We start from the raw sequence: 114,324 nt of genomic DNA, 5'->3' as shown, positions 1-114,324 counted from the left end.
CAACGACGTCCACGGGCTGCAGCGCGAACCGGCGATCGCGGATGTTGCAGCGGCAACGGGGGCAGGGCTCTGCATCATGCACACGGGCCGCGACCGGCAGAAGCTCGACGACGTCGTCGACGACCAGATTCATTTTCTGGATCGATCGCTGCAGATCGCGTCCGAGGCCGGCATCGCGCGGGAAAGGATCGTACTCGATCCTGGTTTCGGGTTTGCCAAGGACACGAATGAAAATCTCGAACTGATGGCGCGTTTCGCGGAGTTGCATCGTTTCGGCCTGCCGATCCTGGTCGGAACGTCGCGCAAGCGCTTCATCGGTGCGGTCACGGGACGGGATGCGCCGGCGCGTGACATCGGAACGGCGGCGACGACGGCGCTTCTCAGGGCAGCGGGCGCTGCGATTTTTCGGGTGCATGATGTCGCAATCAACAGGGATGCACTGGTGATGGCGGATGCTATGCTGGCCGCAAAGAACAGCTGACGGGACATGAAGCCATGACTGCGACCTACATCATCACTTTGAAGAACTGCGCTTTCTTCGCCCGCCATGGCGTGCTCGACGAGGAGGAGTTTCTCGGACAGCGCTTCTTCGTCGATGCGGAGCTCGAAGTGGAGCAGGGCACGGCTCTCGCGGAGGACTGCATCGACGACACCGTGCACTACGGCATCGCCTTCGCGGAAATCGAGAGAATCGTCACCGGCCGTCGGCGTTACCTGATCGAAGCGCTTGCGCTCGAGGTTGCAAAGACGCTTTGCGCTCGCTTCCGCCAGATCCGGCGGGCGAAGGTTTCCATCCGCAAGCCGAACGCGCCGGTCCCGGGCGTTCTGGACTACGTGGAAGTCACGGTCGAGCATGTCGCGGAATAACCCCTGGCGGCATGCGACGCTCGGTCTTGGCGGCAATCTCGGTGATCCGCCACAGGCGATGGCGGAAGCATTGCGCGCGCTTGACGCGAGACCGGACTGCAGGATCACCGCGGTATCGCGGCTCTACAGAACACCGCCATGGGGCAAGACCGATCAGGCCTGGTTCTTCAATGCCTGCGCCGCGGTCGAGACGGTGCTCGATCCCGAGGCACTGCTCGACACCTGCCTCGATATCGAACGGGCGATGAAGCGGGTCCGCAAGGAGCGCTGGGGGCCGCGCACGATCGACATCGACGTGCTGACCTTCGATGGCGTGAACTCAGCGAGCGAAAAGCTGGAATTGCCGCATCCGCGCATGACGATGCGCGGGTTCGTGCTGATGCCGCTTGCCGACTTCGCAGCCGACCTTTTGATAGAAGGACGAACGGTTCGCGAATGGCTGGGCAATGCCGATGTCACCGGAATTGAAGTGGCGGACGGCGACCCCGATTGGTGGCGCAAGCGCAACTGAATTTCTTAGGCAAATGAAAAAAGCCCGGCGTCAAGCCCGGGCTGTATGCAATTCATTTCGCCGTTGCTACTTGATCGAGCCGACCGCGATGTTGTCCATCTGACGGTTCAGGCTCACGCCGATGACCGGGACCATCGTCTCCTCGACCTTGACGGAAATCGTGATGTTCATGGTTTCCGCGTCCTGCAGCCGGGCGATCATCGCGCCATTGAGCTGCTTGCGGTTGATCCCGACCACGACCTTGTCCTTCGCAACGTTGCCGGAAACGACGTCGAGTCCCTTGCCGTCGGCGCCGTCGAGAAACTTGCCGGTATAGCCGTTGCCCTTCTGCGTGATCATCGCAGACATCGGCTGCTTGAAGACGCCGACCCGGCAGAAACCGTCGAGCTTGATCCCGACATCTTTGCCCGATGCAGGTTCGCCGGTGAGGTCGCAGGTGAATTTCGTACCCTTGTACTTGCCGGCCACGATCTCGCCGGGACCTTTCCACTGGCCGGCTACCTTCTCGAAAAAGGCCTTGTCGCGGGCGCCGGAAGACGCCGGCGTCGCAAGGCCGACAGTGGCGGCGAGCGCGAAAGCGGCAACGCCGCGAACAATCAAAGAAGGGCGCGAGAACATAATCGATCCTTGATGGGTCAACGTCCGAAACTGGTAACCACATTTGCGCTGAAATGGTTAACGGACGGTTTCTTTGTGGCTCATTTACATGCCAGTTTCCGGGTCGCGCCCACATGGAAGGACTGTTTGCGGCTCACGCGTGTCTCACCGGAAATTGCGCCATGCCCCGCGCAGACGTGTTCTTGAAACTCCATTGCCGCCCGTTACGTCATTGTCATATCGCGGGAGGGTCCCGAACATGGCGACAGCGATTGACAAGCAGCATGATGGCGCCGACCGACGGACGATCCGCCGGCATGGCCTCGCGACGCGGATCACGCACTGGACATGGGCGATCGCGTTGTTCTTCCTGCTGCTCAGCGGCTTGCAGATCTTCAACGCCCACCCGTCACTTTATATCGGCGAGCAGTCCGGTTTCGCGTTCGACAACAGCGTGCTGTCGATCCGCGCCGTCAGGGGAGCCGACGGCGAAGTGCAGGGTGTGACGACCGCCTTTGGTCGGCGGATGGACACCACGGGTTTTCTAGGCGTCAGCGGACCGAAGGATAGCCGTGCTTACCGGGCGTTTCCGGGCTGGCTAACGGTGCCCTCTTACCAGGATCTTGCGACCGGCAGGGTCGTCCACTTCTTCTTCGCCTGGCTGTTCGCCGCCACGGTCCTGTCGTGGTTGGTCGCGAGCCTCATCAATGGGCATCTGCGGCGTGATATCCTGCCGACCTTCTCGGATATCAGCGGCTTGCCGCGCAGTTTCGCCGAGCATCTGCGTTTCCGTTTTCATCTTGGCCGCTGTTACAATGGTCTTCAGAAACTCTCGTATGCCGTTGTTCTTCTGATCTTTTTCCCGCTGATGATCCTCACGGGGCTGACGATGTCGCCGGGAATGAACGCCGGCGCGCCCTGGCTAACGGAAATCTTCGGCGGCCGGCAGACTGCGCGCACCATCCATTTCGTCGTCATGCTGCTGCTCGTCGGCTTCTTTGCGATCCACATCTTTATGGTCCTTGCGGCCGGGCCGATCAACGAAATGCGCTCGATGGTGACCGGACGGTATCGCATCGACCCGGAAGCGACAGAAGGAGGACCCGAACGATGAGCCGGATCATCATCAACCGCAGGCGGTTTTTGACCGGCGCCGGTGTCGTCGCCTCGACGATCCCTCTGGTTGGGTGCGACGCGCTGGACGGCATGCTGTCGAATGGTGCGACCGTCCGCGAAACAATGGCCAGAGCGAATGACCTGACCTATCGCGTCCAGCGCTTCCTGATCGGTGCCGACAGTCTCGCCAAGGAATTTTCGGAGAGCGAGATTCGACAGGGGCAAAGGCCGAACGGCTCGACGGATCCGACGGACGCCACCTACGTCGCCCTTCGGGACGCAGCTTTCACAGACTACCGACTGGGGATCGGCGGGCTTGTCGACCGACCGCTGAGCCTTTCGCTCGACGAGTTGCGCAACATGCCATCACGCACGCAAATCACCCGGCATGACTGCGTCGAGGGCTGGAGTTGCATCGCCAAGTGGACAGGTGTTCCGCTCGCCGCCGTCCTGGATGAGGCGAGGGTGAAGCCGGAGGCTCGCTACGTTGTGTTTCGATGCTTCGATACGATGAATCTCGGCCTCTCCGGGGAGGCTGCCTACTACGAGTCCATCGATATGCTGGATGCGCGCCATCCGCAGACGATCCTTGCCTATGGCTTGAACGGCGGGCCGCTCCCGATCGCGAACGGCGCACCTCTGCGCCTGCGCGTGGAGCGCCAGCTCGGATACAAGATGGCGAAATACCTTCGCTCCATCGAACTCGCCTCCAACCTCGCGGCCTACGGGCAGGGGAAGGGCGGTTTGTGGGAGGACCTCGGCTACGACTGGTACGCAGGCATATAGCGCCGAACAGGGGCCGCAACCATCTACCGCCAACTCCTGCGATCAGCTCTCCGATCGTGATGCGCCAGGCGCAAGATCGGAAAGGAAATCACCGATTCCCGGTCGCTTCAGCGCGCGAAACGGCATGGGCCGGCAGAGGTCCATCGCCGCTATCCCGATACGCGCGGTCATCAGGCCGTTGATGACCCCCTCGCCAAGGCGCGCGGAGAGTTTGGATGCAAGGCCGTGGCCCAGGACCTGTTGAATAAGGCTGTCGCCGGCAGCAATAGAGCCGGTGACGGCAAGATGTGCAATGACGTCTCGCATCAGCCGCAGCATGCCGAGCGTGCCCGGCCGACCACCGTAGAGCTCCGCCATCGCGCGGATCATCCGCGCCGATTCGTAGAGGACATAACCGAGATCGACGAGTGCCCGCGGACTGACGGCGGTCACGATCGACACGCGCTTCGACGCCGCCAGGATAAGCCGGCGCGCCTCGCGGTCGAGCGGTGTCAGCAATTCCCGCTCGGCCAATTCAATGAGATGAGGACCGTCGATGATCTCGCCTTCGGTTTCGGCGAGTCGCGCCCGGCCTTTCGCCGTGCGGGGATTGGCGGCCAGCAGGTGGACAAGCCTTGCCGTCGCGGCACGGGCGGTCTTGGTGCTGGCCGGAGCTTCGCCGACATCTTTTTTCAACTGCTGTATCGCGGTGAGCTGCATCATCCCGAACAGTTCGCGCACGATGACGACCAGGAAGGCGAAGGCGCCGATCGCAACGACGGCGATTGCGCCGTAGCCGAGCCAATCCGCACGGGAAAAAAGATCGCGGAGCAGACGATCGACCCACAGTCCCAAGGCAAGCGAAAGCAGTATCCCCAATGCGCCCACGGCGACCTTGCCGAAGGAAAGCCGACGACGGCGCGGGCTTGCTTCCGGCAGGTTGAGCGCTTCGATCGCCGCAGTCGTCTCGATGAACGGGTCTTCGGCATCGGGCGTCATGACGACTTTGTCGCTGAAGCTAGCCGGCGCGCGCCGTTGCTGTTGCTGTCGCTCCGCGCGTTCGGCCTGTTCGTCGGGGTCGACGGAAAAGGCGGCGGGCCTCCGCCCGCGGTTCTTGAAGTCGTCACTCATGCCAGGCGATCTCCGAGCAGGAACTGCATCGCGCGGTCGAGCCGGATATGCGGCACCGAAAGTTTCAATCCGCCGCGCGTCTCTTCCAGATGCGGCGGGCGGAAGCGCACGAAATTCAGCTCAGGCATCGCGGGCTTCGCCTCCGTAGATTTCGGAGTTTGAGAACGACCATCCGTCGCCTCAAAAAGAACTTCAGGATCTTGCGGTAAGTCTCCAGGAAATATCGCTGTCTTTCTTTCTCCATCGAACATTTCGCCATTGATCCTCTCGCCGGCGATGGGCGTGCCGACGATGACCGGCAACGCGTGGCCATCATGGTTCACCGTTGCCTCGCGCGTCGCGCGGACGGATGCAAGCGCCATCACTTCCAGCCCTGCGCCGCTCATACCGATGCGTTCCGCGGCGCGGCTGACGAGCCGGGCGGTAATGCGTTCGAGCCGGTCGTGGCTCTCGTGGTGCAGGTGGTCGGCCTTGGTAGCGGCGATGAGGACCCGATCGATCCTGCGCGTGAACAGGGACGAAAGCCAGGAATTGGTGCCTGGCCGGAAGCAGGCGAGCACGTCGGCGAGTGCCTGTTCCAGATCGCTCAGCGCTTCCTGCCCGCGATTGATCGCCTGCAGGGCGTCGACGAGAACGATCTGGCGGTCGAGACGGGCGAAGTGCTCGCGGAAAAAAGGGCTTACGACATGGGTCTTGTAGGCCTCGTAGCGGCGCTCCATCATCGCCCAAAGCGACCCTTTCGGCGCCCGACCCGCGGGCAGATCGGGAAGCGGCGAGAAGGTCAGCGCCGGCGAGCCCTCGAGATCGCCGGGCATCAGGAAACGGCCGGGCGGCAGCGTTGAGAGGGATCGGTCGTCAGCCTTGCAGGCCTGGAGATAGGCCGTGAAGCTTTCGGCAAGCCGGCGGGCGCTGCCTTCGTCGGCTGCCGCTGTGGCGCCGCTCACCGATGCCAGCGCCAGCCATTCCCGCGACAGGCTCGCACGTGTACCGGCGCGCGCGCGCTGCACGGTGGTCTCGCTGAATTGCCGGAAATCCTGCGCAAGCAGCGGCAGGTCAAGCAGCCATTCACCCGGGTAGTCGACAATGTCTATCGAAAGCCGCCCGGGCGAGAACATCCGGTTCCAGCCGCTGGCGCTTTCGTAATCAAGCGTGACGCGGAGTTGCGAAATCGCCCTTGTCGAATCCGGCCATACCCGATCCCGGACGAGGGCGGCGATATGGTCTTCGTACTGAAAGCGCGGGACCGCATCATCCGGCTGCGGCTCCAGCCGCACCTTCGAGACCCGCCCGGATCGGATGGGTTCGAACACCGGCAGGCGACCGCCGTTCAACAAGTTGTGGACGAGCGACGAAATGAAGACGGTCTTGCCGGCGCGCGAGAGGCCGGTGACGCCGAGGCGGACCGCAGGATTGACGAGTCCCGATGCCCGATCGGCGAGATTGTCCAGCGCAATCAGGGCATCATCTTTGAAGCTGCTCAAAAGGGGCGCCAATTCTATCCGTTCCTCGGGATTGATCCGTCATTCAGCTTGCCGGCAACCATCAAAGAGCGCCGCATATATGTGCCAGCCGTCGTCGCGATATAGGAAATCTTTCCGCCAACACAACGCCGTAAGACTGATTTCGGCAATCGTCCTTCGGCTCGGGCGGGAGCTTTGGTCACGATCTACCCAATTCCTCCGGCGCGGCCAGCAACAATGTCGACAGCGTGGCCAGCCACCTGACGCCGGCGCCCGGAGGTGCTGAAAAGTCGATAACCGCCAATCCCGCCGGCGGATAGCCGTCCGCAAGAACCCTGTCCGCAGCCTCGTCGCCGAGGAGACGACGAAACAGCTCTTCGATCATCGGATTGTGACCAATGAGCATCAGCGAGGACAGGCTGGAATTTGCTTCGAGAAGCTCGGCGTAGACGTTCATCGATCCCGTATAGAGCGCATCGATGTAACGAATATCGATGTCTTCGCCGAGCGTGCGACGGAACGGTTCGGCGGTCTGGCGACACCGCACTGCGGTCGAGCACAGGATCAGATCCGGTCGGATGCCTTGATCGGCGGCGCTCTGGGCGATCAGCTCCGCCTCGGCATAGCCGATATCGTCAAGCGTGCGGTCGAAATCCCGCTGGCCCGGCAGCGCCCAGCCCGAGCGGGCGTGGCGGAGAAGGAAGAGGCGAAATGCCGGGGCGACGCGATCTTGCATATATCATCCGGGGGCGGCCTGGGCGCCCGAGGTTGGAGGCATCTCTCGGCCGGGTCCAGACGCGAGTCCGGCGAGACGGGTACCTTGTCCCGCTGTCGCAGCAAAGATCAAGCCGCCGGCCTAGTTTTTCGCGGATCGCAGCCCTCTTGAACTGACGCCCGAGGCGCACCAGATGTCGCAATCTGAAATGTCGCAGGCATCGGCCGGCGGTTCGCGGGCAGACCGGCCGAACGTAATCCGCGATCAAGATTTCGTGTGTAATTTTGATGAAATATTCGCCAGTTAGCCTGAAATGCAAGCATTGTTAAAATGCGGTCGAGTGTCTGGCACAAGGCTTGAATCGTAGCTTCCATAGGTCTATACACCGCCGCAATGAGATGTTCTTCAGGAGAATCGCGTTGAGTGAGAAGATCGATCTTAGTACCTTTGTTCTCTCCGAGGACGAGGAATTCATGAATGCCAACCACCGGGCGTACTTTCGTGCAAAGCTGAATGCCTGGAAAAATGATATCCTTCGCGAAGCCCGCGAGACACTGGACCACTTGGCAGAGGAGAGCGCCAATCATCCGGATCTTGCGGACCGAGCTTCTTCCGAAACAGACCGGGCCATCGAATTGCGTGCCCGGGACCGGCAAAGGAAACTGATCGCCAAGATCGATGCTGCGTTGCAGCGGCTTGACGAAGGCACCTACGGTTACTGCGAGGAAACGGGCGAACCGATCGGCTTGAAGCGTCTGGACGCCCGGCCGATTGCAACCCTCTCGATCGAGGCGCAGGAGCGCCATGAACGTCGCGAGAAGGTCTATAGGGACGAATGACGGATCCAGGATCTTCCTGATCTAAAAAAAACGGCGCGGTTATCCGCGCCGTTTTTCTTTGTTGCGTGCCGGGCCAGGATAGCGTCGAGTAGATCCGGATCGTCCTGATCGGCCGCTGGCAAACGGGAAACGCCTCAGGCGTTTCCTAGCCCTGCCGTTCTCATGGTTTACGTCCGGCGGAAATGTCGGCGAGCATCCGTTGCATTTCCTCTTCGATCGTCGGCTCCTTGCGGATATTGTCCGGGGTACCGCCGAGCAGGGGTTCCTGGCGGCCGCCCGCAGTCGGTCGGCTCCCGGCTTGCAGCCCTACCGAAGGCGCCAGCCGCTGCAGATCGCCGCTGATTTCCGCGTCGAGAATCCGCTCAAATTCCGAAACCCGGTCCGGTGTGGCCGGTTGGGCCGGCATCGCCTGTGTCTGCATCACTGGCGCGGAAGCCACTTGCGCAGCGCCCTGTTGCACTGGCGCCGGCTCCCGACGCGGTGCCGCTGGAAGCACCCGCTCGCGGGCCACGTCGAAAATGCCCTCGGCACGTTCTATGGCGGAGACGGCGGGACTCGCGGGCACGGGGGGCGAAACCCTGGCAGGCGGCTGTTGTTGGAGTGGTTGCGCGGCCGTCGCCGGTCTTTGCTCTGCGGCGAGACGGATCGGCGGCGCAGGCTCCACTCGGGGAGCCGCTTGCGGCTGCTCCTCCGCGCGCGCGACTTGCCGCTCCGGCACGGTAGCGGCCGCTTCCACCGGCATCGGCGTCGGCGCCGAAACGGGCCTCGGTTCAGGTCGGGGTGTCGCCTTCGGCACACCCGTGGTCTTCTGCTCCGGGGCCGGGCCGGCGCTCGCCTGTGCCGGCGACAGCTCCGGTGCAATCCGACTTTCGATGACAATGTCGGTGGGGCCGCCGATCATGATGAGGTGTTCGACGTCGTCGCGGCGTACAAGCACGAGCCGGCGCCGCGCGTCGACGGCCGCCGCGTCGAGGACAGCAAGCCTGGGCTGTCTGTTCTTACCGCCGCGCACAAATGGGGAGGAGGGTCTGTGGCGCATGATCCAAAGCACGGCGGCAAGGCACAGGAGCCCGACGGCAACGGCTGCGGCGGCGATGATGAATCGGCTGCCGTTGTCCCCGACAAAGGTTTCCATCATAGGCTGAACTCCTTCTGCCGTCCCCGGATGTCAATATTTGACGGCTTTTTTCGGGCCGGTACAAGCTTGCGTCCGACATTCCCTGTGAATTGACCAGGATGCTTCCGCAGAGACGCTTTTTGCTGTTATCTCTGATTGTTAAAGATGATTCCAGTTCGATGATCCGAACGCGGCAAAGGCATCTGCCGATTTCGCGAAACTTTGGTCGGACGCCGGCGACTGCATGATTCCTTAAACCGGAATCGATTTTGGGGATAGATTATGCAGCCATTCAAAGGATTGCAGCGAGCTTTGCGCGCCTGAACAAGAAGCGCGGCGCTGTTGTAGATGTACAGGGTGGTCGCGCGCGGCCGCAGCGGCAGGTGAGGACCCGATGACGAAATTGCGGCAGTCAGGTGACTACCAGATGCCGGTTGTTGACCGCGGCGTTCGGCCGGGCACGGTCTTGCGGATCATCCTGCTGGCGATTGTCCTCACCGCGTCGGCAGCCGCCTTCGTCGTCTTCAAGAACCAGCTCGAGAACGAGATCGTCCTTGGCATCCTCGGCGTGCTGGCGATGGTCGGCATATTTTTCCTGGTATCGTCGGTGATCGGTTTCATCGAGGTGATGCCGCAGACGCGTCCCGACGAGTTGGCGCGCGCTTTTCTCGATGCCCATGAAGACGGTACGATCGTCACCGACCGCAGGGGGCGCATCATCTATGCCAATGCCGCCTATGGCGCTCTGACCGGCGCAAAGAGTGCCGGCGGCATTCAGTCGCTGGAGACCATTCTCTCCAGAAACCGCGAAGCGACCGAAGCGATCTATCGGCTCACCAATGGCCTTCATGAAGGCAAGAAGGGCCACGAGGAGTTCCGGCTGCTGAAGCCTCTCGCAAATGGTGCATCGATCGGTTCAGGCGCCCATTGGTTCCGGCTGAAGGCGCGCGTGCTGCCCCTGGAGGACAGCGAAAGGAACCCGCTCTATCTGTGGCAGATCGCCGACATCACGGCCGAGCGCGACGACCAGGAGCGTTTCTTCAAGGAACTGCAGAACGCGATCGACTATCTCGACCATGCCCCCGCCGGTTTCTTCTCCGCCGGACGCAAGGGCGAGATCTTCTATATCAACGCCACCCTTGCCGATTGGCTCGGCATCGATCTCACGAAGTTTCAACCGGGATCGGTCAGCATTGCCGATGTCGTCGCAGGCGAGGGCCTCGCGCTCATTCAATCGGTCCAGGCGGAACCGGGCCTCAAGAAAACGAAAGTGCTTGATCTCGATCTGCGCAAGGCCAACGGGCAGAGCCTGCCGGTGCGCCTGATCCACCGCGTCTCGTCAACCCGCGACGGCGCGCCTGGCGAGAGCCGGACGATTGTCATGTCCCGCGAAGACGATGACGGCGATCAGTCGGCCTCGAATGCCGCCATGCGCTTCACGCGCTTCTTCAACAATACGCCGATGGCGATCGCCTCTGTCGATGGCGACGGACGGATCCTGAGGACCAATGCTCCGTTCCTGAAGCTGTTTGCAGGTGTCGTTTCGCAGGACGACGTCGAGCGCGGCGCGCTGATCGAAACGGTCGTGCACGAGTCCGAAAGAAACCGCCTTCAGGACGCGCTTGCGGCGGCAAAGGACCGGCAGGGCGATATCGCGCCGATCGACGCCTTGCACCCGAAGGACGAGGGGCGACATTTCCGCTTCTACGTCAACGCCGTGATCGACCAGAGCGATCAGGCGCCAGAGGAGGCCGCTATAATCTATGCGCTGGAGATTACCGAGCAGAAGGCGCTCGAGAACCAGATGGCGCAGACGCAGAAGATGAATGCCGTGGGCACGCTTGCAGGCGGTATCGCGCACGATTTCAACAACGTGCTGACCGCGATCCTGCTTTCCTCCGACCACCTCCTGCTTTCAGCGCGGCCCGCGGATGCGACTTTCGCCGATCTGATGGAAATCAAGCGCAACGCCAATCGCGCCGCTGTGCTCGTGCGGCAGTTGCTCGCCTTCTCGCGCAAGCAGACGATGCGCCCAACAGTGCTCAACCTCACCGATGTCATCGGCGACCTGCGCATGCTGGTGGACCGGATGACCGGCACCAACGTCAAGGTCGAGGTCGACTACGGCCGCGACCTGTGGCCGGTGAAGACCGATCTCGGCCAGTTCGAGCAGGTGCTGCTCAACCTCGCGGTCAACGCGCGCGACGCCATGCCCAAAGGCGGAACGATCACGCTCCGGACACGAAACCTACCGGCAAGCGAGATTGCGGCACTCGGACGACGGGAGCTGCCGGAGGACGACTTCGTCATGGTCGAGGTTTCCGACCAGGGCACCGGCATTCCGCAGGAGATCATGGACAAGATCTTCGAGCCCTTCTTCACGACGAAGGAAGTCGGCAAGGGCACCGGCCTTGGGCTTTCTATGGTCTACGGCATCGTCAAGCAGTCCGGCGGCTACATCTATCCGGAGTCGGAAGTCGGGAAGGGCACCACCTTCCGCATTCTGCTGCCGCGCCATGTGGAGGAAATCCGCGAGGAAGGGGATTCGCCGGCAACCGAAGCGCCGATGCCGGCAGTCAGCAACCTGGTCGTGGCGCCGGCGCCCAAGGCGGAACAGGAACCAACGGATCTCACCGGCGATTCCGCCGTCGTGCTGCTGGTCGAGGACGAGGAGGCGGTCCGCCGCGGCGGCAAGCGCATGCTCGAAACGCGCGGTTACACTGTTCACGAGGCCGGATCGGGCGTCGAGGCACTCGACATCATGGATGAGCTCAACGGTGCGGTCGATATCGTCGTATCGGACGTGGTGATGCCGGAGATGGACGGACCGACGTTGCTGCGCGAACTGCGCAAGAAGTACCCGGACCTCAAGTTCATCTTCGTATCGGGATACGCAGAGGACGCTTTTGCGCGCAACCTGCCGGCCGACGCAAAATTCGGTTTCCTGCCGAAGCCATTCTCGCTGAAGCAACTGGCGGTGGCCGTTCGCGAGATGCTGGATTCCTGAGCGAGCTGATAAGCTGGAGCAATCCAGGAAAGCCTTTAACGGTTTCTCCTTCGGAATTGCGTCGTTTCAAAGAGTTGGATCGCGTCACTCTTTCAATGAAACAAACGATCTAACGGCGTTCATGAAAAAGGCCCGGTCCAGCGCCGGGCCTCCTTGTCAGCCAACTGATGTCACTTCGCCGTCAGCGCAACTGCGATTTCGGCGGCGAGACGCGCATTGTTCTCGACGAGCGCGATATTGGTTTCGAGGCTGCGGCCTTCGGTCATGTGGAAAAGGTTATCGAGCAGGTAGGGGGTCACGGCTTTGCCGGAGATCTCGTCGCTCGCGGCATTGTCGAGCGCACGGGTGATGTAGATTTCCATCTCTTCGCGCGGAATTTCGCTCTCTTCGGGAACCGGATTGGCGACAAGCATGCCGCCGTCGATGCCGAGCAGGTCGCGCATCTTCTGGAAATTGGCGATCGCGGCGGGGCTGTTCAGCATCAGCGGGCTCTTGATACCGGAATCGCGCGACCAGAAGGCCGGGAAGGTCTCGCTGTCATAGGTGACGACCGGAACACCCCGGGTCTCCAACACCTCGAGCGTTTTCGGAATGTCGAGAATGGCCTTGGCGCCGGCGCAGACGACGATGACGCCGGTGCGGGCGAGTTCATCGAGATCGGCGGAAATATCGAAGCTCTGCTCCGCGCCACGGTGAACGCCGCCGATGCCGCCGGTGGCGAAGATGCTGATGCCGGCGCGCGCGGCGGCGATCATCGTCGCGGCGACGGTCGTAGCGCCCGTGCGACGCTCGGCGATGGCGAAAGCGAGATCAGCGCGCGACAGCTTCATGGCGCCTTCCGTCTTCGAAAGCGCCTCCAGCTTCGCGCTATCGAGGCCAATGTGGAGGACACCGTGGATCACGGCAATCGTTGCCGGTACTGCCCCCTGTTCGCGGATGATCGCCTCGACGCTCCGGGCCATGTTGAGATTGCCGGGATAGGGCATTCCATGCGTGATGATCGTCGATTCCAGCGCGACGATCGGCGCTCCGCGCGCCTTGGCGGCCGCGACTTCATCGGAATATTCCATCGGCAGGGACGGGGAGGAGGGCTTTGTCATGATCTTTCCCTTTAATCGCGATGTGTCGGGCTGAATCAGCCGGGATCGCGATCGCTTCTAATAATGTTGGAACGAGGTGGGGCCGGCAAACCGCTCAGACCTTTCCTCGCTCGGAGCTCGGCTGTCATTTCTCATGACAGCATTTGCGGAGCCGGCACAAGGGCCAGCGCCTGTTCGAGATTGCTCGCGGACATCTCTTCCGAGACGGCGGACGGCGAACGAAGCGTTATGTTGGCGGCGGCAATGCCGTGGCGCAGGCATCTGCCGAGATCGAGACCCGAAAGCCGCGCTGTCAGGAAGCCCGACGCCAATGCGTCGCCGGCTCCGGTGACGTCCGCAAGCGCCGGAAGGGCGGGCGGTACGACGAGGCAGGCCTCTTCGCGGTCGAAGGCGACAGCAGCGCCGCGGCCACGCGTCACGACGCCGCCTGCGAGGCCGGCCTCCCGCAACAGCGGTGGCCAGTTTTCGGGCTGGCCGGCGTCAGTTTCGGTCAGGGCACGTGCTTCGGCCTCGTTCATGAACAGAAAATTCAGTCCTGACAGGCATTTCCTGAAGCGGGTCACCTTTGCCGGCGACACAGCGATGCCGGCAACAAGCCGGCCGTCACTGGAAGCCAGGCTGACCAGTGCGGCGAGCGTTTCTTCAGGCAGATTCGCATCCATCAGCACCAGGTCGCTTGCCGCCAATATCTCGCGCATTGCGCGCTGTTGCAGCCGGCGCGGCGAAAACAACTGGTAGAGATCCATATCGGCAAGCGCGATGACGAGATTGCCGTCGTTTTCGAGGATCGCGGTATAGCTCGGCGTCTTCCGGTCGAGAAAGGTGAAGGCGCAATCGATCACACCCGCCGCGGCCGCGGCCGCCGCCACCATTTCGCCTGCGGCGTCGCCACCACGCGGGCTGATCATTCGTACGCGGCAACCAAGGCGGGCAAGGTTTCTCGCCGCATTGAAGCCGCCGCCGCCTGCTTCCTCGAACCACCAGCCGGGATTGCTCGCGCCGGGAGCAGTGACGCCGCGGATGCGGCCGCGGCGGTCGATGTGGGCGCCGCCGAATACGGCGATTTCCCGTTGTTTCATAAAAGCTCCTCTTTGGGCTGCTTCAATCCAAAATCACAGACGCGGCACGGTCGCGAATCGCGCCGGTATCGCCAAACCTCACCGCGGTCCGGCATGGCCTGTGGAAATGTGGTACAATGTCCGTGAACAAGAATCGAACGCAACGAAAATAATCATTACCATTCAATTGGTTGCCACTCTGTTGCCAAAGCGGAACAAAACATGTACAAAAACTCCTGCGGCGGCTTCATTGCCTCGATAGCTCCAATAACCTAAAGGTGGGACCAAATGGCACAAAACTCTTTGCGGCTCGTAGAGGACAAATCGGTGGATAAAAGCAAGGCACTTGAAGCGGCTCTCTCCCAGATCGAACGGTCGTTCGGCAAGGGATCGATCATGAAGCTCGGCGCGAAGGACAGCGTAATCGAGATCGAAACTGTTTCGACCGGTTCGCTCGGCCTCGATATCGCGCTCGGCATCGGCGGCCTGCCGAAGGGGCGCATCGTTGAAATCTATGGTCCGGAAAGCTCGGGCAAGACGACGCTGGCGCTGCAGACCATTGCGGAAGCGCAGAAGAAGGGCGGCATCTGCGGCTTCGTCGATGCCGAACATGCGCTCGATCCGGTCTATGCACGCAAGCTCGGCGTCGATCTCGAAAACCTCCTGATCTCGCAGCCGGACACCGGTGAACAGGCGCTCGAAATCACCGACACGCTGGTCCGTTCCGGCGCGATTGACGTTCTCGTCGTCGATTCGGTTGCAGCCCTTGTGCCGCGCGCTGAAATCGAAGGCGAAATGGGCGACAGCCTGCCAGGCATGCAGGCCCGCCTGATGAGCCAGGCGCTGCGCAAGCTGACCGCTTCGATCTCCAAGTCCAACTGCATGGTGATCTTCATCAACCAGATCCGCATGAAGATTGGCGTCATGTTCGGTTCGCCGGAAACGACGACGGGCGGCAACGCGCTGAAGTTCTATGCATCGGTGCGCCTCGATATCCGCCGCATCGGCTCGGTCAAGGAGCGCGAGGAAGTCGTCGGCAACCAGACCCGCGTCAAGGTCGTCAAGAACAAGATGGCGCCTCCCTTCAAGCAGGTGGAGTTCGACATCATGTATGGCGAGGGCGTTTCCAAGACCGGCGAGCTCATCGATCTTGGTGTCAAGGCCGGCATCGTCGAGAAGTCCGGCGCCTGGTTTTCCTACAACAGTCAGCGCCTCGGCCAGGGTCGGGAGAACGCGAAACTTTTCTTGCGTGATAATCCCGATCTTCTGCGCGAGATCGAGATGGCTCTGCGGCAGAATGCCGGCCTGATCGCCGACAAGTTCCTGGAGAACGGTGGACCGGAGAGCGATGACGACGGCGACGCAGCGGCCGAAATGTAAGATCTGAGGCGGCAAGTTTTAAATAGAGCCGGTCGTTCCTTCGGACGGCCGGTTTTTTGCTGCCGTCTGGACAGCGTGATAGACGGAAGATAAAAGCCTGTGGTTCCGGCGGCTGAGGGCGTTGGCGGGCGCGACTGTCACGGACAGACGCGGGGTTTGAGATGGCGGTGCGCGGCCCGAATGGTGCGGCGACCGGGAATGGTGCACAGATAGGACGCAAAATGAGCGGCGTGAATGAAATTCGGTCGATGTTTCTCGACTATTTCCGCAAGAACGGCCACGAGATCGTGCCGTCAAGCCCACTCGTGCCGCGCAATGACCCGACATTGATGTTCACCAATGCCGGCATGGTGCAGTTCAAGAACGTCTTCACCGGCCTGGAGCAGCGCCCCTATTCGACGGCCGCGACCGCGCAGAAGTGCGTGCGCGCCGGCGGCAAGCACAATGACCTCGACAATGTCGGCTACACGGCCCGGCACCACACCTTCTTCGAGATGCTCGGCAACTTCTCGTTCGGCGATTATTTCAAGGAACGCGCGATCGAGCTTGCCTGGAACCTCATCACCAAGGAATACGGGCTCGATGCCAAGCGCCTGCTGGTGACTGTCTACCACACCGACGACGAAGCCTTCGGCCTCTGGAAGAAGATCGCCGGCTTCAGCGACGACCGGATCATCCGCATTCCGACCAGCGATAATTTCTGGGCGATGGGCGATACCGGACCGTGCGGCCCGTGCTCGGAGATCTTCTACGATCACGGCGAGCATATCTGGGGCGGACCGCCCGGATCGGCCGAAGAGGATGGTGACCGCTTCATCGAGATCTGGAACCTCGTTTTCATGCAGTACGAGCAGATCACCAAGGAAGAGCGCGTCGACCTGCCGCGCCCGTCGATCGATACCGGCATGGGACTGGAACGCGTCGCCGCCGTCCTCCAGGGCCAACACGACAATTATGACATCGACCTGTTCCGCGCATTGATTGCTGCCTCCGAAGAGGCAACCGGCGTAAGGGCGGAAGGCGACCGGCGCGCAAGTCACCGAGTCATCGCCGATCATCTGCGTTCCTCCGCCTTCCTGATCGCCGACGGTGTGCTGCCCTCGAATGAAGGGCGCGGTTATGTGCTGCGCCGCATCATGCGCCGCGCCATGCGCCACGCACAGTTGCTCGGCGCTCAGGAGCCGTTGATGTGGAAGCTCCTGCCGGCGCTCGTCGAGCAGATGGGCCGCGCCTATCCGGAGCTCGCCCGCGCCGAAGCGCTGATCTCCGAAACGCTGAAGCTGGAAGAGAAGCGCTTCCGCAAGACGCTGGAGCGCGGTCTTAACCTTCTTTCCGAAGCCTCGGCAGATCTTTCCGAGGGCGACCAGTTCAACGGCGAGACTGCCTTCAAGCTCTACGACACCTATGGCTTCCCGCTCGACCTGACGCAGGACGCGCTGCGCGCCAAGGGCATCACGGTCGACACCGACGCTTTCTCGGCAGCCATGGAACGGCAGAAGGCGGAAGCGCGAGCCAACTGGGCTGGATCGGGCGAAGCCGCGACCGAGACGATCTGGTTCGAACTCAAGGAGAAGCACGGCGCGACCGAATTCCTCGGCTATGACACGGAGTCCGCCGAGGGTGTGATCCAGGCGATCGTTCGAGATGGCACGGTGGTCCAATCCGCCGCCAAGGGCGAGAGCATTCAGGTGATCCCCAACCAGACGCCTTTCTATGGCGAATCCGGCGGCCAGATGGGCGACACCGGCGTCATTACGACCGAGACCGGCAAGCTGATGGTCACGGATACCCAGAAGCGGGGCGAGGGGCTTTTCGTCCACTATTGCGTTGTCGCCGAAGGCAGCGTGAAGACCGGCGAGGCCGCGGCGCTGACCGTCGATCATGCGCGTCGCACCCGTCTTCGCTCCAATCACTCCGCGACCCACCTGCTGCACGAGGCGCTGCGCGAGGTGCTCGGTACGCATGTGGCACAGAAGGGCTCGCTTGTGGCACCGGACCGGCTGCGCTTCGACGTATCGCATCCCAAGCCGATGACCGCGGAGGAACTGAAGGTCGTCGAAGAGATGGCCAACGAGATCATCGTGCAGAATTCGCCGGTGACGACGCGGCTGATGACCGTCGACGATGCGATTGCCGAAGGCGCAATGGCACTCTTCGGCGAGAAATACGGCGATGAGGTCCGTGTCGTCTCGATGGGGCAGGGCGTTCGCGGCTCGAAGGCAGGGAAGCCGTACTCGGTGGAACTCTGCGGTGGCACGCATGTGTCTGCCACTGGCGATATCGGCCTTGTGCGGATCGTTTCGGAAAGTGCGGTCGGTGCCGGTGTGCGCCGAATCGAGGCTCTGACCGGCGAGTCGGCTCGCGCCTATCTCAACGAACAGGATGAGCGCGTTAAGACGCTGGCATCCGCGCTCAAGGTCCAGCCGGCGGACGTTCTCGGGCGGATCGAGGCACTGCTTGATGAACGGCGCAAGCTGGAGCGGGAATTGACAGAGGCGAAGAAGAAGCTTGCGCTCGCCGGCGATGGCCAGAACGGCTCGGCCGATGCCGCCCGCGACATCGCAGGCGTCCGATTCCTTGGCAAGGTCGTTTCCGGCGTCGAACCGAAGGACCTGAAGAGCCTTGCCGATGACGGCAAGAAAACGCTCGGTTCCGGCGTTGTCGCCTTCGTCGGTGTTTCCGGTGACGGCAAGGCGAGTGCGGTGGTGGCTGTGACCGACGACCTCACTTCGAAGCTCAGTGCCGTCGACCTCGTGCGCGTCGCATCCGCCGCACTTGGCGGCAAGGGCGGCGGCGGACGCCCGGACATGGCCCAGGCCGGCGGTCCGGACGGCAACCGTGCAGCCGAAGCAATCGAAGCGGTCGCCGTGGCGCTCGCCGGCTGAACGGATCCCGAATGAACGGAAGAAAGGGCGCTGCGGCGCCCTTTTTCATGCGCTCTTTTCGCTGCGGATGCTCGCGAGCGCCGCCTCGACCGAAGCGCGCATGATGACGCGCGGCGGACGAACGTCGTGCTGGCGGAGCGTGCGGCGGACCTGCGACCTCGCACCGGTGATGATGAAACGTACGCCCGTCCGCTCGGCCTTCCGCAGCGTCCCCTCGATCACATTGGCGGCGGTCGAATCCATGAAGGGCACTTCCGAGCAATCGAGTATGAAATTCCGGCGCTGATCGGCGATCCGGTCGAGGACGGTGCCGACGGTCGCAGCCGAACCGAAGAAGAAGATGCCCGAAATCCGATAGATCACCGTATCGGGGTCATCCGCAATGGTAGGATGTTCCACCTCGCCATTTTCCTGCGTCATGGCCTCCAGCGGTTTTGTTTCTCCAACCGAGATGCTCTTTGCCATGCGGTCGATGAAGAGAACCGCGCCGAGGGCGAAGCCGATCACGATGCCTTCCGTGAGTTCGCGGAAGACGACAATGATGAAGGTCGCGAGAAGGACGACTGCATCGCCGTAGGAGGATCGAAGGAGCGCTGTGAATGCCGGCTTCTCGATCATGTTCCAGGCAACGATGGCAAGCACGCCGGCGAGCGAGGCAAGCGGGATGTAGCTTGCAAGCGGAGCGGCGAGAAGCATGAACAGAAGGAGAAAGACCGAATGCAGCATGCCGGAAATTGGGCTCGTTCCGCCGGCACGCACATTGGTCGCGGTACGGGCGATCGTCCCGGTGACGCAGATGCCGCCAAAGAGCGCCGAGCAGACATTCGCGATCCCTTGCGCGATCAGTTCCATGCTCGAGCGATGCCGCCGGCCGGTCATGCCGTCGGCGACGACGGCCGACAGCAGTGACTCGATCGCGCCGAGCAGTGCAAACGAGACGGCATCCGGAAAGACGGCGGCTGCCTTCTCTAGTGATAAAGGCGGCAGCGCCGGCAAGGGCAGGCCGCGCGGAATGCCGCCGAAGCGCGTGCCGATCGTTTCCGCCGGCAATTGCAGGAGAGCGACGAAGGTAGAAGCGGCAGCAACGGCGATCAGCATGCCGGGCCAATGCGGCCGCAACTTTCGCAGCGCGAGAATGGCGCCGATCGTCAACGTCGCCGTCAGAACTGCTGCCCAGTTGACCGTTCCGGCGGCAAGTCCAAGCGTCGCAAGCTTCTCGATGATGGGCCCTGGATCGTGACCGCTCAGAGTGAGGCCGAAGAGATCGCGCAATTGGCTGGCGAAGATGATCACCGCGATCCCGGCGGTGAAGCCCACGGTCACCGGATAGGGAATGAACTTGATGTACTTGCCAAGCCGCAGGTAACCCGCGGCAACGAGCATGATGCCCGACATCGCCGTTGCAAGCAGCAGGCCGTCGAGACCGTGCCTGTCGCCGGTTGCAGCCACGAGCACGATGAAAGCGCCGGCAGGGCCGCCGATCTGGACGCGGCTGCCGCCGAGGAGCGAAACCAGAAAGCCGCCGACAATCGCCGTGTAGAGACCGCGATCGGGCGTCACGCCGGACGCGATCGCAATGGCCATGGACAGCGGCAGCGCGACGATCGCGACGGTCAGCCCGGCAAAGGCGTCCGCCTTCAAGCGAGCGCGACCGTACCCCTCTTTGAAGACGCTTACCGTTTTGGGGACGAGAGAATCGGGCATCGTCGAGATTTTTCCGGATCCCAATATGGGGGCCAAGCGTGCTGGACACCATCAGACTATCTGAGTCGTTACGCCGGACAAGCAGACGCGATCGAGCGCTTGATATCCGCAGGATTTGTCAAATCGATCGATGCTTAATTGCTTTCGCGAATGATGCCCCAGCGCCGCAGGGCCTCGAGTACACCGTCGGCATGGGAGCCGCGGGCGAGAAGGTGCCGACGCTCATGCGCAACCGCCTGCCGTAGCTCGGGGAGGGCATTCGCGACCACCACGCCGCGGACTTGCGGCAAGTCGAACATCTCGCAGTCGTTGCCGGTGTCCCCGGCAACGACCACCTCGTCGAAGCTCAGCGAAAGTTCCCGGCATATCCAGGCAAGCGCGCCACCTTTGCCGCCAGCACGGGGCAAGATGTCGAGGTCCCGGTTGCTGGAATAGATCAGTTTCACGTCCAGGCCGGCGCTCGCCAATTGTCCTGCAATGTCTCGGAGCCGATCTTCTCCGGCATCGGGCAGGTTCCAACTGGCCTTGTACCTGGATTGGTCCGCGTCTGCCTGGCGCCTTGCCCCTTCGACCGCCTGCATGATTGCCGCGACGGTGCTCGGATCGAGGGGCGGCCCAAGCTGCTCTGTGAAGGCGTGCAATTCGCGACGCACGAGTCCATCCGCTATCGTCGTGCCGACGCCGCCGATCATGTAGTCTGGTGGCGGCAGATCCTTCGCATCGACGAGCGCGGCGATATCATCGACCATTCGCCCGCTGTTGTAGACGAGAAGCGGCCGGTCAGCCGGGCGAAGAGCCCACCATGCGGCGCGAAACCGTTCGGCCGCTGCGGCATCGCCGAGCAGCGTGCCGTCGATATCCGACGCCAGCAGCTTCACGCGCTTTTGTCGCATCCGTTCCATCGTTCGTTCTGTCTGATTTTAGCATGACAGCCCGGAACGCAAAAACCCGGCGCGAGGCCGGGTTCCTGAAGCGAAATCGGTGAGGCGCCCTTAGGCAGCCATCGCCTTCTTGAGGTTCTCGTCGATCTTGTCGAGGAAGCCGGTGGTCGACAGCCACGGCTGGTCCGGACCGATCAGGAGCGCAAGATCCTTGGTCATGAAACCGGCTTCGACCGTCTCGATGCAAACGCGCTCGAGCGTTTCCGAGAACTTCGCGAGTTCGGCGTTGCCGTCGAGCTTGGCACGATGAGCAAGGCCGCGGGTCCAGGCGAAGATCGACGCGATCGAGTTGGTCGAGGTTTCCTCGCCCTTCTGGTGCTGGCGGTAGTGGCGCGTAACCGTTCCGTGCGCTGCTTCCGCCTCGACCGTCTTGCCATCCGGCGTCATCAGCACGGAGGTCATCAGGCCGAGCGAACCGAAGCCCTGCGCAACGATATCGGACTGGACGTCGCCATCATAGTTCTTGCAGGCCCAGACATAACCGCCGGACCACTTCAGCGCCGAGGCGACCATGTCGTCGATCAGGCGGTGTTCGTACCAGAGCTTTTCTGCCTTGAACTGTTCGGCGAACTCCTCGTCGAACACCTTCTGGAAGATATCCTTGAAGCGGCCGTCATAGGCCTTGAGGATCGTGTTCTTGGTCGAGAGATAGACCGGGACCTTGCGCTGCAGACCGTAGTTGAACGAGGCGCGGGCGAAATCGGTGATCGATTCGTCCAGGTTGTACATGGCCATCGCGACGCCGGCGCCGGGCGCATCATAGACGTCGTGTTCGATCGTCTGGCCGTCTTCGCCGACGAACTTGATCGAAAGCTTGCCCTTACCCGGGAACTTGAAGTCGGTGGCGCGGTACTGGTCGCCGAAGGCATGACGGCCGACGATGATCGGCTTCGTCCAGCCGGGAACGAGGCGCGGCACGTTCTTGCAGATGATCGGCTCGCGGAAGATCACGCCTCCGAGGATGTTGCGGATCGTGCCGTTCGGCGACTTCCACATCTTCTTCAGCTTGAACTCCTCGACGCGTGCTTCGTCGGGCGTGATCGTCGCGCATTTGACGCCGACGCCATGCTTCTTGATGGCGTTGGCGGCGTCGATTGTCACCTGGTCTTCGGTCGCGTCGCGGTTCTCGACGCTGAGGTCATAATATTCGAGATCGAGGTCGAGATAGGGATGGATCAGCTTGTCCTTGATGAACTGCCAGATGATGCGGGTCATCTCGTCGCCGTCGAGCTCGACGACCGGATTGGCGACCTTGATCTTTGCCATGGATATGCCTCGTAGCTTTGCGGGACATCGGACGAGATGCCCCCGGTGGGAGAAATCCAGAGCCCTATAGCATTGTGAACCGGCAAGGCAAAGCATGCTCGGCTGAAACTTTGGATGGAGGAAGGACCGGTGTTTCTGTCCGTCGGATCCGGCGCCGGCTAACGCTCAACTCGGCCCGGAGTTGATTTCCATACCGCTGGAGCGGCTCACATTATTGATAGCTGTCCTGCGAGCGGTGAACGGCGGCCTTTAAATTCTTGACCGATTGTGCGAGGGAAACGCCGAACAGAAGGCGAAGGCTTAGGCAATGGCAGGTACCAACAGCGAGCGCGAACTCTTGACGGAAGGTCCCGCGATCATTCTCGCTTATCCGCAACTCGGCGAGAACATCGGCATGGTGGCGCGTGCCATGGCCAATTTCGGGCTGTCGGAACTGCGCCTCGTCAACCCGCGCGACGGCTGGCCGAGCGAAAAGGCGCGTTCCGCAGCAAGCCGCGCCGATCATGTCATCGATGGCGCCAAGCTCTACGGCACGCTCGAGGAGGCGATCGCCGATCTCAACTTCGTCTACGCCACCACCGCCCGCGACCGTGACGGCTACAAGCCCGTGCGTTCACCGATCATCGCGGCGCGCACGCTGCGCCAACGATTCAAGAGCGGCGAGGGGGTCGGCATCATTTTTGGCCGCGAACGCACTGGCCTCACCAACGAGGAAGTGGCGTTGGCCGACGAGATCGTGACCTTTCCAGTCAACCCGGCTTTCGCCTCGCTGAACCTCGCGCAGGCCGTGCTGCTCATGTCCTATGAGTGGATGAAGACCGGCATGGAATCGGAAGACGAAACGTCCTTCCAGGCGATCGGGCAACGCCCGGCGACCAAGGAACACCTGCAAGGTCTCTTCGATCATCTGGAAGAGGCGCTGGAGGCACGCAATTACTTCCGCTCCGCCGACAAAAAGCCGAAATTGGTCGAAAATCTCCGCGCTGTTCTGACGAGACCATCCTTTACCGAATCCGAAATCCAGGTGCTGCGCGGCGTCATCTCTTCGCTCGACCGGTTCACCCGCGAAAATCCGCGTGGCTCCGGTGCACCGGCGGGGCGCAGCAGGAAAGTGCAAGGCGGCGGTGACAACGAGTGAACTGAAACCCATACTCGTTTTCGACAGCGGGATCGGTGGGCTGACGGTGCTGCGCGAGGCGCGCGTGCTAATGCCGGAGCGGCATTTCATCTACGTCGCCGACGATGCCGGTTTCCCTTATGGCGGCTGGGAGGAGGGGGCGTTGAAGGAGCGCGTGATCACGCTCTTCGGCGAACTGCTCGCCGCGCACGATCCGGAAATCTGCATCATCGCCTGCAACACCGCCTTCACCCTTGTCGGAGCGGATCTACGCGCGGCCTATCCGCAGATGACTTTCGTCGGCACGGTTCCGGCGATCAAACCGGCGGCGGAGCGGACGCGTTCGGGGCTGGTCTCGGTTCTCGCAACACCCGGCACGGTCAAACGCGCCTATACGCGCGATCTCATCCAGTCCTTTGCATCGCAATGCCACGTGCGGCTCGTCGGCTCGGAAAACCTGGCGCGCATGGCGGAGGCGTATATCCGCGGTGAGAAACTCGACGACGAGGCAGTCCTGGCCGAGATCGCGCCTTGTTTCGTCGAAAGGGATGGGAAGAAGACCGATATCGTCGTGCTCGCCTGCACGCATTACCCCTTCATGGCGAATGTTTTCCGGCGGCTTGCGCCATGGCCGGTCGATTGGCTCGATCCGGCAGAGGCGATCGCGCGGCGCGCCCGCTCGCTGGTGCCGTTGCCGAACGGATTCGAGCCGTTGAACGGCGAGGACCCGGCGATATTCACCAGCGGCAGGCCCGACTTCGCCACACGCCGTCTGATGCAAGGCTTTGGACTGACGATCAGGTAAACATCTGTGGGTTTCGCCCATTGCGCCGAGCAAAGCGCCTGGAAGGGTGCTAGACGCTGATACGTGCCCACGGTTGTCCCGTTGGGGCAGAATGCATTCTTTGATGAGGTACGGATGAAAGTCGGCATCGACATGGGAACGACGTCCGAAGGGACTTCGGCCTCGCTCGATATCGAAGAGCTTCTGGCGACGCGCCTCCTGGTGCAGGGTAATTCCGGCTCCGGGAAGTCGCATCTCTTGCGGCGCCTGCTCGAACAGTCCGCCCCATGGGTGCAGCAGTGCATTATCGATCCGGAAGGTGATTTCGTCACGCTCGCCGACAAGTTCGGCCATGTGGTGATCGAGGGCGAGCGCACGGATGCGGAGCTCATCGGCATCGCGACGCGCATCCGCCAGCACCGCGTCTCCTGCGTCCTTTCGCTCGAAGGGCTCGATGTCGAGCAGCAGATGCGCAGCGCCGGCGTCTTCCTGAATGCTATGTTCGATGCCGATCGTGACTACTGGTATCCTGTTCTCGTCGTCGTGGACGAGGCGCAGATGTTTGCGCCATCGGTCGGCGGCGATGTCTCGGAAGATGTCCGCAAGGTGTCGCTTGGCGCGATGACCAATCTCATGTGCCGCGGCCGAAAGAGGGGGCTCGCAGGCGTCATCGCCACGCAGCGCCTGGCGAAGCTCGCTAAGAACGTCGCGGCCGAGGCCTCGAATTTCCTGATGGGGCGCACCTTTCTCGACATCGACATGCTGCGCGCCGCCGATCTCCTGGGCATGGACCGCCGCACCGCCGAGATGTTCCGCGACCTGAAACGCGGCTCTTTCGTCGCGCTCGGGCCTGCGCTGTCGCGTCGGCCGCTGAAGGTGACGATCGGCTCCGTCGAGACTTCCGCCCGCTCCACCAGTCCGAAGCTGATGCCGCTGCCGGAAGCGCCGCAGGACGTCGAGGACCTGATCTTCACGCCGGATCCCGAAGAGTTGACGCGGCCGATCGTGCGCCGGCCGGCTCCGCAGCCACGTCCGGCGACCGATATCCTCGCCGAACTGTCACGGCCACGCCCAGAGCCTTTGGCAACGGTCGAAATCAAACCTGCCCAGCCGGAAATGTCGCCGGAGGAGCGCGACGCGCTGCTCGACAGCCTGTTCGCCGAGATCCTGGCCAATCCGGACGCGGCGTTCCGGCCGGACGCCGAACTCTTCCAGGACTTTCTCGTTCGTTGCCGTATCCGCCGCGTACCAGGCCCCGCACTTTCCTTGAGCGCCTTCCGCCGCAAGATGGCCGTCGCCCGGTCCGGCGTCGATGCCGAGACGGCGGCGACAGAGACATGGGCATCGGCGCTCCGGCTTGCCGATCGCGTAACCGAGGACCTGCAAGCGGTGTTTCTGATGATGGCGCAGGCGGCCGTGCGCGGCCTGCCGTGTCCTTCCGACGCGATGATCGCGCGGGCCTATGGAACCCATTCCGCCCGCCGCGCACGCCGGCTGCTCGGCTATTTCGAGGAGCACGGACTCGTCGTGGTGCACGCGGATTCCTCCGGCAAGCGCATCGTTGCTTTCCCCGACCTCGGGAGCGAAACCGCGCCGGGCGATGCAAACGGTCCGGATATCGGGAATGCCGAACGCACAGCCGCTGAGTAAGCGTTCTCGCGAAAGGCCGCATGCGTAAAACTTTCCGCCTTTACAATGGCGGCGTGCGTAAAACTTTCCGCTTTTACGTTGACAAATCAGCAATCGGTGCGTAAAGACCCGCCCAACGCCGGGCAGCAATGTCCGGTGTTTCATTTGACATGTCCCGTGGTTTCTTGCGTCCGCGTGATCGTAAGAGGCCTGTCAGAACTCCCGAAATGGGTTCAGAGGAGGGCGTGTTTCCTTGATCCGGCTTGGCAACAAGCCGGTGTAACTGATTGAAAGGAAATGCGATGAGCAAGCGCGAATCGTCCAAGTACAAAATTGACCGCCGCATGGGCGAAAACATCTGGGGCCGTCCGAAGTCCCCGGTCAACCGCCGTGAATACGGCCCGGGCCAGCACGGCCAGCGCCGCAAGTCCAAGCTTTCCGACTTCGGCGTGCAGCTGCGCGCCAAGCAGAAGCTGAAGGGCTACTACGGCGACATCCGTGAAAAGCAGTTCCGTGCGATCTTCGCCGAAGCTTCGCGCCGCAAGGGTGACACTCCGGAAAACCTGATCGGCCTGCTCGAATCGCGCCTCGACGCGATCGTCTACCGCGCAAAGTTCGTTCCGACCGTCTTCGCTGCGCGCCAGTTCGTCAACCATGGCCACGTCAAGGTCAACGGCGTCCGCGTCAACATCGGTTCCTACCGTTGCAAGCCGGGCGACGTCATCGAAGTCAAGGAAAAGTCCAAGCAGCTCGTTTCGGTTCTCGAATCCGTACAGCTCGCTGAGCGTGACGTTCCGGACTACATCGACGCCGATCACAACAAGATGGTTGCGACCTACGTCCGCGTTCCGGTTCTCACCGACGTTCCGTACCCGGTCGTCATGGAACCGCACCTGGTCGTCGAATTCTATTCGCGTTAATCCGGGGCTTTTGCCTTGTGAGCTTTCGAAAACCGCCCGGAGACGGGCGGTTTTTTTGTACGAAGATGCCGATCAATCAGTGTCGAGGAATGCCGCATGCCGGAGCAAAAAGCGCCGCAAGACCTGCAGGCGATCATCGATGACATTTATCGCGAACTGACGCCACGCCTCGGCGAGGGCAAGGTGGCCGACTATATTCCGCAGCTCGCACGCGTCGATTCCCGCCGTTTCGGCATGGCAATCGTCACCACCGGCGGTGAGATATACCGGGTCGGCGATGCGGAGATGCCGTTTTCGATCCAAAGCATCTCCAAGGTGTTTACGCTGACGCTGGCGCTTGGCAAGCATGGCGAGAATATCTGGCACCGCGTCGGGCGCGAACCGTCGGGCTCTGCCTTCAATTCGATCGTGCAGCTCGAGCACGAAGGTGGAAAGCCGCGCAATCCCTTTATCAATGCCGGCGCGATCACCATCAGCGACCTTATCCTTGCAGGCCACACGCCCAAGGAGCTCATCGGCGAAATCGTGCAGTTCGTCCGCTATCTTGCCGACGACGACACAATCGTGATCGACCACGAGGTAGCGCGCTCGGAGACGGCAACCGGCTTCCGCAATGTCGCGCTTGCCAATTTCATGCGTTCCTTCGGCAAACTCGATCATCCGGCTGAGCATGTACTCGGCGTCTATTTTCACCATTGCGCTTTGGCGATGACCTGCGCGCAGCTCGCCAAGGCCGGCCTGTTTCTCGCCGCCGGCGGCACGAATCCATTGACCGGGCATTCCGTCGTTTCGCGCCAACGCGCACGCCGCATCAATGCGCTGATGCTGACCTGCGGTCACTATGACGGCTCCGGCGACTTCGCCTATCGGGTCGGCCTGCCCGGCAAGAGCGGCGTCGGCGGAGGCATTCTGGCCGTCGCGCCAGGCAAGGCTTCCGTCGCAGTCTGGTCACCCGGGCTCAACGAGAACGGCAATTCGCTGCTGGGTTCGCTGGCGCTCGAAATGCTCGCCGCGCGCACCGGCTGGTCCGTCTTCGGTCCTTGATAATCCCTTTCAAAGCCGTTTTCCCTTGATCTTCGAGGCCGGACAGGGCAAGTGCTGGTCTAGGCTTCCGGGCGCCTTGCCTGCATATTCCGAGACCATTGCCATGGAACTTTCAGCATCGTCCCAGTACGACACGGTGAACATTGCCGCGGACGACGAAGAGACCGGGTTTGATGCTCATCCGCTTTTCGCGCGGATGCCGTCCTCGGTTTCCTTCAATAAGCTCCGCAAGCGCCTGCTGCGGCAAACCCGTCAGGCGCTCGACGATTTCGACATGTTGAAGGGCGGCAGACGCTGGCTCGTCGGCCTTTCCGGTGGCAAGGACAGCTACAGTCTGCTGGCGCTTTTGATGGATCTGCAATGGCGCGGTCTGCTGCCGGTCGAGCTCATCGCCTGCAACCTCGATCAGGGCCAGCCGAACTTCCCCAAACATATCCTGCCGGACTACCTGAGCTCGATCGGCGTCAAACACCGCATCGAATACCGCGACACCTATTCCATCGTAAAGGAGAAGGTGCCGACAGGCGCGACCTATTGCTCGCTCTGCTCGCGGTTGAGGCGCGGCAATCTCTATCGCATCGCGCGGGAGGAGGGGTGTGATGCCCTCGTCCTCGGCCACCATCGGGAGGATATCCTCGAAACCTTCTTCATGAACCTCTTCCATGGCGGGCGGCTCGCGTCGATGCCGGCCAAGCTTCTCAACGACGAAGGCGATCTCATGGTGCTGCGGCCGCTTGCCTATGCAGCGGAAGACGATCTAGCGAAGTTCGCGGCGGCCATGGAATTTCCGATCATCCCCTGCGACCTCTGCGGCTCGCAGGACGGTCTCGAACGCAATGCGATGAAGGCTATGCTTGCCGACCTCGAGCGGCGCATGCCCGGCCGCAAGGACACGATGCTGCGCGCGCTTGGCCACGTGAACCCGTCGCACCTGCTTGATCCAAAGCTTTTCGATTTCCAATCCCTTTCCCCGGAGCCCAAAGAATGAGCCAATCCGTCGACATCGCCGCACTCGCCAACCTTCTGCAGGAGGCGGCGGTCAAGGAAATTCTGCCGCGGTTCCGCAATCTTGGCGCCGGCGATGTGCGCATGAAGTCGGAGGCGATCGATCTCGTCACAGAAGGCGACGAAGCAGCGGAAAGGCTCATCAAGGCCAAGATCGATGCGATCGCGCCGGGCGCTGTTTTCATTGGCGAGGAGTCCGTTGCCGCTGACCCGGCATTGCTTGACAAGCTCGCCGATGCCGATCTCGCAATCGTCGTCGATCCGATCGACGGAACTTTCAATTTTGCGGCCGGCTTGCCGCTCTTCGGCGTCATGGCAAGCGTGGTCGCCAAGGGAGAGACCGTCGCCGGCATCATTTATGATCCGCTTGGCAACGATTGGGTCATTGCCGAGAAGGGGGCGGGCGCCTGGCTGTGCCGGCCGGACGGATCGCAGGAGAAATTGGCGGTGACTGCGGGCGTGCCGCTCGAGGCCATGGTCGGCGGTGCTTCGACGGCCTTCTACAAGGAAGACGACCGCCGGATCGTCATGGGCAATTTGGCCAGGGTCAGGATCGCCACCAGCTACCGTTGCGCGGCTCATGAATACCGGATCTTTGCCGGCGGTCATGTACACTTCCTGATGTACCAGAAGCTGATGCCGTGGGACCATCTGGCCGGGACGCTGATTGCCGAAGAGGCGGGCGCCTATGCGGCGCGCTTCGACGGCTCCCGCTATCTGCCTGCCCACACCAATGGCGGCCTGCTTCTGGCGACCGACAAGGAGAGCTGGGAAGCCCTGCGGCGCGAGGTTTTCACGGTCTGAGCGATTTCGCACGATCACAGAAAATGGAAAGGCCCGCCCGGATGGTCCGGGCGGGCCTTTCTTACATGTGGCCGCCGCCGTGATCATGCGCCATGTCCTTGTCGCCGGGATGCGTGAAGAGCTTGCCGTTCTCCGCCCAAAGCGTGGCGAGAATGGTGAACAGGCCGAACAGCGCAAAGCCACCGAACAAGGGCTGCAGCGTGCCGTTGAAGAGTTGGCCGACGGCGGCACCGAGTAGTGTCCCGCCCGTCGTCGAGACGAAGCCGGTGATCGCGGTTGCCGTCCCTGCAAGGTGCCCCATCGGCTCAAGGCTGATGGCGGTGAAGTTCGTGGCGATGACGGCAAAGAACATCAGCAGGATCGAGAAAATCAGGTAGCTGATCGCGAAGGCCGGCGTGCCAACGAGCGACATCCCATAGCCGATTGTTGCAAGCAGCGTGAAGAGAACCATGGCAGCATGCGAGATGCGGCGCATGCCGAAGCTGCGGACGAAGAAGCCGTTGGCGAAATTGGCAACTGCAATCCCGCCCGCCGTCGCCGCAAACGCGATCGGCAGCCAATCGCCAAGACCGTAGACCTCTCCAAAGACCTGCTGAACGCTGACGATATAGGCACAGATCACCGCGGAGAAGAGCGTAAGCCCGATCATGTAGCCGCAGGTTATGCGGTTCGTCAGTACCGTGCGGAAGCCGGAGAGGACGGCGCCGACCGAAAGCGGCAGGCGCTCCTCCTGCGGCAGGGACTCCTTCATCCGGGTCAGTGCCCAGATGAACAGGACGGCGCCAATGCCGCCGATCAGGATGAAGATCCAGTGCCAGCTCGCAGAGACGATCACCAGTTGCCCAAGGGAAGGAGCGACGATCGGAATGATCATGAAGACGATCATTACATAGGACATCACTCGCGCCATTTCACGGCCGCCGAAACAGTCGCGAACGATCGCCATCGTCGTGATGCGGATGGCGGCTGCACCGACACCCTGCACGAAGCGCATCACGAGCAGCGCTTCGAAGCTCGTGGCCTGCGAGGCGGCGAACGAGGTGAGCGTGAAGAAGGCCAGGCCGCCGAGCAACACGATGCGCCGGCCGAAGGTGTCGGAAAGGCTGCCGAAGAAAATCTGCGACAGGCCGAATCCGAGCAGGAAGATGCCAATGACAAGCTGTGCGTCGTTCGCATTTGCGACGTCGAACGACTGACCGATGCTCTGAAGGGCGGGCAGCATGCTGTCAATCGCAAGCGCGACGCTGGCGGTCATGAGCGCGATCGTCACGATGAACTCGGCGAAGCCCATATGGATGCGTCCGGCGCCCGAGGCACTGTCGACATGCGCGGCTTGTTGGGGAATGGATGATTTTTCTGAAACGGAGGACATTGTTGAATATCCGTAAGAAGAGCTTGAGAGGAGAAATCGGACCGGCGGGTGGAGGAAGCGGCTGACGCCTCCACGCCGCGTTTCGGGCTAACCGGCCGGGTTGTGCGGTCTGAAAAGCAGGCCGCCCTCGGCGATCAGCACGAATGCGACGGCGAAAATGGCTACTGTGAAAAACCCTGCGGCAAGCGGCGTCACGGTGCCGTCGAAGGCTTGGCCGATAAATGCACCGATGATCCCGCCGCCGATCGTCTGCGTGAAGCCCAGGACGGAGGACGCGGTTCCGGCCACATGGCCGAGCGGCTCCATCGCCATGGCGTTGAAGTTCGCCGCGATCAGCCCGAACTGGAACATCGTCGCTGCGTGCAGGATAATGAAGAGCGGTAGCGGCAGCGGCCCCATCAGCGACACCGACAGCCAGATGAAGCTTGCCAGCGTGAAGCCCAGAAGTGCTGCGTGCGAGAGAGCGCGCATGCCGAATCGCTGAACGAGACGCGAATTGGTGAAGGAGGCGATCGCCATCATGCCTGCGAAGGCTGCGAAAACCGCTGGAAACCAGATCCCGAGACCGTAGATGCCGACGAGGATCTGTTGCGCCGAGTTGACGAAGCCGAAAAGTCCGCCAAGGAGAGCGGACGTCGCCAGCGTGTAGAAAAGTGCCAGCCGGTTCGTCAGCACGATGCGGAAGCCTTCCAGTATCACTGAAGCCGTGAAGGCGCGCCGGTTAGACGGCGCCAGCGTTTCGCGAAGGCTGAGGGCTACGGGGACGGAGATCGTCGCTGCGAACAGCGCGATAACGACGAAGATCATGTGCCATTCGGAGAAGAGCATGATCAACTGACCAATGCTCGGCGCGATCACGGGAACGATCATGAACATCATCATGACCAGAGACATGATCTCCGCCATCTGACGGCCGCCATAGACGTCACGCACGATGGAGACAGTGATGACGCGAGTTGCGGCCGCGCCGACGCCCTGCACAAAACGAAGGAACAGGAGCGCCGTGAATGTGGGCACGAACACGATCGCAAGCGCGCAGAGGCCGTAGAGTGCGAGCCCGCCCAATAGCGGCCCTTTCCGGCCCAAGCGGTCGGATAGCGGGCCGAAGAACAATTGCGCAAAGCCCATGCCGATGAGGTAGGCGGTGATGACATACTGCCGATGGTTTTCATCGGCGACCCCAAGGCTCGCGCCGATTTCCTGCAATCCCGGCAGCATGATGTCGATCGAGATCGCGTTGATCGACATCAGCATCGCCATCAGCGCAATGAACTGGAACTTCGTCAGTCCCGAGAGGGTGGCGGTCTGATCAATGGGCCTGGTCATGTCACATGTCCTGCTGATGGCCGCGGGCGGGCATCGGAATTTGAAACTGTATTTGCCCTCCGAATGCGAGAGCACAACGCCTTGAATTTTCGCACTATTCGGACAAGAGCCGAGATTGACCTGAGCGATGCGATCGGTGCTTTCCGGATCATGCCTCCGGAACTGGCTGACGTTCGACGGCCAGCGTGGCACCGGCCGGCGTGTCGGTGGTGGTGGTAGGACGCGCTCCCGCGTCAGAACGAGCGGCGAGCGGAGGTCCGGGCGAGCGGCACCCGCTCTGTGGCCCTTTGGTGGAACCATGCACGTCGCAGGGCAGCTGATGTCTGGCTATCCAGAACGCTTCCGACGACCGGAAATTTGCCCGCCCGCTCAAGAAGCACATTAGAAATTAGACAATCGAAATGGAGCGTCAGAATCAAAAAAGGCGGTCGCCCGCCTTTCCCGATATTTCAGAAGACGCCGCTCGGGTCAGGCGGCACCCTTCACGGAAACACCCTGTCCCTGAAGATGCGACTGCAATTCTCCGGCCTGAAACATCTCCCGTACGATGTCACAGCCGCCGACGAATTCGCCCTTCACGTAAAGCTGCGGAATGGTCGGCCAGTTGGAATAGTCCTTGATGCCCTGGCGAAGATCCGCATCGGCAAGCACATTGATGCCCTTGTAGTCGACACCGATGTAATCGAGGATCTGGACAACCTGGCCAGAGAAGCCACACTGCGGAAACTGCGGCGTGCCCTTCATGAAGAGAACAACGTCGTTCGTCTTGACTTCGTTGTCGATGAAATCGTGAATTCCGCTCATTTTGTCTTCCTTCCTGCGCCGGCTTCAAGGACCGGATGTCGATTGGGGCTTAGATAGCATGCGTGCGGGTGATTTTCATCACCCAATCACAACAAATATTGATGGCCCCTCAAAATGTGGCTTCGATACCACTCGGCTAGGCGGACCGGCGGCGCAGCTTGTTCCTGGCAGCCGCCGTGCGGCGACGGCTCACCTGTTTCTTCGCCGGTTTGCGCACGGCGGCTTCGATGATCTCCGCGAGCAGGCCGCCCGATGCGGCTTTCCTGGTCCGGCGCTTCGTCCGCTTCGTCGCGCTACGCCTTGCGCCGGTCTTCTTCAGGATCTCCTTCAGCGCGCTGTCAACGACACCGCTGACAAGCTCCTTGATCAGGTCCGCCATTCCAACTCACTCCGGCGCGCTGGTCTGGAGGGCGAGTGCGTGGAGCACGCCACCCATATTGCCCTTCAATGCGTTGTAGACCATCTGGTGCTGTTGCACACGGGTCTTGCCGCGAAACGCTTCGGCCACGACTTCGGCGGCATAATGGTCGCCGTCACCGGCCAAATCGCGGATCGTGACCTTTGCACCGGGAATCCCGGCCTTGATCATGTCTTCGATATCGCCTGGTGTCATGGGCATGATACGCCAACTCCCTTTTATTTTCTGCGCCGGCAGCACCGCCGGCGCCTTTCATGTTTTCAGGGAACCACGATTCAGGTACGGAAGGCAAATGCTGAATCGGCCCGTTCAGGAAGTCTTCGCGCCTAAATCCCGTCGCGTGAAAAAGAATTCACGCACAGGCTTAGGTCATTGTCTTCAATGCATATCGTTATCGCAAAACCGCCGGACACTTTTACGCGACATGCATCAATTGTCCGGCGCAAGATCGCCGCCCATGTAATCGGGGAACCAGGATTCGTGTGCCGAGCACAGGTCCTTGATCGCGACCGCTCCTGCGTCACCGAGCTTGACGGCATCGCCACCGGTCTTGCCGATGACCGCGAGCGAAACGCCTGCAGCCTTCGCTTGCTCCTGCACCGCGTCGAAATTGCCGGCAGCAACGGTCACCACATAACGACCCTGGTCTTCGCCGTAGAAAACCGGAATGGGGTCATGCCCCGCCGGAGCATCGACCGTCGCCCCGATTGCGGACGCCATCGCCATTTCCGCCACCGCGAGGGCGAGGCCGCCGGAGGAGCAATCATGCACCGCCGTCACAAGGCCGGCCTCGATCAGACCCCGAACGAAATCGCCGACCTTTCGCTCATGCGCGAGATCGACATGCGGTGCCGGACCATCGGTGCGGCCATGGATGTCGCGCATGTAAACCGACTGCGCGATGTGGCTGCCCCAGCTTTCCGGCGCTCCGGCAAGCAGGATCGTCTCATCCGCGGCGGCAAAGCGGATGCGCGCCATCTTCGACCAGTCCTTGATAAGGCCGACGCCGCCGATGGTCGGGGTCGGCAGGATCGCCTGGCCGTTGGTCTCGTTGTAGAGCGAAACGTTGCCCGAAACGATCGGGAACTCGAGCACGCGGCAGGCTTCGCCTATGCCTTTGATCGCATGGACGAACTGGCTCATGATCTCCGGACGCTCTGGATTGCCGAAGTTCAGGTTGTCGGTCGCGGCCAGCGGCAGCGCACCGGTTGCCGTCAGATTGCGCCAGCACTCCGCAACAGCCTGCTTCCCGCCTTCGAACGGATCCGCCTCGACATAGCGCGGCGTGACGTCCGAGGAGAAGGCCAGCGCCTTCGTCTCATGACCTTCGACGCGGACGACGCCGGCGTCGCCGCCTGGCAGTTGCAGCGAGTTGCCCTGGATCAGCGTGTCATATTGCTCGTACACCCAGCGACGCGACGAGTTGTTGGCGGAACCGACAAGCTTGAGAAGCGCTTCGGCGACGTCCGCCTGCGGGATGTCGTTGGTGGCGAGCGGCGAGGGGGCCGTTGCCGGCATCCAGGGACGGTCGTATTCGGGCGCCTGGTCGCCGAGTTCCTTGATCGGAAGGTTTGCCACTTCATCGCCCTGATGCAGGATGCGGAAGCGCAGGTCGTCGGTGGTCTTGCCGACGATCGCGAAATCCAGGCCCCACTTGACGAAGATCGCCTTGGCTTCCTCTTCCTTGTCCGGGCGCAGCCCGGGCAGCATGAGCTCCTGGCTTTAGGAAAGCATCATGTCGTATGCGGTCATGCGCTCTTCGCGCACCGGCACCTTGTCGAGATCGAGTTCGATGCCGAGATCACCCTTGGCGCCCATCTCGACCGCCGAACAGGTAAGGCCCGCCGCGCCCATGTCCTGGATCGCGATCACGGCGCCCGTCTGCATCAGTTCAAGGCAGGCTTCGAGCAGGCATTTTTCGGTGAAGGGATCGCCGACCTGCACGGTCGGGCGCTTCTCCTCGATCGACTCGTCGAATTCGGCCGAGGCCATGGTCGCGCCACCGACGCCATCGCGGCCGGTCTTGGCACCGAGATAGACGACCGGCAGGCCGACGCCTTCCGCCTTCGAATAGAAGATCGCGTCGCTCTTCGCGAGGCCGGCTGCAAAGGCGTTGACAAGAATGTTGCCATTGTAGCGCGCGTCGAACTCGACCTCGCCGCCGACCGTCGGAACGCCGAAGGAGTTGCCGTAGCCACCAACGCCTGCGACGACGCCGGAGACCAGATGGCGGGTCTTCGGGTGGTCCGGCGAGCCGAAACGCAGCGCGTTCATTGCGGCGATCGGGCGTGCACCCATGGTGAAGACGTCACGCAGGATGCCGCCGACACCGGTCGCTGCTCCCTGATAGGGTTCGATATAGGAAGGGTGGTTGTGGCTCTCCATCTTGAAGACGACGCAGTCGCCGTCATCGATGTCGACAACGCCGGCGTTTTCGCCCGGCCCCTGGATGACGCGCGGTCCCTTGGTCGGAAGCGTCCGCAGCCATTTCTTCGAAGACTTGTAGGAGCAATGCTCGTTCCACATCGCCGAGAAAATGCCGAGTTCGGTGAAGGTCGGCTCGCGCCCGATCAGGCTCAGGATGCGATCGTATTCGTCGGGCTTCAGCCCGTGCGACGCGATAAGGTCCGGGGTGATGGGGCGGGTGTTGGAAATCGTCATCGTCGACCGTCAATCCTTCGGGCGGCGCGCAACCCTTCCAAAGGGACACGGCGCGTGTGAACCGCAACAGACACAACTGCATGCGTCCTCAAATCGCAGCGGTTCAAGGACAAAACATGCAGCAACTCAAAGTGCTACAGCGACCTTTGCACGTGTGATAAGACGCGCGGCGCGCTGCAGGGGCGCTTTGCGGCTTCTTTAGCCTATGCTGCGGCGCGGCGCGACAGAAAAATAAGCTCGATCAACAGTGCGCCGGAACGGGCATCCGGAGCCGGCGGCGAGAAATTCGTGCCGTCAAAACTTGTAGCCGAGCATCAGGCCCGCACGTGTCAGGCCATCATTGGGGCCGTTGCAAAGATCGGCATTCGAGGCATGTTCAACAGTGGCCGAGAGATTCCAGTGGTCGTCGAAGCGGTAGCCGGCGGCCGCATATTCGCGAAACAGCAGACGGCAGCCGAGCTTCGGTCCGCTCGTGCCGTCATCGTTCAAATCACCGTCATGAACAGTGGCGCCGAGGCCGAGTTCGACGAAGAACCGTTCGGTGAGATCGGCATTCCAACTAAGGCCTCCGTAGACCTCGTTCACGCCGCTCGACGAGGTTGCGATCGACGCGCCGGCATGTACGCGCGGCCTCAGGATCTTCTCAACAATACCGGTGGCGCTGTCGGTTGCGAAAGGATCAAAGAAGATCGTGAAGGACGGAAAGACGCCGCTTTCGTGATTGTCTCCGTTGCCAATCGACGCCGTCGCACCGAAACGCATCTCATCGAAAATGCCTTCCGCCGCCTTCGTTTGCGATGCCCCAGCCGCGAGCCCGGTCGAAAAGATCAAGGCGACGGCGAACTGGTAGAACCTGCCCCGACAGGCGAACGAGCGTGGATGCGTCATGCAGAAATCCTTCAAGCCGAATCAATCTTACGCAGCACACGGAACGACAGTAGATTGCCGTGGCTTGCGCGAAAGTCATCTTCAAAAGGTGATTTAATCGAAACTGTCGTAACCGGTGCGGCCGCTGTCGAGCAGTCGCCTGAGGATTTGAAAGCCTCTCTGCACGTCGTACCGCTCAGGCGGCGAGGAGAAGCCGACGCGGATGCGGTGGAAGACACGGTCGGCGCGCCCCGCCTTGAACTCATCCTCGTCGTCGATGAGGACTCCTTCCTGCAGGGCCGCCTGTTTGAAGGTTCCCGAGAGCCAGGGGTCAGGCAGCTTCAGCCAGAGGAAGGGCACCCTCGGGTGGGAATTGAACTCGAAACCGGAGAAGACTTCGCGTGCCATCGCTTCGCGCGCGGTAATTTCCTCGACGGCGCGGTTGCGCAAGGCGGATGCGGAGCCCGACAGGACCAGCCGAGCGCAAAGCTCGGCGAGAATGAAGGGAAGACCGCCGCTTACCATCTTGTGCGCGATGCGGATCCGCTGGCTGAAATGCGGTGGGCAGGCGACCCAGCCGCCCCGCACGCCGGCAGCCACGGACTTCGACAGGCCTCCGACGAGGAAGGTCCGCTCCGGCGCCAGCTCCGCCATCAAGGGCAACCGATCGCCCGTCATCGAACCATAGACCTCATCCTCGACCAGCCAGACGCCGTATTTTCGCGCGATCTCCGCGACTGCAAGGCGCCTGTCCAACGGCATGGCGACGACCGTCGGGTTCTGGGCGCTCGGCATGAGAAAGGCGAGTTTCGGATGTTGCTGGGCGCAGACGCGCTCGAAATCGTCCGGAATCAATCCGAATTCGTCGCCTTCCATCAGCGCTGTCCGCCGGCCGATCAGGCCCGCACTGCGGCTGACCTGTGAATAGGTCAAAGTCTCGAAAGCGATCCGATCACCGGGGGAGGTGACGGCCGAGATCACGGCGATAACTGCGGCATGAGCGCCGAGCGTCGGCACAATGCTTTCGGGCACGGGACGGAAGTTGCCGCGTGCGAGCCATTGACAGCCAGCCTCGAACCAGTCGTCCGGGAAATTGCGGGCATAACTCGCAATGTCTCCATGGTGCTCGCGGCTGATGTCGCCCAGCAATTTGGCCAGAATGTCACCCTGGCCTACGTCCGGCGCAGCGGTGCTGTCGAAACGCAACTTGCCCGCCGGCGCATTGATCGGCCGCGTCCCGGCCAATGACGTCGTCAAAGGATCGGCCTGTTCGGGCGGACGGCTCTCCGGGCGATCGAGGACATAGGTGCCGCGGCCTACCTCGCCGCTGACGAGGCCTCGTTCGCGGACAATGCTGTATGCCCGGCCGATCGTGCCGATCGTCACGCCTATGTCGAAGGCAAGATTGCGCTGCGGCGGCAGCTTCGTTCCCACCGGCAGGGCGCCGTTGCCGATCGCCTGTTCGATCTGATCGGCGATCCGGGCATAAAGGGGGCCTTGGCCCTGCTGAATATCGGGCAGCCAAGTTGTCATAGTGACAATTATCTATATTGCCTCAAGCGCCGTGTCAATTATCTCAAGACAATGAGATCAATCCAGACAAAGGCATCTACAATGAGTGCAATTGATACAATTGAATCTCTACACGATCGAGGCGTGGATGTTATCAGCAGCGGCGATGAGAGGACCTTCAGCATCGCGGCGCCGGCGGGAGAGGGGGTATTTGCCAAGCTATGGTATCTCTATTGCTCCCTGGCAGCGAAACGGCGAAGCCGGGTCGCGCTGGAAGAATTGAGCGCATATCAATTAAAGGATATCGGCGTTAGCGAAGAGGAAGCGCGCAGGGAAGGAGCCATGCCTTTCTGGCGGTAAAGCACCTCCTGCAGCGCCGCGCGTCTTCAGACAACTAAGCTCACGGTAACGCTTTGAACTGCTGCATGCGGTGGCAAGGCGGTCCGCACCGCGCTCTGTTAGCTGCAGCCTTGCCCGCCGGCGGCCCAGCGCCGGACATCCGTCGTCATGCGCGCGCCCACCGGCTCGCTGAGAAGCGGACCGAAGGCTTGCAGGCGGGCGGGATGGCCTTCGGCCTGAACGACGGCAAGCGGACGCGCCTCCGGCGACTTGCGCGGTACGATCAGGATGCGCGGGCGGCCGGAGAAGGAATTCAGCTCCGGTGCGAGGCGATAGGCCTTGAAGGCGGCATCGCCCGACTTGAACCAGCAGCTATTGGCACCGAGCGCCACGCGCTCCATCGTCGGGAGAGCCGCGGTGCTGGCAGCTGGCGCAGCTGGCGTCCTCGACTGGCAGCCTGCAACGAGCGCAAGGCTGGCGACGGCGCAGGCAAGCGCGGAGAAGCGTGCGAAGGAGATTGGATGCATCGGCGGTCTCGATCGTCGGTCGGTGGCGGGAGGCCGTCTTTTATCAGGGTGAAGGTTAAGCAGCGATTACGTCAAGGGCGGAGGTGAAAATGCCGCGGCCGTCCGAACCGCCGTGTGCCGCTTCAATCAGGTTTTCCGGATGCGGCATCATCCCAAGCACGTTGCCCTTCGCATTCATGACGCCGGCAATGTCGTTTATCGATCCGTTCGGGTTGGTGCCTTCAGCGTAACGGAACACCACCTGACCATTGCCCTCGATCGCTTTGAGCGTTTCGGAGTCGGCGAAATAGTTTCCGTCATGATGGGCAACGGGGCTGCGGATGACCTGTCCCTTCGAATAGGCGCGCGTGAAATCCGTGTCGGCATTGGCAACTTCGAGCTTGACCTCGCGGCAGACGAATTTCAGCGAAGCATTGCGCATAAGGGCGCCAGGCAGGAGGCCCGCTTCAACCAGGATCTGGAAGCCGTTGCAAACGCCAAGAACCTTCACCCCCTGATCGGCCTTCGCCTTGATCGCCTGCATCACCGGCATCCGCGCGGCAATCGCACCACAGCGCAGGTAGTCGCCATACGAAAAACCGCCCGGTATGACGATCAGGTCGACGTCCGGAATTTCCGTTTCCGTCTGCCAAACGGTCACCGGCTTGTGGCCGGAGATCTTGGTGAGCGCCGCGATCATGTCGCGATCGCGGTTGAGACCGGGGAGTTGGACGACGGCAGACTTCATTGGACGTACATACCTTGCCTTGGCCTCGGCGCCTAAGCACTCCGAGGCGGTTTCAATGCGCAGTGGAAACGCTGGCTGTCAATCCGGCTGGAGCCGCTTAAAAGGACTTGAGGAGGCGACCAGCCGATCACCAGCGAAGCCATTCCCCCACCGTCAGGCGAGGGAGATGGTGTAGTTTTCAATCACGGTGTTAGCCAGCAGCTTCTCGCACATGGCCTTGAGGTCGGATTCCGCTTTGGCCTTGTCCGCGGTTTCGATCTGCAGATCGAAGACCTTGCCCTGACGAACCTGGCCGATGCCGTCAAACCCGAGCGCACCGAGCGCACCCTCGATTGCCTTGCCCTGAGGGTCGAGAACGCCGTTCTTGAGCGTCACGGTTACACGTGCTTTGATCACTTTGCTTATTCCCCGAAATTACTTGACCAACACCGGGCCGGAACCGCGCGGCGGCTCGTTCTCGTTGATGATGCCGAGGCGGCGCGCCACTTCCTGATAGGCTTCGACGAGACCGCCCATGTCGCGGCGGAACCGGTCCTTGTCCATCTTTTCCTTGGTTTCGATATCCCAGAGACGGCAGCTATCGGGAGAGATCTCGTCGGCAAGGACGATCCGCATCATGTCGCCTTCAAACAGGCGTCCGCATTCGATCTTGAAATCGACGAGCTGGATGCCAACGCCCAGGAAGAGGCCGGAAAGGAAATCGTTGATGCGGATGGCAAGCGCCATGACGTCGTCGAGTTCCTGCGGGCTTGCCCAGCCGAAGGCGGTGATGTGCTCTTCGGACACCATCGGGTCGTCGAGCGCATCGGCCTTGTAGTAGAACTCGATGATCGAACGCGGCAGCACGGTGCCTTCCTCGATACCGAGACGCTTGGCGAGCGAACCGGCGGCGACGTTGCGCACGACGATCTCAAGCGGGATGATTTCCACTTCCTTGATCAACTGCTCGCGCATGTTCAGGCGGCGGATGAAATGCGTCGGAATGCCGATCTTGTTCAGATGGGTGAAGATGTACTCGGAAATCCGGTTGTTCAGGACACCCTTGCCGTCGATGACATCATGCTTCTTCTTGTTGAAAGCGGTCGCGTCATCCTTGAAAAACTGGATCAGCGTGCCCGGTTCCGGACCCTCGTATAGGATCTTGGCCTTGCCCTCGTAGATACGGCGGCGACGATTCATGGATTTTATCTCTGTTGGTTGGTGGCGCTCTTGGGTCGCGCAATTGGAATTTTCTCAGCGGGTCCATATCTGAAAAGAACGCATTTCACAATCGGCGTATCTTCCCATCCCCCGATTTAGATTAGGGTATCATGAAAGTCACCAAAGACGAAAACTTCGCATTGCACTTTCAGCGGTGTTTTGGTTTATGGCGATAACTGTTTCCGGCAAGGAATTCTGAGGGAGATTAGTTTATGACAACGATGCAGGATCGCGAGAAGGGCTTCGAAGCCAAGTTTGCGCTGGACGCAGAGCTCAAGTTCAAGGCGGAAGCGCGCCGCAACAAGCTGCTCGGTCTTTGGGCCGCGGGCCTCTTGAACAAGGCCGATCCGGAAGCCTATGCAAGGGAAATCGTCACTGCCGATCTCGAGGAACGTGGCCACGAGGACGTGGTACGCAAGCTCAAGGCCGATTTCGATGCAGCCGGTATCGCACAGTCGGAAGACGAAATCCGCTTGCGGATGCTCGAGTTTCTTGCCCAGGCGGTCGAGCAGCTTCAGAACGACTGATCTCGCAATCCGCGAAAGTGACGTGACGCCGCCCGGCAGCAAAAATCGGGCGACATTTTTTATGCTAAGGCCTGTACATGCAGTAATTCAAAGTACTGCATCACCGCATCCTGCGGGCATCTGAAAAGCCGCGCGGCACGTTAAAACCGCCTCTGGCAAACGTCTCGAAATCCTGCCGGCTCATCGGCTTCGCCAGTACGTAGCCCTGCAGGAAATCGCAGCCGAGATCGGCGAGAAGCGCGGCGTGGGCCCAGGTTTCGACGCCTTCGGCGACGACTTTGATATTCAATGAATGGCCGATGTCGATAATAGCGCGCACCAGCTTTTGCTGTTTGCTGCTTTCCGGGATCGGCCCCACCAGTGCACGGTCGATCTTCAGACGCGCCGGGTTGAGCTTCAGAAGCCCGATGATCGAAGCGTGGCCGGTACCAAAATCATCGATCTCTATATCTATGCCGAGGTCATTGAGAGCGGTGATCGTTTCTGCAACTTCATCCTCGAACTCGTCGAGAAAGATCGATTCGAGCAATTCGACCGACATGACGCCACGGGGGATGTCCATCTCCCGCAGGTCGGACACGAGCTGAGGGTCGCGCAAGCGGCGTGAGGAAATGTTGACCGAAATCTTGGGAACCGCGAGCCCCTGCCGCTGCCAGGCGCGGAAATCGGCATAGGCCATTTCGACGACCATCCGGTCTATTGCGGCGAGAAGATTGATGTCTTCCGCGACCTTGAGGAATTGCACGGGCGCCAAGACCCCGCGTTCCGGATGGTCCCAGCGCACCAGGGTTTCGACGCCCGTGATCTCCAGAGTGCGGGCGTCGAACTGGGGCTGGTAGTAGGGAACGAACTGCCTTTTTTCGAGCGCTTCGCGGAGCTCGTCACCGATCCGCTTTGCGGTCAGGATCTGGTTCTGCATCTCGTCGGAAAAGAGCTCGAACCGGTCTCGGCCAAGGCTCTTGGCGCGATAAAGCGCGATGTCGGCGTCCATCAGGAGCTGCCTGGGGTCGGTCAGCCTGGCTTCGTCCAGTGAGACGCCGATGCTTGCGCCAAGGCGGCACAATTGACCGGCGTAGGGGACGGGACGGCGGAAGGCCTGGATGATGCGCCCGGCAAGCTCTGCGAGCTGCGTTGTATCCCGGCCGCTGCGACACACGATGACGAATTCGTCGCCACCGATACGCGCGATGAAATCGTCTTTCTCGGCATGTGACCTCAGCAAGGTCGCCGCATGAACGAGCATTGCGTCGCCGGCCTGATGACCGAGTGTATCGTTGATCTGCTTGAAGCGATCCAGGTCGATATGAAGAATGGCATTTACGACGCGCGCTTCGGTCAGTATCCGATCGAGATAGCGACGGTTCGGCAAATCCGTCAGATGATCGTGAAGCGCGTTGTACTCGATGCTGACGCGGGCAGCCTCCAGTTCGCAATTGCGCGCCTCGGCGAAGGATTTTGCCCGCCTCAGTTCCTCCTGTAGGGCGATGTCGTCGGTAACGTCCCAATTGGCGCCAACGAGCCTCCTCGCGCCATTCAGGTCGGTGTGGAAAGCGGCGTTTGAGCGGATGTGGCGAACGGCGCCGTCGGGCCTTATGATGCGGAATGCGTTGGTGAAGGGCGTGCCGCCGGCAATCGCGTCATTGACGCGCTTGATCGCGGCGGCCTTGTCCTCCGGGTGCAGAAAGCTTTCCCAACCGGCAGACGAGGGCGCTTCACCGGCGGGCTCAAGGCCATACATGCTGAACATGGCTTCGTCCCAGTGCGAAACGCCGGTATCCAGATTGTGCTCGAAAACGCCGATCCTCGAAATATCGAGCGCCAGTTGCAGGCGACGCGAAACTTCCTCGAGGCGGGCCTCCGCCTCCTTGCGCGCCGTAATATCGGTATCGGTGCCGATGATGCGGCACGGCTTGCCGTCGGAGTCGTAAGCGACCGACGCGCCCCGGCTTTCGATCCAGATCCAGCGCCCGTCCGCGTGGCGCTCGCGATACTGGAATGTGTTGAACCGGGCCTCGCCCGAATCCTGGCGCTCGATGCAGGCAAGAACGTGCGCGCGGTCATCCGGATGGACGTTTTCAATCCATTTTTCCAGCGTGCCATCGACCTCCGCGTCATCCGCCAAACCACGCAGACGTCGCCAGGTCGAAGAATAGAACAGATTGCCGGTTTGGAAGTCGTGATCCCAGACACCTTCCAATGCGCTGTCGAGGGCATATTTCCAACGCGTTTCGTCCTTGCGCAGACTGGCGATTTCCGAAACCAGGCTTTCAACCGGGAGCATCGCAAGCAACGTCCTGGCGTCGGCTCCTCGCGCTGCAGGCAGAGAAGCCCGCGAGACGAGCATGGAAAGCGTGCCGGATGCGCCGAGAAACCGGACGACCGCCGGATCTTTCGATTGCTGTGTCTCCTTGACGTGCACGACTGCTGGAAGATCTTCGCCATGAACAAACGCGGCAACTGGTGCGCCGGCAAGTTCTTCGGCGGTCCGCCCAAGCATCCGGAGCGCGGCTGCATTGGCGGCGCGTATCACATCGGCCCTATCAACAAGAATGACGCCCGCCGGCAATTGATCCATTGCGACCGGTGCCAAGCTGTCGTGTGTCGTCGGCCCACTGCCGGTATCGATTGGTTCCCGCGGCTCGGTCACTTATCCCGGATCCTGAGAGTTGCCAGCCGATAATGATGCGCAGCAATGAAATTCGGATTAATGCTGCGGGCGGTTTCCATGCCGCTTATGGCTGCAGCCGGCTAAGGAACTGGGCAAAGACCATCGTGCCCTCGGGCCACGGGCCGTGGCCGGATTCGGCATTGATATGCCCGGCTTCGCCGGCATCGACCAGGAACGAGCCCCAGGCGTTGGCGATGTCTCCGGCGTGTTCATAGGATCCGAAGGGATCGTTGCGGCTTGCCACCATCAGCGACGGGAAGGGCAGCGGGTCGCGCGGGTAGGGGCCGAAAGTCATCAGATGCTTCGGGCGGATCTTGGGATTGGCGACGTCCGGCGGCGCGACCAGGAAGGCGCCCGCGATCTTCTTCGCGCAATGCGGCAGGGCGTGGATCGCAGTGGCGATGCCCAGGGAATGCGCGACGATGACCACCGGCTTCTTCGTGGCATTGACTGCCTCGACCATCCGCGCCACCCAGTCCTCGCGCACAGGCTTCGACCACTCCGCCTGCTCCACGCGGCGCGCCGTCGAAAGCTTTCGCTCCCAGCGGCTTTGCCAATGGGTGGGGCCGGAGTTGGTGTAGCCCGGGACGATCAGGATGTCAGCTTCTGAAACCTTCATAATTGCCGCGATTTGGAGGTGAAAAGCGCCGAAGTCAAGGCGCAGGCGACAGAGGCTTCATTTTCTGTATAATCGAAATGCCGGTCGCGGTTGACAGCGGCTAGTTTCGCCGTTGTCGCGTCCGTGGCCGCTCTGGTTCGTTGAGGAGTGTGAGCCATGACAACCTTCCATGTCCTGTCGGGGGCGAATGCGAGCGTCTCGCATCCCGGTATACGAAAGATTGGCATTGCGGATGTGTTCGATGCGTTGCGTCTCGGCCTGAATGATTTTCGCGAGAAGCCGTCGCATTATGTTTTCTTGTGCTTGATATACCCGATCGCCGGTGCAGTACTGATAACCTGGAGCGCGGGCGCAAACATGCTGCCGCTGCTCTATCCGCTTGCTTCCGGCTTCGCCCTCATCGGTCCTGTCGCGGCAATCGGCCTCTACGAGATCAGCCGGCGCCGTGAATTGGGCATGGACGCCTCATGGCCGCACGCTTTGCGGCTTCATCGCTCGCCGGCGCTGCCTTCGATTCTGGCGGTCGCCGCCGTGCTGTTCGTTATCTTCATTGCATGGCTTCTGGTCGCCCAGGCGCTTTATGAGATGATTTTCGGAACCGTGCCGCCGGCTTCCATTTCCGCCTTCTGGAACAGCATTATCGGCACGGAAGAGGGCTGGAACCTCATTCTTATCGGCAACGCCGTCGGCTTCGTCTTCGCCGTGGTCGTGCTCTCGATCAGCGTGGTTTCATTCCCCTTGCTGCTTGACCGCGACGTCGGCGCCGTCGCCGCCGTCGAGACCTCGATCCGGGCGACGCTTACCAATCCGATACCGATCGCCTGCTGGGGTCTCATCATTGCAGCCGGCCTGGTGATCGGGTCGATTCCGGTCTTCGTCGGCTTGGCTGTCATCATGCCGATTTTCGGCCACGCCACATGGCATCTCTATCGGAAATTGGTGGAACCGGACACGACCGGCCGCCAAGCCTGAACGGCACGACCGTCAACAACGCGGTGATCTTGCATCGATCAAGATCACCGCGATCGTTGTTGCGTGAGTTCATCGATCGCCGGCGAAGCGGCGGCTGTTATTGACGGAAGAATTTATAGTAGGACGAAATCTGCGCCGCGGTGTTCGACGAGAGCTTGAGCTTGATGCCGATCTTGTCGCCGCGGTACCAGCGAACTATCCCAGTGAGAAAGCCAAGCTCCTCACTCTGGATCGTGACTTCCTGCCCGGTTTGCGCGCCGATGTCGAAGAGGAGCTGGAAGCAGATACCCTCGTCGGAAAGATCTCTGACGATCCCGTTGCTCGACCCGAATTTGCAGGTAACTTTGCCGGTTATCTTCGTCTGCGTGCGCGGTGATGTGCGCTGAACACTGTCCCTGTAAGTCATGGCTTCCTCGAAAACCCGATTAGACAGGTGCCGAGGCTTGCACACTACTTGTGAACAACTTGCTAAAATATCGCCCGCACTCGAACAAAATGCATCGTATGCGGGCGTTGTCTTCCTACGGCAACGTCACCGTGTACGACGGGGCCAAGCTGCTGCCGCATGGAAAAGACATGCAGCAGTTCAAAGTGCTACATCGTTCTTTGCGCGCCTGATAAGACGCGCGGCGCTGTCGTACGCATCAGCCAAAGACACGTTTAAAGATCGTGTCGACGTGCTTGGTGTGGTAACCGAGGTCGAATTTCTCGCGGATTGCCTCTTCGGAAAGCGCGGCACGGACTTCCGAATCGGCCAGCAACTCCTCGAGGAAGTCCTTGCCCTGTTCCCAGACCTTCATAGCGTTGCGCTGAACGAGCCGATAGGCATCCTCGCGCGAAACACCGGCCTGGGTAAGCGCGAGCAGCACGCGCTGCGAGTGAACAAGGCCGCGGAACTTGTTCATGTTCTTCATCATGTTCTCGGGATAGACGAGCAACTTGTCGATTACGCTGGTCAGCCTCGCCAAGGCAAAATCGAGCGTGACAGTTGCGTCCGGCCCGATCATGCGTTCGACCGAGGAGTGCGAGATATCGCGTTCATGCCAGAGCGCAACGTTTTCCATGGCCGGCACGACGAAGGCGCGGACCATGCGGGCGAGGCCGGTCAAGTTTTCCGTCAGCACCGGATTGCGTTTATGCGGCATGGCCGAGGAGCCCTTCTGGCCCGGGGAGAAATATTCCTCGGCTTCCAGCACCTCGGTACGCTGCAGATGGCGGATTTCCGTTGCAAGACGCTCGATCGACGAGGCGATAACGCCGAGCGTCGCGAAATACATGGCATGGCGATCACGCGGGATCACCTGCGTCGAAACCGGTTCCGGCTTCAGGCCGAGGGCCTTCGCGACATGCTCCTCGACCCGCGGATCGATGTTGGCAAAGGTGCCGACAGCGCCGGAAATCGCACCGGTCGCCACCTCTTCACGCGCGGCCAGCAGGCGCTGCTTGCAACGATCGAATTCCGCATAGGCAAGCGCCATCTTGATGCCGAAGGTGGTGGGCTCGGCGTGAATGCCATGCGACCGGCCGATGGTGACCGTGTCCTTGTGCTCGAAGGCGCGGCGCTTCAGTGCTTCGAGCAGCTTGTCGATGTCGGCGAGCAGGAGGTCCGTCGCACGAACGAGCTGCACGTTGAAGCAGGTGTCGAGAACGTCTGACGAGGTCATGCCCTGGTGGACGAAACGGCTATCCGGCCCGACGAATTCCGCAAGATGGGTGAGAAAAGCGATGACGTCATGCTTCGTGACGGCCTCGATCTCATCGATACGGGCAACATCGAAGGTTGCCGCGCCGCCCTTTTCCCAGATCGTCTTCGCCGCATCCTTGGGGATGACGCCGATTTCGGCGAGCGCATCGCAGGCATGTGCCTCGATCTCGAACCAGATGCGGAATTTCGTTTCCGGCGACCAGATGGCCACCATTTCCGGCCGGGAGTAACGGGGGATCATGGGCTTCAAGCTTTCGTTCGACAGTGGAGGATGGCTGTGCCTCTATCAAAGATGGCGATCAAGCTCAACGCCGTTGGCGAACATCCGATCGCGCAAGCCAAAGACTGACAGCGACAAGGGCGACAATACCGAGCGGCAGGTAGAGCCGAACACCCAGGACCAGAAACTGGTAGAGCGCGGCGAGCGACGTGAACAGGAACTGAAGGAGCCACGTGCGCGTTCCAGTGTCCGCATGCCATTGCGCATAGAATATCCGATAATCGAATGCGAAGAGGCACGCCGTTGTACCAACCGTGCCCGCGACAAGGCACAGAAGAAAGGCCGCGAAACGGGTCTCGACCGACCGACCGTGTGCCGAGAAACGTGCCGCAAACAGCGAGGGCGGCCAAGCCAGCAAGCCGCCGAGCGCATAAAGTGAGAGGATGTCCGTGAGGTGGAAGGCCACCTCGGTTCCGCGCAGCCAAAGCGCCAGCCACGCAGATATCGCCATTGCCAAGGCCCACCCCGGAGCACCGATCAGCACTTCCCGCGCTTTGGGACGGGAGCGCACAAACCGCGATCGTTTCGACAGTGCGACTTCCGAAAAGAGCGTTGACGACCGGGCGGCTCGCTCCTCGCTCGTCATTTGGGAAGCCGGACCGGCAACGCAATCCAGCGGCCATCGGTCGACCCCTCGAAGCCGAGCGATTTAACCAGGACCATCACCACGTGGACTTCGGATCCGTCATCATTGACGCGGGTCACGACGCCACCGATGCGATAACCCGTCGGGCAGCGGCGGCTTTCCGGGATGCGTGCGTCCTCGTGCAAGACGTCCGTTGCAGGTTTCCCGGCCTTCTCCGTCATCGTCAGGCGAAAGCCTTTGACGTCCTTCAAGAAGCTGCTGCACACACCTTGCGGTTCGATGCTCTTCTCCTCGAGCTTCAACGTATAGGTCTTGCGGAACGGCTCGTCGGCTGGGAAGGCATCGTAGTTCAGCGTATGCGCCGCGCTGCTTCCTTCGGTTACAGGATTGTAAGCGGCCAACATCCCGGGAGCATCCGCCAGACGGTAAGCGTCTATCAACGGCGCGGCACGGTGGTGGGCCTCGCGGCGCGCTTCATGCAGGGCGCCCGCGTCTTTCTCGATCACGGCGCGGACAGGTGCACCGGGGAGAAAGGTGTCGTTGCGCGTATCGAGCACGTAGACAGTCGAATAGGGAAAGCCGGAACCGTCCTGCACGCCGTATTCCTCGAAGGCGAAGACATTGCCGTCGGACGAAAATCCAATCGGCTGCAAGGCGGCATAGTCGCCGGCGCGCGCGTCAGCGCCCGCAACCGTCGCGGTTGCCAGAAGCGTACCGAGGATTACCGCCCGCGTGCTCATCCGCGCGCCTGCTCCGCCGACTTGCGGATCGCCTCGATGGCGGCGCGATAGGTTTCGACGGAATCACCCTTGAAGACGGCCGAGCCGGCAACCAGCACATTGGCACCGGCTTTGACAGGCAGCGCAGCGGTCTCCGGCGTGATACCGCCATCAACCTCGATCTCGATCGGCCGCTTGCCGACCATTGCCTTGATCCGGCGGATCTTCTCCTCGGTGGCGTGGATGAATTTCTGTCCACCGAATCCCGGATTGACCGTCATCACCAGAATCAGATCGACCGTATCCAGCACATATTCGATGGCGCTTTCCGGGGTCGCCGGATTGAGCGAAACGCCGGCCTTCTTGCCTAGAGACTTCACCGTCTGCAGCGAGCGGTGCAGGTGGGGGCCGGCCTCCGCATGAACCGTCAGGATGTCGCAACCGGCCTTGGCGAAGGCTTCGAGATAGGGGTCGGCAGGTGAAATCATCAGATGACAATCGAAGGTCGCATCCGTATGGGGACGCAGCGACTTGATCACGTCCGGGCCGAAGGTGATGTTCGGCACGAAATGACCGTCCATGACGTCGAGATGAATCCAGTCGGCGCCGGCATCGACGACGTCGCGAACCTCCTGGCCGAGCTTGGAGAAGTTGGATGCCAGGATCGACGGGGCTATGCGAATGGGATGGGTCATGACAGGCTCCGATGTTTCCCGCGCCATAGCATCCCGGCGGTGCGCAAACAACATCTCGCGAAGCCTTACGACTCGGCGCCTCCGCTATTGCGCCCAGGAAGGCATCAAGTCGTTCTCGGCCGCAACCGCATCGTGGACACCGCGTGCGATCGCACGCGCCATCGTCGAGGCGGCGGCCGCGCTGAGATCGATGAAATCCTCAAGCAGGGGCGCCTTGCCGCTCGCTCCAGTCGCGAGCGCGAAGACCAGGTCGCCGTCAAGCGGTGTGTGGGCCGGCCATAACGCGCGGGAAAAACCGTCATGAGCGGCGATAGCCAGCCGTTTCGCCTCCGCCTTGCTGAGGATCGCATCGGTGGCAATGACGGCGATCGTAGTATTCGCAGCGGCCGATTGCCTTTCACGGAACTTGAAGCGTGCAACCGCCGCATCCTCCGGCAGAGGATTGGGGTAACCGAGACCGCCGAACTCGCCATCCAGTTCGAAGGGTGCCGCCCAGAAATGGCGCGTATTGCCGATTGTCGCCGAGCCGAGCGCATTGACGGCGACGAGTGCGCCGATCGTGATGCCATTGGCCAGCAGCGTCGATGCCGAGCCGAGGCCGCCTTTGAAGGTGGCCGTGCGTGCGCCCGTGCCGGCACCGGCCGTCCCGGTCAGAAATGCTACACCGGCAGCCCGCGCGGCGTCGTAGCCGAGGTCGCGATAGGGCGAAAAGCGCCCCCAATCCTTGTCGCCGCCATTGATAAGATCAAAGAGAATTGCCGCCGGAACGATCGGAATGCGATGGGGACCGACCTCGAAGCCGCGTCCCATCTCGCGAAGGGCCGCCTGTACCCCGGAGGCGGCGTCCAGACCGAAGGCCGAACCGCCCGAAAGCACGACGGCGTCCACCGTCTGAACGGTGTTTTCCGGCGCAAGCAGATCCGTCTCCCGTGTTCCCGGAGCACCGCCCAGGACCTGGACCGCCGCCGTTGCCGGCTGCTCGCAAAGCACGACGGTGACACCGGACTTCAGCCGGTGGTCCTCGGCGTTGCCGACCAGCAGGCCGGCCACATCCGTAATCAGGTTGTTCGGTCCCTTGCGCATCAGTCCGCACCGCCTGCGCCCGTGGCGGCGACGAAGCGGCCGTCCTGCCACTCCATCAGCCTGTAAGGCGTGTCGGTCCTCTCGTGGCTGCCGCTGAATTTTATCGGCCCGAGGATCGTTGCGTAAGGCCCCTTCAGAAGCGCCTCGGAAAGCGCGCTGTCATCTTTGGCAGCTTGGTCCTTTGCCTGTTCGAGGAGCGACATGGCGGCAAAGGCCGGCAGGACATAGCCTTCGGGTTCGGTTCCGCTCGCACGCATCGCCTTGGCGACGGCTCCGGCTTCGGCCGACCGAGACGCATCCGGAACAGTCACGGCGAGCACGCCGTTCTCCAGCGGCACGTCGAGGTCGGCGGCGTTCAGTACATCGCCGCCGAGCAGGGTTATCGGGATGTTCTCAGCCTTCGCGTCACGCGCGATCACGGCGGTGTCGTAGCGGTCGCCTCCGGTAAAGACGTGGGTGGCGCCACTCTTCGCCAGTCGACGGACGAGGCCGACCTGTTGCTCCTGAGCCGGCCGATAGGTATCGGTGAACACGGGCGTCACCCCAATCTCGGCAAGTGCGCTGCGAACACCTTCGACGAGCTCCCGGCTATGGATCGTCCCGTCGTCGATGAGCGCGAGCGGTTTGCCCTTCCAGTTTGCGACGATGACGTCGGTGACCGCCGCGGCTTCGGCCTTTCCGCTCGGCGCCAGGCGATAGAACGGCCACTTTTTCTTGAGCGCGTCCTCCATCAGGATGTCGGAGCGGACACTGAGGGTGATGGCGGGAATGCCGGCTTCGGCCAGTGCGGGCAGGGCGGCTTCAAGACTCTCCGTGCAGAGAAAGCCGATCGCGGCCTCCGCGCCGCTTTCCAGCAGCGCCTTCGTCAGCGCCTCGCCGCCGGCGGGATCACAGCTTTCGTTGATCGGGACAATCTCGCTTCCACGGTCGCCTGCCTGAAAGGCCGCGCCAGCAGCCATCTGCTTTCCGAGCATGGCGAAGGGCCCGTCTGCGGGAGCGACGACGGCAACCTTTAACCCCGCCGCAAGGGCAGGGGAAGCCGATAACAATCCGGCGGTGACGAAGCTCGTAACAATCGATCGAAACATGTATTTTTCCCGCAACGACGCCATGTTTTAAGGATGTGTTTCTTTCCGTCAAAGGAAAAGATCACACGCCGCAGCGCCGCGCGTCTAATCAGACGCGCAAAGCTCGCCGCAGAACTTTGCGTTCCTGCATGATTTTGTCCTTAAATCGATTCCGATTTAAGGATTCATGCAGCGAGAGCTTGTTATCCCGATCACGCCATCGCCATGCCGCTGATCCGCAAGAATTTCGCGCGGCCGGGTTTCATATTTTCCGTGAGAGTCTATGTATGTGCAAGACATCGATCCGGAGAGAGATGTGTTGGAGAAGACACGGCTGGACCCCATAAGTTATCGCAATGCGATGAGCCGCATGTCCGCTCACGTGCACCTCATCACCGCGGCTGATGGGGGCGCGCGGCGCGGCGTCACGATCACTGCGTCCTGCTCGGTGTCCGACGAACCGCCGACGATTCTCGCCTGCCTCAACGCCGCAAATCCGCGCAACGATATCTTTGCGCGCTCCGGTGCTTTCGCGCTGAATCTTCTGGGTGCGCCGCACAGGACCCTGGCCCATGCTTTCTCCGGCCGTGATCAGCTCGACATGGAGCGGCGCTTCGCGCTCGGCCAATGGATGCAGCTCACCACCGGCGCGCCGATTCTTGCTGATGCAGTCGCCGCCTTCGATTGCCGCCTCATCGAGGCCAAGATCATGGCGACCCATCTCATCCTCTTCGGCGAAGTCGTCGACATGCGTCTCGGAGAGAAGCACGCACCGCTCATTTATGTGGACCGTGGATACCACACGCTATAAGTTTTTCCCCGACCGCGGAGGAAACATGGCGAAATACGAAACGGGAAAGCTGCCGCGATCCATCGATGAGACGATGGCGATGCTGGAGGCGCAGGACTACCTCGCCGGAACCGCGCTTGCGACGGTGCTTTTCCTGGCCCTGAAAATGAAGCGCCCGCTGTTTCTCGAAGGCGAGGCAGGCGTCGGCAAAACCGAAATCGCCAAGGTCCTTGCCCGTTCCCTCGATCGGCCGCTGATCCGGCTGCAATGCTACGAAGGGCTCGACGTCTCGTCGGCCGTCTATGAATGGAACTACCCAGCGCAGATGCTGGAGATCCGTCTTTCGGAGGCGGCCGGCATGGTCGATCGCCAGAGGATCGAAGGCGATATCTTCTCCGAAAGGTTCCTCATCCGCCGCCCGGTGCTGCAGGCGATCTCCGGCGGAACGGGACGGGCACCCGTATTCCTGATCGACGAGCTCGACCGCACCGACGAGGCCTTCGAGGCATTCCTGCTCGAAGTGCTTTCCGATTTCCAGGTCACCATCCCGGAGCTTGGAACGATCAGGGCGGACGAGCCGCCGATCGTTATCATCACCACCAACCGCACCCGCGAGATTCATGACGCCTTGAAACGACGCTGCCTTTATCATTGGGTGGACTATCCCAAGGCCGCGCAGGAACTCGATATCATCCGGCGCAAGGTGCCCGGCTGCAACGCCGCTTTGTCGCGCGAAATCGTCGCCTATGTTCAAAGATTGCGGGCGATCGATCTCTTCAAGAACCCCGGCGTGGCGGAGACGATCGATTGGGCGACGGCACTCACCGAACTTGACCGCCTGGCGCTCGATCCGGAAACGATCGCCGACACGCTCGGCACGCTGCTCAAATACCAGGACGATATCGCCCGGATCGAGGGCGCGGAGGGGCGCAAGCTGCTCGCCGAGGTCAAGGCCGAACTGCTGGCGCAGGGCTGACCGTGATGGCGGGCAATCACGTCGATCGCACAGCAGTTTCGCCGATAACGTTGGGCGACGGCAAACTCGCCGACAATATCGTCTTCTTTGCCCGTGCGCTGCGAAGGGCGGGAATGAGAATAGGTCCCGCCGCCATTGCCGACGCCATCGATGCCGTGAGGCTGATCGGGATCGGCTCCCGCAGCGAATTCTACGCCGCCCTGCAATGCACCTTCGTCAAGCGCCATGAAGATCAGGCCCTGTTCGACGAGGCATTCCGGCTGTTCTGGCGCTCGCGCGATCTTGTCCAGAAGATGATTGCGCTCCTCTCGCCCGTGGCACCGGAGCGGCAGGGCGAACATCGGACCAGGCGCGCCGGAGAGGAGCGCCTTCGCGACGCGCTCTTTTCCGGTAGGGGCGATGCCCGTTCGCCGCGTGACGAACCGGACGTCGAGGTCGATGCTCGCTGTACGGTCTCGGGTCGAGAGCTCTTCCGCAAAGCGGACTTCGCGCAGATGAACGCCGCCGAGATCGCCGAGGCCAGGAAGGCCTTATCGTCGCTGATATTGCCGCTGAATCGTGTGCGGACCCGCCGCTTTCGCTCCGCTCGCCGGCCGGTGCGCATCGACCCGCGCGCCACGATGCGCGACGCGATGCGCTTTGGTGGCGAATTGATTCTCCCGCGCTTTCGTGAGCCGCGCCTTGTCCATCCGCCGCTCGTCGTGCTCGCCGATATTTCCGGCTCGATGAGCCAGTACACGCGGATCTTCCTGCATTTCCTGCATGCGCTGACGGAACAGCGGCATCGTGTCCACACGTTCCTCTTCGGGACGCGGCTGACCAATGTCACGCGCCAAATGCGCAACCGTGATCCCGACGAAGCGCTGGACGAATGCGTGGCCGCGGTCAAGGATTGGTCCGGCGGCACGCGTATCGGCGAAACGCTTCATGAGTTCAACCGGCGTTGGTCGCGCCGGGTGCTCGGGCAGGGCGCCATCGTCCTCCTGATCACCGACGGCCTCGAGCGCGATGATACAGCGGAGCTGGAAATCGAGATCGATCGTCTGCATCGCTCTTGCCGGCGCCTTATCTGGCTCAACCCGCTGCTGCGCTTCGACGGATTTGAGGCGCGCGCCCGGGGTGTGCGAGCCATGCTGCCGCATGTTGACGAATTCCGGGCGGTGCACAATCTTGAGTCCGTGGCCGAGCTGGTGAAATCGCTGTCCGGACAAGGTGCGCAAGACGCCGATCCGCGGCGCTTCCTAGGTGCGAGAACGGCATGAAACAGCTGCGCTCGCAAGCGATCGGTACTGCTGTCTTGGAGAACCGGAACATGTCGACAGAGCGTAACGTCCTCGATCCGCTGGAGATCGCCGAAACCTGGTGCCGTGCCGGGCGCAAAGTGGCGCTTGCTACTGTCATCGAGACCTGGGGATCGGCACCGCGACCGGTCGGCAGTCATCTCGTCATCGATGACGAAGGAAACTTTCAGGGTTCCGTATCCGGTGGCTGTGTTGAAGGCGCGGTCATCGCCGAGGCAATGGAGATCATCGAATTGGGAGCCCCGAAGATCCTCGAATTCGGCGTTGCCGATGAGACTGCATGGCGCGTCGGCCTTTCCTGCGGCGGGCGCATCCGGGTCTATGTCGAAAGAATTGAAGGCTGACGATGGAACGCTCAACCCTTCAGGCAATCAATGCGGCGCGGGCCGCGCGACGGGCGGCTGTCGTCGTCACCGACCTTTCGGACGGCACGAGTCAGGTCTTTCCGGAAGGAGCCAAATTCCCGCCGGAATGGGACAGCGTGATCGTGCAAGCGTTGCGTTCGGGGCGCGCGGGCGTTACGGCAGTGGAAGAACGATCGCTGTTTATCAATGTTCATTTGCCGCCGCCGCGCATCGTCGCCATCGGCGCCGTTCATATCTCTCAAGCACTTGCCGGCCTGGCTGCAGTTGCCGGGTTCGACATGGTGATCATAGATCCCCGTACGGCGTTTGCGACGACGGAGCGCTTCGGTAACGTCGAACTCCTGGCTGAGTGGCCGGAAGACATTCTGTCCTCAAGGCCACTCGATCGCTACACGGCGCTCGCCGCGCTCACCCATGATCCGAAGATCGACGATTATCCCATCCGGGCGGCCTTGGAGGCGGGTTGCTTCTATGTGGGAGCGCTCGGCAGCCGCAAGACCCACGCAACGCGCGTCGAAAGATTGACGCAAGCCGGCGCGCCGGCGGAAGCCATTGGTCGTATCAAAGCCCCGATCGGCCTTGATATCGGTGCGGCGAGCCCAGCCGAAATCGCCGTCGCCGTCCTGGCCGAGATCATCGAAGCCTTGCGCCGACGTGATCCGACTGGCCGGGCAGGAGGTGCAAGATGAGGTTCGGTCCCGTGCGGCTCGCCGATGCCGAGGGCGCTGTTCTTGCGCATGCGATGAAAACCGAAACGCTGAGACTGTCGAAAGGCCATCGCCTGGGCCAAGCGGACATCGCGGCGCTTGCCGAAGCCGATGTGGAAGAGGTCATTGTTGCCCGGCTCGATGGGGACGACCTGCTCGAAGACGAGGCGGCTGCGCGGATCGCTGCAGCGATCGCTCCCGACCACCTGCGCTTTTCGCAAGCGGCGACGGGCCGGGTGAATGTTCACGCCACCGTTTCCGGTCTTTTCGTGGCAAATCGCGCCATCGTCGACCGACTGAACCGGATCGATCCGGCGATCACGCTCGCCTGCCTCGCCGATCACACGGCGGTCGCATCGGGCGACATGGTGGCGACGATCAAGATCATTCCGCTGGCGGTACCGGAGCACTTCGTCGCGCAAGCCGAGGACATGCTGCGGACCGAACCGGCCTTCGAGGTCAAGCCCTTCGCACCGCGTCGCGCAGCACTGATTGCAACCGAGTTGCCGTCGCTCAAGCGCCAGGTCATGGACAAAACCCAGGCCGTTCTCGCCGCTCGACTCTCGCGCTCCGGGAGCCATCTCGTCACGGAATGTCGTGTGGCGCATTCGGAGGGCGCCGTCGCTGCTGCAATAGCCGATCTAAAGTCGACGCATGATCTGATCATCGTTTTCGGCGCGTCTGCAGTCGCCGATCCGGGCGACGTGATTCCGTCAGCGATCCGCCAAGCAGGTGGCGTCGTCGAACATGTCGGAATGCCGGTCGACCCTGGCAACCTTCTCGTTCTGGGCCGAATCGGCGAAATTCCCATTGTCGGGGCGCCAGGTTGCGCACGCAGTCCCAAAGAGAACGGCTTCGACTGGATTCTCGACCGGCTGCTTGCCGGCGAATGGCCGAACTCGCAGGACATAACCGGCCTCGGTGTCGGCGGCTTGCTGAAGGAGATTCCGACGCGGCCGCAGCCACGGGAGCTAAGCGTCAGCCCACCGCGTGGTCCGGCACGGATCGTGGTTCTGGCTGCGGGCCGGGCAAGCAGGATGGGTGTCAGCGGCGGACACAAGCTGCTGGCCGAATTCGACGGGGTTCCACTGGTGCGGCGCTCCGTGGAAACGGCGATGGCGGCCGATGCCGGGAAGGTCGTCGTCGTAACCGGATACCGCGAAGCGGATATTCGCGCCGCGCTCGACGGCCTGTCCGTTATGCTTGTCTCCAATCCGGACTACGCCGCCGGCATGGCCTCGTCGCTGGTCGCCGGCGTGACTGCGCTTGGAACAGAGGCTGGCGGCGTTCTCGTGATGCTGGCCGACATGCCGGGCGTGACTGCCGATCATCTGCGCAAGATGATCGAAGTCTTCGATAACGAAGGGAGGCAAGCGGTCGTCCGTGCCGTCTCTGAAGGCCAGCGCGGCAATCCGGTCATTTTGCCGAGAGAGACATTCGCCGCAGTCAGGCAACTCGTCGGTGACGTCGGAGCACGGCATATCGTCGAGCGGTGCGGGCTTCCGGTCGTCGATGTCGAACTCGGCGAAGCGGCGCGCATTGATCTCGACACACCGGAAGCGATTATCGCCGCAGGTGGGGTTCTGAAGGAGTGAAGGATGGATAACGCGGCGATCGAGGAGATGTTCGAAACATTGGGGCCGGTCACGATCCGCCGCATGTTTGGTGGCAAGGGTATCTATTTCGAAGGTGTGATCTTCGCGCTCGAAGTCGATGGCGAAATCCTTCTGAAGGGCGACGCCGAATCGGCGCCGGAATTCGAGCAGGCGGGCAGCCGCCAATGGGCTTACGACGGTAAGGGAAAAACGGTGAAGATGCCCTATTGGAGCATTCCGGATGCGGCGCTGGATGATCCGGACGAGATGGCCCGCTGGGTGAGAATCGCTTACGCGGCGGCGCTCAGGTCGAAGAAATAGAATATGAAGCGGGCAACATTGATCATTTCATTGTTGAACCAATGAAATGATCCAACTCTTTGAAACTACACTTTTCCTGGAATTGCTCTAGCCGAGGGCCCGAACGGCATCGGCTGCGAAACGCGACAGCGGCTGGGGCAGCGCGGAAAGATCGAACCAGCCGATATCGGAGAGCTTGTCCGGTTCGGTGAGATGTGGTTCGCCGGAAAAATCTTCCGTCACGTAGATGAGCGAAATCCAGTGCTGCTGGTCCGCTTCGATCACCTGCTCGCTGATGCAGAGAAAGCGGGTCGAGTGGATCGAAAGGCCGCTTTCCTCTTCCGCCTCCCGGCGCGCCGCATTTTCGGCGCGCTCCATATGGTCGACCTTGCCACCTACGATGTTCCAGTGGCCTGCCTCGGGCGCCTTGAGGCGCCGGCAGAGCAGGATCTTGCCCTCGCGTAGAATCGCGAGACCGCAGCCAACACCGGGGAAATCGACGCCGGGAAGAGCCATGAGGCCGAAGGTCAGGCCTTACCGGCGATCAGCATGAAGGCCGGGATATCGTCGCCGAAACCGATCGGCGTCGGGCCGTCGTCGTGATCGCGGCGATGCCGGTTGCGGCGGTCGCGATTGTCGTCGTTGGCGGCATTCTGCGCGCGCCCCGGCCGATCGTTGCGGCCATTGTGACCGTTGTGACCGCGCCCGTTATCTGCATTGCGTTCCGGTTTCACTGCTTCCGCCCTCTCTGCAACTGGTTCGAGTTCAGCCGCACTATCGGCATGGGCGGTATCGGATCTATGTTCGGAGCGGCCCCTTCCGGAACGTTCCACATCTTTTTTGCGATCCTTGTGGCGATCACGGCCGCGATCCTTGCGGCCGGTATCATGGCTTTCCATCGGTTCCGGAAGCTCGGAAAGGTCGCCGTTCAGCCACTCGACCTTCTGGCCGATCAGCTTCTCGATGGCGTCGGCGAACTTCGTGTCGCGTTTCGTGACGAGCGTGAAGGAGGCGCCGGAACGGCCCGCTCGGCCGGTGCGACCGATGCGGTGAACATAGTCTTCCGCGTGAATCGGGACGTCGAAATTGAACACATGGCTGACGTCCGGAATATCCAGCCCGCGAGCCGCCACGTCCGAAGCGACGAGCAGCTTGATGTTGCCGTCCTTGAAATTCGCGAGCATCGCCATGCGCGAGCGCTGATCCATATCGCCGTGCAACGCGCCGACGGAGAAGCCATGGCGGTCGAGCGAACGGAAGAGATCGGCGACATCCTTCTTGCGGTTGCAGAAGATGATCGCGTTCTTCAGTTCGTCCTGGGCCCGGATCAGGTCGCGCAACACCGCACGCTTTTCATAGTCCTTGGCGTGCGCGGCGACGAACCGCTGGGTAACGGTGGTCGCAGTCGAGGAGCGGCGAGCCACTTCCACACGCTCCGGGTTCTGCAGGAAGCGATCTGCAAGCTTCTGGATTTCCGGCGGCATCGTCGCCGAGAAGAACAGGGTCTGACGGGTAAAGGGAATAAGCTTCGCGATGCGCTCGATGTCCGGAATGAAGCCCATGTCGAGCATCCGGTCCGCCTCGTCGATGACGAGGATCTCGACGCCTGACATCAAGAGCTTGCCACGCTCGAAATGGTCGAGCAGACGGCCGGGGGTGCAGATCAGAACATCGGCTCCGCGCTCGAGCTTGCGATCCTGTTCGTCAAAGGAAACGCCGCCGATCAAAAGCGCGATGTTGAGCTTGTGGTTCTTGCCGTATTTGTCGAAGTTTTCCGCGACCTGCGCGGCGAGTTCACGCGTCGGTTCGAGGATCAGCGTGCGTGGCATCCGGGCGCGGGCGCGACCCTTTTCCAGAAGCGTCAGCATCGGCAGAACGAAGGAAGCCGTCTTGCCGGTTCCGGTCTGCGCGATGCCCAGAATGTCGCGACGCTGCAGCGCTGGAGGGATGGCGCCAGCCTGGATCGGTGTCGGAATTGTGTAGCCCGCATCGGTAACTGCGGAGAGAACTTTTTGGCTCAGGCCAAGGTCAGCAAAATTGGTCAAAGGGGAAACTGTTTCCGTTCCGGTTCAATAGAACACTAATCGATCGATGGAAAACGCGCCATCACGTGGCGGCGCTCTTAAGCCGAAAGGCGCCGAAAGTCAAGAAATCCAGCACGTTGAAGTAGCGAAAGGTAAACGGGCGCGAATCTGCGCGTTTCTTGTCAAGCGGGAGGAGACAATGCTGGTCCTTGCTAGCATCAATTCAGATAGCCAGCAAGCTTCGTGCCGGCACTGAGAAAACGCATTGGATCGACGGCCTGATCGTTCAAGCGGACTTCGTAATGCAGATGCGGACCCGTCGAGCGTCCGGTGCTTCCGGATTTTGCAATGACGTCATCCGCACGCACATGGTCGCCGACATTGACCAGGATCACCGACAGGTGGGCGTAGCGGGTGACGACGCCGTTACCGTGGTCGATCTCGACCATGTTGCCATATCCGCCCGTCGGGCCAGCGACAGTGACGGTCCCAGCGGCGGCAGTGCGGATGCGCGTCCCGGTCGATGCCCGAAAATCGATGCCGGCGTGAAGCGCCAGGCGCCCGAGAAAGGGATCGAGCCGATTGCCGAAATTGCTGGTGATATCGCTGGCGGGCGCCGGATTTGCGAGCGGCAGCTTCCTGGCGGCTTGGCGGGTCCTCTCCAGTTCCAGAAGCGCGCTATCGAGTGCGGCAAGCGATTTCCCGAACGGCTCGTCGTTCTGCGGTTCGACGAAAGGGCCGCCGATCGCGGTTCGATCGATCCCGCTCGCGGAAGCTGCCGTCGTGCCGGCCGGCAGCGCGACGCCGGTGCGCTCGACGATCGTCCTGATGGCTTCGGACGCCCGGGCCGCGTCGCTTCTCAGGCGCTCCATGCGCACCATGTGATCCCGTTCGACATCTTTCAGCGAAAGCGTGACCCTGGAAAAGATCCGGTCCGCCCGGTCCGAGACCGTTTCCTTGTCTCGGCTTCCAGGCAGGAGGGGCGCATAGGCGAGGGCGGCGAGGCGCATCGGTGTTGCATTGACCTCTCCGCTCATCCCCATGATTTCCTCGATTGCCTCGACGCCGCCATGCGCATCTGCAGGCTTCTCGTAGGCGAGGGGTTCGACCACCGGGGGCACGTCAGCGCCGAGATCTTCGGAAGCATCGGCACTTCTTGCCAGAGCACCGAGCCTGTCTCTGCGCGACCAAAGGGCCGACTGTTGCTGCAGGAGTTTCTCGACTTTTTCCTCGACGACCTGCTGGTCCAGCAACTGCCGACTCGTCACCCGGTCCACCTGCGCCCGGAGCGCCGTGATTCGGTCTTCGTACTCGTGCTGCATACGGGCCTGACGAGCGATCGTGCCGCCAATCAGGTCGTCGCGAAGAACCAGATAGGTGGTGGCCGCCAGGTATCCGATGCCGAAAACCCCGACGACAGATGTGACAAGCGCCGCCATCCAGGGGCGAACGGTCATATGCCGCACCTTGTCGCCGCTCGCCAGAATCAGCACGTGGCTTCGCGTGCTTTTTCCGAAGGCACGATTTGCCGGACGAACAGACACCACATCACCCCCGCCAGGTGCGAATTGCTTCGCATTGCTCGAGGGTGATTACACTTTATTAGGGTTAACAAATCATTGAGCGAAGCGTCTGGATCAGATGTTCGTAGACGACGTTATCGACCGGTAGAAGGACGGCGTCAGACCGGCCTCTGCGCGCGCGACATCGTTGAACGGAGCCTTCAGCGGGCCGCGAAAGTTCGCACGCACGAGTGCCTGGAACGTTGCGGCGGGATCCTTCCTTTGCCGGGCGCAAAGGAAGCGGAACCATTTGGCGCCGACGGCAACGTGACCCTTCTCATCCTCGTAGATAACATCAAGAACGGCAGCACTCTCGTGATCGCCGGTTTCCCGCATTTTCGCCTGTAAAGCCGGCGTGACGTCGAGACCGCGAGCCTCGAGTATGAGCGGCACGACCGCAAGGCGCGCGGTCAGGTCGTTCCGCGTATCGTGCGCTGCCTGCCACAGGCCGTCATGCGCGGGCAGATCGCCATAGTCCGCACCAAGGTCGTTCAGCCTCTGCCGCACCATGCGAAAATGTTTCGCCTCCTCGAAGGCGACCTGCATCCATCCGTCAAAGAAGGAATTGGGCACGGGTTCCGAAGCAAAGCGGGCGACGATATCGAGCGCCAGATCGACGGCGTTCAATTCGATATGGGCGATGGCATGGAGCAGGGCGATGCGCCCCTTCAACGAACCGAGCGAACGGCGCTTGACCTGCGTCGGGGGCGTCAGCACGGGCCTGTCCGGACGTCCGGGCCGCTCGGGAACACGGCGATCTCGCGGCGAGCGCAACGACAGCTTCCTCGCCTGCCAACGTCGAGCCGCCTGCTGCGCAAGCTCGGTCTTGAGACCGAGGTCTGACGCGCGGATCGCCTCGACGGCAGCGCCCCGCAGGCTATGGAATTGCGGAAGGTCGGTCATCCGTCGCTCCTCATACTCCATGTTTCCTTAAATCGGAGCCGACTTGAGGACAAAACATGCAGCAATTCAAAGTGCTACAGCGAGTTTTGTGCGTCAGAAAAGACGCACGGCGCAATAGTTCAAAGCGCCTTTGCGGCAGCCAGAACCTCGCTCGCATGACCCGCAACCCTGACCTTTTCCCAGACCTGGTTGATCGTCCCGTCCGGATTTATCAGGAATGTCGTACGTTCGACGCCCATGTATTTGCGCCCGTAGAGGCTCTTCTCCACCCAGACGCCATAGGCATTGACGACGTTCTTTTTTTCGTCCGCCGCCAGCGTGACGGTCAGATTGTGTTTCTTGGCGAAGCGATCGTGCTGCTTGACCGAATCGGGCGAGAGCCCGATGAGAGCGACACCCGCCGCCGCGAATTCGTCTGCGAGGCCGGAGAAGGAAATCGCTTCCTCGGTACAGGCCTTGGTGTCGTCCTTGGGATAGAAAAAGAGCACCACCGGCTTTCCGCGAAGAGAAGAGAGCGAGATCGAACCGCCGCCGCCGCGAGGAAGCTCAAAATCCGGGGCGACATCACCTGGTCCCAATCGTGCCATGATTTAACCTTTCTTACGCCAAGTTTTGTGGACATTCGGCAGGTAGGGCATATCGAAAATCGACGACCGCCGTCCAGCGGATTTGTGATAGATTTGACAGGTGCCGGACGGGCTTCGTGGCTACGAGCTAGCCGGTGTTCCGTCGTGTTAACTGGGGCGATGGCGGGCCTTTCCACAGCATCGGCGGGGTTGCGTGGTGACTTGGCTCCGCGAATTGTGATCTACATGGGCGAAGAAGAGGTCCGGCCCTTGGGCGCGGCGACTGACCTTACAGGGAAAAACAAAATGCCGCACTTAGGTGGAGGGCGCCCGCACCGATGAGCGAGATCCGCGGCGAAAGGGTTTGCTTTCGCAAGGAAGACATCATCGCGCTGCACGAGCTGCCTTCGGCGCAAGCCCATGAACCGGTTATCGTGCATGCGCCTCAACCGGGCGGCGCCTTGCGTCTTCTCGGCAAGATCATACTGTGCTGCTCGCTTCTGACTTTTGTCGTCGTAGCATCGCTCATCGCCGTCATCGAAGGCGGCCTGGTCGACGGGCCGCTTAACGCGCGGGCGCGCACCGCGTTGAATGCTGCCCTCGGCGAGAACTACAACGCCGATGTCGAGAGCACCGTTATCCGGATGACGAGTGGCGGCGCGCTCGCCTTGAAGGCGCGCGGGGTCACGCTCAAGGAAAGCGGGTCGGGCCGCCACCTCGCCCGACTGGGCGCAATCTCGATAGCGCTCGATCCCTTCGCGCTGATGACCGGACGCATCGCGGTGTCGCGCCTCGAGGCGGAAGAAGGCCAGCTCGATACGGGCCTGTTGCCACGCGGCGAACCGATCGATCTCACCACGATCCGGATCGCCGATGTCGGCGATGCACTCGAGGAGTTGTTCGCGCAGGTCGACCGCATGTCGCGATTGACCGCGGGCAGGGCGACACAAACCGTGCTGCTGTCCGATTTCAGCCTGTCGGTCACGGGAGCGCGTGGTCGCGTCGTTCCCGTCGAGGTGAAAACATTGGAGTTTACCCACGACCCCGACAGTTCCATGCGCGTTGATGGAACTATCGCGATCGACGGAGTAGACGCCCAATTGACCGCCAAGGCGCTCGGAGCGAATGGTCGCATCGGCGGCTTCGAGGGGACCGTCAGCGCTCTGCCGCTCTCTCCCTTTCTCCATCACGGCAGATCTGCGAACGAAGAGGCCTTCGGCATCGAGGCGTCGGCGGATGTCAGCCTGAAAGCCACGCGCGCGGCTGATGGTCAGAAGCCGGAGTTGGAAGTCGGCGTCAGGACATCGCAAGGTTCGTTCCATGCCGGTGGCCTTGTTTCCGTTCTCAATCCGTCCGAACTGAATGTCTCCTATGACTTTGGCCGCGCCTCGGTCGAAATATTGCCGTCCGTCGTCAAGATCGGACGCTCGAGCTTTCCTTTTACCGGTGCCCTGATCGATCTCGACAAGGTTGCCGAGGCCAGCCAAAAGGGGTTCGCGGTCGACCTTCTCTTGAGAAATGCGAGTACGGACCCCGAAGACATCCAGGAGCACCCCCTTGCCTTCGACGCCAAGGCAAGCGGACGGTTCGAGGCTGGCAGCCACCGGCTGATTTTCGACCAACTGGCGATTTCGAGCCCGCTCGGCTCCATGGCAGGTTCGCTTTCCCTCGCCTTCGGCAAGACGTCGCCGCAAATCAGCTTCGTCGCACTCAGCGATCAGATGCATTCCACCGCCGTCAAGCAGCTGTGGCCCTGGTGGCTCGCCAAGGGAGCAAGACGATGGGCACTCGGCAATCTCTTCGGCGGCACGGTGACCGACGCACGCATCGAGGTTTCGATACCGGAGGGACGGATTGCCAACAGCAAGGGCGATCTAAGGCTCAATGAGGACGAGCTCAACATCAACTTCGCAATCGACGACTCGCGTATCAACATAGCCGGCGACATCCCGCCGCTTCGCGACACTTCGGGGCATTTCACGCTCAGCGGCGAGCGCGTAGTCGTGGACGTCAAGCAGGGCGCCGCCTATTTTCCGTCCGGTCGCTCGGTCGCCTTGAATGGCGGCGACTTCATCATTCCCGACGTCTACGCGAAGCCGCTGATGGCGGAAATGAAAATCGAGGTCGGCGGACAAGCCGACGCGATTGCCGAGCTTGTCGCCTATAAGCCGATCCGCGCGCTTCAGAAGACTCCTTTCGTGCCGGAGGATTTCACGGGGCCGATGACGGCCTTGGTCGGCGCCCGGTTCGGCCTGATATCGGATCAGAGGCCGCCATCGCCGCTCTGGCAGGCCGAGATGCAGCTTCAGGACGTGACGATCAACCGGCCCGTCTCCGGTCGTTCCATCGCCAATCTGGCGGGAACGATGCGGATCGACAACGCTCAGGCGGTGCTTCAGGCGGATGCGTTGATCGACGGTTCCAAGATGCGGATCGCCCTGACCGAACCGGTGGACAGCAAGGCGAACGTGAAGCGGACGCGCGAAATCTCCGGAACGCTCGACGACGCCGCCCGGCGGAAGATCGCTCCGGCCTTGTCCGGCATCGTCAGCGGGCCGGTCGGTGTCGACGTTTCGCTGGCGGAAGACGGCAGTCAATCCGTCAAGGCGGACCTCGGCAAGGCTTCGCTGTCGCTGCCGTGGATCGGCTGGAGCAAGGGAGCCGGCATCCCCGCAAAGACGCAATTCACGATCAAGGCAACCGATGGCGTGACGGAGATCGGCGATTTCGACATCGCCGGCGATGGGTTCGGCGCCGCCGGTAACCTGCGTGTTGATGAAGCAGGCCTTGCGTCAGCTCAGTTGAGCGGTGTGCGCCTTGCGAACGGAGACAATTTCGCCGTCACCATCGATCGGAGCAAGGGCGGTTACACCATTGGCCTGACCGGTGCGGCAGCGGATATCAGGCCGGCGCTGCTTCGAGCCAAGGCAGGATCCGGTTCTGCCGACAGCGGCAATATCAAGGTCAAGGCCCGGCTTGACCGGGTCACGGGCTTCAACGGCGAAGTCTTGTCCAATGTGAATTTCGTCTATTCCACCCGCGGGCAACAGATCGAAGACATCGACTTGTCGGCCTTGACCGGGAGCGGGCAGGCGGTGGTGGCCAAGACCGCCAAATCAGGCCCCGACAATATACTGGAGCTGACAACCGGCGACGCGGGGGCGCTGGCGCGCTTTGCCGATATCTATCGCAACATGCGCGGCGGCCTGATGAACCTGAGGCTGCGCGACCGTGGCGCACGTTCCTGGCGCGGCGCCGTTGATGTGCGGAAGTTCTCGCTGGTCGGCGAACAGCGGCTGCAATCGATGGTCTCGACGCCGGCCGGACAGGATGGCCGCAGTCTCAGTCAGGCAGTTCGGCGCGATATCGACGTGAGCACGGCGCGGTTCGAGCGCGGCTTCGCTCAACTCTTCCTGGATCAGGGCACGATCCACGTCGAAAGCGGTGTCCTGCGTGGTGTCGATGTCGGTGCGACATTCCAGGGAACCGTCCGCGATGCGCGGGACCGGATGGACATGACGGGTACATTCATGCCCGCCTACGGGCTGAACCGGCTGTTCGGCGAGCTGCCGCTGATCGGCGTCCTGCTCGGCAACGGCCGCGATCGCGGCCTGCTCGGCATCACCTTCAAGCTGACCGGGCAATTCACGCAACCGCAGCTTACGATCAATCCGTTGTCGATCATCGCGCCCGGCGTCTTCCGCAACATCTTCGAGTTCCAGTGAGGAAGCCGGCCGGGATCACGGTGCTCTTGCCCGAAGCAATCCGAAGCATCCAATAGGCAAAACGCAAGTGGGATGGGAGCGGCGCTTCCCATCACACTCAAGAAGGTTTTGGCGTCACCCCGATGCGGCTCAGGCCGGCCGCACGAGGATGTGCTTTTTCTTGCCGAGCGACAGCTTGATGACGCCGCCGGCGATGTCGTCATAGGAAATGACCCGACGTTCGTCACTGATCGCTTCGTCGTTGATTCTCACAGCACCGCCCTGGACGTGGCGCCGGGCTTCGCCGTTCGAGCCCGCAAGGCCGGCGCGCACGATGAGCGTCAGCAACCCGACGCCGGCCTCGAGTTCGGGTGCGGGGACTTCGATCGACGGAAGGTTCTCGGCAAGGGCGCCTTCCTCGAAGGTCTTACGCGCCGTTTCGGCTGCCTGCTCGGCGGCCGCCCGCCCATGCAGCATGGCGGTGATTTCCGTCGCGAGAATCTTCTTGACCTCGTTGACCTCGGAACCGCCGAGCTCCGCGAGACGGCCGATCTCCGGCATGGGCAAGGTCGTGTAGAGCTTCAGGAAGCGCACGACGTCCGCATCCTCGGTATTGCGCCAGTACTGCCAGAAATCGTAGGCGCCGAGCATATCTGGGTTGAGCCAGACGGCGCCGCTCAACGACTTGCCCATTTTGGCGCCGGACGCGGTTGTCAGAAGCGGCGAGGTGAGGGCGTAGAGCTGCGGCGTGCCCATGCGGTGGCCGAGATCGATGCCGTTGACGATGTTGCCCCATTGGTCCGAGCCGCCCATCTGCAGCCGGCATCCAGTCCGCTTGTGAAGCTCCACGAAGTCATAGGCTTGCAGGATCATGTAGTTGAATTCGAGAAACGACAGCGACTGTTCGCGATCGAGCCGCATCTTGACGCTGTCGAACGAAAGCATGCGGTTCACCGAGAAGTGGCGGCCGACATCACGCAGGAATTCGAGGTAGTTGATGCCAAGCAGCCAGTCCGCATTGTTGATCATCAACGCGTCCTTCGGACCATCACCGTATTTCAGGTAATTGGAGAAGACCGTCTTGATGCTAGCGATGTTGGCCGCAATCGTCTCGGGCGTCATCAGTTGCCGCGCCTCGTCCTTGAAGGATGGATCACCGACCATGCCGGTGCCGCCGCCCATCAGCGAGATCGGCCGGTGCCCGGTCGCCTGCAGCCAATGAAGCATCATGATCTGGATCAGACCGCCTGCGTGAAGGCTCGGCGCTGTGGGATCGAAGCCGATATAGGCAGTCACGGTTTCCGTACGGAACAGTTGGTCGAGCCCGGCATCATCGGAGGTCTGATGGATGAAACCGCGCTCGCTGAGCGTATGGAGGAAATCGGACTTGAACTCGGACATGACCTGTTTCTTTCGGCTGGGTAGGACGTCTGCGGGCGGCGTTTATCATTGTTTTATCGAAAGTGCACGTTTTTGGTTGGCGGGCATTTTGTTATGAACGCAGTGGCGGAACGAGGAATAGTGCCTGTTTTCTGCCGGCATCGATCAGGCAACCGCCGCGGAGGAAATCAATGGGAAAGCTCTTGACGGCAATTGGCCTGATGAGCGGCACGAGCATGGACGGCATCGACGTTGCGCTGCTCCGGACCGACGGTGAGAGTGTCGTGCAGCGCGGCCCCTCGGCCGGATACGCCTACGACGCGCGTTTTCGGGCACGCCTGAAGCAGGGACTCGATGAGGCGAAATCGATCGCCATGCGGGTGGAAAGGCCGGGGACGCTCGCCCAACTGGAACGCGACCTGACACTGCGCCACGCGGAGGCGGTCAGAACATTCCTGCATGAAAACAACCTCTTGCCGGAAGACATTGATGTAATTGGTTTCCACGGCCAGACGGTCCTGCACCGCCCCGACGAAGGGTTGACAGTGCAGATCGGCGATGGAGACTTGCTGGCGCGTGAAACACAAATCGACGTCGTCTACGACATGCGGGCCAACGACATGGTGCATGGCGGCCAGGGGGCGCCGCTCATTCCGGCCTACCACGCCGCATTGGCGCGCGGCTTGTCGGAGCGGCAAGAGGTCGGCGCGCCCGTCGTCTTCGTCAATATCGGCGGTATCTCCAACATCACTTTCATCGGTACCGATGGACGAATCGTCGCCTACGACAGCGGCCCCGGCAACACGCTGATCGACCAGTGGGTCGAGGCCCATGCAGGCATTCCCTATGATCAGGGCGGGATGATCGCGAGCGAAGGTGCCGTGCTCGGGGAACTTGCCGAGCGTTATCTTTCCCATCCCTTTTTCACGGCACAGAAACGCCGCTCGCTCGATCGAAACGACTTTGCGCCGCCCTCGGGCGCGGACGCAAGCCTGGAAGACGGCGCTCGCACACTCGCCCACGTGACCGCCGCGGCCATTCTGAGATCGGCCGCACATCTTCCCGAGGCGCCGGCGACCTATGTCGTCTGTGGCGGCGGCCGCCTCAACCCGATCATTATGAAGGATCTGACGAACCTTGCCGATACGGCGCATGCCCGGGTGCTTGCCGCTGAAGCGCTGGAATTGAACGGCGATTCGATGGAGGCCGAGGCTTGGGCTTATCTGGCCGTGAGATCGTTGCGCGGGTTGCCGTTGACCTATCCCGGAACGACGGGCGTCGATCGCCCCGTGAGTGGTGGTCGATTGGCGTCAAAGGTGATCGATGCCGACGCAGAGCAAGGGTGAAGGTACATCGAACGGCCACAACGACCGCTTCACACCTTTCCTTGTTCTGCTCTAATTATTTCTTCGTACACCGCCAGTAGGATACCTTTGGTGTGTGAGATTTGTGCGGATCCGTGATTCGCAATCGGAACTGTTCGGAAGCTATCGAATGGGTGGTGCGATTTCCCTTCTGGCGGTGAATTTCATCGTCGCCCAGATATTCGTGGTCGCATTTCTCATCATTGCGGCAAAGAGCCGCTCGGGCCGGCCGGCGATCTGGATAGCCGCCTGTTTCGCTATCGCCTCCTTGTCGGCGGTGTTTGAAGCCGTTCTGCCCTTCAGCCCGTTTCCCCGCATACTCGCGATCAGCGCTTTCGCCAGCGTCCTCGGCGGCTTCTGCCTGCTTCGCGTCGGACTCGGCCTGTTTTATCAGGTGCCGGTCAGGCCTGCGGCGCTGGCTGCTTTCTTCATCGCTTCGGTCATCGTCGATCTCCTGATCTACGACCTTCCGCGCGGCACCTTGGAGCACGCCTTTTTCTACCAGATGCCTTTCTTCTTCATTCAGGCGTGGTCCGCCTCGGCGATCGTCCGCTCGCGGCGGCGAACCTATGCAGACCGGATCCTGCTTGGGCTCCTGGCTTTGAGCGCAGCCTACTATCTCGTGAAGATCTACGCGGCGATTGCGGCAGGCGCCGGAAGAACGGCAGCCGATTATCTCACCAGCCCGTTCGCACTGATCTCGCAGGCGCTCGGCGCCATGCTGATCGTCGGAACCGGTCTCGCGATGCTTGGCGTCATGGTCAAGGACATCATCGACGACGCTCGGGCCAGCTCCGAAATCGATGCCCTCTCCGGCCTCTACAATCGCCGGGGCTTCATGGAGCGTCTCGGTCCCATGCTGGAAAGGCGCGGTGCGGGCCATCCCGGCGCGCTCATCCTTACCGACCTCGATCATTTCAAGCGGGTGAATGACACCTACGGCCACCACACCGGAGACGAGGTGATCCGGCGATTTTCCCGCCTGCTTCTCGATCTGATGCCGAGCCGCGCCGTTGCCGGGCGTCTCGGAGGCGAGGAGTTTGCAGTGTTTCTTCCGCTGACGGGCCTATCGGATGCACGTGTCCTTGCCCACGGAATCCGTGCGGCGATTGCATCGATGCGGATCGAGGGCCTAGCTGAAACGGTGACAGTCTCTGCCAGCTTCGGCGTCGCGGCGGTTGCCGTAGGCGAGCCGCTCGAATTGGCCATGCAACGGGCGGACAAGGCTCTCTATGCCGCCAAGGCCGCAGGACGGAACAGGGTGGAGTCCGCCGAAACGCCGGCACATGTGGTGTCGCCCGCGGTTCCCCACTGGGTTGGCCGGAGCTAGACGCTACGCATTCCCAGCGATCCTCGCCCGCCGCAATGCGTACAAGGAACGCTTCACCACCGTCGATCTGTCAACGGATGCGCTTGGCTGCCGGTTCCGGCGTCAATTCGCCGTTGAGACGGCGATCGAGATAATCCTCGCACTCAGCCATCAGGTTCTCGATCTGGCCATTGAAGAAATGATTGGCGCCGGGCACGGTCTTGTGCGTAATCAGGATGCCTTTCTGAGCCTTGAGCTTGTCGACGAGGCCGTTGACGTCCTTCTCGGGGGCTACCTTGTCGGAATCACCGTTGATGATCAGGCCGGACGAGGGGCAAGGGGCGAGGAACGAGAAGTCGTAGATGTTCGGCTGCGGCGCGACGGCCATGAAACCTTCGATTTCCGGGCGGCGCATCAGCAGTTGCATGCCAATCCAGGCCCCGAAGGAATAGCCGGCAACCCAGCAGCTCTTCGAATCGGGATGCAGGCTCTGGACCCAATCGAGTGCGGAGGCGGCGTCGGAGAGTTCGCCCGCGCCGTGATCGAACTCACCCTGGCTGCGCCCGATGCCGCGGAAGTTGAACCGGAGCGTCGTGAAGCCGCGCTTCTGGAACATGTAGAAAAGCTGATAGACGATCTGGTTGTTCATCGTGCCGCCGAACTGGGGATGCGGGTGCAGGATGATGGCGATCGGGGCGCTCTTCTGTTTCGAAGGCTGATAACGGCCTTCAAGGCGACCGGCTGGTCCGTTGAAGATAATCTCGGGCATTGGCTCTCCGGGAATGTTTCTGGTTCAAATCGCGGTTTCAGTGCCGATCTGTCTTGACGAAAGCAGTCAGGTTTTCTAAAACCTAGTTTAGAACCGTTCAAAACTTCGGTGCGGGCATTCCGCCATGTGCTTCGTCTCATAAGGCAAGCGGCGCGGAAAATTCAAGGAAAATGCAACGGCGCCGATTGTAACGGCCGAGCCAATTGTTCTAGCGAAGGAAACGATGTCGGGACCGCGCATTTATATGGACTGGAACGCCACGGCGCCGCTTTTGGCCGAAGCGCGCGAGGCTTTCCTGTCCGCGGTCGACCGCATCGGCAATCCGTCGTCTGTTCACGGCGAAGGCAGGGCGTTGCGCGCGCTTGTCGAAAGCGCGCGGCGTGACGTCGCTGCGCTTTGTGGCGCGCAAGCCGCCGCAGTGATCTTCACCAGCGGCGCCACCGAAGCCGCCAATATGGTGCTGACCCCGGATTTCCGCATGGGGCGGACGCCGCTCCGGATCGCCAAGCTCTACGCTTCGGCTATCGAGCATCCGGCCGTACGCGAGGGGGGGCGTTTCGCGCGCGAAGATGTGCGCGAGGTGCCGGTGACGGCTGCCGGCGTGATCGATTGCGTTGCGCTGCGAGCCCTGCTTGCTTCCCATGATAGTCAAGCCGGGCTGCCGATGGTCGCCGTGATGCTCGCCAATAACGAGACGGGCATCGTCCAGCCGATCTCCGAGGTCGCGGCCATCGTTCGCGCCCATGGTGGCCTCCTAGTGGTCGATGTGGTGCAGGCGGCCGGTCGCTTGCCGTTGTCGATCGAGGCGCTAGGCGCGGATTTCCTCATCGTTTCATCGCACAAGATCGGCGGCCCGAAAGGTGCGGGCGCGCTCGTGGCGCGTGGGGAAGTCATGATGCCTTCGGCGTTGATCCGTGGTGGCGGACAGGAAAAAGGCCATCGTTCGGGCACGGAAAATGCGCCGGCGCTTGTCGGCTTTGGAGCGGCAGCCCGTGCTGCCGCCAACAATATAGAAGCGCGTATGGGCGCCATTGCCGCCTTGCGCGATCGGCTCGAAGCCGAAATGCAGTCGTCGGCGCCGGATGTGGTAATCCACGGGCGCGATGTTTCGCGTATCGGCAACACGAGCTTTTTCACGCTTCCGGGTCTCAAGGCCGAAACCGGCCAGATCGCCTTCGACCTCGAAGGCGTGGCGCTTTCGGCGGGATCGGCTTGCTCCTCCGGCAAGGTCGGGCAGAGCCATGTGCTGACGGCGATGGGTTACGACCCCCGCCAGGGAGCGCTGCGTATTTCGATCGGCGAGTCGACGACGGAGGCTGAAATCGAGCGTTGCGCGACAGTGTTCGCGAAAGTGGCGGCCCGCCGTCGCTCGACCGGGCAGGCCGCGTGACGCAAGACGATTGAACGAAATTGCGGAAAAGCAATTTTCCGCTTGGCAAACGGGGTGAAAAGCGCCTTTTAGCCATTACATAAGCGGTGCGCAAAGTTTGCATCGTATTGACAAGCTGCCGGACCTTGGATCCGGCAAGATTGGAGAACGACATGCCTGCCGTGCAGGAAACGATTGACCAGGTCCGTCAGATCGACGTGGACCAGTACAAATACGGCTTCGAAACGCATATTGAGATGGACAAGGCGCCGAAGGGCCTGTCCGAGGACATCATTCGCTTCATTTCGGCCAAAAAGAACGAACCGGAATGGATGCTTGAATGGCGTCTCGACGCCTATCGCCGTTGGCTCACCATGGATGAGCCAAGCTGGGCGCGTGTCCGTTACCCGAAGATCGACTTCAACGAAATTCACTACTACGCCGCGCCGAAGGGCACGACGGGGCCGAGATCCCTCGAAGAGGTCGATCCGGAACTGCTCAAGGTCTACGAAAAGCTCGGCATCCCGCTCAAGGAGCAGGAAATCCTTGCCGGCGTGCAGAAGTCGAAGATCGCCGTCGATGCAGTGTTCGACTCCGTTTCGGTCGTCACCACCTTCAAGGAAGAGTTGAAGAAGGCCGGCGTGATCTTCATGTCGATTTCGGAAGCAATCCGCGAGCATCCGGATCTGGTCAGGAAGTATCTCGGCTCTGTCGTTCCGCCGACGGATAACTTCTATGCGACATTGAATTCCGCCGTCTTCACCGATGGTTCCTTCGTCTACGTGCCGAAGGGCGTGCGGTGCCCGATGGAGCTTTCGACCTATTTCCGCATCAACGAGAAGAACACGGGCCAGTTCGAGCGCACGCTGATCATCGCCGAAGAGGGGGCCTATGTCTCCTATCTCGAAGGCTGCACGGCGCCGCAGCGCGACGAGAACCAGCTTCACGCCGCAGTCGTCGAGTTGGTCGCGCTCGACGAGGCCGAGATCAAGTATTCGACGGTGCAGAACTGGTATCCGGGCGACAAGGAGGGCAAGGGCGGCATCTACAATTTCGTCACCAAGCGTGGCGATTGCCGCGGCAAGAACTCCAAGATCTCCTGGACGCAGGTCGAAACCGGCTCGGCGATCACCTGGAAATATCCGTCCTGCATCCTGCGCGGCGACGGCTCGCGCGGCGAGTTCTATTCGATCGCCGTGTCCAACGGTCACCAGCAGGTCGACTCGGGCACCAAGATGATCCATCTCGGCAAGAACACGTCGAGCCGCATCATCTCGAAGGGCATCGCCGCCGGCGTTTCGGACAACACCTATCGCGGTCAGGTTTCGGCCCACCGCAAGGCCGAGAACGCCCGCAACTTCACCCAGTGCGACTCGCTCCTGATCGGCGACAAGTGCGGCGCGCATACGGTGCCCTACATCGAGGCGAAGAATTCGACCGCACAGTTCGAGCATGAGGCGACGACGTCCAAGATTTCCGAGGACCAGTTGTTCTACTGCCTCCAGCGCGGCATTCCGGAAGAAGCGGCGATCGCGCTGATCGTCAACGGCTTCGTCAAGGAAGTCATTCAGGAACTGCCGATGGAATTTGCCGTCGAGGCGCAGAAGCTGATCGGCATCTCGCTGGAAGGCTCCGTGGGCTAAGGCCTCGACCACCTATCGAAAAGGCGCGCACGGGACTTGCGCGCAAAAAAACTATTCGCTTCCGAAGAGGACGATTGAAAATGCTTGAAATCAAGAACCTGCACGCACGGATCGCCGAAGACGGCACCGAGATCATCCGCGGGCTGAACCTGACCGTGAAAGCCGGTGAAGTCGCCGCCATCATGGGACCGAACGGCTCGGGCAAGTCGACGCTGTCCTATATCCTTTCGGGACGCGAAGACTACGAAGTGACCGAGGGCGATATCCTTTATAACGGCGAGAGCATCCTGGAGCTCGATGCTTCCGAGCGTGCGGCGAAGGGCGTCTTCCTCGCCTTCCAGTACCCGGTCGAAATCCCCGGCGTCGCCACCATGCAGTTCCTGAAGGTGGCAATGAACGAGCAGCGCAAGTATCGCGGTGAGGACGAACTGACGACGCCGGAATTCATGCGCCGCGTCAAGGAAGCCGCTGCCGAGCTCAAGATTGCTCCGGAAATGCTGCGCCGGCCGCTGAACGTCGGCTTCTCCGGCGGTGAGAAGAAGCGTGCGGAAATCCTGCAGATGGCGCTGCTGGAGCCGAAGCTGTGTGTTCTCGACGAAACCGACTCCGGTCTCGACATCGATGCGCTCAAGGTCGTGGCCGATGGCGTCAATGCGCTGCGTTCGCCGGATCGCGCCGTTATCGTCATCACCCACTACCAGCGCCTGCTCGACTACATCGTTCCGGACACCGTCCACGTCCTCTACAAGGGCCAGGTCATCAAGTCGGGCGACAAGACGCTGGCGCATGAACTCGAAGCCAAGGGCTATGCGGATCTCATCGAGGCAGCAGCCTGACGCCTGTTGAAGGAGTGTTCGAATGAATATGCAACAGGCTATCAAGATGACGGCCGCCGAAACGGCGCTCGTCGATGCCTATACCGCGCAGATCGGCGATCTGCCGGGCGATGGGGCCGTGCTGTCGCTCCGCGATACGCTCGTTCATGAGCTGCGGACGGCCGGATTGCCGACGCGACGCATCGAGTCCTGGCACTATACCGACCTGCGCACATTGCTGCGCGCGGTGCCTGCCGCCGATGCATCCGCCTTTGCCGACAGGGTCGAGGCCGTCGTTCCGGGCTCTTCCGTGCTTGCGGTTCGCAGCGGCCAGGCTGACCTTAAGAGCCTGCCCAAGGGTGTGACGGCACGATCCTATACCGAGAGCCTGCTCGACGGTTCGGCGGTGGTAGGCCTCACCGTGCTCGGCGCGGACGATGCCATCGGCCGGATCAATGGCGGGCTCGTTCGCGGCGGTCTCGAAATCGCGGTCGCAGAAAATGTCGAACTGGAAGCGCCGCTCGAGATTCAGGTCGTCCAGAGCCACGGTCAGGCGCACACGCGTTTTCCGGTGTTCTTCGGTGCGGGCGCCAAGGCGACGGTGATCGAGCGGCACCTGTCGACGAGCGCGGAAGCAAGCTTCGTTTCCACTGTGAGCGATGTGACGCTTGCCGAAGGCGCCGATGTGATCTGGATCATTCTGCAGCAGCAGGGCATGGCCGACACGCATCTCGGACAGATCCGCTTCGACCTCGGCAAGGACGCCAAGCTGCACCTCTTCGTCATCAATGCCGGCGGCAGGCTGGTGCGCCAGGAAATCCACGGCAAGGCGAGCGGCGAAGGCGCCGATTTGACGCTGCGCGGCATCAACCTGCTTGGCGGCGAGAGCCACACGGACGTGACCTTCACGCTCAGCCACGACGTGCCGCATACGACCTCGAGCGAGATCATCCGCAACGTCGTCTTCGACCGGGCGAAGGGCGTATTCCAGGGCAAGATCCTGGTCGCCAAGGACGCGCAGAAGACCGATGCGAAGATGTCGTGCAACACGTTGCTCTTGTCCGACGACGCCGATTTCTCGGCGAAGCCGGAGCTCGAAATCTTCGCCGATGACGTGCAGTGCGGTCACGGCGCAACGGTGATCGATATCGATCACACGCAACTCTTCTATATGCTCGCTCGCGGTATTCCGGAGAACAAGGCCCGCGCGATGCTCGTCAACGCTTTTGTGGCCGAGATCGTTGAAGAGCTGGAAGATGACGAAGAGCTGGTCGAGGCGCTCGAAGGCATAATCTCGGCCTGGCTGGAAAAACACGCCTGATTGGATAAAGACATGGAACACACGGTGCCGGTGCCGGCCTACGACGTCGAGACGATCAGAAAGGATTTCCCGATCCTTTCGCGGATGGTCTATGGCAAGCCGCTTGTCTATCTCGACAACGGTGCATCGGCACAGAAGCCCCAGCTCGTCATCGACGCCGTGGCTCATGCCTATTCCAATGAATATGCCAACGTCCATCGCGGCCTGCATTTCCTCTCCAATGCCGCGACGGAAGCCTACGAGGCGGCGCGCGAGAAGGTTCGCCGCTTCCTGAACGCGCCATCGGCTGAAAATATCATCTTCACGAAGTCCTCGACCGAGGCGATCAATACGGTTGCCTACGGCTACGGCATGCCGAAGCTCGGCGAGGGGGACGAGATCGTCATCTCGATCATGGAGCATCACTCCAACATTGTTCCCTGGCACTTCATCCGCGAAAGGCAGGGCGCGAAGCTCGTCTGGGCGCCGATCGATGACGATGGCGCGTTTCACATCGATGACTTCGTCAACTGCCTGACGGAACGGACAAAGCTCATCGCCATCACCCATATGTCGAACGCTCTCGGTACGGTTGTGCCGGTGAAGGAAATCTGCCGCATCGCCCGTGATCGCGGCATTCCGGTGCTCGTCGACGGCAGCCAGGGTGCGGTGCATATGCCTGTTGATGTTCAGGACATCGACTGCGACTGGTACGTGATGACCGGCCACAAACTCTACGGTCCGTCCGGCGTCGGCGTGCTCTACGGCAAGATGGATCGCCTGAAGGAGATGCGGCCTTTCATGGGCGGCGGCGAGATGATCGAGGAAGTAACCGAGGACCGGGTTACCTATAACGATCCGCCACATCGCTTCGAAGCCGGTACGCCACCGATCGTCCAAGCGATCGGCCTCGGCTACGCGCTCGACTACATGGAACAGATCGGCCGCGACGCGATCAGGGCGCATGAGGCGGATCTCACCGCCTATGCGCGCGAACGCCTGTCGGCAGTCAACTCGCTCAGGGTCTTCGGCGATGCGCCCGGCAAGGGAAGCATTTTTTCGTTCGAGATCGCCGGCATTCACTCGCACGACATTTCGATGGTGATCGATCGTGCCGGCGTTGCTGTTAGAGCGGGGACACATTGCGCGCAGCCGCTCTTGAAACGCTTCGGAGTCACCTCCACATGCCGTGCGTCTTTCGGCCTCTACAATACGCGGGCCGAGGTCGATGCGCTTGCGGATGCGCTGGATCATGCGCGGAAGTTTTTCGCGTAGGGCGGGACGGGGAAAAATATGTGCGGATTTCCGCCCGCATCCCGTTCTGACTTGTTGAAATCGATCGTTCATGATTTTGGGTCAAATCGATCCAAATCATGGTGATCCAAGGAGGCCGATATGAGCCTGGACGCAACGGAAGAAAAGATCGATGTCCGCGAGGGTATCGTGCATTCGGCCATTCCCGCCGAAGAACTGGCGCGCCTCAGCGATGACATCATCGCCGCTTTGAAGACGGTCTACGATCCGGAAATCCCGGCCGATATCTTCGAACTCGGGCTCATCTACAAGATCGACATCGAGGACGACCGGATGGTGAAGATCGAGATGACGCTGACGGCGCCCGGTTGCCCCGTTGCCGGAGAAATGCCGGGTTGGGTCGAGAACGCTGTCGGCGCTGTCGAGGGTGTTTCAGGCATCGAAGTGACTATGACGTTCGATCCGCCATGGACGCCGGACCGCATGTCGGAAGAGGCGCAGGTCGCGCTCGGCTGGTACTGAGCCTCATATTGATCCGTTAAGAGACGGGCATTACATTAGATTCTGGAAGGCGCCGGGCCTTTACCCCGGCGACGTGAAGGAGAAGAAGCCGATGGGCTTTGCCATAATGAGCTTGACCGATGCCGCCGCCGGCCGCGTGCGGTTGATCGTTGAGAATGCTGGAGGCGATGCCAAGGGCATCCGCGTCAGCATCAAGAAGGGCGGTTGCGCCGGCATGGAATATGCCGTCGATCTCGTGACCGAGCCCAACAGCAAGGACGACCTGGTCGAACATGTGGATGCGAAGGTCTGGGTCGCACCCGAGGCCGTGCTTTATCTGCTCGGCACCCAGATGGATTTCGAAGTGACGCCGTTGCGCTCCGGTTTCACCTTCAACAACCCGAACCAGACATCCGCCTGCGGCTGCGGCGAGTCCGTCGAGCTGAAGCCGGCCGATCTGGCGGCGCTTGCGGCGAAGGGCGATGCCGTGGTTCGCGCGAACTGAGTTCACGTAACCGGTGGATTGAAAGCCCGGCTTCTCGCCGGGCTTTTTCGTTGCTGTTCGAAGCCGTCCTTGCTCGATAAGCTCGTGGCGGAAAGGGCGGGGTGTGCGAAGGCACACTCCGCCGCGTCATTTCATTCTGCCGCTTCCGCGTAGCTTTCGATCGGCGGGCAGGTGCAGACGAGGTGACGGTCCCCGTACACATTGTCGACGCGGTTGACCGGCGACCAGTATTTGTCGACGCGGAAGGCGCCCGGCGGGAAGCAGGCCTGTTCGCGAGAGTAGGGTCTGTCCCAATCGCCGACGAGGTCTTCGACCGTGTGCGGTGCGTTCTTCAGCGGATTATTGACCTTGTCCATCCGGCCTTCCTCGATGGCGCGGGCTTCCTCGCGGATCGCCAGCATCGCATCGCAGAAGCGGTCGAGTTCCGCCTTGGTTTCCGACTCGGTCGGCTCGATCATCAGCGTGCCGGCGACAGGCCAACTCATGGTCGGTGCGTGGAAGCCGCAGTCGATCAGACGCTTCGCGACATCGTCGACCGTTACGCCCGCGCTGTCGGCGAGCGGGCGCGTGTCGATGATGCACTCATGCGCGACGCGACCCTTTGCCGACTTGTAGAGCACATCATAAGCACCCTTCAGTCGCGCGGCGATGTAGTTGGCGTTGAGAATCGCCACCTTGGTCGCTTGGGTCAGCCCTTCGCCACCCATCATCAGGCAGTAGCTCCAGGAGATCGGCAGGATCGAAGCCGAACCGAAAGGAGCCGCCGACACCGCGCCCTCATGCCCGTCCGTTTCCGGATGACCGGGGAGAAAGGGAGCGAGATGCGCCTTTACCCCGATCGGCCCCATGCCCGGGCCGCCGCCGCCGTGCGGAATGCAGAAGGTCTTGTGCAGGTTCAGGTGGCTGACGTCCGAGCCGATGTCGCCCGGCCGGGCAAGACCGACCATGGCATTCATGTTGGCGCCGTCCATATAGACCTGGCCGCCGTGCTTGTGGACGATCTCGCAGACCTCGCGGACGTTCTCCTCGAACACGCCATGCGTGGACGGGTAGGTGATCATGCAGCAGGAGAGATTGTCCGCATATTGCTCGGCCTTGGCACGGAAATCGTCCATGTCGATTTCGCCAATGTCGCTGACCTTGACGACCACCACCTTCATGCCGGCCATCTGCGCGGACGCAGGATTGGTGCCGTGCGCCGAGGTCGGGATCAAGCAGACGTCGCGATGGCCGTTGCCGTTGGCGATATGATAGGCGCGAATCGTCAAAAGACCGGCATATTCACCTTGCGCGCCCGAGTTCGGCTGCATCGAAATCGCGTCATAGCCGGTGACGGCGCAGAGTTTTTGCGAGAGATCCTCGATCATGTGGCGATAGCCGAGCGCCTGGTCCGCCGGAGCGAAGGGATGGATTTCGGAAAACTCCGGCCAGCTGATCGGCAGCATTTCCGCCGTGGCGTTGAGCTTCATCGTGCAGGAGCCGAGCGGGATCATCGCCCGGTCGAGCGCGAGGTCGCGGTCCGCGAGGCGGCGGATGTAGCGCGTCATCTCGCTTTCGGCGCGGTTCATGTGGAAGATCGGATGGGTGAGATACTCGCTGGTGCGCAGCAGCGGCTGCGGCAGGCGATAGCCCGGCTCAAACTCTTCCACCTTGAAGTCGCCGCCGAAGGCGCGCCAGACGGCCTCGAGCGTCACGGGCCGCGAACGCTCGTCGAGGCTGATCCCGATCTTCGTGTTGCCAATCTTGCGAAGGTTCACTTCCTCGGCCACCGCTGTCTTCAGGATAATGCCTTGCAGCTTGCCAACCTCGACCGTGATCGTGTCGAAGAAGACGTCGGGCTCGACGGTGTAACCGAGCTTTTCCAGCCCCATGGCGAGACGCACCGTCTTCTGATGGACGCTCTGCGCAATCGCCTTGATGCCCTTCGGGCCGTGGAAGACGGCATACATCGACGCCATCACCGCAAGCAGCACCTGCGCCGTGCAGATGTTGGACGTCGCCTTTTCGCGGCGAATGTGCTGTTCGCGCGTCTGCAGCGACAGGCGGTAGGCGCGGTTGCCGCGCGAATCGATCGAAACGCCAACGAGGCGGCCGGGCATGGAACGCTTGTATGCGTCCTTGACCGCCATATAGGCCGCGTGCGGACCGCCATAGCCGACCGGGACGCCGAAGCGCTGCGTCGAGCCGACAGCGATATCGGCGCCCATTTCGCCGGGCGATTTTAGCAACGCCAGCGCCAACGGATCGGCGGCAACGGCTGCAATCGCGCCTTGCTCGTGCAGCTTGGAGATCAGCGCCGTGAAATCACGGACGTGACCGTAGGTGCCCGGATACTGGAAGAGCGCGCCGAAGACATTGGCAGCATCGAGATCTGCGAAGGGATCGCCGACGACCACTTGCCAGCCGAGCGGTGCGGCGCGGGTCTTCAGAAGGGCGATCGTTTGGGGATGGCAATTCTCGTCGACGAAGAAGGTTTTAGCCTTGGACTTCGCGACGCGCTCGGCCATCGCCATGGCTTCGGCGGCGGCCGTCGCCTCGTCGAGCAGCGAAGCGTTCGCGACATCGAGGCCCGTCAGATCGCAGACCATCGTCTGATAGTTGAGCAAGGCCTCGAGCCGGCCTTGGCTGATCTCGGGCTGATAAGGCGTATAGGCCGTGTACCAGGCCGGATTCTCCAAAATGTTGCGCTGGATGACCGGCGGCGTAATCGTGCCGTAATAGCCCTGGCCGATCAGCGAGACGAGTTTTTGGTTGCGGTTCGCCGTTTCGCGCAGCTTGTCGAGCGCCTCGCGTTCGGTCATCGGGGTGCCCCACACGAGCGGCGTCTTTTGCCGGATCGCCGGGGGAACCGTGTCGTCGATGAGGGCGTCAAGGCTCGGATAGCCGACGACCTTCAGCATCTCTTCCATTTCCACGGGCGAGGGACCGATGTGACGCCGATTGGCGAAATCGTAAGGCTTGTAGTCGGTAAAGGTGAAGTCTTTCGGCATGCTCATCAGACGACGAGCTCCTTGTAGGCCGCTTCATCGAGAAGGGCGTTGGCCGCACTCGGGTCGGCGAGTTTCAGCTTGAAGAACCAGGCCGCACCCTGCGGATCGCTATTGACGAGCGACGGGTCGTCGACGATCGCCTGGTTGACCTCGATGATCTCTCCGTCGAGCGGACAATAGACATCGGAGGCTGCCTTGACGGATTCAACGGTCGCGGCCGAATCGCCCTTGGCGAAGGAGGAGCCCGCTTCCGGCAGTTCCACGAAGACGAGATCGCCGAGCTGCCCGGCGGCATGCTCGGTGATGCCGACGGTCGCGACGTCACCTTCGATCTTCAGCCACTCGTGTTCTTCGGTGAATTTCAGCATTAGCGCGCTCTCCTGATCAGCGTTTGTAGGTTTGTTTGACAAAGGGCAGGGCGGCGACGGCAAGCGGCAGATATTTGCCCCGCACCTCCGCAAAAAGTTTCTTGCCGTTGCCGGCGTGGGCCGCGTCGACGTAACCCATCGCTATCGGGCCATCGACGCTGGGGCCGAAGCCGCCGGAGGTGACGGTACCCACCGCCATCTTGCCCTCGGCATCCGCAAAAACCTTGGCCCCGCCGCGAACGGGTGCGCGACCTTCGGGCTTCAACCCGACGCGGCGGCGCTTGGCTCCATTGGCGAACTCAGCGAGGATGCGCTCAGCACCGGGGAAACCACCGGCGCGATCACCGCCCGCGCGGCGGCTCTTCTGAATCGCCCATTCGAGCGCCGCCTCCACCGGCGTCGTGCCGGTGTCGATGTCGTTGCCGTAAAGACAAAGGCCCGCCTCGAGGCGAAGCGAATCGCGGGCACCGAGGCCGATCGGCATGACGTCCGGATGTTCGAGCAGTCGCTGCGTCACATCGACGGCCGAGTCGACGGGGATGGAGATTTCAAAACCGTCCTCGCCGGTGTAGCCGGAGCGGGAGATGATGCAGGCTACGTCGTGTAGATCGGCTTCCGCCACGTCCATGAAACGCATGGCGGCAACATCGGCCCAGAGTTCGCAGAGCACGGCTTCCGCACGCGGCCCCTGCAGTGCCACAAGCGCGCGATCATCGAGCATTGTGACGTCGCAAGTATCGCCGAGGCCCTTCTTCAGGTATTCGAAATCCGCATCCTTGCAGGCGGCGTTGACAACGAGAAAGAGATGGTCGCCGCGATTGGTGATCATCAGATCATCGAGAATGCCGCCTTCATTGTTTGTGAATAGGCCATAGCGCTGGCGGCCCTCCGCCAGGCCAAGGATATCGACCGGCACCACCTTTTCGAGCGCCAGTGCCGCGTCCTCGATGCGGCCGGATTTCGGCCGCACGATGATCTGGCCCATGTGCGACACATCGAAGAGGCCCGCTGCCGCACGGGTGTGCAGGTGTTCCTTGAGCACGCCTTCCGGATATTGCACCGGCATATCGTAGCCGGCAAAGGGCACCATGCGCGCACCGAGCGAAAGGTGCAACGCGTGCAGCGGCGTGTGCTTCAAATGGGAGATCTCTTCCAAATCCGGCCTCCAGGTCTGGCGCATCTCGCGCCGGCTCACACTACCGGCGTCGAACGCCGACAATTTTGAGCCCCCTCTGTCCCTTTGCCTGAGATTGTTATCCCTTCGGCGAGCGTAAACGCTTCTCTCCAGAGTCCTACCGGCACCTTGCTGGTCCTTTGGCCTGAGAGTTTCCGGGGCGGTTGCTCCTTCGGCACCGGACTAAACCGGCTTCTCCCAACAAGATCGTTCCCAGATAACGGCGAAGCCCGGATTTTGGCAAGAGCCTATGTCGCGACCAAACACATTTTTGTCGCCGTGGCTTCATCATTGCCGATAGCGACCTGCGGCAATTCGGCCTTTGCAATTCCTCCCGGTTGGGGGTAACCAAGAGCCGATCAAGAGGGGACTATGGCAAGGCGCGTGGATAAATGGCGGATTGCGGTGCGGGTGCTCGCCGCCCTTGCGCTCGTTTTCCTGTCTTTCGCCCACAAGCCGGCTCTCTCCAAAGCACCAAACCCGGCGGTTGCCGCCGACTATGTGCTGCCCGACGGCACATTCGCAGATATCTGCTTCGGCACGGAAGGCATTAATCATGATACCGGACAAGACAAGTCGTCCGGGATCACGCCCATTTGTGAAGCCTGCAGGCTGGCCGGATCGGTGCTGCTGCCGCCGCCGCCCGAACAAGGCGCGCCCGCCGAAAACGGCAACTGGCTTGCCAAGACGCCGATCGGCAAGGCCGAAGTGGCGCTTGCTCCCCTGCGGCTGCTGCCGCCGTCACGCGGACCCCCAACATTCGTCGTAACCTTCTCCTGACGCATTCCATTTTTCATTCGACCGCCGAGGCGGCATTGACCACGAAGGTCCGAGGCTAGAGGCCGCGTGGTCTGGAGATTACGACATGACCAAGACCAGATTCACCCTGCTTGCCGCCAGCCTCTCGCTTGCCGCCGCAGGCACCGCGCATGCGCACGCTACCTTCGAAAACGACAGTGCGCCCGTCGAAACGACCTTCAAGGCTGTTCTTCAGGTCCCGCACGGCTGCGACGGCAAGGCGACGACGGAAGTGCAAGTGAAGCTGCCGGAAGGCTTTGTCTTCGCCAAACCGCAACCGAAGCCCGGCTGGGAACTGGAAATCGTCAAGGGCGATTACCAGAAGACCTATGACAATCACGGAACCAAGGTTTCGTCCGGACCGGTGGAAATTCGCTGGAAGGGCGGCAATCTGCCCGACGAGTTCTACGACACCTTCATCGTACGAGGCAAACTGTCCGGCTTCGACAAGGAGACGGTTCTCGCCTTTCCGACAACGCAGCTTTGCGGCACCGAGGGCAAAGTGGTTTGGGACCAGGTGGCGGCCGAAGGTCAGAACGCTCATGAACTCAAGAGCCCGGCGCCGACCATAACCGTGACGCTCGCAGCCGGAGAACATGCTCACGGTGGGCATGGCAAGCATCAGATGGCCGGCGGTCCGATCGAGGCCGGTGACCTCGAAATCTCCGGCGGCGCCGTCAAGGCGATGCTGCCCGGCGCAAAGGTCGGCGGTGGCGGCCTTGTCGTCAAGAACACCGGCAGCTCCGACGACCGGCTCCTCGCTGTCGAAAGTCCGGCCGCAGGGCGGGTCGAGCTGCATGAAATGACGATGGAAAACGAGGTCATGAAGATGCGCAAGCTCGAGGGCGGGATTGCCATTCCGGCCGGAGCGACGGTCGAGCTCACGAGCGGCAGCCTGCACCTGATGTTCATGGAGGTGAAGAAGCCGTTTGCCGAGGGCGATACTGTTCCGGTGACGCTCACCTTCGAAAAGGCAGGCAAGGTCGAGTACGTGCTGCCGGTCGGCGCCGCCACGGGCGGCCACAAGCACAAATAGGATCCGGCTCGACCGTCAGGTGCCCTGAATGAACTGATCGAGGATCGCGGCGATCTCATCGCCGCTTTCCTTTTCGTCGCCGGCGGGCTCGTCCTGCCGGCTTCCCCGTTTACCGCCGCGCTCTTCGTTCTGCATGTATTCGAGATAGCAGCGCAGTGTTTCGGCCTGTGTCTGCTGCGGCGGTCGGTCGCCGGCGCTGATCAGCATCAGGCCGAGAGGCAGGGCGCCTTTCACCTTCGCAACCAGTTCCGGCGCGCTCTGTTCCTGCCGACGCGCCGAAAGCAACGTGATCACCTCATCGGTCGGGCCGTCGCCGCGCATGCGAGCGGAAGGCTTGACGGCTTCCGCCGCGTAGGCCGCGGTTGTCGCGGAGATGGTGACGACCTGGGTCAAGATGTTCCGCCTCGTCAGCGCTCAATGCGCCTTCCTTCAGACCTCAACAATCCTTCTTCTGTGCCAGATTCCGGTTGCGAGCCGGTGAAATCGGGCGGGGGAATTTTATGCAAATCTTAACGTTTGCGGCTTTCGGCGTAGATCGCGGAAAAACGTGACGCTACATGCGCGAGAACATGTCGAAGAACCGGCTGGCGATCCTGCCCGATCTCATGCACTACCGGATTTTCGTCTCACCGAAGCTCTTGGGTCTTGTCCTTCCTCGAGCGGCAAGAGCAGCTCAAAGACTGAGGCGGCGAGGTCGAGGGGAAGTAAGCGACCACATCCAGGTCGCCCGCTGCGATGGGCTGCCTCGTTCGCGAGCAAATCTTTTTCTATACCTTCGGTTGAGCAACATAGTACAATCACAGTCGCAATGAAGAAAAAGGACGCCAGATCCTGCGCAAATGCAAGAGCATCGGGGGACGTCACTCAGCAGGAAAGGACGAAGGGTCAATGCGCGTGATCGTGTTATTGCTAGCGCTCTCTGTACTGTGCGCGTGCTCGCAAACCGGAAGGTTCACCACCATCGACCGGTACGAACGCGGAGAGGGGGACTATTATCCGGGAATCGTTCCGCCGACTCCATTCTAGAAATATTTCCCGAACCCAAGGGAAAGTAGAGTAGCCGCACAGGAAGCCTTGTGAGCGAGTCTTCCTGCCTGCTTTGCTGCGTCGATTGAATCGACGCACACGCTCACTCCTGCCGCACGAGAGGGTGCCTGCAGACGGCGGAGCGATACTTCTCCGGCCAGTCGTGGCTCCGCTGGTTGCTGAGCACGTGAAAGAATCGCTCGTGGTCACCGGCAGGGAATTGATCCCGCGCCAAGGCCGGAATATCAATGATCGTCAATCCGTTAGCAAAGGTACGAGGCCTATGCGCAAGATCCTGTTGTTGCTCGCAGTCGTGACTCTCGCGGCGTGCTCGAAGACCCTCCACGTCGGCGGCGAAGGGGAGTATTACCAGGGCATTGTCCCGCCGCGGTGATTGCAGCGGCGTCCTCTAACAGGCGCCTGCCGTTGACGGCGACTGGTCCGGGCGCTCACAGCGCATATTCCTCGTAATAAGATCAATAGAGATTGCGGATCGCGAGCAACTCCGGCGTCAGGATTTGCGCGTGCGCGTTCTTGCGTTCTTCTTCCAAGAAAAGGGTCATCAGCGGCGCGGCCGGTCAACCGGGCCAATTGCCCGAGGTCCCAGTTTCGGTCCTTCGCGCTGCGTGCCTGCGCCGTCCCTGCGCCGGTGCCTTGATCCAGATGCCGAGACGGTCGCGCGCCTTGGCAGGAGATTGTCACCCATGTCTCAGGGACAACTGTGGCCTATGTCTCCGGGTCGAACAATGAAAGCTTTGGTGGAGCCGAAGGGAGTCGAACCCTCGACCTCCGCAGTGCGATTGCGGCGCTCTCCCAACTGAGCTACGACCCCAGCAGTTCAAGTGTATAAGAGAATTCGGCGGGACGCGCCAGTGTCTTCGTGACCGCACGTCAAGGCATTAAATCTAAACGGATGACCGTGTTCTGGACGTGGCAGGAACTAGGTCATTAGGTCATGACCGCGTCGCCTTAATCGATTTCCGGGCGACGGTCACCAGCTCCGGATGCGGCTGTATCCCTCGCGCCCGCTCTCCGTGATGACATCCCGTTGTTCTTCTGCAAAGCATTCCGGGCGCCGAAGCGCCCGGAAGGGATCGTTTTTGCCTTGGCGACTTGATTGAGGTGGTTGCTCCGTGACCTTTGATTTGCGCCCAGGAGGCCCTTTTTGCCCGTTTTTGGACGCCTCAGTGCGTCCAGTTTACCTTTAGAATCGCGTCTGGATGATTGGCACTATTCCACGGTCTATCGCGGCCGGGTTCGAGCGGACCTCTGACCTAGTTCCTTAACCCCATTGCTGCGGTCGGCGGCGACAGGTGTACCTCTTTTGTGAGGTCCAAGGCCGCGTCTGGATCGGAAATGAATGCCAACGACAGCGCGATGATGTCCTTGAGTGCCGTTTGCCTCACGGCATCGCAAACTTCCGGATCGCCAATGAGGTCGTCGAAGGTGTCGCTGAACTGCTGCGTGGGTTCCACTGTCCCTATCGCGACCCTCGTCTTCTCGATTGTCAGTTGCCCGAGGGACATGTTCTCGATAGCCGCGTCGCGGTTTCCGCACGCTACCATGTACAGATACATGGGATCGCCCAGAACGGTCGTGTGAACGAAGTAAACGCCGTCGACGAAAATGTTCGAATGGCCGTCGAGATTAAGACCGACTTCTTCACCGTAGTGCGCGTAGAACGCATCGGGGAGTCGGAGGCCGGACATTTCGGAGATTACGATCTCCCGAAGCCCGTCAACGTTTGGAAGCTTGTCCGCCATGGCATGCATCTTGCCGCCACTCGATACGAAGCTTTCCCAGATATGTGAGACCGTCGCTGCATAATCCATGCGGCCGTCGAATCCGAGCCTGTCGCCCTCAAGTGGACGAAACTCGGCGTGTAGGGCGACTTTCTTGCGGGCCTTCTCCAGGCCGAGGAGTGACGCCGATCTGTCTTTTCCGAGTGCGACCAACTGCGGGTACAGAACGGGGTGTGGGTGTTTGGTTGTCATGTCCTGCTCCGTTAATTTGGAGAAGGATCAAAGTTCCGGGCGCAAGTGACAAACGCATCAGAGCGATGTCAGTTTACCAGAGGCGGCTATCCGGCTTTGAAGGCCGTGACAGCATCCACAACCTTCTGTCTATCGAACATCCGAGATTCGGTCCTTTTACCTTGTACCCGGGTCGCACGATAAAGCGGTTCGATTTTTGCGGCTTTGATGACGCGAGACACGAGTGCGACCGCAACTCCCAGGTCATTGGCGATGCTGGTCATCCCACCAAATTTCTTTTTAAACTCTAGGACGTCCTCCTTTTTCAAGTACGCAACGGAGTTGAAGCCAAACTTCCGAATTCGCTCCCCGGGTACAAGAAAACCGTACTCAATCAGACTGCGCACGTTCAGAATGCTCACGTGCAGAATTTTGCTGGTCTCTTTGAGAGAAACGCCGTCCACGCTGTTGGAGGATAGCTCCCTCAGAACATCCCAGTAATCAATGTACAGTTTGTCGAAGCGTGGTTCGCCGGCCTTTCGTACCGAGGCGATTTTGCCTTCCAGCATCAGCCGATACGCGTCGGTAGTTCTCATTCGTCCCCACTTGAAAACGGTGAGGAACGGACGGAATGCGCCGCGGATGCGACCCACACGGCACGCCTGAAGGTTCTCTACGATTCCGTCCACATCCTTGGTCACGTAACGTGGGCGGCTTTCGCCGAACGCTGACCCGGCATCCACCGTCGAAAGATAACCTGCGCGCCGGAACGCCGTGATCGCCTGGTGTGTTAGCCCCAATCTCTCCCGCACCTGTGAAGTTGAAATCGAAGATTGAACCTGGTTGAGAAGCTCGTGAATTGCGTCCGCAGGAAAGACTGTCGAGTGGTAAGACGAGCGATGAACGGCTTCTCGAGGAAGGATGTCACTATTCAGCATCTTCATGACTGTCTTAGGGTGCACGCCATACTGTTGACTGGCTGTATGCAGTGAGTGAATCAGGCGCTTCTCCAGCCTATAGCCGAGAAACTCTTCGCCTGGAGCCATCGGTAGGGTGTTACAAGCGTCAAGCCATAGCAATTCGCGGATCGGTGCCCACACAGGATCGGCAAGTTCTCTAGTCATCAATGAGTAGATTCGGCCGTATTTTGCATTTCGAGTGAGGCCTCTTCCTTTGTCGAATTTTCTCGCGTGGCGTTCGAGATGCTCCAGAAAGTGCGCCCGACCACGCGCTAGCAGCTCGAACCCGGCGCGCATATGTGCCGGCGCGAGTTTTTGGCCCCCGTCAGCATTCGTGCTTGCATCGCGGCCCACGGCTTCACAAAGGCGAATAAGGTAGGCGAGCGGGAGATCATCGAGCATCTCCAGTGGTTCGTTTTTTCCAGTAAGGCGTCCACGGAGATAGACATCCAAAGGATGAGCGCGCGGAGCTTGTGCCGCGGCCGCGGTGGCGAGAATCCTTGGAAAATTCTGCGATACGAACGAACAGAGGTCGGGCGCGAAGCTCCGCTTGCCGCCATCGGCTACAGCCATGTCACAACCGTGATCTGGGCATTTCTCGATTACAGTCCAGAGCCACCAGAACCTTTGAAAAGTGCGGGCACCAATCGGTCCGCTGCCTTTTTCAACGTCCTCTACAACGCACTGGGGGCAAAATCTCGCCTGGAGCTTGCACACCTGGGTGGTATGAACCTTATGATCTCCCAGCATCGCGTAGCCGTAGCCAGGTTTTGGTGAGTGGCGATCGAAACGAGAGGGATCGATCCCAGCCATCGCGGCGAAGCGAAGAAAGCGCGGTTCAATATTGTTCCTCTCGTTCGACTCGCCAAGCAGGCGAGCCATGTCAACCACGGAAACCATCTGGTTAAGGGCCGCGAGCCTCGAAACGAAGCTGTCGCGGGTCTCGTATTCGCGAAAAGGGGGAACGATTTCGAACTTTTCCGTCATCAGCTCTGCACCAATTTTTTGCCGCGGACCGCGAAGGTCTTCTCACGCCTCTTTTTGAGAGCGGTGAACGCTTTCCCATTTGTGATACGCGCCGGCAGCTGGACGTCGCGCCAGGCACTCGACGAGAAGAGGTTGCGCTCCATGTTGCGGCTTCCGACGAGCATGCTGTAGACCTTCACGAAGTCTTCGAGGCCAACCTCGGTCCTCCCTTCAAGGATTACTTCCTCGCACGCGAGGCGGATGGTCTGGATGACATTGCCGAACTGATGGTTCGCGGCCTTGGAAAGCCGCATGACGAACTCCTTGTCGTCCAGATCAGCCACGTCGAGCTGCGCGTGCTTGGTGATGATGCCGTTAACGACCTTCTCGATAACCGCGCCATCGGTGGTGGGATCGAGGCTTTCGAGGTCGAAGGGGAGGGTGCGGCCTTCAAGTTCGGGGCTCGTGGTCCTGAAGCCTGCGATCACTGGGGTGCCAGAAAGGATCAACTGGACGGGCCAGTCGGCGCTAATCTGAATCAGCATTTTCATGGCGTCCTGGATTTCCTTGATCTGCGTTTCCGTATTCGAGCGCATGGCGTGCTGGAATTCGTCGATATGCAGGAACATGACGCCCCGCAACGCGAACCATTTCATGGCGAGGTCACGCATCTCGGGCAGATTACCAGGCTTTGAAACCGGGAAGCCGCAGGCCTTCACGATCTCTGCGAGAAGGTAGTTCGGGGCGGACTTGGGCGGCGCGTCGATGCTGACATAAGGCAGATTGTCGTGGTCCTTTCCGGGCATGCGGAAGCGCTGGAAGGCGGGATGGGTCTCCATGCTCCGGATCAGGTGGGTCTTGCCCGAGCCCGAGTTCCCCGTGACGACGATCCCGGCGAGCTTGGCCGTCTCCGTCTGGGTGTTACGGAACAGACGCTTGTAGAGCTTTCGGAGCTCGGCGTCGCGAACGGAGCCGACGTGGTAGGCGTTCATTGCCTTGATGCGCTCGACGGCTTCGAGTTCGCTCGGGTCCATGTGGGACGCGATGCGGAGTTGGGCCTGCTGGCGGTCGGTGAGGATATCGTTCATGGGTGGTCTCCTCAGAGCTCGATGTCGTCGGCAGTGCCGACCGGGTTGTTGGCGTTCTTGCGAGAAGTCTTAGTTTTCGCGGGCTCGCCGCGGGCGACCTTTTCCGCAAGTTCGAGTGCCTCGTCATCGGTCACGATGTCGTTGTAACCAGGCGCGTTGGCGCTCAGGAATGCGCTGCGACGGCCGACGGGAGCCGGCAGCGACGCTGGGGTCGCCAGAGCGGCCTGTACCGTGAAGCCAGCCTTGTGGAGAAGCGCGCGTTCGTAGGAGCGGACGTTTTCCATCGTGACACGGCGAAGGCCCAACGGGTTGCGCAGTGCGGCGGCCTCGCCGCTTTCGCGGAGATCGCGAAGGGCTGCGTAGAAGATGTCGAGCGTGACCGCAGTGCTCTTGGCATACTCGCGGGTTACGCGCTCCCACATGGCCATCCACTCGGGGAGGCTGATCTCGTCCGGCAGACCGATCTGGTTGTCGGCAATGTACCAGTGGCCGTCCTTCTTGAACGAGATCGAGCGGATGTTGCCCACGTCCACGCGGATCGGCACCTCGACGCTACCATCCTGCAAGTGCCATTTCGCAAGCACCGGGGAGTGATAGTTGATGCCAAGGAAGCGAAGGCCCTCAGGCCCAAGGGTGCGGACCTCGTCCATGCCGAAGATGTGGCGCTTGACGTCGGGTTCGATCATCGGGCGCATCTTGTAAAGCTGGGTCTGGCGAACCCAGGCATTGTGCGGAGTCTCGCCACCGAGGCCCTCGTGCGGCGTGTTGTGATAGATGTCGAGGATCGCGCGGAGATACTCGCGCTCGATGCGGTCGATCGGAACCGACGCTTCCTTGACCGGGTCGGCATCGCCCTTCTCCACGACGTCCTTGAAGGTACGCCCCTGATAGAAGCTCACGATGCGCTGATGCCCGCGGAAGCTGGACTCCACGTGACCACGCGCCTGCGGCGTCCCAGCGGTGGGGCGAGCATGCCCGATCTCACACTCGGCGATCTTGGGAGCTACTTCTTCGTTTACCAGTGCGGAGCCGCTGTCGGTATAGAAGCGATCGGGGCGGCAGAAGCCGATCCACTGCGACTGCGCGCCGACGAAGGCCGAAATCTCGGACTTGTCCTCCATCACCATGCGGATGACCTCGAGGGTGGTCTTCGAGTTCGGCTTGGTGCAGAAGCGCATTCCAAGGATATAGCGGGTGGCGATGTCGATCGCCACGACGACCCACAGGCGGATGCGCTTGGCGTCGTTCTTCTCGTCGTCGGTGAGCTTTTCCCACATGTCGGCGTACTTGAAGAGCGCCATGAGGTCCATGCGCTTTTCGTCGATGTCCACGCGTTCGCCCGGGCGGAAGAAGCCGAAGCCGCCGCGCGTGAATCCGAACTTCTTGTCGGCCGACGCCTTGCCGTAGCGCCCGTGATGGATGTGGTAAGCCCCGAGCCCCTTGATGATCTTGGCGAAGACCTTGTACGACGGAGTCAGCAGGCGGTGCTTATCTTTCGTGCGCGCCTTGTTGATGCCGTCGATGGCCGCAAGCAGGAGAACATGCTGCTTCTTCACGGTCGGGCGGTTCGGCTTCGCATAGCCTTCAGCGTACTCCTCCCAGACCGCAAGGCTTTCCGGGTCGACACGATAGGTGCGCTTGGGGCCTTCGTCCTTCGAGACCAGCGAGATTGTTTTTCCACCGGACTCCTTGAAGATGCGGTACATCTTGTTGAAGTGCCCGACGGATGGAGGACGCCGCAGCTGAACGAGGCCGCCACCATTCTGCATTTTGCCGACAATGTTGAGAGCTGCGAGCGTGAGGCTCGCCATCCGCGGGCCAAGCTCGTCAACCGTGCGCTTGAGGCCGCCCTCTTTAGCCGCAAGATTGTCATACGCCTCGATGAGCTGCTCGTAGAAGAGCGCCTTCGCCTGCTTCTTCGTCGTATAGTCCGTGAACAGCCAGCCGGGATGCACCTCGCGCTTCTTGGGATTCTTCGAGAAATGCCCTTCCTCGATTTTGATCTCACCGCGCACGTGCTTCTCGTAGAATTCGAGCTCCGAGAAGGATTCGAAGCGCGGCATCTCCTCGATCGTTTCGAGGATCACCTGGCCGCCATAGTGGCGGGACAGGCGATAGTACTGGCTGCCGATCGTGACGCGGTCGACGACGGTAACCTGGATCGGCATGTAGCTGAACGGCTTAGGCGACAGATTGGACATAGCTCTTGAGCTCCTGTGCGAGAAGGGGACGGTTGATTTGAACCTTGCTGTAGTCAGCAAGGCGTTCGAATTCGTTCGCGATGACGATGACGCCGCGATCGACTAGGTTCAGGAGGGCCTCACGACGATCGGCGAGGTTGCGCGCTCCCTTGAAAAGGCTGTGGAAGTAGACGGCACCGTGGATGCCCTCCAACGACAGGAGGGCGTCGAGATTGTCCGCGGCGTTATAGTTTTCGCGGGCCGTCAGGATGCTCATCGCGTTCTGGAAGCATCCCAGCGTCGCCTTGGTCTCGTTGACCCAGATCATCTCGAAGCCGAGGTCCACGTCTTTCAGCGCGTCGAAAACCGCGTCTACCTCGGCCTTGTCCTTTACGTATTTTACGTTGAACGCGCGCTGGGTTCCGTCGTGGTAGACCGCAAAATAATCGAAGCGGTGCTCGTGGACCTCGCCGTCGTCATCTGCCCACTCAATGGTCGGGAACTGGCAACGAAGCTCGCGGATGGTCGGGTCGGCCAGGAGAATGCCGGCGGCGTGCTGCTCCAGTTCACTCCAAAACTGGAGATCGATCTGCTCGATCTTCGAGATGATCGTTCCGCGGGTACCCCGCTTCGAATTCTTGTGGGCCATTTTGACCGGGTGTTCCATGCGGTCGGCTCCTTTCCATCCGGATGTCAGGCGTTCGTTCGGGCAGGCGGTCAGGTCTTTGCTATTCGGCAGCCCCCGTCCGAGGTGTAGAAGACGCCAACCGCGTTCTTGTCGGGACGCGAGTTTGGGATCGTCTCAACTGCGGCGAACCGAGGCTCGATGCCCGCGCGCATCATTTTCACGAGTTCGTTCACCAGCTTTGCCTTGCTCATTTCAGCCCCCCTTTGGGCGAGTTTCGTCGGCCCCGCGGCGCAAGTGCGTCGCGGGCTGCAATGGACCCGGCAGAATCCTTCCCCGCGTCCTCCATGCGGTGGACACGGAAACGGGAAGTCAGTTGCGGAACGATGCCCGCTAACCGAACCCTGGGCGACGGCGCTCAGCTGGTGAGATCATCAAACCGCGCAGGTTCGCTATCTCACTCGAAGAGCGATGCCGTCTGAAAGTCGTAAGTCCGCCGGAAGGGGACCTGCGACCACGCCTTAATGGCGTATGAGGCTGGGGAGGTTGAGGGCGCGGAGTGCGCTATTGGAGCGAGAGGCGTTGAGTGAAACGCGCATAGTCTTCGACGGGCTCGTTGCTGAATTCGCCGGAGCGATCTTTGCAAGGTTGAAAGATACGGTCGAAGTCATGTTGAACCTTCTTTTTTTCACGCCAGTTGGAGTGCGTGGAATCTTCAGTCAAAGGCGAATTACGAATAAGTCAAAAGTTGCTGACTTTGATATTATCGGTCTATGGTCCGATTTTCTATCTTCGTACGATCGAGGTTTGCCACGATGCCAGCGCCTTAAACAGTTCAACGTTGCGATGTATACTTAACATTGTTCGTTAATGCTACAGTAATATCGCTGGCGACACGGGAAAGGCGCGACATGGTTAATTTCGACTGCGTGCTCAGCTCGGAGGATCGTCGGCTACGGTGTTTGCACCTTCGGCCAAGCGGCCATAATGGGAGACGGATGCCGCATTCCATTTGCCAACGTGCCGGACGAGCGCGCGCGTCACATCTGCTACGGCCAGGTCTTCATAGACCCAAGGCCCGAGTACGTCGGTGTTCCAGCACTGGCCGCCGCCAACTGCAATACGGAGATCGGCTTCGCAAAGCTCGAACCAGGCATCAACCTGATCGACCCAGCCACCGCTGCCGTGCACGCCGATCTTGACAACCTTGGCGATGACGGGAAGGGGCTTCCGAGAGAACCAGTTCAGAAAATGTGCAGCACACTGGCTGGCGAGGTCTGTCACCAGGAGCGGCTGGACGTGGTAGCGGCGCGAAGACGTGGCGGATGTTGTCACTGTAGTTTTCCATGATAGGGACTGGCCATGCTAAGCCAACGCTAAAGGGGCAGGCCAGAAAGTTACTGATTGAATGGTTAGGCCGCCTGCCGGGCGTGAAGCCCGCGCGCAAGAAACCCCTTCAGACGATTGTACGAGTCCTCGAGCAGGAAGTTGGCCATGTGAGATGGACCTTCGACTTCGATCTGGCGCAGGCTGACGAGCGTCATGAACAGGAAGGTCTGGATGTCCATCTGCTCGGCGGTGAAGACACGCAGTACCTCCTTTGCGGTCACGTCATCCGGAAAGCACATGAACCGGCCGACCTTTCCCGTCGACGTGGCAGCGCAATGCTCTTCGCTCGCCAATGGAGGGTCGCCGAAGGTCACCTTGTCGAACGACATAAGGAGAAACCCGAACTTGTACTTTTCGCCGTTCGAAGCCGCGTTACGCAGATCGCCATAGAAACGATCGACGACCTCTTTCGCGAAGGCGAGAACGGCTTGCACCTCCGGATTGGATTCCAGGTCGAGGATCGCTGTGCTGAGAAGCTGGTAGGGGCTGTTCACCTTACTGCTCCGAACGGTAGAGATTACGAAGACCACGAAGGAAGTCCCCGGCCTTCTCGTAGAAAACGACCAGGCGTCCGTTGTCGCCGCCGAGATCGGCAATGGCGCGCGTCGCAAGTGCGACGTGCAGCAAAGCGGTAAATGCCGTCGGCTCATCGGCGAGGATCAGCCCGGCGATTTCGCGCGCGGCCATGTCCTCGAAACCTTCCATCACCACCAGCTTGCGAAACGCGTTCGATGGAGGGCGCTCATACAGCTCGTGGTATTCGTCGAGGATGAACCGTGACGAGCAAAGTTCGAGACACGGTTTCGCGAACACGCGGGAGGAGCTGGCCATCTCGCGGACGGAGACCATGAAATCTTCGGCGGCCTGGTCAGCTGTGCCGAGGATTTCGAGAAGGCGTTCGCGATTTGCATCGTCGAGGAAATCGGCGATTTGAGAGATGGTCGAAGAAGCGTCAGTCATGTCAGTTCCTTTCAGAGCGGGCAACCGGTGGGCGCGACACGTCATTCGGAAACGCCGGATGCGGGCCCGTTTTGCAGTTCAAAGTCGAGGAGAGGTCAACTCGGATGCCGAGCGCGCATTCGTCCTTTCACGCATGGAATTGCGTGCTTTCGGAGAATACGGCTGCGACAGCCGAGCGACCGAATGCTCGAAAGGGATCGTTAGGAGGAGGGATAGTACATGGGGTCACCTTTGCGAGCGTTGCAGAGACAAAACTCTCCCTGGTTTGACCCTCACCAGGCAGCATGCCGCTGAAGTTACCAGCCTTCAGCATTCTGCGGGGACAGGTTGTTGTCTGGGCCGCGCGCTCATCTTGGGAGTTAGTGGATTTCCGCGCGGCTACCAACCTAAGCCCGTGGCACGTCTCCGAAGTGGCCCCAACATACACATCCAGCCGGGCCCTTCAAGCGTAACATTTCACATTAGGTGTCTGTCGTATCATTTTGTTTTATCATGCGACATTTATTAAAATGGTAATCATCGGACGTTTCTTCTGCAGCATCCGGCAGTTGGTGCGGTCCGCTCGTATGGTGCTCGAACTCCGAGTGTGACTTTGTGGCAACATACGGGTCGTACTGGCATTGAGCGCGTGGCAAGCAACTGCCCACCCTCAAGCGAGTTCCTGGCCCTGAGCCGTATTTTCGATATCGAGCGGCCGGCATTAGATCGCCACGTTTTTTCAGCAAGACCCCACACGCGTGCGCAGCGACTGTTTCGCAGTTGCTGTAGAGTGCCGACGAGTAACTTCTTTAGCGGCTTCAACAAAATTCAACTAGAACGCGACCCCTCTATCTGTTACCACGACGCAAATCGGGGCGGGGTTGGACGCAGTCGATCACGTCGTTGCTGCGCACAGCCTCAGCGCTGTTGCATCCCTCTTCGCTCCGGACCATTTGCTGCCGAGGAACCTGGAATGAACTTGTGGTCCGATGCCCGCCGCACTGCCGAAATCAAACGTGAAGAGACAAACGAAGAGACCGGACCGCTGTCGGGAGATGACGGCGACACGAAAGGCTGGCGTTCAGAATTCCAACATGATCACGATCGTTTGCTGTTCTCTACGCCCGTCCGACGCCTGTCTGACAAGACGCAAGTCTGGCCTATGGACGAGAACGACGGCGTGCGGACGCGTCTGACACACTCTCATGAAGTCGCCAATCTAGCTCGATCAATCGGGTCCAATGTCGCCAGCCGTTCGAAGGTTTCGTTCGGGGCCGATCTGCATGATACCGTTCAGCCCATCCTTTCCGCAATCGGGCTAGCTCATGACCTCGGCAATCCCCCTTTTGGTCATCAAGGGGAAGCAGCGATCGGTGGGTGGTTCAAGAAGAGAAAGTGGATTTTTTCCCAGCACAGCGAAGGCGGCGATCCGCTCCCGACCGCAATCGAACAACGGTTGCACGATGAGTTCATTAGATTTGATGGCAACCCGCAAACCTTCCGGCTGATCACCCGGCTTCAAACGCACCGGGATTACGTTGGCCTCGATCTCACCGCCGCCAGCCTTGCCGCCGCGATGAAATATGTCGTCGCAGCGGGCTCCACCGCCGACGAACATCCGGTATTCAAAAAGTATGGGTATTTCGAGTCCGGAGCTAGACGTCGTGAAGTGGGTAAGAAAGCGGGTGGGAATTAACGAAGGTGAACGCCATCCGCTGACGTGGATCATGGAGGCGTGCGACGATATCGCTTACAGCACCCTGGACGTCGATGACGTCATGAAGAAGAAGATTATCTCGCCTGACGATGTGCTGACGATCCTTCTCCATGACGAACGAACGAAATCCCATCCAGCTGTCCTCAAAGCTGCCAAGAAGTTCAAGGGCGTCTACGATCCTGATCGCGATCCCCACGTGGTCCGCGACATAAAGATCATTCTTCTCAGGGCTTACCTGATCCGCGCCTTAATCGACGACGCGAGTGCAAAGTTCGTGCAGGTATCGGACAACATATTGCGCAAGGTCCACGACAAGCCGCTGATGCACGAGAACCCTCTTTGTGACGCTCTCAAAGACATCGCGAAGCTGCATGCGTTCAGCAATCCAGCCGTCCTCAAGATGGAAGCAATGGGCGCGGAAGCTCTTGATGGATTGATGTCGTTTTTCTGGGATGCGGTCACCAACCGAAAGACATTCGAAGACATTACCAGCAAGCGTACAACGGCCGTTGCGAAGTATGGTTGGTCCATCATTAGCCCCAACTACATCGAAGCCGCCGCCCGAGCTGAGAAAGCGGAAGGACCGAGTTCTAACATCCGTTACCGCGAACTACGATTGCTTACTGACATGGTATCTGGCATGACGGACACGTTCGCCCTAAATCTTTGGAATGAGGTGAAGGCGCTACCAAAATGACCGTGGCCGCAGACGTACATATCGTGAAGCGTCGTATGGACGACTACCTATGGCGAGAGAAGACGCTCGCCAGCAGGCGCTTGCGGCATGTGCTCGGCACTCATTTTTACAAATTCGAGAACGTTGCCATCGTCGGCGGAATGGTCCGGGATTTTGCCCGGGTCGGAAAGACGGGTTTTTTGTCGGACGTTGACTTGGTGGTTGATGCTCCGCCGAGTGAAGTAGCCGACTTGGCTCGCACCATTGATGCGAAAGCTAATTCGTTTGGTGGCTTCTCGCTTGCGGAACCTGGCTGGAACGTAGACTTCTGGGCACTGGAAACAACATGGGCTGTCAGGGAAGGGCACGTTAGAGCGCGCGGCCTTCCCGATTTCCCTCGGTCAACCTTCTTCAACTATGACGCGATCCTGTACGACATAAGAAAGCGACGCGTCCTCTGCGGCGACACGTACTTCGCAGGCCTGCACCAGAAGGTGATGGAGATCAATCTGCTGCCCAATCCCACCACGGTGGGCAACCTCTACCGAGCGGTCCGGCGCATCCTCCTGTGGGATTTGTCGGCCGGGCCCAAGCTCCAAGCATTCATCAGGGACAATCTCGATGAGTCTGGATTCAGGGATGTGGTGAAGGCCGATAACCGGAAGAGCGCGACACCATTCTTGTACAAGTACAAGAGCGCTCAGGAATTGAGTCAGGCCGTGATGTGCAAAGAATATCGACGCTCCATGGCGACATACTACGGCGCTCAACTGTCATTTCCCGGGTTTTGTCACCCGCAACACCCGGTTTAGGTGCCAGTCGACAACCAAGTTCAGCCTGAGTAAGGTGTCAGCTATCGAAAGGTGGAGCGGCCGGCGATGTCCGAGGATCAGGGCGACAAGCAACCAGCGAAATCGGGTGATGATTCGTTTGGTTCTGGGCTGGGCTCAGACTTCAAACCGCTCGGGAAGCGTATTCTGATAGGTCCGGGTCGAAACCACCAAAAACTGGTTGTACGGAACAGCCGCCAAGCCCCCTCCAAGCGGACGGTCCGTAAGCGGCAGCCTCGCCAAAACAGCTCGGATTGAGCCCAGGCGAAGCAAGTGCGTGCTCCCGGCAGCGCTCCGCCGCAAAAAGCCGATACAACTTGCTTTTTCAAGCGTGTCCCGGCATGCCGCGGTAGCGGTCCATCTGATTCATCCAGGGTAACCCGACAGAATTGCCGCGAAGTCTTCTTTTCACCCACCATTCAACGCATTACAATCATGAGCATAAATGAGGGACTCGATTTTGAAGCGTCGGATGCACGAGTGGAGCAGGATCGAAGGCGAGCGGCGAATTCGTGAGATTCTCGACACCGCCAAGGCCGGCAATCCGCAGACGATCCGTGACATTGACGGTTCGTTTGAGATTCGTTTCGTCGGCAGCTCTGAGAAAGAGCGCGCAGGAGACTTTCTCGCGCGTGGCGGGCCGGACAACGAGTAGTATGCCACGAAGCGCTCTGTCCGATCGTTCGGGCACACGATGAGGTGACCGCACGCGACCCCTTCATTCATCAAATCGATCAATCGGGTAGCTTCGTCGTTCTTGGGAGGAGGGTGGCCATCCTCTCATCATAAGTTGACTGATTAAGCGCAACCATATGTTCGTCGTCGGCGAAACGTAGTGCCGCAGAAACATGCCGTTCGAAGATATTGGCTCGATTCTCCGCGGCTCTTAAAAGCTCTGTCGATCGAGAAAAGCACCTTCTCAGTGACGTTGTCGCGCCGCGGTGCTTTCCGCTCTTGTGACAGGGCGAAACAATCGAGCCCGTTGCATCTTGAGCGAGACAAGGTGACGTTAGAGCGGCAACCGCACGCGCGGTTGCTGTCACGCGACCATGATCGGCACTGTCTCACTCGCTAACGCGTCCACCTCGCATCTCGGTAGCGCCCACATTCCATTCCCCGGATTATAGACGCCGGGAAGAGGGAAGAAGCGGTTGATCGTTTCGAAATCCCTGACGTTTAACGTCGCGATGGGCATATCGTAGACGATCGACGTCGCAGCTATGAAGAGGTCCTGCCCAGGTTTTTTCTTATCCGCGTTCTCGTTCACGAGCCACAGGTGCGTCAGCGGCTTGCAACAAAGAAGCTTCCCTAGAACCCGGGCGACCTTGGGCGTAGCCTCCGGATACTCGAAGTCTGTTTCGAGTAACTCATCCATCCACCGCCAAAGCTCCTCGGCTTTGTCGGGGTTTGACCGGTGCTTGTCGGCTATTCCGGTTTCAACCTCCAGGATGACGGCGAACGGAATGGCCACCCGCCTTTGCTGCTTGAGCCAGGCGGATATGGTCGGATGGGGCCGAGGCTTACTGGATTCACTCAGTATATTGGTGTCTAGCAGGAAAATATCGGTAGCCATGCTTCCCAACGTCCGCTGATTTTGGTGCACGGTGGACGGATACGGTTAATGCCACGTAAACCAGAAGGTTGATTATGCGAAACCTCGCTCGGGGGAGTTGACTCACGAGAGAATGTTCTCTACATGTTCCCGCATGATCCAAGCCACCATGTTTCCGATACGAATACGTTGAGCAAACTGCCGCGCAAGCGGAGGTTCCCATACGTTTTGTATCGAGGTCATGTATGGCATCCCCAGATCAGGCTCAGCAGAAGCTTCGCGGACTCGTCGAGGCAACCCAGCACACTCATTTCCGGCCAACGGCGAAAGGAACCGGACATACCGCGTTCCGATCCAAGGTCGTCCGAGACCTTTCCGCTATTTTAGACCTAAATCGCAGCGTCCTCACTTGGTCCAGCAATACACCGCCGCTAACGGTTGGAGGAAGGGACCATACGCCCGATCTCCGCATGCAGGACACGGACGGCCATTGGTGGATGCTTGATGCATTCGACCGCAAGCTGCCGACCGAAGCCGCAGCTATTGCCGAGGCCGCAACCCAGCTGTCCCATCGCTACCGTGTCGTTGATCGTTCGGAAATCTACGATGGCTTCCGCTTGAGGAACGCGGCCGATCTTCTCCGGTATGCGGGCCACAACGTCCCGTTGGGAGACCGTGTGAGGCTCCTCGCCGTCCTCGACGAGCACGGTTCACTATCCTTTGCTGACTGCCTCCGGGTACTCCGGGAAACCCAGCCCATTGCAGCGCTCGCCTCTCTCATTCTCCAGGGACTGGTCGAGGTTGAACTCGATGATGCGCTTATCGGCCCGGAAACGATGGTGAGACGAATACGAGCCTGACTTTGCTCGTAGCCGTCCAACGATCCATCATCGAGGCCTATCATGACTTACCATGCGACGCGGACTCAGCCTCCGCAAAACCTGGCGACGCTCGTCGCCACCATGCTCATTAGACGCACCATCCGGCCGCTTCTGGCCGCATCGAGCTTCGTCGTAGCGATCAAACTTCCGGACCGGACAGACTTAAATCTCTACGAACTGGTTACTCGGAAGATGCTCAAGAGGGAGCACATTATCGAAATCGATGACGGGGTGATCGTCAACGAGGCATCGGATATCACGCAAACGGGCTGGAATCTGATTTCGAGATTTCGGGACGTTTGCCGTGTCGTCGTCTTTTACATTGAAGACGACGAAATCTCTCCCGACCTTGCTGTGACGATCGATTTTCGGACGTCCATTGCTTCCCCGCGTCCATATCACTTCGTCGCCGCGGCAAAGACCCTCGGCGTACCGATCACCGAGGAAGAGGCCGCATTCTTGGCCACGAGGCCTCTTCGCGACCTTCGCCTGGCAATTCGCCCAGGGCGACCCGTCGATCGCATCGTTCGGCATCTAAAAACGCTGCCCGAGGCTGACGTTGAGCCGCCTGCAAAGGCATATGCACCGGGCACGGTCTTGCTTGAGCGCATGGAGGGCTATGGGGAGGCAAAGAACTGGGGTCTCCAACTGGCCGATGACATCCAGCGCTGGATGCGTGACGAAATCGAATGGCGGGATGTGGATCGCGGTGTCCTGCTTAGCGGACCGCCAGGATCAGGCAAAACCACCTTTGCCCGTGCCCTGGCGAACAGCTGTGGGATTACGCTTATCGCCGAATCCGCGGCCTCGTGGCAGGCGAGGGGTCACCTCGGTGACATGCTCAAGGCCATGCGAAAGTCCTTCGCGACCGCTCGAGCCGCCCAGCCTTCTATTCTGCTTCTGGATGAATTCGACAGTTTTGGCCATCGGGGTGTAGCTACGGACGGTTTGAACCACGATTACAAGGTGCAGGTGGTGAACGGTCTCCTCGAGTGCCTCGACCCAAGCGACGGGCGCGAGGGTGTCGTCGTGATCGCGACGACGAACAACGCGAATTCGATCGATCCCGCCTTCCTGAGGCCGGGTCGCCTCGAACGGACTATCTCCATTCAATTGCCGGATGCCGACGCGCGGAAAGCAATCTTGGAGTTTCATCTCCGTCACGAGTACGCGGGTGACATCGATCAATTCCGGGACGCGACAGAGGGATGGTCCGGTGCAGATATTGAAAAACTTGCACGGGACGCGCGCCGGCTCGCGCGGCAAGTGGGGAGGACCGAGGTGGTGGAAGATGACATCCGCGCCGTCATCCCACCTGTTGTGGCCCTGACAGACGACGAACGGTTCCGTCTGGCCGTCCATGAAGTCGGCCACGCCATCGTCGGCTATTCCCTCAGGCCGGACAGCCTAGTGAAGGTGACGATTACCAACAGGAGGCCTGCGATTGCGGGCTGGAACCGGATCGGTACAACCCAGTTCGAGCAACCATTCCCGTTTATGCCGACGGCCAGACATTTCCAGGATGTCATTGCTATCTTTCTCGCCGGGATGGCGGCAGAGCGCATAATCCTGGGAGACCATTCCGCCGCTTCCGGTGGCGACCCGTCGGCCGACTTGGGTATCGCGACCGACTTTGCCACCATGATCGAACGCAGCTTTGGGTTCGGGGATGGGTTGCTGACGGACATGGGATCGGGTGGCCGACCAATGGAAAGTCTGCGCATGGCTGATCCGTTGCTCCGACAAGCGGTCCGTCAAAGGTTGGATGCCGAGTACAACCGCGCCAACGCGATTTTGACGAACAACCGGCACGCATTGGAACTCCTCGCTGCTCGTTTATCGGAAAATCTCGAGCTCAGCGCGGGCGAGGTCCGACAGGCTTGCGAGCTTACCTCGGGGCCAAAGAGCGGCCGTAAAAGCCGACGGAGGTCGGGATCATGAAGATTTGGGTCTTCTCGGACTTGCATCTCGAGTTCGGCGTTTCCTTCGTGCAGCAGGCTCCCAAGGACGCCGATGTCTTGGTTTGTCCTGGTGATCTGCTGACCCGCGGCGTCGCCCCGAGCATCGAGTGGCTGGCAAACCATATCGATCCTTCGCTTCCCGTCGTGTTTGTCGCCGGCAATCATGAATACTACGGAGGTTCGATCCAGGAAGGTCTCCGGGATGGGCGCAAAGCCGCCAGCCGCTATCCCAACTTGCACTTCCTCGAGAACGACGCCGTCGATATCTCAGGCGTTCGGTTCGTCGGCGGCACCCTGTGGACCGACTTTCGGCTTTTGGGCGGCGATCCTCAATTTGCAATGACCGCCGCCGAATCCGGCATGAACGATTACAGAAAGATCAAGTTCGCGAAGGTTCCATTTCAAAAGTTCAAGCCGATCCACGGGTATCGGAAACATATGGAGACACGAGCGCTTCTCGCGTCCAACCTCGAGACTGCACACATAAGAAAGACTGTCGTCGTCACACATCATGCTCCGTCGTCGCGCTCGATCTCATCGGAGTTTCGGAATGACCCGCTCGCTCCCTGCTATGCGTCCGATCTGGAGAACCTGATAGGGAGACACAGCCGGCGCTGTGGGTTCATGGTCACGTCCATCATCGGAACGACTACGCGATCGGAAGCTGCCGCGTCGTCTCGAACCCACGGGGATATCCGGGAGAAGGGACGGACTTCGATCCGACGTTCACCGTGGAAATCTAGGAGCGGCTACCCGATGAATACTGGCGGGAATCTACGACCCTGAAGTTGGAATGTACGCTAGCTGATTTCGACCGCCGACGGCCGAGGATTGGAAGGCGTTCACCGCTTCCCTCAAGCATCCTATTGTCGAACACTGAGGCAGCGGAGATGAAAACCTCTCCATCCTCCCCTATTGAAGATTTCGAGGCTGCACTGATACGGCCCGGAGCAATTGGTCGTCCAGGAACCATCAAAGCCGTCTCGATGCGATCTCCCCCGCCTGCCATTGCTAGTGACCGAAAATGACGAGTGCTGCGGCCGCAGATGGACGGCGCTTTGCCGCCGTCATCGTCGCTACGAACGATCCTGCTGCCGATCCGGTTTGCAGCTACGTATTCCCCGTCATCATGAACACGGACGGCCAGCTCATCACTGCGACCAAAGAATTCCCCTCAAGATCGCGCTTGTCGATAACGGCCGTCTACGTCGAAGGTATTTCCGACAGACTGTGCGGGATCGTCCTCGACGGCCACTACCGAGAGCTCAGAGACTGATGATATGCAATCCGGACAGCAGCAACTTTGAGGACGTGTGGGGTGCTTTTGGTGATGATCCATGGGGAGCAGGCGAAAACCTGATCTCGGAAGAGGTGTGGCGCAAGGGATTGGCCCAAGCGGAAGCCGCTACGAAAGGGTCCCGCATTGTCGCGACCCCCGAGGAAACCCGCGCCTTCATGGAGAAGATCGGGCGGGGCGAGATGACCGTAGAAGAGATCGAGGCATGGATGATCGAGCACTCCGCTAACCGGCCCGGCGATCCGGAATCCGGCGCACCGTAGCTAAGTACTGCACGGTGTCAGATTCATCGCTCGTACTAAGTTGTACGATGCTGTATGGTCGGCTGAGGGAGAGCGCCGATGAACAGCCGCACCAAGATTGAGCACGAACTCCTTAGTCTCGGACGCTCCGAAGAGGTGCAACATCTGCTTCGCGAGCTGTCAGCCGGAGGCGAGATCACTGTCAGCCTCTCTTCTGAACTAGCCCACTTGGTCGCCAAGTTTCTCTCCGCCGCTCTGGATACAGGAGCGGTTGCTTTCACATCGATCAGCCCAGAGATCACGCCTGAGCAAGCGGCAAAAATCCTCCACACTGAGTTGTCTGCCTAGAGGGGCCCATGAGGCGGCAGACTTTCCCGGAGGCAACTCCGTATTGGCACAGCTCGGCCGGCGTCCTTCTTTGAACCCCGGCCGTTTTAGAAAACGTGCAGGCGGCAGACGTCACCCGCGTGATGCCATGGAATCTCAAGCTGCCCCGCACTTGGCTACGAGGTCCTTCCCGACGCACACTCTCAATTTAGCTCGAGCAGCTTACAACGACATCGTGGCGACCTAGCGGAGCAGGCCATCGTTCCCAAACTCTTCCCAGCCTCGCAAGTTCGGTCGGGCAGCATCGTCAGGGTCGTCTTCAGAACGCGGGCGGACTTTTTTGCGCTTCTTCAGCGACCGCGTCAGTTTCGCCTTGAGAGCCGCCCGCCGCCTGTTCTCTGCGGCAGCAACTGCGTCTGCCTCGCGCCATTCTTCGACGACGCCGCGGTCCAGCAGGTCCTCCACGACCCGCGGATCGAACACATGGAAGGTGATTTTTCTCGCCCTTCCGCGTAGTCTCACCGTGCGCGTTCCGGCGCTGGGCAAGCGGCCATCGTCGAGCCAGCGACGCCGTTCGCTCGTGGAAATCGCGAGGATGTCTTCGACCTCGCGGGGGATCACGGGAAGGCTTTCAACGTCTTCAAGTGCCTTGGTAAGAACCGTGACGGCGTTGCGAAACGCATCTTTGGAGCTTTCGGACATGCCTAGACTGAGAATGCTTCCGCTGAGATCGAGCGATCGGCGGTCGGCAAGCGGCAAACGAGCTCGCATCTCCAGCAGGATTCCTTTGGCGCGCACGGATGACCCCAGCGTCGCCTTGGGCGGCATCGCCCAGGATTTGATCAGCTCCGAAGGCTCGTTCTTGGCTTTCGACATCATAGCCGTAGATGGTGCCCCAATCGCTCGGCGTCAACGAAAGCTCCCCGAAAACAGAAATACCGCAGTCACTGCGTGGCCTTCGTCGGCCGCAAGTCATCCCGATCTTTCGAGGACAATCGCGCGTCGCATCGGTCCAGACCGTCGGCGCACATTCTCTCACACCCGCCGACGACAGTCCGTCGAAGTTTCGAAAGCGGGAGGCTTGCCTTAAACCTCGTCACCAGGGCTTTGCGCTCGAGTTCCCCATACAATCGGCATGACTTGCATTCGACGACGATGATCTGGCCCTTGAGGGACCGGAGCCTGGCGAGTTCAGGCATTTTGGGCCTTCCGGGTGGTTGATGCCTGTGAATATCCGGAATTATGTAGCAAATGCCACCAGCCGGTGATCGTGCGCGGCGGCCGCTTTGCGCCATAAGCAGCCATTCAATCTATCAGGGTCTTGTTGGTCCGCGATATCGCATCGCGTCAACGAACGCGGAAAACGCGGCCGAGTTTCGCTTCCGACTCGGATAGTACAAGTGAAAGCCCTCGTAGAAAGGACACCAGTCAACAAGGACTTCTTGGAGACGGCCCTCTGCAATCAAAGGTGCAGCCATCTCGTGCGATATCCAACATAGCCCGAGCCCATCGACAGCCCCGTCTAGTGCCGCTCCTGCGGTGTTGAATGAGGATTGACCCTCTACACGCAGCGTTAGATCGCGTCCGCGTGGTGAACGGAATTCCCATCGCAAGTGGCCGCCAGAGCCTGCAAGCCGGATGTTGATGCAATTATGGTCTTGCAGATCATGGGGCGTAGTGGGCGGCGACCGTCCTGCAAAGTACGAGGGTGCGCCCACCACGCTAAACCGCCAGTCCGGCCCAATCCGGGTCGCGATCATATCTTTTTCAAGCGCTTCCCCAATGCGGACACCCGCATCGAACCGCTCTGCGATGATGTCGACAAGCGCGTAGTTCATGTCGAGTTCGACTTGGATGGCTGGATACTTCTTGAGGAATGCACCGAGCCTTGGTCGGAAGACGGTCTCGATCACCACATCGGTGCAGGTGACCCGAATAACCCCAGCCGGATTGTCTCGAAGCGTGCTGATCTCCTCAAGTTCGGCGTCGATCTGGTCCAATAGTGGTCCGATTTGTCTTTGTAGGCGTGCGCCTGCCTCCGTAGGCGCTACATTCCGCGTGGTCCGCGACAAGAGCCGCAATCCCAGCCTTTCTTCCAGGCCCTTGATTGTATGGCTGAGCGCAGACGGCGTCACACCTAAACCAGCCGCGGCTCTTGTGAAACTGCGCTCTCTCGCGACGGCAATAAACGCGGACAATTCGTTGATCTGATCTCTTGGCATTTGATGAGCTTATTTCACAAACACATGAAATTTACCCGCCCTAATAAGCGGAAGCAATGGATGCTAGATTGCCTCAATCACGGAAAGGAAGCCGAGCTATGTCACGTATCGTCGTTATCGGAGGCAGTGGTCACGTCGGAAGTTACCTCATTCCCAGGCTTGTAGAACTCGGGCACGAGGTCGTTAATGTTAGTCGCGGCACCGCCAAGCCTTACCGTCCGCATTACGCTTGGGGCTTGATCGAGAGCGTTGCTCTTGATCGCGCGGTCGAGGAAAAGAAGGGCCAGTTCGGGACCAAGATCGCCGAGCTCAACGGCGATATCGTCGTTGACATGATCTCATTCGATCTCGCCAGCACGCAGCAGATCGTGGAAGCCCTCCGTGGCAAAGTTCAACACTATCTCTTTTGCAGCACGATTTGGGTCTATGGCCGCCTTGTTGCCGTTCCCTCGACGGAAACCGATCCTACGTCGCCAATCGACGCCTACGGCAAAGGCAAGGCTGAGAGCGAGGCTTGGTTAATGCGTGAAGCCCATCTGAATGGGTTCCCGGCGACCTGTTTCCGACCCGGCCATATCGTTGGTGAGGGCTGGGTTCCGACAACCCCGCTGGGCAACTCCAATCCCGAGGTCTACTCGCGGATCGCACGTGGCGGCGAACTGGTTCTTCCCAACCTCGGGCATGAGACGTTGCACCACGTCCATGCCGACGATGTTGCTCAATGGGTCATATGTGCGATTCAGAATAGGGCCGCCTCGGTCGGCGAGATATTCAATACCGTTTCTGAGCAGGCGATCACGCTGCGTGGTTATGCGGAAGCGGTTTACCGTTGGTTCGGAAGGGAGCCCCGTATTTCTTTCAAGCCCTTCGAGGAATGGGTCGGGGAACTCGGAGAGTTTGCGGAAAACTCGCGCGGTCATATCGTTCGCAGCTCCTCGCATTCAATCGAAAAGAGCCGCCAACGCCTCGGATACAAACCGCGCTATACGAGTTTGGAAGCTATCCATCAATCGGTGCGGGCGCTGGTGGCCGACGGCAAAGTCGCGTCGGCTTGATCAGCATACGGATGCTTGCCACACGTCGCGGAGTGGAATGACTGCTTCGGGCCGGGAGTGGAAGTACGCTTCTTCAAGCCGTGCGCATTTGGCTTGTGCGACAAAACTTGCGACGTAGCAGATATTAGGAGTCGCGCGACAGTTCTATCAGCGGAAAGGCGCTCAAAGCGCTCGGAATAGTGACGGAGACTGCCGGACGCAGATACGACCTGTCTAACTTCCCAATGGTTGAGACACCGAGCAGAGCCATGGAACGGAGCATTTCGTCTTCCATCAGCTCAAGCATGCGAGTAATTGCCGCCTTACCGCCCGCGGCGAGTGCGTAGCACTGCATGCGACCAAGGCCCACGAGGTCCGCGCCGATCGCAAGGGCCTTTATGATGTCCGACCCGCGACAGAAACCGCCATCGACCATCACCTTCGTTTGTCTGGCTACAGCGTCGATGATTTCCGGGAGTACGTCCACCGTGCCTCGGCCATGGTCGAGCTGACGGCCACCATGGTTCGAAACATAAATCCAATCCACGCCGTGATCGACTGCAAGGCGAGCATCTTCGGGCGATACAATACCTTGGAGCACGAGCGGAATTTCGTATGTGTCCTTGATCAACTTGACGGTTCGCCAATCGAGGCCGGCCTGGTACGCCTGACCAGACCACTTTCCTAATCCAGCTATGCGATGGCGATTAGCAATGTCGCGGTCGCGTCGAGCGAGAACCGCGCTATCGACGGTCAAGCAGATCGCGGCACAGCCGCACGCAAGCGTGCGGCCGATGTAGTCATGCACGAAACCATCGTCGCCTCTGACATAGAGCTGCGCCATCCGTAGCGCCGAGGGAGCGGCCTCAGCGACGGTCTCAAGAGGTGTACAGCCCGAGCTGAGCATATGGCCAATGTCGAAAGCTTGAGCGGCCGATACAACAGTTGCGCCACCACCAGAGTCGAACAAGTTCAACGGACCAGTAGGCGCAAGAAAAACCGGCATTCGCAGCTTGCGGCCGAAATACTCGGCGGAAAGGTCTATGGTACTGACATCGCGCAGGACACGCGGTTCGAAAGCGATGGAATCTATGGCTAGACGGTTGCGTTTGAGCGTCGTCTCCGTTTCCGCGCCACCTGTGAGGCTATCCCATTTTTCCTTCGGCAGAATCTGGTGAGCTTTCTGAATAATTTCGTGCAAGCTTTGGAGTTCGCTGGGTATGGGAGCGGCACCTAAAGTTCCATTTTCGGCGCTCATGGTGCCTCCTCGATGGCCGTGGTCGCAAAATCCCCGGCTTCGGCGACATGGTAGCCTGACTTTTGCAAAGCCTCAAACACCAGCATATTTGCAACAACTCGGCGGCTTCGCGCCAGTTGCGGCCGTTTAATCTACGCCCATATGCATTAGGCTTGTGACCGTGTTGCTGATGGAGAGCGTGATGGCGTTGACTAGCAAGATTTCCGAGTACGATGATCGATGGCCTGACATGTTCGATGCTGAAAAGGCTCGCCTTGAAGGAGTGTTCGGCACTAAGGCGGTTGAAATACATCATGTTGGAAGCACGGCAGTTCCGGGCCTTGCCGCAAAGCCAGAAATCGATCTGTTAGTGGTGGTCTCTGATCACGGAGATGAAGCCGAAATTAGTCAGGCAATGGCATCGTTCGGATATGTACGAGGAACGAACCTCTCGGAAGGACACCACTTTTATCGTCGCGATGTTGAGGGAATCCGTACCCATAAGGTCCATGTTTGCCTTACGGGGCATTGGCAGATTTCCAGGATGCTGCTCTTCCGCAACATGCTCAGGCAGGATGCCGACCTGCGGCGAGGATATCAGAACCTGAAGTTAGAGCTGGAATCTACGAGCGAGCACGGGATTGGGGAATACCTAGCTCGAAAAGCCCCCTTTATCGATGCTGTTATGGGTCCTCCACCGAAGGCGCAATGACCGCAATGGGCCGGAAGCGGCCGCTGGTGGCATTTGCTACCTAATACCGTGAATATCGATCGGCATCGCTCGAGGGGTGCAACTCGACTTCTTGCTCGTTTGTAAACAAGGCTTTCTCAGTTCTTCGAAAAAATCTTTAGCGCGCCAGCGACCTGGCCGACCGCTTTAGCCTCCTGATTTATCGATCAATTTCCCATGAGAGAGTCACTCTGTCATGGACAGCCGACGATTTCCACCCGCTTGACTCAACGCTTGTGAGGGAACAGAAGGAGAACATCAACCGTTTTGGACATGACGTCCACCTCTCAACGCTAACTGAAAGCAGGTTCGCGACCGATGACGCATGCGCGCACCTCAAGATTGATCGACGATCTACGAGAAAGGATCGCCCATCTCGAAGGCAACTCGACCCGGAAAGCCGTCGTGTTGCCGTTCGGCGTGCGCCAGATGGACGTGCGGCTCCCGGGGGGTGGCCTAGCTTTCGGTGCTCTGCACGAAGTTGCGGGGGGCGGGGCAGGCACCGTCGATGGCGCGGCCGCTGCCCTGTTTGCGGCCGGGATCGCCGCGCGCTCCAAGGGAAAAGTCCTCTGGTGTCTGACGCGCCCCGACTTGTTCGCGCCAGCCGTTTCTCAGGCTGGGCTCCATCCCGACCGCGTCATCTACTGCGAAGGCGACAAGGACGAGGATGTCTTGGCTTCGATGGAAGAGGGTTTGTCTTTCGGCGGCTTCGCGGCGGTCGTCGGGGAGCTGGTTCGGCTACCTATGACTGCTTCCCGCCGTCTTCATCTCGCGGCAGAGAAGACCGGCAGTCTGGGCCTCGTCGTTAGGAGGTGGCGACGGCAGACAGAGGCTTCCGACTACGGAAATCCAACGGCCTCCACGACCAGGTGGCGCATCAGCGTCCTGCCGTCGGAGCCGTTGCCAGTGGCGGGAGTGGGGAGAGCCCGATGGCTGGCGGAACTGATGAGAGTGAAAGCAGGCGAGTGTGCTGAGTTCGAAATAGGAGCCTGTGATGCCAAGGGTCGTATCTGTATACTTCCCGTTTCTCGCGACGGATCGGATTCGTCGTCATGGCGAGGGAGCCGTGCCAGCTGACAAGCCGCTCGTCGTCATTTCGAAGTCGGGAGCGAAGCGTTGGGTCTCCGCCGCCGACATGGCCGCTCGCAAGGCTGGCCTGCGCGTCGGTATGCCCGCAAGCAAGGCCCAAGCTGCGATTGCCGAGCTGGTGATGACCGATGCAGACCCGGCCGCGGATGCCGCCGCTCTCGAGCGGTTGGCCCTCTGGGCGCTCAGGCAATACAGCCCAGTCGTCGCCGTCGACAACAACGACGGCATCGTGATGGACACCGAAGGCGCGGACCACCTTCGTGGCGGCGAAGAGCTGATGATCTCGGGCCTTGTCAATCAGCTCCGAGGGCGCGGCCTGACGGCGCGGGCGGCAGTAGCCGACACCTGGGGTGCTGCACACGCGATAGCGAGAATGATGTCCGCAGAAACTACTGTGGTTCCCGTCGGCGGAGTAGCCAAGGCTGTCGTCGGTCTCCCCATCCATTGTCTGCGACTGCCATCAGAGACCGTCCAGAGTTTGCGTGTCCTTGGTGTCGAAAACGTCGGGGAACTGTCGGCGATGCCCCGCGCTCCCCTGACGCTACGTTTTGGGCCGGAACCGGGCCGACGGCTTGACCAGCTCTTCGGTCGTGTCGCTGAGCCGATCGAACCTCTCCGGACACCCGAGCTTGTCGAAGTCTCTCGAAATTTCCAGGAGCCGATCGGCGCTCCCGAGACGATCGAAAAATACGTCCGCCGCCTCGTCGTGCAGTTGACGGCGGAACTGGAGAAACGCGGTCTAGGCGTCCGCCGGTCCGACCTCGTCGTCCATCGCGTCGATAACACCCGCCAGTGTCTGCGCGCTGGCCTCGCAAAGCCGGTGCGCGATCCGTGCCGGCTTTCGAAGCTCTTGTGCGACCGCATTGAAAAGATCGACCCTGGTTTCGGTATCGAGAAGCTCGTCCTGGTAGCAATCATGGCCGAGCCTCTCGAGGAGAACCAGGTCGCGTCCTCGCTGATCCAGGAAGAAGTTGTCGATGTCACGCCCGTCATGGACATCCTCGGCAATCGTGGTCAGCGGCTCTATCGCCTGACCCCTGTTGCATCAGATGTCCCCGAACGCTCCGTAGCCCGTATCGCCGTGACGGCGGAGGAGACGGGAGCTGATTGGAGCGCGAAGTGGCAACGTCCAACGAGACTGCTTCCTCACCCGGAGCGGATCGAGGTGGTCGCCCTGCTGCCCGACCAGCCGCCCGCCATGTTTACCTGGCGTGGCAAGCGCCGCCGCGTCAAACGCGCCGACGGCCCTGAACGCATTTTCGGCGAATGGTGGCAGCGCCCCCGCGAAATGCAGGCCGTGCGTGACTATTTCGTCATCGAAGATGAGGGTGGCGAGCGCTACTGGGTTTATCGCGCCGGTGACGGCGTCGACATGGAGACCGGCTCACACCAGTGGTTCATGCACGGAGTCTTCGCATGAGCTATTCCGAACTCCAGGTCACGACCCACTTCAGTTTCCTTCGCGGCGCGTCGAGCGCCGAGGAGCTATTCGCTCGGGCTGCCGAACTCGGGATCGAGGCCCTCGGTGTTGTCGACCGTAACTCGCTGGCGGGGATCGTGCGCGCATGGGAAGCAGCCAA

106 protein-coding genes, 1 tRNA gene, 3 pseudogenes and 1 riboswitch (2 of these 111 only partly in view) are annotated in these 114,324 nt (G+C 60.8%); of the genes and pseudogenes, 53 read left to right on the top strand and 57 right to left on the bottom strand.

Annotated features, from left to right (window positions below):
* The 3 genes in view from folP to folK are tightly spaced (at most 14 nt apart) and all read left to right on the top strand, a layout consistent with a single transcriptional unit that may run on beyond the window.
* Window positions 1-481, top strand: partial view of a dihydropteroate synthase gene (gene folP / locus QN224_RS14750; RefSeq protein WP_283977305.1) — the 3' portion only. 371 nt of this gene lie to the left of the window's left edge; only the last 481 of its 852 coding nucleotides appear in the window; its start codon lies off the left edge, out of view; it ends in the stop codon at window positions 479-481.
* A gap of 14 nt (window positions 482-495) precedes the next feature.
* Window positions 496-867, top strand: a complete 372-nt coding sequence (gene folB / locus QN224_RS14745; RefSeq protein WP_136505573.1) for a dihydroneopterin aldolase — start codon at window positions 496-498, stop codon at window positions 865-867.
* The gene (gene folK, locus QN224_RS14740) at window positions 854-1,378 is read left to right on the top strand and encodes a 2-amino-4-hydroxy-6-hydroxymethyldihydropteridine diphosphokinase (protein ID WP_173513232.1); all 525 of its coding nucleotides are present in this window, start codon (window positions 854-856) and stop codon (window positions 1,376-1,378) included. The genes folB and folK overlap by 14 nt, the downstream gene beginning before the upstream one ends.
* Before the next feature lie 66 nt (window positions 1,379-1,444).
* On the opposite strand, the gene QN224_RS14735 is transcribed toward folK, so the two are convergent.
* Window positions 1,445-1,996, bottom strand: coding sequence for a hypothetical protein (locus QN224_RS14735; protein WP_269283398.1), 552 nt, complete (start codon window positions 1,994-1,996; stop codon window positions 1,445-1,447).
* 238 nt (window positions 1,997-2,234) lie between these two features.
* Between QN224_RS14735 and QN224_RS14730 the strand changes: the two genes are divergently transcribed.
* Window positions 2,235-3,089, top strand: coding sequence for a cytochrome b/b6 domain-containing protein (locus tag QN224_RS14730; RefSeq protein ID WP_283977304.1), 855 nt, complete (start codon window positions 2,235-2,237; stop codon window positions 3,087-3,089).
* Window positions 3,086-3,877, top strand: a complete 792-nt coding sequence (locus QN224_RS14725) for a molybdopterin-binding protein (RefSeq protein ID WP_283977303.1) — start codon at window positions 3,086-3,088, stop codon at window positions 3,875-3,877. Before QN224_RS14730 ends, QN224_RS14725 begins: the two co-directional genes overlap by 4 nt.
* Before the next feature lie 42 nt (window positions 3,878-3,919).
* Here QN224_RS14725 and QN224_RS14720 read toward each other — a convergent pair whose 3' ends face one another.
* The 3 genes from QN224_RS14720 to QN224_RS14710 form a co-directional block, all read right to left on the bottom strand.
* The gene (locus tag QN224_RS14720; protein ID WP_283977302.1) at window positions 3,920-4,987 is read right to left on the bottom strand and encodes a TIGR01620 family protein; all 1,068 of its coding nucleotides are present in this window, start codon (window positions 4,985-4,987) and stop codon (window positions 3,920-3,922) included.
* Window positions 4,984-6,480: a YcjX family protein gene (locus QN224_RS14715; RefSeq protein WP_283977301.1), complete on the bottom strand. Its 1,497-nt coding sequence runs from the start codon at window positions 6,478-6,480 to the stop codon at window positions 4,984-4,986. Before QN224_RS14715 ends, QN224_RS14720 begins: the two co-directional genes overlap by 4 nt.
* Before the next feature lie 166 nt (window positions 6,481-6,646).
* On the bottom strand, window positions 6,647-7,183 hold the full coding sequence (locus tag QN224_RS14710; RefSeq protein WP_283977300.1) for a histidine phosphatase family protein: 537 nt from the start codon (window positions 7,181-7,183) through the stop codon (window positions 6,647-6,649).
* A gap of 398 nt (window positions 7,184-7,581) precedes the next feature.
* Between QN224_RS14710 and dksA the strand changes: the two genes are divergently transcribed.
* Window positions 7,582-8,001 carry an RNA polymerase-binding protein DksA gene (gene dksA / locus QN224_RS14705; protein ID WP_136505565.1) on the top strand — a complete coding sequence of 140 codons (420 nt, stop codon included), beginning with the start codon at window positions 7,582-7,584 and terminating at the stop codon, window positions 7,999-8,001.
* Between the two features lie 160 nt (window positions 8,002-8,161).
* Here the strand turns inward: dksA and QN224_RS14700 are convergent, their stop codons facing one another.
* Window positions 8,162-9,139 carry a flagellar biosynthetic protein FliO gene (locus tag QN224_RS14700; RefSeq protein ID WP_283977299.1) on the bottom strand — a complete coding sequence of 326 codons (978 nt, stop codon included), beginning with the start codon at window positions 9,137-9,139 and terminating at the stop codon, window positions 8,162-8,164.
* 373 nt (window positions 9,140-9,512) lie between these two features.
* Between QN224_RS14700 and cckA the strand changes: the two genes are divergently transcribed.
* On the top strand, window positions 9,513-12,125 hold the full coding sequence (cckA, locus tag QN224_RS14695; RefSeq protein ID WP_283977298.1) for a cell cycle histidine kinase CckA: 2,613 nt from the start codon (window positions 9,513-9,515) through the stop codon (window positions 12,123-12,125).
* Window positions 12,126-12,295: 170 nt separating this feature from the next.
* On the opposite strand, the gene QN224_RS14690 is transcribed toward cckA, so the two are convergent.
* Window positions 12,296-13,225 carry a pseudouridine-5'-phosphate glycosidase gene (locus tag QN224_RS14690; RefSeq protein ID WP_283977297.1) on the bottom strand — a complete coding sequence of 310 codons (930 nt, stop codon included), beginning with the start codon at window positions 13,223-13,225 and terminating at the stop codon, window positions 12,296-12,298.
* A 131-nt stretch (window positions 13,226-13,356) separates the two neighbouring features.
* Window positions 13,357-14,304: a carbohydrate kinase family protein gene (locus tag QN224_RS14685; RefSeq protein ID WP_283977296.1), complete on the bottom strand. Its 948-nt coding sequence runs from the start codon at window positions 14,302-14,304 to the stop codon at window positions 13,357-13,359.
* Window positions 14,305-14,571: 267 nt separating this feature from the next.
* Between QN224_RS14685 and recA the strand changes: the two genes are divergently transcribed.
* Window positions 14,572-15,663: a recombinase RecA gene (gene recA, locus QN224_RS14680; protein ID WP_173513243.1), complete on the top strand. Its 1,092-nt coding sequence runs from the start codon at window positions 14,572-14,574 to the stop codon at window positions 15,661-15,663.
* Window positions 15,664-15,884: 221 nt separating this feature from the next.
* The gene (gene alaS, locus QN224_RS14675; RefSeq protein ID WP_283977295.1) at window positions 15,885-18,548 is read left to right on the top strand and encodes an alanine--tRNA ligase; all 2,664 of its coding nucleotides are present in this window, start codon (window positions 15,885-15,887) and stop codon (window positions 18,546-18,548) included.
* A 45-nt stretch (window positions 18,549-18,593) separates the two neighbouring features.
* Here the strand turns inward: alaS and QN224_RS14670 are convergent, their stop codons facing one another.
* The 3 genes from QN224_RS14670 to QN224_RS14660 form a co-directional block, all read right to left on the bottom strand.
* Entirely contained in the window at window positions 18,594-20,252 is a 1,659-nt protein-coding gene (locus tag QN224_RS14670; protein WP_283977294.1) for a SulP family inorganic anion transporter, read from the bottom strand.
* Between the two features lie 134 nt (window positions 20,253-20,386).
* Window positions 20,387-21,145: an HAD family hydrolase gene (locus tag QN224_RS14665; RefSeq protein ID WP_283977293.1), complete on the bottom strand. Its 759-nt coding sequence runs from the start codon at window positions 21,143-21,145 to the stop codon at window positions 20,387-20,389.
* Between the two features lie 99 nt (window positions 21,146-21,244).
* Window positions 21,245-22,459 carry an NADP-dependent isocitrate dehydrogenase gene (locus QN224_RS14660; RefSeq protein ID WP_173513247.1) on the bottom strand — a complete coding sequence of 405 codons (1,215 nt, stop codon included), beginning with the start codon at window positions 22,457-22,459 and terminating at the stop codon, window positions 21,245-21,247.
* Window positions 22,460-22,766: 307 nt separating this feature from the next.
* Between QN224_RS14660 and QN224_RS14655 the strand changes: the two genes are divergently transcribed.
* The 7 genes from QN224_RS14655 to QN224_RS14625 all read left to right on the top strand — a co-directional run bounded on the left by QN224_RS14655 (window position 22,767) and on the right by QN224_RS14625 (window position 29,762).
* Entirely contained in the window at window positions 22,767-23,597 is an 831-nt protein-coding gene (locus QN224_RS14655) for an RNA methyltransferase (protein WP_283977292.1), read from the top strand.
* Window positions 23,584-24,381 (top strand): glutamate racemase, encoded by a 798-nt coding sequence (gene murI, locus QN224_RS14650; RefSeq protein WP_283977291.1) that lies wholly within the window; start codon window positions 23,584-23,586, stop codon window positions 24,379-24,381. The genes QN224_RS14655 and murI overlap by 14 nt, the downstream gene beginning before the upstream one ends.
* Window positions 24,382-24,495: 114 nt before the next feature.
* Window positions 24,496-26,010, top strand: coding sequence for an ATP-binding protein (locus QN224_RS14645; RefSeq protein ID WP_283977290.1), 1,515 nt, complete (start codon window positions 24,496-24,498; stop codon window positions 26,008-26,010).
* Window positions 26,011-26,291: 281 nt separating this feature from the next.
* Window positions 26,292-26,909, top strand: coding sequence for a 30S ribosomal protein S4 (gene rpsD, locus QN224_RS14640; RefSeq protein WP_173513251.1), 618 nt, complete (start codon window positions 26,292-26,294; stop codon window positions 26,907-26,909).
* A gap of 96 nt (window positions 26,910-27,005) precedes the next feature.
* Window positions 27,006-27,953 carry a glutaminase gene (locus QN224_RS14635; RefSeq protein ID WP_173513252.1) on the top strand — a complete coding sequence of 316 codons (948 nt, stop codon included), beginning with the start codon at window positions 27,006-27,008 and terminating at the stop codon, window positions 27,951-27,953.
* A gap of 103 nt (window positions 27,954-28,056) precedes the next feature.
* Entirely contained in the window at window positions 28,057-28,941 is an 885-nt protein-coding gene (ttcA, locus tag QN224_RS14630; RefSeq protein ID WP_283977289.1) for a tRNA 2-thiocytidine(32) synthetase TtcA, read from the top strand.
* A complete protein-coding gene (locus QN224_RS14625; RefSeq protein WP_173513254.1) occupies window positions 28,938-29,762 on the top strand; it encodes an inositol monophosphatase family protein in 825 nt (274 codons plus the stop codon). The genes ttcA and QN224_RS14625 overlap by 4 nt, the downstream gene beginning before the upstream one ends.
* A 61-nt stretch (window positions 29,763-29,823) precedes the next feature.
* Here QN224_RS14625 and QN224_RS14620 read toward each other — a convergent pair whose 3' ends face one another.
* The 8 genes and pseudogenes from QN224_RS14620 to QN224_RS14585 all read right to left on the bottom strand — a co-directional run bounded on the left by QN224_RS14620 (window position 29,824) and on the right by QN224_RS14585 (window position 38,743).
* On the bottom strand, window positions 29,824-31,134 hold the full coding sequence (locus QN224_RS14620; protein ID WP_283977288.1) for a multidrug effflux MFS transporter: 1,311 nt from the start codon (window positions 31,132-31,134) through the stop codon (window positions 29,824-29,826).
* Between the two features lie 87 nt (window positions 31,135-31,221).
* On the bottom strand, window positions 31,222-32,460 hold the full coding sequence (locus QN224_RS14615; protein ID WP_283977287.1) for a multidrug effflux MFS transporter: 1,239 nt from the start codon (window positions 32,458-32,460) through the stop codon (window positions 31,222-31,224).
* A 468-nt stretch (window positions 32,461-32,928) separates the two neighbouring features.
* The gene (grxD, locus tag QN224_RS14610) at window positions 32,929-33,264 is read right to left on the bottom strand and encodes a Grx4 family monothiol glutaredoxin (protein ID WP_173513257.1); all 336 of its coding nucleotides are present in this window, start codon (window positions 33,262-33,264) and stop codon (window positions 32,929-32,931) included.
* Between the two features lie 136 nt (window positions 33,265-33,400).
* The gene (locus tag QN224_RS14605) at window positions 33,401-33,643 is read right to left on the bottom strand and encodes a hypothetical protein (RefSeq protein ID WP_283977286.1); all 243 of its coding nucleotides are present in this window, start codon (window positions 33,641-33,643) and stop codon (window positions 33,401-33,403) included.
* 6 nt (window positions 33,644-33,649) lie between these two features.
* A complete protein-coding gene (locus tag QN224_RS14600) occupies window positions 33,650-33,883 on the bottom strand; it encodes a BolA family protein (RefSeq protein WP_057248940.1) in 234 nt (77 codons plus the stop codon).
* Window positions 33,884-34,111: 228 nt separating this feature from the next.
* A pseudogene (purL, locus tag QN224_RS14595) lies at window positions 34,112-36,343 on the bottom strand (phosphoribosylformylglycinamidine synthase subunit PurL).
* Window positions 36,344-36,637: 294 nt separating this feature from the next.
* Window positions 36,638-37,231 carry an acyloxyacyl hydrolase gene (locus QN224_RS14590; RefSeq protein ID WP_283977285.1) on the bottom strand — a complete coding sequence of 198 codons (594 nt, stop codon included), beginning with the start codon at window positions 37,229-37,231 and terminating at the stop codon, window positions 36,638-36,640.
* 93 nt (window positions 37,232-37,324) lie between these two features.
* Window positions 37,325-38,743 (bottom strand): PLP-dependent aminotransferase family protein, encoded by a 1,419-nt coding sequence (locus tag QN224_RS14585; RefSeq protein WP_283977284.1) that lies wholly within the window; start codon window positions 38,741-38,743, stop codon window positions 37,325-37,327.
* A gap of 81 nt (window positions 38,744-38,824) precedes the next feature.
* On the opposite strand from QN224_RS14585, the gene QN224_RS14580 reads away from it, so the two are divergent.
* The gene (locus QN224_RS14580; RefSeq protein WP_283977283.1) at window positions 38,825-39,082 is read left to right on the top strand and encodes a DUF1127 domain-containing protein; all 258 of its coding nucleotides are present in this window, start codon (window positions 38,825-38,827) and stop codon (window positions 39,080-39,082) included.
* A 98-nt stretch (window positions 39,083-39,180) separates the two neighbouring features.
* Here the strand turns inward: QN224_RS14580 and QN224_RS14575 are convergent, their stop codons facing one another.
* The 4 genes from QN224_RS14575 to purC all read right to left on the bottom strand — a co-directional run bounded on the left by QN224_RS14575 (window position 39,181) and on the right by purC (window position 41,494).
* Window positions 39,181-39,588 (bottom strand): hypothetical protein, encoded by a 408-nt coding sequence (locus QN224_RS14575; RefSeq protein ID WP_173513263.1) that lies wholly within the window; start codon window positions 39,586-39,588, stop codon window positions 39,181-39,183.
* Between the two features lie 55 nt (window positions 39,589-39,643).
* A complete protein-coding gene (gene purQ, locus QN224_RS14570; RefSeq protein WP_283977282.1) occupies window positions 39,644-40,315 on the bottom strand; it encodes a phosphoribosylformylglycinamidine synthase subunit PurQ in 672 nt (223 codons plus the stop codon).
* 153 nt (window positions 40,316-40,468) lie between these two features.
* Window positions 40,469-40,711: a phosphoribosylformylglycinamidine synthase subunit PurS gene (purS, locus tag QN224_RS14565; protein ID WP_173513265.1), complete on the bottom strand. Its 243-nt coding sequence runs from the start codon at window positions 40,709-40,711 to the stop codon at window positions 40,469-40,471.
* Window positions 40,712-40,729: 18 nt separating this feature from the next.
* Complete coding sequence (gene purC / locus QN224_RS14560; protein ID WP_173513266.1) at window positions 40,730-41,494, bottom strand: phosphoribosylaminoimidazolesuccinocarboxamide synthase; 765 nt, start codon at window positions 41,492-41,494, stop codon at window positions 40,730-40,732.
* A 233-nt stretch (window positions 41,495-41,727) separates the two neighbouring features.
* On the opposite strand from purC, the gene QN224_RS14555 reads away from it, so the two are divergent.
* Window positions 41,728-42,042, top strand: a complete 315-nt coding sequence (locus QN224_RS14555; RefSeq protein ID WP_173513267.1) for an ATPase inhibitor subunit zeta — start codon at window positions 41,728-41,730, stop codon at window positions 42,040-42,042.
* Between the two features lie 100 nt (window positions 42,043-42,142).
* On the opposite strand, the gene QN224_RS14550 is transcribed toward QN224_RS14555, so the two are convergent.
* Window positions 42,143-44,689 carry an EAL domain-containing protein gene (locus tag QN224_RS14550; RefSeq protein ID WP_283977281.1) on the bottom strand — a complete coding sequence of 849 codons (2,547 nt, stop codon included), beginning with the start codon at window positions 44,687-44,689 and terminating at the stop codon, window positions 42,143-42,145.
* An 85-nt stretch (window positions 44,690-44,774) separates the two neighbouring features.
* Complete coding sequence (locus QN224_RS14545) at window positions 44,775-45,329, bottom strand: alpha/beta hydrolase (RefSeq protein ID WP_173513269.1); 555 nt, start codon at window positions 45,327-45,329, stop codon at window positions 44,775-44,777.
* Between the two features lie 156 nt (window positions 45,330-45,485).
* Between QN224_RS14545 and QN224_RS14540 the strand changes: the two genes are divergently transcribed.
* On the top strand, window positions 45,486-46,301 hold the full coding sequence (locus QN224_RS14540) for a DUF2189 domain-containing protein (RefSeq protein ID WP_269283485.1): 816 nt from the start codon (window positions 45,486-45,488) through the stop codon (window positions 46,299-46,301).
* A gap of 97 nt (window positions 46,302-46,398) precedes the next feature.
* Here the strand turns inward: QN224_RS14540 and QN224_RS14535 are convergent, their stop codons facing one another.
* The 7 genes from QN224_RS14535 to QN224_RS14505 form a co-directional block, all read right to left on the bottom strand.
* Window positions 46,399-46,707 (bottom strand): PilZ domain-containing protein, encoded by a 309-nt coding sequence (locus QN224_RS14535; RefSeq protein ID WP_173513271.1) that lies wholly within the window; start codon window positions 46,705-46,707, stop codon window positions 46,399-46,401.
* Window positions 46,708-46,945: 238 nt separating this feature from the next.
* Window positions 46,946-48,247, bottom strand: coding sequence for an adenylosuccinate lyase (gene purB / locus QN224_RS14530; protein WP_283977485.1), 1,302 nt, complete (start codon window positions 48,245-48,247; stop codon window positions 46,946-46,948).
* A 64-nt stretch (window positions 48,248-48,311) separates the two neighbouring features.
* Window positions 48,312-48,737: a hypothetical protein gene (locus QN224_RS14525; protein WP_283977280.1), complete on the bottom strand. Its 426-nt coding sequence runs from the start codon at window positions 48,735-48,737 to the stop codon at window positions 48,312-48,314.
* A gap of 131 nt (window positions 48,738-48,868) precedes the next feature.
* The gene (locus QN224_RS14520; protein ID WP_283977279.1) at window positions 48,869-49,612 is read right to left on the bottom strand and encodes a DUF2259 domain-containing protein; all 744 of its coding nucleotides are present in this window, start codon (window positions 49,610-49,612) and stop codon (window positions 48,869-48,871) included.
* A complete protein-coding gene (gene rpe, locus QN224_RS14515; protein ID WP_173513274.1) occupies window positions 49,609-50,286 on the bottom strand; it encodes a ribulose-phosphate 3-epimerase in 678 nt (225 codons plus the stop codon). The genes QN224_RS14520 and rpe overlap by 4 nt, the downstream gene beginning before the upstream one ends.
* Before the next feature lie 84 nt (window positions 50,287-50,370).
* Window positions 50,371-51,372: a P1 family peptidase gene (locus QN224_RS14510; RefSeq protein WP_269284623.1), complete on the bottom strand. Its 1,002-nt coding sequence runs from the start codon at window positions 51,370-51,372 to the stop codon at window positions 50,371-50,373.
* Window positions 51,369-52,457, bottom strand: coding sequence for a branched-chain amino acid ABC transporter substrate-binding protein (locus QN224_RS14505; protein WP_283977278.1), 1,089 nt, complete (start codon window positions 52,455-52,457; stop codon window positions 51,369-51,371). The genes QN224_RS14510 and QN224_RS14505 overlap by 4 nt, the downstream gene beginning before the upstream one ends.
* Before the next feature lie 262 nt (window positions 52,458-52,719).
* On the opposite strand from QN224_RS14505, the gene QN224_RS14500 reads away from it, so the two are divergent.
* The 7 genes from QN224_RS14500 to QN224_RS14470 are packed head-to-tail and all read left to right on the top strand — an operon-like array spanning window position 52,720 to window position 58,491.
* The gene (locus QN224_RS14500) at window positions 52,720-53,247 is read left to right on the top strand and encodes a flavin reductase (RefSeq protein WP_283977277.1); all 528 of its coding nucleotides are present in this window, start codon (window positions 52,720-52,722) and stop codon (window positions 53,245-53,247) included.
* Between the two features lie 25 nt (window positions 53,248-53,272).
* Window positions 53,273-54,202 carry a MoxR family ATPase gene (locus tag QN224_RS14495; protein WP_173513277.1) on the top strand — a complete coding sequence of 310 codons (930 nt, stop codon included), beginning with the start codon at window positions 53,273-53,275 and terminating at the stop codon, window positions 54,200-54,202.
* 5 nt (window positions 54,203-54,207) lie between these two features.
* Window positions 54,208-55,464: a VWA domain-containing protein gene (locus QN224_RS14490; RefSeq protein ID WP_283977276.1), complete on the top strand. Its 1,257-nt coding sequence runs from the start codon at window positions 54,208-54,210 to the stop codon at window positions 55,462-55,464.
* 50 nt (window positions 55,465-55,514) lie between these two features.
* A complete protein-coding gene (locus QN224_RS14485) occupies window positions 55,515-55,847 on the top strand; it encodes an XdhC family protein (protein ID WP_283977275.1) in 333 nt (110 codons plus the stop codon).
* 2 nt (window positions 55,848-55,849) lie between these two features.
* Complete coding sequence (locus QN224_RS14480; protein WP_283977274.1) at window positions 55,850-56,557, top strand: XdhC family protein; 708 nt, start codon at window positions 55,850-55,852, stop codon at window positions 56,555-56,557.
* Complete coding sequence (locus QN224_RS14475) at window positions 56,554-58,170, top strand: molybdopterin-binding/glycosyltransferase family 2 protein (RefSeq protein WP_283977273.1); 1,617 nt, start codon at window positions 56,554-56,556, stop codon at window positions 58,168-58,170. The genes QN224_RS14480 and QN224_RS14475 overlap by 4 nt, the downstream gene beginning before the upstream one ends.
* Before the next feature lie 3 nt (window positions 58,171-58,173).
* Entirely contained in the window at window positions 58,174-58,491 is a 318-nt protein-coding gene (locus tag QN224_RS14470) for a TfoX/Sxy family protein (protein ID WP_269283513.1), read from the top strand.
* An 87-nt stretch (window positions 58,492-58,578) separates the two neighbouring features.
* Here the strand turns inward: QN224_RS14470 and QN224_RS14465 are convergent, their stop codons facing one another.
* From QN224_RS14465 to QN224_RS14445, 5 genes are all read right to left on the bottom strand, one after another.
* Window positions 58,579-58,986: an NUDIX domain-containing protein gene (locus QN224_RS14465; protein ID WP_283977272.1), complete on the bottom strand. Its 408-nt coding sequence runs from the start codon at window positions 58,984-58,986 to the stop codon at window positions 58,579-58,581.
* Between the two features lie 11 nt (window positions 58,987-58,997).
* Window positions 58,998-60,515: a DEAD/DEAH box helicase gene (locus tag QN224_RS14460; protein WP_173513284.1), complete on the bottom strand. Its 1,518-nt coding sequence runs from the start codon at window positions 60,513-60,515 to the stop codon at window positions 58,998-59,000.
* A 197-nt stretch (window positions 60,516-60,712) separates the two neighbouring features.
* On the bottom strand, window positions 60,713-61,951 hold the full coding sequence (locus QN224_RS14455; RefSeq protein ID WP_283977271.1) for a M23 family metallopeptidase: 1,239 nt from the start codon (window positions 61,949-61,951) through the stop codon (window positions 60,713-60,715).
* A gap of 180 nt (window positions 61,952-62,131) precedes the next feature.
* Entirely contained in the window at window positions 62,132-62,959 is an 828-nt protein-coding gene (locus QN224_RS14450) for a ferritin-like domain-containing protein (RefSeq protein ID WP_283977270.1), read from the bottom strand.
* A 119-nt stretch (window positions 62,960-63,078) separates the two neighbouring features.
* On the bottom strand, window positions 63,079-63,546 hold the full coding sequence (locus QN224_RS14445) for a peroxiredoxin (RefSeq protein WP_283977269.1): 468 nt from the start codon (window positions 63,544-63,546) through the stop codon (window positions 63,079-63,081).
* Between the two features lie 317 nt (window positions 63,547-63,863).
* Between QN224_RS14445 and QN224_RS14440 the strand changes: the two genes are divergently transcribed.
* Window positions 63,864-67,250 (top strand): DUF3971 domain-containing protein, encoded by a 3,387-nt coding sequence (locus QN224_RS14440; RefSeq protein ID WP_283977268.1) that lies wholly within the window; start codon window positions 63,864-63,866, stop codon window positions 67,248-67,250.
* 129 nt (window positions 67,251-67,379) lie between these two features.
* Here the strand turns inward: QN224_RS14440 and tyrS are convergent, their stop codons facing one another.
* Window positions 67,380-68,630 (bottom strand): tyrosine--tRNA ligase, encoded by a 1,251-nt coding sequence (gene tyrS / locus QN224_RS14435; RefSeq protein WP_173513289.1) that lies wholly within the window; start codon window positions 68,628-68,630, stop codon window positions 67,380-67,382.
* Between the two features lie 170 nt (window positions 68,631-68,800).
* On the opposite strand from tyrS, the gene QN224_RS14430 reads away from it, so the two are divergent.
* Window positions 68,801-69,955 carry an anhydro-N-acetylmuramic acid kinase gene (locus tag QN224_RS14430; RefSeq protein ID WP_283977267.1) on the top strand — a complete coding sequence of 385 codons (1,155 nt, stop codon included), beginning with the start codon at window positions 68,801-68,803 and terminating at the stop codon, window positions 69,953-69,955.
* 148 nt (window positions 69,956-70,103) lie between these two features.
* Complete coding sequence (locus tag QN224_RS14425; protein ID WP_283977266.1) at window positions 70,104-71,303, top strand: GGDEF domain-containing protein; 1,200 nt, start codon at window positions 70,104-70,106, stop codon at window positions 71,301-71,303.
* 70 nt (window positions 71,304-71,373) lie between these two features.
* Here QN224_RS14425 and QN224_RS14420 read toward each other — a convergent pair whose 3' ends face one another.
* Complete coding sequence (locus tag QN224_RS14420) at window positions 71,374-72,051, bottom strand: alpha/beta hydrolase (protein WP_173513292.1); 678 nt, start codon at window positions 72,049-72,051, stop codon at window positions 71,374-71,376.
* Window positions 72,052-72,274: 223 nt separating this feature from the next.
* Here QN224_RS14420 and QN224_RS14415 point away from each other — a divergent pair, with 223 nt between their 5' ends.
* The 7 genes from QN224_RS14415 (at window position 72,275) to sufA (ending at window position 79,438) form a co-directional block, all read left to right on the top strand.
* Complete coding sequence (locus tag QN224_RS14415; RefSeq protein ID WP_283977265.1) at window positions 72,275-73,441, top strand: cysteine desulfurase family protein; 1,167 nt, start codon at window positions 72,275-72,277, stop codon at window positions 73,439-73,441.
* 152 nt (window positions 73,442-73,593) lie between these two features.
* Entirely contained in the window at window positions 73,594-75,063 is a 1,470-nt protein-coding gene (sufB, locus tag QN224_RS14410; protein WP_269283545.1) for a Fe-S cluster assembly protein SufB, read from the top strand.
* A gap of 80 nt (window positions 75,064-75,143) precedes the next feature.
* Window positions 75,144-75,899, top strand: coding sequence for a Fe-S cluster assembly ATPase SufC (sufC, locus tag QN224_RS14405; RefSeq protein ID WP_283977264.1), 756 nt, complete (start codon window positions 75,144-75,146; stop codon window positions 75,897-75,899).
* A gap of 22 nt (window positions 75,900-75,921) precedes the next feature.
* Window positions 75,922-77,199: a Fe-S cluster assembly protein SufD gene (gene sufD / locus QN224_RS14400; RefSeq protein ID WP_283977263.1), complete on the top strand. Its 1,278-nt coding sequence runs from the start codon at window positions 75,922-75,924 to the stop codon at window positions 77,197-77,199.
* Between the two features lie 12 nt (window positions 77,200-77,211).
* On the top strand, window positions 77,212-78,453 hold the full coding sequence (locus tag QN224_RS14395) for a cysteine desulfurase (RefSeq protein WP_283977262.1): 1,242 nt from the start codon (window positions 77,212-77,214) through the stop codon (window positions 78,451-78,453).
* 120 nt (window positions 78,454-78,573) lie between these two features.
* Complete coding sequence (locus QN224_RS14390) at window positions 78,574-78,954, top strand: SUF system Fe-S cluster assembly protein (RefSeq protein ID WP_269283554.1); 381 nt, start codon at window positions 78,574-78,576, stop codon at window positions 78,952-78,954.
* 91 nt (window positions 78,955-79,045) lie between these two features.
* Window positions 79,046-79,438: a Fe-S cluster assembly scaffold SufA gene (gene sufA, locus QN224_RS14385; protein ID WP_283977261.1), complete on the top strand. Its 393-nt coding sequence runs from the start codon at window positions 79,046-79,048 to the stop codon at window positions 79,436-79,438.
* Between the two features lie 131 nt (window positions 79,439-79,569).
* Here sufA and gcvP read toward each other — a convergent pair whose 3' ends face one another.
* Genes gcvP through gcvT form a run of 3 tightly spaced genes read right to left on the bottom strand, consistent with a single transcriptional unit; the run spans window position 79,570 to window position 83,952 of the window.
* Window positions 79,570-82,434, bottom strand: coding sequence for an aminomethyl-transferring glycine dehydrogenase (gene gcvP / locus QN224_RS14380; RefSeq protein WP_283977260.1), 2,865 nt, complete (start codon window positions 82,432-82,434; stop codon window positions 79,570-79,572).
* Window positions 82,434-82,796 (bottom strand): glycine cleavage system protein GcvH, encoded by a 363-nt coding sequence (gene gcvH / locus QN224_RS14375; RefSeq protein WP_173513301.1) that lies wholly within the window; start codon window positions 82,794-82,796, stop codon window positions 82,434-82,436. Before gcvH ends, gcvP begins: the two co-directional genes overlap by 1 nt.
* Window positions 82,797-82,812: 16 nt before the next feature.
* Entirely contained in the window at window positions 82,813-83,952 is a 1,140-nt protein-coding gene (gene gcvT, locus QN224_RS14370; protein WP_283977259.1) for a glycine cleavage system aminomethyltransferase GcvT, read from the bottom strand.
* Between the two features lie 141 nt (window positions 83,953-84,093).
* A riboswitch (glycine riboswitch) is annotated at window positions 84,094-84,181 on the bottom strand.
* A 161-nt stretch (window positions 84,182-84,342) separates the two neighbouring features.
* On the opposite strand from gcvT, the gene QN224_RS14365 reads away from it, so the two are divergent.
* Both QN224_RS14365 and QN224_RS14360 read left to right on the top strand, forming a co-directional pair.
* Window positions 84,343-84,750 carry a hypothetical protein gene (locus QN224_RS14365; RefSeq protein ID WP_283977258.1) on the top strand — a complete coding sequence of 136 codons (408 nt, stop codon included), beginning with the start codon at window positions 84,343-84,345 and terminating at the stop codon, window positions 84,748-84,750.
* Window positions 84,751-84,835: 85 nt separating this feature from the next.
* The gene (locus QN224_RS14360) at window positions 84,836-85,804 is read left to right on the top strand and encodes a DUF1775 domain-containing protein (protein ID WP_283977257.1); all 969 of its coding nucleotides are present in this window, start codon (window positions 84,836-84,838) and stop codon (window positions 85,802-85,804) included.
* Window positions 85,805-85,819: 15 nt separating this feature from the next.
* On the opposite strand, the gene QN224_RS14355 is transcribed toward QN224_RS14360, so the two are convergent.
* The 11 genes from QN224_RS14355 to QN224_RS14305 all read right to left on the bottom strand — a co-directional run bounded on the left by QN224_RS14355 (window position 85,820) and on the right by QN224_RS14305 (window position 96,970).
* Window positions 85,820-86,197 carry a hypothetical protein gene (locus QN224_RS14355; protein ID WP_283977256.1) on the bottom strand — a complete coding sequence of 126 codons (378 nt, stop codon included), beginning with the start codon at window positions 86,195-86,197 and terminating at the stop codon, window positions 85,820-85,822.
* Window positions 86,198-87,586: 1,389 nt separating this feature from the next.
* Window positions 87,587-87,662 (bottom strand) — tRNA-Ala (locus tag QN224_RS14350).
* A gap of 442 nt (window positions 87,663-88,104) precedes the next feature.
* Window positions 88,105-88,824 carry a hypothetical protein gene (locus QN224_RS14345; protein WP_283977255.1) on the bottom strand — a complete coding sequence of 240 codons (720 nt, stop codon included), beginning with the start codon at window positions 88,822-88,824 and terminating at the stop codon, window positions 88,105-88,107.
* Between the two features lie 86 nt (window positions 88,825-88,910).
* A complete protein-coding gene (locus tag QN224_RS14340; protein ID WP_283977254.1) occupies window positions 88,911-90,749 on the bottom strand; it encodes a TniQ family protein in 1,839 nt (612 codons plus the stop codon).
* Window positions 90,749-91,816 carry an ATP-binding protein gene (locus tag QN224_RS14335; RefSeq protein ID WP_283977253.1) on the bottom strand — a complete coding sequence of 356 codons (1,068 nt, stop codon included), beginning with the start codon at window positions 91,814-91,816 and terminating at the stop codon, window positions 90,749-90,751. Before QN224_RS14335 ends, QN224_RS14340 begins: the two co-directional genes overlap by 1 nt.
* An 11-nt stretch (window positions 91,817-91,827) precedes the next feature.
* Window positions 91,828-94,017 (bottom strand): Mu transposase C-terminal domain-containing protein, encoded by a 2,190-nt coding sequence (locus tag QN224_RS14330; protein WP_283977252.1) that lies wholly within the window; start codon window positions 94,015-94,017, stop codon window positions 91,828-91,830.
* Window positions 93,998-94,663: a hypothetical protein gene (locus QN224_RS14325; RefSeq protein WP_283977251.1), complete on the bottom strand. Its 666-nt coding sequence runs from the start codon at window positions 94,661-94,663 to the stop codon at window positions 93,998-94,000. The genes QN224_RS14330 and QN224_RS14325 overlap by 20 nt, the downstream gene beginning before the upstream one ends.
* A 50-nt stretch (window positions 94,664-94,713) precedes the next feature.
* Entirely contained in the window at window positions 94,714-94,875 is a 162-nt protein-coding gene (locus QN224_RS14320) for a hypothetical protein (protein ID WP_283977250.1), read from the bottom strand.
* A gap of 679 nt (window positions 94,876-95,554) precedes the next feature.
* The gene (locus QN224_RS14315) at window positions 95,555-95,956 is read right to left on the bottom strand and encodes a hypothetical protein (protein ID WP_283977249.1); all 402 of its coding nucleotides are present in this window, start codon (window positions 95,954-95,956) and stop codon (window positions 95,555-95,557) included.
* Between the two features lie 77 nt (window positions 95,957-96,033).
* Window positions 96,034-96,504: a hypothetical protein gene (locus QN224_RS14310; RefSeq protein WP_283977248.1), complete on the bottom strand. Its 471-nt coding sequence runs from the start codon at window positions 96,502-96,504 to the stop codon at window positions 96,034-96,036.
* Window position 96,505: 1 nt separating this feature from the next.
* Complete coding sequence (locus QN224_RS14305) at window positions 96,506-96,970, bottom strand: hypothetical protein (RefSeq protein WP_283977247.1); 465 nt, start codon at window positions 96,968-96,970, stop codon at window positions 96,506-96,508.
* Window positions 96,971-97,922: 952 nt separating this feature from the next.
* On the opposite strand from QN224_RS14305, the gene dgt reads away from it, so the two are divergent.
* The 4 genes from dgt to QN224_RS14285 all read left to right on the top strand — a co-directional run bounded on the left by dgt (window position 97,923) and on the right by QN224_RS14285 (window position 100,827).
* Entirely contained in the window at window positions 97,923-98,645 is a 723-nt protein-coding gene (dgt, locus tag QN224_RS14300; RefSeq protein ID WP_283977246.1) for a dGTP triphosphohydrolase, read from the top strand.
* Complete coding sequence (locus tag QN224_RS14295; RefSeq protein WP_283977245.1) at window positions 98,614-99,363, top strand: hypothetical protein; 750 nt, start codon at window positions 98,614-98,616, stop codon at window positions 99,361-99,363. The genes dgt and QN224_RS14295 overlap by 32 nt, the downstream gene beginning before the upstream one ends.
* Complete coding sequence (locus QN224_RS14290; RefSeq protein ID WP_283977244.1) at window positions 99,360-100,154, top strand: hypothetical protein; 795 nt, start codon at window positions 99,360-99,362, stop codon at window positions 100,152-100,154. Before QN224_RS14295 ends, QN224_RS14290 begins: the two co-directional genes overlap by 4 nt.
* A 463-nt stretch (window positions 100,155-100,617) precedes the next feature.
* Entirely contained in the window at window positions 100,618-100,827 is a 210-nt protein-coding gene (locus QN224_RS14285; RefSeq protein WP_283977243.1) for a hypothetical protein, read from the top strand.
* 384 nt (window positions 100,828-101,211) lie between these two features.
* Here the strand turns inward: QN224_RS14285 and QN224_RS14280 are convergent, their stop codons facing one another.
* Window positions 101,212-101,745, bottom strand: coding sequence for a PIN domain-containing protein (locus QN224_RS14280; RefSeq protein WP_283977242.1), 534 nt, complete (start codon window positions 101,743-101,745; stop codon window positions 101,212-101,214).
* A gap of 449 nt (window positions 101,746-102,194) precedes the next feature.
* Between QN224_RS14280 and QN224_RS14275 the strand changes: the two genes are divergently transcribed.
* The 6 genes and pseudogenes from QN224_RS14275 (at window position 102,195) to QN224_RS14250 (ending at window position 106,453) form a co-directional block, all read left to right on the top strand.
* Window positions 102,195-102,584: a hypothetical protein gene (locus QN224_RS14275; RefSeq protein WP_283977241.1), complete on the top strand. Its 390-nt coding sequence runs from the start codon at window positions 102,195-102,197 to the stop codon at window positions 102,582-102,584.
* Between the two features lie 42 nt (window positions 102,585-102,626).
* Entirely contained in the window at window positions 102,627-104,546 is a 1,920-nt protein-coding gene (locus QN224_RS14270; RefSeq protein WP_283977240.1) for an AAA family ATPase, read from the top strand.
* Window positions 104,543-105,309: pseudogene (locus QN224_RS14265) on the top strand (metallophosphoesterase). The gene QN224_RS14270 and the pseudogene QN224_RS14265 overlap by 4 nt, the downstream one beginning before the upstream one ends.
* 281 nt (window positions 105,310-105,590) lie before the next feature.
* Window positions 105,591-105,842, top strand: coding sequence for a hypothetical protein (locus tag QN224_RS14260; RefSeq protein WP_283977239.1), 252 nt, complete (start codon window positions 105,591-105,593; stop codon window positions 105,840-105,842).
* Window positions 105,842-106,126, top strand: coding sequence for a hypothetical protein (locus tag QN224_RS14255; protein WP_283977238.1), 285 nt, complete (start codon window positions 105,842-105,844; stop codon window positions 106,124-106,126). Before QN224_RS14260 ends, QN224_RS14255 begins: the two co-directional genes overlap by 1 nt.
* A 78-nt stretch (window positions 106,127-106,204) precedes the next feature.
* Window positions 106,205-106,453, top strand: coding sequence for a hypothetical protein (locus QN224_RS14250; RefSeq protein WP_283977237.1), 249 nt, complete (start codon window positions 106,205-106,207; stop codon window positions 106,451-106,453).
* Between the two features lie 222 nt (window positions 106,454-106,675).
* Here QN224_RS14250 and QN224_RS14245 read toward each other — a convergent pair whose 3' ends face one another.
* The 3 genes and pseudogenes from QN224_RS14245 to QN224_RS33895 form a co-directional block, all read right to left on the bottom strand.
* Window positions 106,676-107,308 carry a hypothetical protein gene (locus QN224_RS14245; RefSeq protein WP_283977236.1) on the bottom strand — a complete coding sequence of 211 codons (633 nt, stop codon included), beginning with the start codon at window positions 107,306-107,308 and terminating at the stop codon, window positions 106,676-106,678.
* Window positions 107,309-107,745: 437 nt separating this feature from the next.
* Window positions 107,746-108,432, bottom strand: coding sequence for a LysR substrate-binding domain-containing protein (locus tag QN224_RS14240; RefSeq protein ID WP_336621115.1), 687 nt, complete (start codon window positions 108,430-108,432; stop codon window positions 107,746-107,748).
* Between the two features lie 42 nt (window positions 108,433-108,474).
* Window positions 108,475-108,654, bottom strand: a pseudogene (locus tag QN224_RS33895) (LysR family transcriptional regulator); the annotation flags it as partial.
* A 98-nt stretch (window positions 108,655-108,752) separates the two neighbouring features.
* On the opposite strand from QN224_RS33895, the gene QN224_RS14235 reads away from it, so the two are divergent.
* Window positions 108,753-109,709 (top strand): NAD-dependent epimerase/dehydratase family protein, encoded by a 957-nt coding sequence (locus tag QN224_RS14235; RefSeq protein WP_283977234.1) that lies wholly within the window; start codon window positions 108,753-108,755, stop codon window positions 109,707-109,709.
* Between the two features lie 124 nt (window positions 109,710-109,833).
* Here QN224_RS14235 and QN224_RS14230 read toward each other — a convergent pair whose 3' ends face one another.
* A complete protein-coding gene (locus QN224_RS14230) occupies window positions 109,834-110,946 on the bottom strand; it encodes an alpha-hydroxy acid oxidase (RefSeq protein ID WP_283977233.1) in 1,113 nt (370 codons plus the stop codon).
* Window positions 110,947-111,127: 181 nt separating this feature from the next.
* On the opposite strand from QN224_RS14230, the gene QN224_RS14225 reads away from it, so the two are divergent.
* The 4 genes from QN224_RS14225 to QN224_RS14210 all read left to right on the top strand — a co-directional run.
* Window positions 111,128-111,637, top strand: coding sequence for a GrpB family protein (locus tag QN224_RS14225; protein WP_283977232.1), 510 nt, complete (start codon window positions 111,128-111,130; stop codon window positions 111,635-111,637).
* A gap of 336 nt (window positions 111,638-111,973) precedes the next feature.
* The gene (locus tag QN224_RS14220) at window positions 111,974-112,732 is read left to right on the top strand and encodes an ImuA family protein (protein WP_283977231.1); all 759 of its coding nucleotides are present in this window, start codon (window positions 111,974-111,976) and stop codon (window positions 112,730-112,732) included.
* Entirely contained in the window at window positions 112,650-114,164 is a 1,515-nt protein-coding gene (locus tag QN224_RS14215) for a DNA polymerase Y family protein (RefSeq protein ID WP_283977230.1), read from the top strand. Before QN224_RS14220 ends, QN224_RS14215 begins: the two co-directional genes overlap by 83 nt.
* A protein-coding gene (locus QN224_RS14210; protein ID WP_283977229.1) for an error-prone DNA polymerase crosses the window boundary here: on the top strand, window positions 114,161-114,324 show its start. 3,097 nt of this gene lie beyond the right edge of the window; 164 of the gene's 3,261 nt are visible here — the first part of the coding sequence; the start codon lies at window positions 114,161-114,163; its stop codon lies off the right edge, out of view. The genes QN224_RS14215 and QN224_RS14210 overlap by 4 nt, the downstream gene beginning before the upstream one ends.

Source organism: Sinorhizobium sp. 7-81 (assembly GCF_030124405.1).
Taxonomy (GTDB): domain Bacteria; phylum Pseudomonadota; class Alphaproteobacteria; order Rhizobiales; family Rhizobiaceae; genus Sinorhizobium; species Sinorhizobium psoraleae.
Note: the sequence above shows the minus strand (reverse complement) of the source record. Positions and strands in the feature narration are given on the sequence as shown.

Bases quoted from the DNA above. Each gene is read 5' to 3' on its own strand.
- sufD (WP_283977263.1), top strand. From the start codon at position 75,922: ATGAATATGCAACAGGCTATCAAGATGACGGCCGCCGAAACGGCGCTC.
- cckA (WP_283977298.1), top strand. From the start codon at position 9,513: ATGACGAAATTGCGGCAGTCAGGTGACTACCAGATGCCGGTTGTTGAC.
- QN224_RS14525 (WP_283977280.1), bottom strand. From the start codon at position 48,737: ATGGCGATATCTGCGTGGCTGGCGCTTTGGCTGCGCGGAACCGAGGTG.
- QN224_RS14505 (WP_283977278.1), bottom strand. From the start codon at position 52,457: ATGTTTCGATCGATTGTTACGAGCTTCGTCACCGCCGGATTGTTATCG.
- folB (WP_136505573.1), top strand. From the start codon at position 496: ATGACTGCGACCTACATCATCACTTTGAAGAACTGCGCTTTCTTCGCC.
- QN224_RS14620 (WP_283977288.1), bottom strand. From the start codon at position 31,134: ATGTCCTCCGTTTCAGAAAAATCATCCATTCCCCAACAAGCCGCGCAT.
- QN224_RS14730 (WP_283977304.1), top strand. From the start codon at position 2,235: ATGGCGACAGCGATTGACAAGCAGCATGATGGCGCCGACCGACGGACG.
- QN224_RS14360 (WP_283977257.1), top strand. From the start codon at position 84,836: ATGACCAAGACCAGATTCACCCTGCTTGCCGCCAGCCTCTCGCTTGCC.
- QN224_RS14340 (WP_283977254.1), bottom strand. From the start codon at position 90,749: ATGACGGAAAAGTTCGAAATCGTTCCCCCTTTTCGCGAATACGAGACC.
- dgt (WP_283977246.1), top strand. From the start codon at position 97,923: ATGAACTTGTGGTCCGATGCCCGCCGCACTGCCGAAATCAAACGTGAA.
- QN224_RS14270 (WP_283977240.1), top strand. From the start codon at position 102,627: ATGACTTACCATGCGACGCGGACTCAGCCTCCGCAAAACCTGGCGACG.
- QN224_RS14230 (WP_283977233.1), bottom strand. From the start codon at position 110,946: ATGAGCGCCGAAAATGGAACTTTAGGTGCCGCTCCCATACCCAGCGAA.
- QN224_RS14720 (WP_283977302.1), bottom strand. From the start codon at position 4,987: ATGAGTGACGACTTCAAGAACCGCGGGCGGAGGCCCGCCGCCTTTTCC.
- QN224_RS14290 (WP_283977244.1), top strand. From the start codon at position 99,360: ATGACCGTGGCCGCAGACGTACATATCGTGAAGCGTCGTATGGACGAC.
- QN224_RS14325 (WP_283977251.1), bottom strand. From the start codon at position 94,663: ATGGAACACCCGGTCAAAATGGCCCACAAGAATTCGAAGCGGGGTACC.
- QN224_RS14690 (WP_283977297.1), bottom strand. From the start codon at position 13,225: ATGACAAAGCCCTCCTCCCCGTCCCTGCCGATGGAATATTCCGATGAA.
- QN224_RS14615 (WP_283977287.1), bottom strand. From the start codon at position 32,460: ATGACCAGGCCCATTGATCAGACCGCCACCCTCTCGGGACTGACGAAG.
- QN224_RS14500 (WP_283977277.1), top strand. From the start codon at position 52,720: ATGTATGTGCAAGACATCGATCCGGAGAGAGATGTGTTGGAGAAGACA.
- folK (WP_173513232.1), top strand. From the start codon at position 854: ATGTCGCGGAATAACCCCTGGCGGCATGCGACGCTCGGTCTTGGCGGC.
- QN224_RS14220 (WP_283977231.1), top strand. From the start codon at position 111,974: ATGACGCATGCGCGCACCTCAAGATTGATCGACGATCTACGAGAAAGG.
- ttcA (WP_283977289.1), top strand. From the start codon at position 28,057: ATGGAACTTTCAGCATCGTCCCAGTACGACACGGTGAACATTGCCGCG.
- QN224_RS14635 (WP_173513252.1), top strand. From the start codon at position 27,006: ATGCCGGAGCAAAAAGCGCCGCAAGACCTGCAGGCGATCATCGATGAC.
- QN224_RS14605 (WP_283977286.1), bottom strand. From the start codon at position 33,643: ATGGCGGACCTGATCAAGGAGCTTGTCAGCGGTGTCGTTGACAGCGCG.
- QN224_RS14330 (WP_283977252.1), bottom strand. From the start codon at position 94,017: ATGTCCAATCTGTCGCCTAAGCCGTTCAGCTACATGCCGATCCAGGTT.
- QN224_RS14735 (WP_269283398.1), bottom strand. From the start codon at position 1,996: ATGTTCTCGCGCCCTTCTTTGATTGTTCGCGGCGTTGCCGCTTTCGCG.
- sufB (WP_269283545.1), top strand. From the start codon at position 73,594: ATGCCTGCCGTGCAGGAAACGATTGACCAGGTCCGTCAGATCGACGTG.
- grxD (WP_173513257.1), bottom strand. From the start codon at position 33,264: ATGAGCGGAATTCACGATTTCATCGACAACGAAGTCAAGACGAACGAC.
- purB (WP_283977485.1), bottom strand. From the start codon at position 48,247: ATGATCCCCCGTTACTCCCGGCCGGAAATGGTGGCCATCTGGTCGCCG.
- QN224_RS14710 (WP_283977300.1), bottom strand. From the start codon at position 7,183: ATGCAAGATCGCGTCGCCCCGGCATTTCGCCTCTTCCTTCTCCGCCAC.
- QN224_RS14445 (WP_283977269.1), bottom strand. From the start codon at position 63,546: ATGGCACGATTGGGACCAGGTGATGTCGCCCCGGATTTTGAGCTTCCT.
- QN224_RS14465 (WP_283977272.1), bottom strand. From the start codon at position 58,986: ATGGCTCTTCCCGGCGTCGATTTCCCCGGTGTTGGCTGCGGTCTCGCG.
- QN224_RS14475 (WP_283977273.1), top strand. From the start codon at position 56,554: ATGAGGTTCGGTCCCGTGCGGCTCGCCGATGCCGAGGGCGCTGTTCTT.
- QN224_RS14235 (WP_283977234.1), top strand. From the start codon at position 108,753: ATGTCACGTATCGTCGTTATCGGAGGCAGTGGTCACGTCGGAAGTTAC.
- recA (WP_173513243.1), top strand. From the start codon at position 14,572: ATGGCACAAAACTCTTTGCGGCTCGTAGAGGACAAATCGGTGGATAAA.
- QN224_RS14480 (WP_283977274.1), top strand. From the start codon at position 55,850: ATGGAACGCTCAACCCTTCAGGCAATCAATGCGGCGCGGGCCGCGCGA.
- QN224_RS14415 (WP_283977265.1), top strand. From the start codon at position 72,275: ATGTCGGGACCGCGCATTTATATGGACTGGAACGCCACGGCGCCGCTT.
- QN224_RS14345 (WP_283977255.1), bottom strand. From the start codon at position 88,824: ATGACAACCAAACACCCACACCCCGTTCTGTACCCGCAGTTGGTCGCA.
- rpe (WP_173513274.1), bottom strand. From the start codon at position 50,286: ATGACCCATCCCATTCGCATAGCCCCGTCGATCCTGGCATCCAACTTC.
- QN224_RS14335 (WP_283977253.1), bottom strand. From the start codon at position 91,816: ATGAACGATATCCTCACCGACCGCCAGCAGGCCCAACTCCGCATCGCG.
- purQ (WP_283977282.1), bottom strand. From the start codon at position 40,315: ATGAAGTCTGCCGTCGTCCAACTCCCCGGTCTCAACCGCGATCGCGAC.
- QN224_RS14600 (WP_057248940.1), bottom strand. From the start codon at position 33,883: ATGCCCATGACACCAGGCGATATCGAAGACATGATCAAGGCCGGGATT.
- QN224_RS14655 (WP_283977292.1), top strand. From the start codon at position 22,767: ATGGCAGGTACCAACAGCGAGCGCGAACTCTTGACGGAAGGTCCCGCG.
- QN224_RS14700 (WP_283977299.1), bottom strand. From the start codon at position 9,139: ATGATGGAAACCTTTGTCGGGGACAACGGCAGCCGATTCATCATCGCC.
- QN224_RS14520 (WP_283977279.1), bottom strand. From the start codon at position 49,612: ATGAGCACGCGGGCGGTAATCCTCGGTACGCTTCTGGCAACCGCGACG.
- gcvH (WP_173513301.1), bottom strand. From the start codon at position 82,796: ATGCTGAAATTCACCGAAGAACACGAGTGGCTGAAGATCGAAGGTGAC.
- QN224_RS14545 (WP_173513269.1), bottom strand. From the start codon at position 45,329: ATGAAGGTTTCAGAAGCTGACATCCTGATCGTCCCGGGCTACACCAAC.
- QN224_RS14260 (WP_283977239.1), top strand. From the start codon at position 105,591: ATGACGAGTGCTGCGGCCGCAGATGGACGGCGCTTTGCCGCCGTCATC.
- QN224_RS14590 (WP_283977285.1), bottom strand. From the start codon at position 37,231: ATGACGCATCCACGCTCGTTCGCCTGTCGGGGCAGGTTCTACCAGTTC.
- alaS (WP_283977295.1), top strand. From the start codon at position 15,885: ATGAGCGGCGTGAATGAAATTCGGTCGATGTTTCTCGACTATTTCCGC.
- QN224_RS14430 (WP_283977267.1), top strand. From the start codon at position 68,801: ATGGGAAAGCTCTTGACGGCAATTGGCCTGATGAGCGGCACGAGCATG.
- QN224_RS14450 (WP_283977270.1), bottom strand. From the start codon at position 62,959: ATGACCGACCTTCCGCAATTCCATAGCCTGCGGGGCGCTGCCGTCGAG.
- QN224_RS14490 (WP_283977276.1), top strand. From the start codon at position 54,208: ATGGCGGGCAATCACGTCGATCGCACAGCAGTTTCGCCGATAACGTTG.
- QN224_RS14625 (WP_173513254.1), top strand. From the start codon at position 28,938: ATGAGCCAATCCGTCGACATCGCCGCACTCGCCAACCTTCTGCAGGAG.
- QN224_RS14725 (WP_283977303.1), top strand. From the start codon at position 3,086: ATGAGCCGGATCATCATCAACCGCAGGCGGTTTTTGACCGGCGCCGGT.
- QN224_RS14250 (WP_283977237.1), top strand. From the start codon at position 106,205: ATGAACAGCCGCACCAAGATTGAGCACGAACTCCTTAGTCTCGGACGC.
- sufA (WP_283977261.1), top strand. From the start codon at position 79,046: ATGGGCTTTGCCATAATGAGCTTGACCGATGCCGCCGCCGGCCGCGTG.
- QN224_RS14645 (WP_283977290.1), top strand. From the start codon at position 24,496: ATGAAAGTCGGCATCGACATGGGAACGACGTCCGAAGGGACTTCGGCC.
- QN224_RS14275 (WP_283977241.1), top strand. From the start codon at position 102,195: ATGCAGGACACGGACGGCCATTGGTGGATGCTTGATGCATTCGACCGC.
- QN224_RS14395 (WP_283977262.1), top strand. From the start codon at position 77,212: ATGGAACACACGGTGCCGGTGCCGGCCTACGACGTCGAGACGATCAGA.
- QN224_RS14580 (WP_283977283.1), top strand. From the start codon at position 38,825: ATGAGTGCAATTGATACAATTGAATCTCTACACGATCGAGGCGTGGAT.
- QN224_RS14425 (WP_283977266.1), top strand. From the start codon at position 70,104: ATGGGTGGTGCGATTTCCCTTCTGGCGGTGAATTTCATCGTCGCCCAG.
- QN224_RS14365 (WP_283977258.1), top strand. From the start codon at position 84,343: ATGGCAAGGCGCGTGGATAAATGGCGGATTGCGGTGCGGGTGCTCGCC.
- QN224_RS14255 (WP_283977238.1), top strand. From the start codon at position 105,842: ATGATATGCAATCCGGACAGCAGCAACTTTGAGGACGTGTGGGGTGCT.
- QN224_RS14280 (WP_283977242.1), bottom strand. From the start codon at position 101,745: ATGGCTACCGATATTTTCCTGCTAGACACCAATATACTGAGTGAATCC.
- QN224_RS14485 (WP_283977275.1), top strand. From the start codon at position 55,515: ATGTCGACAGAGCGTAACGTCCTCGATCCGCTGGAGATCGCCGAAACC.
- QN224_RS14470 (WP_269283513.1), top strand. From the start codon at position 58,174: ATGGATAACGCGGCGATCGAGGAGATGTTCGAAACATTGGGGCCGGTC.
- gcvP (WP_283977260.1), bottom strand. From the start codon at position 82,434: ATGAGCATGCCGAAAGACTTCACCTTTACCGACTACAAGCCTTACGAT.
- QN224_RS14455 (WP_283977271.1), bottom strand. From the start codon at position 61,951: ATGACCGTTCGCCCCTGGATGGCGGCGCTTGTCACATCTGTCGTCGGG.
- QN224_RS14665 (WP_283977293.1), bottom strand. From the start codon at position 21,145: ATGCGACAAAAGCGCGTGAAGCTGCTGGCGTCGGATATCGACGGCACG.
- tyrS (WP_173513289.1), bottom strand. From the start codon at position 68,630: ATGTCCGAGTTCAAGTCCGATTTCCTCCATACGCTCAGCGAGCGCGGT.
- QN224_RS14390 (WP_269283554.1), top strand. From the start codon at position 78,574: ATGAGCCTGGACGCAACGGAAGAAAAGATCGATGTCCGCGAGGGTATC.
- QN224_RS14225 (WP_283977232.1), top strand. From the start codon at position 111,128: ATGGCGTTGACTAGCAAGATTTCCGAGTACGATGATCGATGGCCTGAC.
- QN224_RS14585 (WP_283977284.1), bottom strand. From the start codon at position 38,743: ATGACAACTTGGCTGCCCGATATTCAGCAGGGCCAAGGCCCCCTTTAT.
- QN224_RS14685 (WP_283977296.1), bottom strand. From the start codon at position 14,304: ATGAAACAACGGGAAATCGCCGTATTCGGCGGCGCCCACATCGACCGC.
- QN224_RS14440 (WP_283977268.1), top strand. From the start codon at position 63,864: ATGAGCGAGATCCGCGGCGAAAGGGTTTGCTTTCGCAAGGAAGACATC.
- QN224_RS14215 (WP_283977230.1), top strand. From the start codon at position 112,650: ATGCCAAGGGTCGTATCTGTATACTTCCCGTTTCTCGCGACGGATCGG.
- QN224_RS14420 (WP_173513292.1), bottom strand. From the start codon at position 72,051: ATGCCCGAGATTATCTTCAACGGACCAGCCGGTCGCCTTGAAGGCCGT.
- QN224_RS14555 (WP_173513267.1), top strand. From the start codon at position 41,728: ATGACAACGATGCAGGATCGCGAGAAGGGCTTCGAAGCCAAGTTTGCG.
- QN224_RS14575 (WP_173513263.1), bottom strand. From the start codon at position 39,588: ATGCATCCAATCTCCTTCGCACGCTTCTCCGCGCTTGCCTGCGCCGTC.
- purC (WP_173513266.1), bottom strand. From the start codon at position 41,494: ATGAATCGTCGCCGCCGTATCTACGAGGGCAAGGCCAAGATCCTATAC.
- QN224_RS14285 (WP_283977243.1), top strand. From the start codon at position 100,618: ATGAGGGACTCGATTTTGAAGCGTCGGATGCACGAGTGGAGCAGGATC.
- QN224_RS14245 (WP_283977236.1), bottom strand. From the start codon at position 107,308: ATGTCGAAAGCCAAGAACGAGCCTTCGGAGCTGATCAAATCCTGGGCG.
- QN224_RS14495 (WP_173513277.1), top strand. From the start codon at position 53,273: ATGGCGAAATACGAAACGGGAAAGCTGCCGCGATCCATCGATGAGACG.
- rpsD (WP_173513251.1), top strand. From the start codon at position 26,292: ATGAGCAAGCGCGAATCGTCCAAGTACAAAATTGACCGCCGCATGGGC.
- QN224_RS14535 (WP_173513271.1), bottom strand. From the start codon at position 46,707: ATGACTTACAGGGACAGTGTTCAGCGCACATCACCGCGCACGCAGACG.
- sufC (WP_283977264.1), top strand. From the start codon at position 75,144: ATGCTTGAAATCAAGAACCTGCACGCACGGATCGCCGAAGACGGCACC.
- QN224_RS14305 (WP_283977247.1), bottom strand. From the start codon at position 96,970: ATGACTGACGCTTCTTCGACCATCTCTCAAATCGCCGATTTCCTCGAC.
- QN224_RS14660 (WP_173513247.1), bottom strand. From the start codon at position 22,459: ATGGCAAAGATCAAGGTCGCCAATCCGGTCGTCGAGCTCGACGGCGAC.
- QN224_RS14670 (WP_283977294.1), bottom strand. From the start codon at position 20,252: ATGCCCGATTCTCTCGTCCCCAAAACGGTAAGCGTCTTCAAAGAGGGG.
- QN224_RS14320 (WP_283977250.1), bottom strand. From the start codon at position 94,875: ATGAGCAAGGCAAAGCTGGTGAACGAACTCGTGAAAATGATGCGCGCG.
- QN224_RS14540 (WP_269283485.1), top strand. From the start codon at position 45,486: ATGACAACCTTCCATGTCCTGTCGGGGGCGAATGCGAGCGTCTCGCAT.